112 protein-coding genes and 1 pseudogene (1 of these 113 running past the window's edge) are annotated in these 95,269 nt (G+C 53.2%); 40 read left to right on the top strand and 73 right to left on the bottom strand.

The features are described from left to right. From SK47_RS24065 to SK47_RS23040, 25 genes and pseudogenes are all read right to left on the bottom strand, one after another. A pseudogene (locus SK47_RS24065) lies at positions 1 to 482 on the bottom strand (phage tail protein); the annotation flags it as partial. A gap of 60 nt (positions 483 to 542) precedes the next feature. Then, the gene (locus SK47_RS08225) at positions 543 to 776 is read right to left on the bottom strand and encodes a phage exclusion lipoprotein Cor (RefSeq protein WP_017382566.1); all 234 of its coding nucleotides are present in this window, start codon (positions 774 to 776) and stop codon (positions 543 to 545) included. A gap of 107 nt (positions 777 to 883) precedes the next feature. After that, on the bottom strand, positions 884 to 1,555 hold the full coding sequence (locus SK47_RS08220; RefSeq protein WP_045892418.1) for a hypothetical protein: 672 nt from the start codon (positions 1,553 to 1,555) through the stop codon (positions 884 to 886). Then, positions 1,556 to 1,870 (bottom strand): hypothetical protein, encoded by a 315-nt coding sequence (locus SK47_RS08215; RefSeq protein ID WP_022651029.1) that lies wholly within the window; start codon positions 1,868 to 1,870, stop codon positions 1,556 to 1,558. A 43-nt stretch (positions 1,871 to 1,913) separates the two neighbouring features. Next, the gene (locus SK47_RS08210) at positions 1,914 to 5,459 is read right to left on the bottom strand and encodes a TipJ family phage tail tip protein (protein ID WP_048243865.1); all 3,546 of its coding nucleotides are present in this window, start codon (positions 5,457 to 5,459) and stop codon (positions 1,914 to 1,916) included. A 53-nt stretch (positions 5,460 to 5,512) separates the two neighbouring features. After that, a complete protein-coding gene (locus tag SK47_RS08205) occupies positions 5,513 to 6,103 on the bottom strand; it encodes a tail assembly protein (RefSeq protein ID WP_048243863.1) in 591 nt (196 codons plus the stop codon). A gap of 50 nt (positions 6,104 to 6,153) precedes the next feature. Continuing rightward, a complete protein-coding gene (locus SK47_RS08200; RefSeq protein ID WP_048243861.1) occupies positions 6,154 to 6,606 on the bottom strand; it encodes a hypothetical protein in 453 nt (150 codons plus the stop codon). A gap of 74 nt (positions 6,607 to 6,680) precedes the next feature. Beyond that, entirely contained in the window at positions 6,681 to 7,391 is a 711-nt protein-coding gene (locus tag SK47_RS08195) for a C40 family peptidase (protein ID WP_048243859.1), read from the bottom strand. Between the two features lies 1 nt (position 7,392). Beyond that, positions 7,393 to 8,151, bottom strand: coding sequence for a phage minor tail protein L (locus tag SK47_RS08190; protein WP_023305932.1), 759 nt, complete (start codon positions 8,149 to 8,151; stop codon positions 7,393 to 7,395). Next, complete coding sequence (locus tag SK47_RS08185) at positions 8,148 to 8,486, bottom strand: phage tail protein (RefSeq protein ID WP_048243857.1); 339 nt, start codon at positions 8,484 to 8,486, stop codon at positions 8,148 to 8,150. The genes SK47_RS08190 and SK47_RS08185 overlap by 4 nt, the downstream gene beginning before the upstream one ends. Positions 8,487 to 8,488: 2 nt before the next feature. Beyond that, on the bottom strand, positions 8,489 to 11,770 hold the full coding sequence (locus SK47_RS08180) for a phage tail tape measure protein (RefSeq protein WP_048243854.1): 3,282 nt from the start codon (positions 11,768 to 11,770) through the stop codon (positions 8,489 to 8,491). 34 nt (positions 11,771 to 11,804) lie between these two features. Next, positions 11,805 to 12,068: a phage tail assembly protein T gene (locus SK47_RS08175; RefSeq protein WP_048243852.1), complete on the bottom strand. Its 264-nt coding sequence runs from the start codon at positions 12,066 to 12,068 to the stop codon at positions 11,805 to 11,807. A gap of 23 nt (positions 12,069 to 12,091) precedes the next feature. Further along, positions 12,092 to 12,493 (bottom strand): phage tail assembly chaperone, encoded by a 402-nt coding sequence (locus SK47_RS08170; RefSeq protein WP_032622503.1) that lies wholly within the window; start codon positions 12,491 to 12,493, stop codon positions 12,092 to 12,094. A 54-nt stretch (positions 12,494 to 12,547) separates the two neighbouring features. Further along, positions 12,548 to 13,018: a phage tail tube protein gene (locus SK47_RS08165; RefSeq protein WP_048243850.1), complete on the bottom strand. Its 471-nt coding sequence runs from the start codon at positions 13,016 to 13,018 to the stop codon at positions 12,548 to 12,550. Positions 13,019 to 13,072: 54 nt separating this feature from the next. Further along, positions 13,073 to 13,420 carry a tail completion protein gp17 gene (locus SK47_RS08160; RefSeq protein ID WP_048243848.1) on the bottom strand — a complete coding sequence of 116 codons (348 nt, stop codon included), beginning with the start codon at positions 13,418 to 13,420 and terminating at the stop codon, positions 13,073 to 13,075. Next, on the bottom strand, positions 13,417 to 13,866 hold the full coding sequence (locus SK47_RS08155; protein WP_048243847.1) for an HK97-gp10 family putative phage morphogenesis protein: 450 nt from the start codon (positions 13,864 to 13,866) through the stop codon (positions 13,417 to 13,419). Before SK47_RS08155 ends, SK47_RS08160 begins: the two co-directional genes overlap by 4 nt. Further along, positions 13,863 to 14,213, bottom strand: a complete 351-nt coding sequence (locus tag SK47_RS08150; RefSeq protein ID WP_048243845.1) for a phage head closure protein — start codon at positions 14,211 to 14,213, stop codon at positions 13,863 to 13,865. The genes SK47_RS08155 and SK47_RS08150 overlap by 4 nt, the downstream gene beginning before the upstream one ends. Before the next feature lie 8 nt (positions 14,214 to 14,221). Next, positions 14,222 to 14,548: a head-tail connector protein gene (locus SK47_RS08145; protein WP_048243843.1), complete on the bottom strand. Its 327-nt coding sequence runs from the start codon at positions 14,546 to 14,548 to the stop codon at positions 14,222 to 14,224. Further along, positions 14,545 to 15,588 (bottom strand): phage portal protein, encoded by a 1,044-nt coding sequence (locus SK47_RS24270; RefSeq protein WP_048243841.1) that lies wholly within the window; start codon positions 15,586 to 15,588, stop codon positions 14,545 to 14,547. Before SK47_RS24270 ends, SK47_RS08145 begins: the two co-directional genes overlap by 4 nt. Beyond that, complete coding sequence (locus SK47_RS24265) at positions 15,585 to 16,943, bottom strand: phage portal protein (RefSeq protein WP_048243836.1); 1,359 nt, start codon at positions 16,941 to 16,943, stop codon at positions 15,585 to 15,587. The genes SK47_RS24270 and SK47_RS24265 overlap by 4 nt, the downstream gene beginning before the upstream one ends. Before the next feature lie 202 nt (positions 16,944 to 17,145). Beyond that, positions 17,146 to 19,080 (bottom strand): phage major capsid protein, encoded by a 1,935-nt coding sequence (locus SK47_RS08130; protein ID WP_048243833.1) that lies wholly within the window; start codon positions 19,078 to 19,080, stop codon positions 17,146 to 17,148. A gap of 58 nt (positions 19,081 to 19,138) precedes the next feature. Further along, the gene (locus tag SK47_RS08125) at positions 19,139 to 20,800 is read right to left on the bottom strand and encodes a terminase large subunit (RefSeq protein WP_156172554.1); all 1,662 of its coding nucleotides are present in this window, start codon (positions 20,798 to 20,800) and stop codon (positions 19,139 to 19,141) included. Continuing rightward, entirely contained in the window at positions 20,797 to 21,291 is a 495-nt protein-coding gene (locus SK47_RS08120; RefSeq protein WP_000954404.1) for a terminase small subunit, read from the bottom strand. Before SK47_RS08120 ends, SK47_RS08125 begins: the two co-directional genes overlap by 4 nt. Positions 21,292 to 21,399: 108 nt before the next feature. Further along, positions 21,400 to 21,768 (bottom strand): HNH endonuclease, encoded by a 369-nt coding sequence (locus SK47_RS08115; RefSeq protein ID WP_048245051.1) that lies wholly within the window; start codon positions 21,766 to 21,768, stop codon positions 21,400 to 21,402. After that, positions 21,761 to 22,354, bottom strand: coding sequence for a hypothetical protein (locus SK47_RS23040; protein ID WP_075262085.1), 594 nt, complete (start codon positions 22,352 to 22,354; stop codon positions 21,761 to 21,763). The genes SK47_RS08115 and SK47_RS23040 overlap by 8 nt, the downstream gene beginning before the upstream one ends. Before the next feature lie 164 nt (positions 22,355 to 22,518). Here SK47_RS23040 and SK47_RS08100 point away from each other — a divergent pair, with 164 nt between their 5' ends. Then, positions 22,519 to 22,812, top strand: coding sequence for a hypothetical protein (locus SK47_RS08100; RefSeq protein ID WP_048243824.1), 294 nt, complete (start codon positions 22,519 to 22,521; stop codon positions 22,810 to 22,812). Here SK47_RS08100 and SK47_RS22745 read toward each other — a convergent pair. The 21 genes from SK47_RS22745 to SK47_RS23030 all read right to left on the bottom strand — a co-directional run bounded on the left by SK47_RS22745 (position 22,784) and on the right by SK47_RS23030 (position 35,274). Beyond that, on the bottom strand, positions 22,784 to 23,134 hold the full coding sequence (locus tag SK47_RS22745; RefSeq protein WP_053071084.1) for a hypothetical protein: 351 nt from the start codon (positions 23,132 to 23,134) through the stop codon (positions 22,784 to 22,786). The two genes, SK47_RS08100 and SK47_RS22745, sit on opposite strands and share 29 nt — an antisense overlap. An 11-nt stretch (positions 23,135 to 23,145) precedes the next feature. After that, positions 23,146 to 24,603, bottom strand: a complete 1,458-nt coding sequence (locus tag SK47_RS08090) for a glycosyltransferase family 2 protein (protein ID WP_048243822.1) — start codon at positions 24,601 to 24,603, stop codon at positions 23,146 to 23,148. Positions 24,604 to 24,668: 65 nt separating this feature from the next. Beyond that, the gene (locus SK47_RS08085) at positions 24,669 to 25,118 is read right to left on the bottom strand and encodes a hypothetical protein (protein ID WP_048243820.1); all 450 of its coding nucleotides are present in this window, start codon (positions 25,116 to 25,118) and stop codon (positions 24,669 to 24,671) included. A gap of 725 nt (positions 25,119 to 25,843) precedes the next feature. Continuing rightward, the gene (locus SK47_RS23035; RefSeq protein WP_048243818.1) at positions 25,844 to 26,452 is read right to left on the bottom strand and encodes a DUF2441 domain-containing protein; all 609 of its coding nucleotides are present in this window, start codon (positions 26,450 to 26,452) and stop codon (positions 25,844 to 25,846) included. A gap of 89 nt (positions 26,453 to 26,541) precedes the next feature. Further along, positions 26,542 to 26,670: a hypothetical protein gene (locus SK47_RS24260; RefSeq protein ID WP_255353992.1), complete on the bottom strand. Its 129-nt coding sequence runs from the start codon at positions 26,668 to 26,670 to the stop codon at positions 26,542 to 26,544. Between the two features lie 4 nt (positions 26,671 to 26,674). Next, positions 26,675 to 26,944 carry a hypothetical protein gene (locus SK47_RS08075; RefSeq protein ID WP_048243816.1) on the bottom strand — a complete coding sequence of 90 codons (270 nt, stop codon included), beginning with the start codon at positions 26,942 to 26,944 and terminating at the stop codon, positions 26,675 to 26,677. 7 nt (positions 26,945 to 26,951) lie between these two features. After that, a complete protein-coding gene (locus SK47_RS08070; protein ID WP_048243813.1) occupies positions 26,952 to 27,578 on the bottom strand; it encodes a glycoside hydrolase family 19 protein in 627 nt (208 codons plus the stop codon). Then, the gene (locus tag SK47_RS08065; RefSeq protein WP_000220248.1) at positions 27,575 to 27,856 is read right to left on the bottom strand and encodes a phage holin family protein; all 282 of its coding nucleotides are present in this window, start codon (positions 27,854 to 27,856) and stop codon (positions 27,575 to 27,577) included. Before SK47_RS08065 ends, SK47_RS08070 begins: the two co-directional genes overlap by 4 nt. After that, on the bottom strand, positions 27,853 to 28,257 hold the full coding sequence (locus tag SK47_RS08060; protein ID WP_006809173.1) for a putative holin: 405 nt from the start codon (positions 28,255 to 28,257) through the stop codon (positions 27,853 to 27,855). The genes SK47_RS08065 and SK47_RS08060 overlap by 4 nt, the downstream gene beginning before the upstream one ends. Before the next feature lie 89 nt (positions 28,258 to 28,346). Continuing rightward, positions 28,347 to 28,919, bottom strand: a complete 573-nt coding sequence (locus SK47_RS08055; RefSeq protein ID WP_048243811.1) for a hypothetical protein — start codon at positions 28,917 to 28,919, stop codon at positions 28,347 to 28,349. A gap of 113 nt (positions 28,920 to 29,032) precedes the next feature. Next, positions 29,033 to 29,611: a DUF1133 family protein gene (locus SK47_RS08050; protein WP_048243808.1), complete on the bottom strand. Its 579-nt coding sequence runs from the start codon at positions 29,609 to 29,611 to the stop codon at positions 29,033 to 29,035. 12 nt (positions 29,612 to 29,623) lie between these two features. Next, complete coding sequence (locus SK47_RS08045; RefSeq protein WP_048243806.1) at positions 29,624 to 30,613, bottom strand: DUF968 domain-containing protein; 990 nt, start codon at positions 30,611 to 30,613, stop codon at positions 29,624 to 29,626. Further along, entirely contained in the window at positions 30,610 to 30,999 is a 390-nt protein-coding gene (locus SK47_RS08040; protein WP_048243804.1) for a RusA family crossover junction endodeoxyribonuclease, read from the bottom strand. Before SK47_RS08040 ends, SK47_RS08045 begins: the two co-directional genes overlap by 4 nt. Beyond that, on the bottom strand, positions 30,996 to 31,319 hold the full coding sequence (locus SK47_RS08035) for a LexA family protein (RefSeq protein WP_048243802.1): 324 nt from the start codon (positions 31,317 to 31,319) through the stop codon (positions 30,996 to 30,998). Before SK47_RS08035 ends, SK47_RS08040 begins: the two co-directional genes overlap by 4 nt. Continuing rightward, a complete protein-coding gene (locus SK47_RS08030; RefSeq protein WP_048243800.1) occupies positions 31,316 to 31,981 on the bottom strand; it encodes an MT-A70 family methyltransferase in 666 nt (221 codons plus the stop codon). The genes SK47_RS08035 and SK47_RS08030 overlap by 4 nt, the downstream gene beginning before the upstream one ends. A 4-nt stretch (positions 31,982 to 31,985) precedes the next feature. Next, entirely contained in the window at positions 31,986 to 32,738 is a 753-nt protein-coding gene (locus SK47_RS08025) for a hypothetical protein (RefSeq protein ID WP_048243798.1), read from the bottom strand. Further along, positions 32,738 to 33,232: a hypothetical protein gene (locus SK47_RS08020; protein WP_048243796.1), complete on the bottom strand. Its 495-nt coding sequence runs from the start codon at positions 33,230 to 33,232 to the stop codon at positions 32,738 to 32,740. The genes SK47_RS08025 and SK47_RS08020 overlap by 1 nt, the downstream gene beginning before the upstream one ends. Next, positions 33,229 to 34,107, bottom strand: coding sequence for a conserved phage C-terminal domain-containing protein (locus SK47_RS08015; protein ID WP_048243794.1), 879 nt, complete (start codon positions 34,105 to 34,107; stop codon positions 33,229 to 33,231). The genes SK47_RS08020 and SK47_RS08015 overlap by 4 nt, the downstream gene beginning before the upstream one ends. Next, positions 34,097 to 34,276 carry a DUF4222 domain-containing protein gene (locus tag SK47_RS08010; RefSeq protein ID WP_032619902.1) on the bottom strand — a complete coding sequence of 60 codons (180 nt, stop codon included), beginning with the start codon at positions 34,274 to 34,276 and terminating at the stop codon, positions 34,097 to 34,099. The genes SK47_RS08015 and SK47_RS08010 overlap by 11 nt, the downstream gene beginning before the upstream one ends. Positions 34,277 to 34,439: 163 nt before the next feature. Next, positions 34,440 to 35,000 carry a YmfL family putative regulatory protein gene (locus SK47_RS08005; RefSeq protein ID WP_075262084.1) on the bottom strand — a complete coding sequence of 187 codons (561 nt, stop codon included), beginning with the start codon at positions 34,998 to 35,000 and terminating at the stop codon, positions 34,440 to 34,442. 22 nt (positions 35,001 to 35,022) lie between these two features. Continuing rightward, complete coding sequence (locus SK47_RS23030) at positions 35,023 to 35,274, bottom strand: hypothetical protein (RefSeq protein ID WP_006809185.1); 252 nt, start codon at positions 35,272 to 35,274, stop codon at positions 35,023 to 35,025. A gap of 34 nt (positions 35,275 to 35,308) precedes the next feature. On the opposite strand from SK47_RS23030, the gene SK47_RS08000 reads away from it, so the two are divergent. The 12 genes from SK47_RS08000 (at position 35,309) to SK47_RS07950 (ending at position 43,230) form a co-directional block, all read left to right on the top strand. Beyond that, a complete protein-coding gene (locus tag SK47_RS08000; RefSeq protein ID WP_048245045.1) occupies positions 35,309 to 36,061 on the top strand; it encodes an XRE family transcriptional regulator in 753 nt (250 codons plus the stop codon). Positions 36,062 to 36,186: 125 nt separating this feature from the next. Then, positions 36,187 to 36,441, top strand: coding sequence for a type II toxin-antitoxin system HicA family toxin (locus SK47_RS07995; RefSeq protein WP_048243792.1), 255 nt, complete (start codon positions 36,187 to 36,189; stop codon positions 36,439 to 36,441). Continuing rightward, positions 36,434 to 36,889 carry a type II toxin-antitoxin system HicB family antitoxin gene (locus tag SK47_RS07990; RefSeq protein ID WP_023330794.1) on the top strand — a complete coding sequence of 152 codons (456 nt, stop codon included), beginning with the start codon at positions 36,434 to 36,436 and terminating at the stop codon, positions 36,887 to 36,889. Before SK47_RS07995 ends, SK47_RS07990 begins: the two co-directional genes overlap by 8 nt. Then, entirely contained in the window at positions 36,889 to 37,314 is a 426-nt protein-coding gene (locus tag SK47_RS07985; protein ID WP_048243790.1) for a hypothetical protein, read from the top strand. Before SK47_RS07990 ends, SK47_RS07985 begins: the two co-directional genes overlap by 1 nt. Positions 37,315 to 38,186: 872 nt before the next feature. After that, positions 38,187 to 38,546 carry a hypothetical protein gene (locus SK47_RS07980; RefSeq protein WP_233158465.1) on the top strand — a complete coding sequence of 120 codons (360 nt, stop codon included), beginning with the start codon at positions 38,187 to 38,189 and terminating at the stop codon, positions 38,544 to 38,546. Further along, complete coding sequence (locus SK47_RS07975) at positions 38,546 to 39,568, top strand: chromosome partitioning protein ParB (RefSeq protein ID WP_048243788.1); 1,023 nt, start codon at positions 38,546 to 38,548, stop codon at positions 39,566 to 39,568. Before SK47_RS07980 ends, SK47_RS07975 begins: the two co-directional genes overlap by 1 nt. Continuing rightward, complete coding sequence (locus SK47_RS07970; protein WP_053071083.1) at positions 39,555 to 39,974, top strand: hypothetical protein; 420 nt, start codon at positions 39,555 to 39,557, stop codon at positions 39,972 to 39,974. Before SK47_RS07975 ends, SK47_RS07970 begins: the two co-directional genes overlap by 14 nt. Then, positions 39,971 to 40,285 (top strand): hypothetical protein, encoded by a 315-nt coding sequence (locus SK47_RS07965; RefSeq protein ID WP_048243786.1) that lies wholly within the window; start codon positions 39,971 to 39,973, stop codon positions 40,283 to 40,285. The genes SK47_RS07970 and SK47_RS07965 overlap by 4 nt, the downstream gene beginning before the upstream one ends. Then, the gene (locus SK47_RS24255) at positions 40,282 to 41,094 is read left to right on the top strand and encodes a hypothetical protein (protein WP_237767309.1); all 813 of its coding nucleotides are present in this window, start codon (positions 40,282 to 40,284) and stop codon (positions 41,092 to 41,094) included. The genes SK47_RS07965 and SK47_RS24255 overlap by 4 nt, the downstream gene beginning before the upstream one ends. Before the next feature lie 35 nt (positions 41,095 to 41,129). Further along, positions 41,130 to 41,393 carry an excisionase gene (locus tag SK47_RS23025; protein WP_022650818.1) on the top strand — a complete coding sequence of 88 codons (264 nt, stop codon included), beginning with the start codon at positions 41,130 to 41,132 and terminating at the stop codon, positions 41,391 to 41,393. Next, positions 41,368 to 42,510: a phage integrase Arm DNA-binding domain-containing protein gene (locus SK47_RS07955; protein ID WP_048243783.1), complete on the top strand. Its 1,143-nt coding sequence runs from the start codon at positions 41,368 to 41,370 to the stop codon at positions 42,508 to 42,510. Before SK47_RS23025 ends, SK47_RS07955 begins: the two co-directional genes overlap by 26 nt. Positions 42,511 to 42,729: 219 nt before the next feature. Continuing rightward, positions 42,730 to 43,230, top strand: coding sequence for a YbaK/prolyl-tRNA synthetase associated domain-containing protein (locus SK47_RS07950; RefSeq protein ID WP_003857877.1), 501 nt, complete (start codon positions 42,730 to 42,732; stop codon positions 43,228 to 43,230). A 20-nt stretch (positions 43,231 to 43,250) separates the two neighbouring features. Here the strand turns inward: SK47_RS07950 and yoaI are convergent, their stop codons facing one another. Further along, positions 43,251 to 43,352, bottom strand: coding sequence for a small membrane protein YoaI (gene yoaI / locus SK47_RS24250; protein ID WP_017384693.1), 102 nt, complete (start codon positions 43,350 to 43,352; stop codon positions 43,251 to 43,253). Between the two features lie 287 nt (positions 43,353 to 43,639). Between yoaI and SK47_RS07945 the strand changes: the two genes are divergently transcribed. From SK47_RS07945 to SK47_RS07935, 3 genes are all read left to right on the top strand, one after another. Further along, positions 43,640 to 44,971: a glycoside-pentoside-hexuronide (GPH):cation symporter gene (locus SK47_RS07945; RefSeq protein WP_044596273.1), complete on the top strand. Its 1,332-nt coding sequence runs from the start codon at positions 43,640 to 43,642 to the stop codon at positions 44,969 to 44,971. A 15-nt stretch (positions 44,972 to 44,986) separates the two neighbouring features. After that, positions 44,987 to 47,023 (top strand): glycoside hydrolase family 31 protein, encoded by a 2,037-nt coding sequence (locus SK47_RS07940; protein WP_048240964.1) that lies wholly within the window; start codon positions 44,987 to 44,989, stop codon positions 47,021 to 47,023. A 106-nt stretch (positions 47,024 to 47,129) separates the two neighbouring features. Further along, positions 47,130 to 47,576 (top strand): DUF441 domain-containing protein, encoded by a 447-nt coding sequence (locus tag SK47_RS07935; RefSeq protein ID WP_003857881.1) that lies wholly within the window; start codon positions 47,130 to 47,132, stop codon positions 47,574 to 47,576. Here the strand turns inward: SK47_RS07935 and SK47_RS07930 are convergent. After that, a complete protein-coding gene (locus SK47_RS07930) occupies positions 47,560 to 48,351 on the bottom strand; it encodes an AraC family transcriptional regulator (RefSeq protein ID WP_022650813.1) in 792 nt (263 codons plus the stop codon). The two genes, SK47_RS07935 and SK47_RS07930, sit on opposite strands and share 17 nt — an antisense overlap. Positions 48,352 to 48,450: 99 nt before the next feature. Between SK47_RS07930 and SK47_RS07925 the strand changes: the two genes are divergently transcribed. Further along, positions 48,451 to 49,638, top strand: a complete 1,188-nt coding sequence (locus SK47_RS07925; protein ID WP_048243781.1) for a CynX/NimT family MFS transporter — start codon at positions 48,451 to 48,453, stop codon at positions 49,636 to 49,638. Between the two features lie 31 nt (positions 49,639 to 49,669). Here SK47_RS07925 and SK47_RS07920 read toward each other — a convergent pair whose 3' ends face one another. Beyond that, entirely contained in the window at positions 49,670 to 50,377 is a 708-nt protein-coding gene (locus SK47_RS07920; protein ID WP_032609014.1) for a CTP synthase C-terminal region-related (seleno)protein, read from the bottom strand. Positions 50,378 to 50,527: 150 nt separating this feature from the next. Here SK47_RS07920 and SK47_RS07915 point away from each other — a divergent pair, with 150 nt between their 5' ends. After that, on the top strand, positions 50,528 to 50,872 hold the full coding sequence (locus SK47_RS07915; RefSeq protein WP_003857886.1) for a DUF488 domain-containing protein: 345 nt from the start codon (positions 50,528 to 50,530) through the stop codon (positions 50,870 to 50,872). On the opposite strand, the gene SK47_RS07910 is transcribed toward SK47_RS07915, so the two are convergent. Both SK47_RS07910 and SK47_RS23665 read right to left on the bottom strand, forming a co-directional pair. Beyond that, positions 50,873 to 51,178 (bottom strand): hypothetical protein, encoded by a 306-nt coding sequence (locus tag SK47_RS07910; RefSeq protein WP_022650810.1) that lies wholly within the window; start codon positions 51,176 to 51,178, stop codon positions 50,873 to 50,875. A gap of 80 nt (positions 51,179 to 51,258) precedes the next feature. Then, a complete protein-coding gene (locus SK47_RS23665) occupies positions 51,259 to 51,513 on the bottom strand; it encodes a putative hemolysin (RefSeq protein WP_022650809.1) in 255 nt (84 codons plus the stop codon). Between the two features lie 311 nt (positions 51,514 to 51,824). Between SK47_RS23665 and SK47_RS07900 the strand changes: the two genes are divergently transcribed. Genes SK47_RS07900 through yoaJ form a run of 3 tightly spaced genes read left to right on the top strand, consistent with a single transcriptional unit; the run spans position 51,825 to position 53,072 of the window. After that, positions 51,825 to 52,853 (top strand): sensor domain-containing diguanylate cyclase, encoded by a 1,029-nt coding sequence (locus tag SK47_RS07900; protein WP_022650808.1) that lies wholly within the window; start codon positions 51,825 to 51,827, stop codon positions 52,851 to 52,853. A 45-nt stretch (positions 52,854 to 52,898) separates the two neighbouring features. Then, entirely contained in the window at positions 52,899 to 52,997 is a 99-nt protein-coding gene (locus SK47_RS23865) for a YoaK family small membrane protein (RefSeq protein WP_015570793.1), read from the top strand. Next, on the top strand, positions 52,998 to 53,072 hold the full coding sequence (gene yoaJ, locus SK47_RS24450; RefSeq protein WP_015570794.1) for a protein YoaJ: 75 nt from the start codon (positions 52,998 to 53,000) through the stop codon (positions 53,070 to 53,072). It begins immediately after the preceding gene. Between the two features lie 53 nt (positions 53,073 to 53,125). Here yoaJ and SK47_RS07890 read toward each other — a convergent pair whose 3' ends face one another. Then, positions 53,126 to 53,374, bottom strand: a complete 249-nt coding sequence (locus SK47_RS07890; RefSeq protein WP_003857896.1) for a GlsB/YeaQ/YmgE family stress response membrane protein — start codon at positions 53,372 to 53,374, stop codon at positions 53,126 to 53,128. Positions 53,375 to 53,746: 372 nt separating this feature from the next. Between SK47_RS07890 and yncL the strand changes: the two genes are divergently transcribed. Together yncL and SK47_RS07885 are read left to right on the top strand one after the other, a co-directional pair. Further along, positions 53,747 to 53,839 carry a stress response membrane protein YncL gene (yncL, locus tag SK47_RS23005; RefSeq protein ID WP_071524166.1) on the top strand — a complete coding sequence of 31 codons (93 nt, stop codon included), beginning with the start codon at positions 53,747 to 53,749 and terminating at the stop codon, positions 53,837 to 53,839. Positions 53,840 to 53,963: 124 nt separating this feature from the next. Beyond that, positions 53,964 to 55,463: an EAL domain-containing protein gene (locus SK47_RS07885; protein WP_048243779.1), complete on the top strand. Its 1,500-nt coding sequence runs from the start codon at positions 53,964 to 53,966 to the stop codon at positions 55,461 to 55,463. Between the two features lie 4 nt (positions 55,464 to 55,467). Here SK47_RS07885 and SK47_RS07880 read toward each other — a convergent pair whose 3' ends face one another. Both SK47_RS07880 and icd read right to left on the bottom strand, forming a co-directional pair. Continuing rightward, the gene (locus SK47_RS07880) at positions 55,468 to 55,713 is read right to left on the bottom strand and encodes a YmjA family protein (protein WP_022650806.1); all 246 of its coding nucleotides are present in this window, start codon (positions 55,711 to 55,713) and stop codon (positions 55,468 to 55,470) included. Positions 55,714 to 55,788: 75 nt separating this feature from the next. Beyond that, positions 55,789 to 57,039: an NADP-dependent isocitrate dehydrogenase gene (gene icd / locus SK47_RS07875; protein ID WP_003857898.1), complete on the bottom strand. Its 1,251-nt coding sequence runs from the start codon at positions 57,037 to 57,039 to the stop codon at positions 55,789 to 55,791. Positions 57,040 to 57,156: 117 nt separating this feature from the next. Between icd and rluE the strand changes: the two genes are divergently transcribed. From rluE to purB, 5 genes are read left to right on the top strand one after another with little or no spacing between them, the layout of a single operon-like run. Next, a complete protein-coding gene (gene rluE / locus SK47_RS07870; RefSeq protein ID WP_022650805.1) occupies positions 57,157 to 57,819 on the top strand; it encodes a 23S rRNA pseudouridine(2457) synthase RluE in 663 nt (220 codons plus the stop codon). After that, positions 57,819 to 58,292, top strand: coding sequence for an NUDIX hydrolase (locus SK47_RS07865; protein ID WP_022650804.1), 474 nt, complete (start codon positions 57,819 to 57,821; stop codon positions 58,290 to 58,292). Before rluE ends, SK47_RS07865 begins: the two co-directional genes overlap by 1 nt. A gap of 40 nt (positions 58,293 to 58,332) precedes the next feature. Next, a complete protein-coding gene (gene mnmA / locus SK47_RS07860) occupies positions 58,333 to 59,445 on the top strand; it encodes a tRNA 2-thiouridine(34) synthase MnmA (protein WP_032628201.1) in 1,113 nt (370 codons plus the stop codon). 27 nt (positions 59,446 to 59,472) lie between these two features. Continuing rightward, a complete protein-coding gene (gene hflD / locus SK47_RS07855; protein WP_006809213.1) occupies positions 59,473 to 60,102 on the top strand; it encodes a high frequency lysogenization protein HflD in 630 nt (209 codons plus the stop codon). A 19-nt stretch (positions 60,103 to 60,121) separates the two neighbouring features. Continuing rightward, positions 60,122 to 61,492, top strand: coding sequence for an adenylosuccinate lyase (purB, locus tag SK47_RS07850; protein WP_022650802.1), 1,371 nt, complete (start codon positions 60,122 to 60,124; stop codon positions 61,490 to 61,492). Positions 61,493 to 61,578: 86 nt separating this feature from the next. Here the strand turns inward: purB and SK47_RS07845 are convergent, their stop codons facing one another. Further along, a complete protein-coding gene (locus tag SK47_RS07845) occupies positions 61,579 to 61,971 on the bottom strand; it encodes a hypothetical protein (RefSeq protein ID WP_022650801.1) in 393 nt (130 codons plus the stop codon). A gap of 394 nt (positions 61,972 to 62,365) precedes the next feature. On the opposite strand from SK47_RS07845, the gene phoP reads away from it, so the two are divergent. The 3 genes from phoP to SK47_RS07830 all read left to right on the top strand — a co-directional run bounded on the left by phoP (position 62,366) and on the right by SK47_RS07830 (position 65,714). Beyond that, entirely contained in the window at positions 62,366 to 63,037 is a 672-nt protein-coding gene (gene phoP, locus SK47_RS07840) for a two-component system response regulator PhoP (protein WP_026094318.1), read from the top strand. Continuing rightward, positions 63,038 to 64,501 (top strand): two-component system sensor histidine kinase PhoQ, encoded by a 1,464-nt coding sequence (gene phoQ, locus SK47_RS07835; RefSeq protein WP_015570801.1) that lies wholly within the window; start codon positions 63,038 to 63,040, stop codon positions 64,499 to 64,501. A gap of 91 nt (positions 64,502 to 64,592) precedes the next feature. Continuing rightward, the gene (locus SK47_RS07830) at positions 64,593 to 65,714 is read left to right on the top strand and encodes a ribosomal protein uL16 3-hydroxylase (RefSeq protein ID WP_003857909.1); all 1,122 of its coding nucleotides are present in this window, start codon (positions 64,593 to 64,595) and stop codon (positions 65,712 to 65,714) included. A gap of 92 nt (positions 65,715 to 65,806) precedes the next feature. Here the strand turns inward: SK47_RS07830 and pepT are convergent, their stop codons facing one another. Then, on the bottom strand, positions 65,807 to 67,030 hold the full coding sequence (gene pepT / locus SK47_RS07825; protein ID WP_048243776.1) for a peptidase T: 1,224 nt from the start codon (positions 67,028 to 67,030) through the stop codon (positions 65,807 to 65,809). Positions 67,031 to 67,267: 237 nt separating this feature from the next. On the opposite strand from pepT, the gene potA reads away from it, so the two are divergent. The 4 genes from potA to potD are packed head-to-tail and all read left to right on the top strand — an operon-like array spanning position 67,268 to position 71,076. Then, a complete protein-coding gene (gene potA, locus SK47_RS07815; RefSeq protein ID WP_166714835.1) occupies positions 67,268 to 68,416 on the top strand; it encodes a spermidine/putrescine ABC transporter ATP-binding protein PotA in 1,149 nt (382 codons plus the stop codon). Then, positions 68,400 to 69,257 carry a spermidine/putrescine ABC transporter permease PotB gene (gene potB / locus SK47_RS07810; RefSeq protein WP_017693625.1) on the top strand — a complete coding sequence of 286 codons (858 nt, stop codon included), beginning with the start codon at positions 68,400 to 68,402 and terminating at the stop codon, positions 69,255 to 69,257. Before potA ends, potB begins: the two co-directional genes overlap by 17 nt. After that, positions 69,254 to 70,045, top strand: coding sequence for a spermidine/putrescine ABC transporter permease PotC (gene potC / locus SK47_RS07805; RefSeq protein WP_015570805.1), 792 nt, complete (start codon positions 69,254 to 69,256; stop codon positions 70,043 to 70,045). The genes potB and potC overlap by 4 nt, the downstream gene beginning before the upstream one ends. After that, on the top strand, positions 70,042 to 71,076 hold the full coding sequence (potD, locus tag SK47_RS07800; RefSeq protein WP_022650796.1) for a spermidine/putrescine ABC transporter substrate-binding protein PotD: 1,035 nt from the start codon (positions 70,042 to 70,044) through the stop codon (positions 71,074 to 71,076). Before potC ends, potD begins: the two co-directional genes overlap by 4 nt. 34 nt (positions 71,077 to 71,110) lie before the next feature. On the opposite strand, the gene cobB is transcribed toward potD, so the two are convergent. Genes cobB through lolC form a run of 5 tightly spaced genes read right to left on the bottom strand, consistent with a single transcriptional unit; the run spans position 71,111 to position 76,050 of the window. Further along, positions 71,111 to 71,932: a Sir2 family NAD+-dependent deacetylase gene (cobB, locus tag SK47_RS07795; RefSeq protein ID WP_022647760.1), complete on the bottom strand. Its 822-nt coding sequence runs from the start codon at positions 71,930 to 71,932 to the stop codon at positions 71,111 to 71,113. Between the two features lie 14 nt (positions 71,933 to 71,946). After that, the gene (gene nagK, locus SK47_RS07790) at positions 71,947 to 72,858 is read right to left on the bottom strand and encodes an N-acetylglucosamine kinase (RefSeq protein ID WP_047653650.1); all 912 of its coding nucleotides are present in this window, start codon (positions 72,856 to 72,858) and stop codon (positions 71,947 to 71,949) included. A 54-nt stretch (positions 72,859 to 72,912) separates the two neighbouring features. Continuing rightward, positions 72,913 to 74,157 (bottom strand): lipoprotein-releasing ABC transporter permease subunit LolE, encoded by a 1,245-nt coding sequence (gene lolE / locus SK47_RS07785; RefSeq protein ID WP_048243773.1) that lies wholly within the window; start codon positions 74,155 to 74,157, stop codon positions 72,913 to 72,915. Next, a complete protein-coding gene (lolD, locus tag SK47_RS07780; RefSeq protein ID WP_015570809.1) occupies positions 74,157 to 74,858 on the bottom strand; it encodes a lipoprotein-releasing ABC transporter ATP-binding protein LolD in 702 nt (233 codons plus the stop codon). Before lolD ends, lolE begins: the two co-directional genes overlap by 1 nt. Next, complete coding sequence (lolC, locus tag SK47_RS07775; protein WP_017384712.1) at positions 74,851 to 76,050, bottom strand: lipoprotein-releasing ABC transporter permease subunit LolC; 1,200 nt, start codon at positions 76,048 to 76,050, stop codon at positions 74,851 to 74,853. Before lolC ends, lolD begins: the two co-directional genes overlap by 8 nt. A gap of 256 nt (positions 76,051 to 76,306) precedes the next feature. Here lolC and SK47_RS07770 point away from each other — a divergent pair, with 256 nt between their 5' ends. From SK47_RS07770 to SK47_RS07760, 3 genes are all read left to right on the top strand, one after another. Further along, positions 76,307 to 77,380, top strand: coding sequence for an acyltransferase family protein (locus SK47_RS07770; RefSeq protein ID WP_048243771.1), 1,074 nt, complete (start codon positions 76,307 to 76,309; stop codon positions 77,378 to 77,380). 145 nt (positions 77,381 to 77,525) lie between these two features. Further along, positions 77,526 to 80,972 (top strand): transcription-repair coupling factor, encoded by a 3,447-nt coding sequence (gene mfd / locus SK47_RS07765; RefSeq protein ID WP_023315819.1) that lies wholly within the window; start codon positions 77,526 to 77,528, stop codon positions 80,970 to 80,972. A gap of 145 nt (positions 80,973 to 81,117) precedes the next feature. Continuing rightward, complete coding sequence (locus SK47_RS07760) at positions 81,118 to 82,083, top strand: L,D-transpeptidase LdtC (protein WP_022650791.1); 966 nt, start codon at positions 81,118 to 81,120, stop codon at positions 82,081 to 82,083. A gap of 77 nt (positions 82,084 to 82,160) precedes the next feature. Here SK47_RS07760 and bhsA read toward each other — a convergent pair whose 3' ends face one another. After that, positions 82,161 to 82,418, bottom strand: a complete 258-nt coding sequence (bhsA, locus tag SK47_RS07755) for a multiple stress resistance protein BhsA (protein WP_006809234.1) — start codon at positions 82,416 to 82,418, stop codon at positions 82,161 to 82,163. A gap of 245 nt (positions 82,419 to 82,663) precedes the next feature. Here bhsA and comR point away from each other — a divergent pair, with 245 nt between their 5' ends. After that, positions 82,664 to 83,299: a TetR family copper-responsive transcriptional repressor ComR gene (gene comR, locus SK47_RS07750; protein WP_022650790.1), complete on the top strand. Its 636-nt coding sequence runs from the start codon at positions 82,664 to 82,666 to the stop codon at positions 83,297 to 83,299. Positions 83,300 to 83,358: 59 nt separating this feature from the next. On the opposite strand, the gene SK47_RS07745 is transcribed toward comR, so the two are convergent. The 8 genes from SK47_RS07745 to hinT all read right to left on the bottom strand — a co-directional run bounded on the left by SK47_RS07745 (position 83,359) and on the right by hinT (position 89,442). Continuing rightward, complete coding sequence (locus SK47_RS07745) at positions 83,359 to 83,898, bottom strand: glycine zipper 2TM domain-containing protein (protein WP_017384715.1); 540 nt, start codon at positions 83,896 to 83,898, stop codon at positions 83,359 to 83,361. Between the two features lie 193 nt (positions 83,899 to 84,091). Further along, positions 84,092 to 85,396: an NAD(P)/FAD-dependent oxidoreductase gene (locus SK47_RS07740; RefSeq protein WP_022650789.1), complete on the bottom strand. Its 1,305-nt coding sequence runs from the start codon at positions 85,394 to 85,396 to the stop codon at positions 84,092 to 84,094. 236 nt (positions 85,397 to 85,632) lie between these two features. Then, the gene (gene ycfP, locus SK47_RS07735; RefSeq protein ID WP_006809239.1) at positions 85,633 to 86,175 is read right to left on the bottom strand and encodes an alpha/beta hydrolase YcfP; all 543 of its coding nucleotides are present in this window, start codon (positions 86,173 to 86,175) and stop codon (positions 85,633 to 85,635) included. 31 nt (positions 86,176 to 86,206) lie between these two features. After that, a complete protein-coding gene (nagZ, locus tag SK47_RS07730; protein ID WP_003857934.1) occupies positions 86,207 to 87,232 on the bottom strand; it encodes a beta-N-acetylhexosaminidase in 1,026 nt (341 codons plus the stop codon). A gap of 11 nt (positions 87,233 to 87,243) precedes the next feature. Beyond that, positions 87,244 to 88,068 (bottom strand): thiamine kinase, encoded by an 825-nt coding sequence (gene thiK, locus SK47_RS07725; protein WP_048243769.1) that lies wholly within the window; start codon positions 88,066 to 88,068, stop codon positions 87,244 to 87,246. Continuing rightward, a complete protein-coding gene (gene lpoB, locus SK47_RS07720) occupies positions 88,049 to 88,693 on the bottom strand; it encodes a penicillin-binding protein activator LpoB (RefSeq protein ID WP_085929697.1) in 645 nt (214 codons plus the stop codon). Before lpoB ends, thiK begins: the two co-directional genes overlap by 20 nt. 13 nt (positions 88,694 to 88,706) lie before the next feature. Next, a complete protein-coding gene (locus tag SK47_RS07715; protein ID WP_003857939.1) occupies positions 88,707 to 89,081 on the bottom strand; it encodes a YcfL family putative periplasmic lipoprotein in 375 nt (124 codons plus the stop codon). Position 89,082: 1 nt separating this feature from the next. Next, positions 89,083 to 89,442 (bottom strand): purine nucleoside phosphoramidase, encoded by a 360-nt coding sequence (hinT, locus tag SK47_RS07710; protein ID WP_006809243.1) that lies wholly within the window; start codon positions 89,440 to 89,442, stop codon positions 89,083 to 89,085. A 353-nt stretch (positions 89,443 to 89,795) separates the two neighbouring features. Between hinT and fhuE the strand changes: the two genes are divergently transcribed. Continuing rightward, entirely contained in the window at positions 89,796 to 91,985 is a 2,190-nt protein-coding gene (gene fhuE, locus SK47_RS07705) for a ferric-rhodotorulic acid/ferric-coprogen receptor FhuE (protein ID WP_032609004.1), read from the top strand. A 141-nt stretch (positions 91,986 to 92,126) separates the two neighbouring features. On the opposite strand, the gene ptsG is transcribed toward fhuE, so the two are convergent. The 3 genes from ptsG to holB form a co-directional block, all read right to left on the bottom strand. Next, a complete protein-coding gene (ptsG, locus tag SK47_RS07700; protein ID WP_003857942.1) occupies positions 92,127 to 93,560 on the bottom strand; it encodes a PTS glucose transporter subunit IIBC in 1,434 nt (477 codons plus the stop codon). 297 nt (positions 93,561 to 93,857) lie between these two features. Further along, on the bottom strand, positions 93,858 to 94,652 hold the full coding sequence (locus tag SK47_RS07695; protein WP_003857943.1) for a metal-dependent hydrolase: 795 nt from the start codon (positions 94,650 to 94,652) through the stop codon (positions 93,858 to 93,860). Positions 94,653 to 94,662: 10 nt separating this feature from the next. After that, a protein-coding gene (holB, locus tag SK47_RS07690) for a DNA polymerase III subunit delta' (RefSeq protein ID WP_045350106.1) crosses the window boundary here: on the bottom strand, positions 94,663 to 95,269 show its 3' portion. The gene runs 398 nt beyond the window's last position; 607 of the gene's 1,005 nt are visible here — the last part of the coding sequence; its start codon lies beyond the right edge, outside the window — the gene reads right to left on this strand; it ends in the stop codon at positions 94,663 to 94,665.

Here is a 95,269-nt window from a genome sequence, read left to right as displayed (position 1 = left end):
AAACCGAGGTTTGTGCGAGCGTCAGCGACATTCGTTGCCCCGGTCCCGCCCTGCCCAATCGGGATAGCTCCATTACTCCCCTTCTGCGCCAGCTTACCGATCGCCGGAATAGTTACACGAGTGCCGTTGATGGTAACGGTGATGTTCTGGTTTGCTGAGGTGGTGGCGAACGTCTCCCACGCGCCGATGTTCTCGTCATACTCGTTGATGAGCTGAGACATGCTCTGCGCCAGGCCATCGACCGAGAGACTATCAGTAACAAGAATGCCGTACTTCTGGCCGCTGAGCGCCGGAGACGCTGCGGGTGAAACCGTCAGTGACGTCGCACTGTTGATGGCCGTGATCTGAAACATCTGTACCGGGTTAAAAAGAACAAACAACGTCTGGCCAACCCGAATCTGGCTGGCCGGTGCCGTCCAGTTCGTGCCGGTGCCGGTGGCTGTATTTCCGTTAATGGCGATGGTGCCAGTGTTATAAAGCATATTTTCTCCAGGCAATAAAAAAAACCCCGCCGGAGCGGGGTTTGTTCAAAACTGAATGGGTTAGTGGCAGGTGGTGCTGGTGAACGTGTTGGCGCTCACCCATGACCAGTTAAAGGGATAACCGGCGCGGTACTGCGTCTGATTATTTTGCTTGCGGACTCCGTAGATCTGGACGCTGCTTTCCTGTCCGCCAACCAGGGCTGTTCCGGTGCATACAGGTTGCTGCTTCTCAATAACGCCAGCGCAACCGGAGAGCAATACCGCTACCGCCAGGCAAAGAATCATATTTTTCATAGTTGTTATATCCCAGGGCATTCATGAAGCTACACAATAACAATATGAATCAACGGGATATAATTGATTTGGTAGATCAATTATTCGAAATTGATCGTTCAAAACGATCAATCATAGTTGGCGCAGTTAATGGCCATAATCACGTTCCTCAGATTCGAATACGCGACGTTTTGAAGGTTGCCGCCGGGGGTTGTCTGCGGTCTGGCGAATATCCGCGTATTGCTTCCCTCAAGTTTTGCCATGCTCTTGTATATGGCCATGTATGGCTGCGGCTGACCGCCAGCCGATATAACCCCGGTAATTAGCCCCAGCATGGCAGGCATACAGGCCCACTTCCCCGCCAGAGTTGTATTGATGTTGTATCCTGAGCTGGCATCCACCCCGGCGGTACCGAGGGTGACAACATCGCTCAGCGTGCGCGTTTCGTTTGTTAAAATCAGCGTCCCTGATGCATCCCACACAGCCAGCCCGTAGTCTGGCTTTGTCTGCGGGAAAATAGAGAAAAAATAAACGTACGCTGTGCCGGTTGCATTCGGTCTGAGAAAATCAATCGTGATGGTGTTCCCGCTTATCGTCTGGGTGATTTCGACCTCAACCGTGCAATGAACGAAGGCGACAACAGGCTGACCTGCGGGGAATGTGTGCGTCACTTTGGTATTGAACCCCGATGTTCCCTGAAGTGCCGCTGTCTTTCGCGCCTGAAGAGCGATTGGCGAGCTGTTCGCGGTCACCCATACTTCCCCGCTCGTGGTCGTCAGTAAAACGCCATACTCCGCCATTTATGCCCTCTCGATCTGGAAAATGAGATAAGCCGCTGCCGCAGGCTCAGTCCCTGCTGAGTAGTCGGTATCGCCTACTGCTGACACTGTTGCTGTTCCCCCCGAAATGGTGATCTTCCTCCGACTCGTTCCAAACTGATCGCCGTTCATGCTCTGAAAATAGGTCAGCCTGCAACCCGGTGGAAGCGCTACGGTGTAAGAGCCTGTTTTCTGGTTCTGGGCCAGCTGGAGATAGCCACAAACGCTGACAGGCTTAACACCATAGTTATTTACATTGCCTGAGGCGTCCCATGTCTGAACACCATATTCCGCCATCCAGTCCTCCTGAAAAAAAAGAGGCCCCGTAAGAGGCCTCCCGTTACCATGTTCCCGTGATTCTCCCGATCTGCACCCTCAACACATTCCTGGAGTCCCGCACGCTGATTGTCTGGTTTGTCTGTTTCATGGACCCCTCACCAGCTGTCGAACCGTAGTTCTCAAACGTACCGCCCTTATCCAGCCTCCACCCGACTGAGCCAGCAACATAGTTATTGGACTGGATGTAGTTGCCGATCTTGGCGTTGCTGATGGTGCCATCACCTATCAGTGCGTCTCTGATGAACACCTGCCCGTTCTGAATAACGAACGGAAGCGTAACGGTCGCTCCGGCCTGGTGAGTAACGGCGAAGCGGTCAGCCAGGAAGATAACCTGCGACTGCATGCCGGACGGCGTATTCTCCACGCCGATCCCCATCCCTGCCGCGTAAAGCTGACCATTGCTGGATAACCCGACCTTAATGCTGTACATCGCCTTCAGGTCGCCGTTGACGTTCGCAATGGCCTGCGCGTTGGTGGTGATCGCTGAAGTGTGCCCGTTCACCGTCGCCGTGATGCTGTTTACCTGCGTGGCCATAGCCTGCTGGTAATCGGAGAACGTCTGGTTCAGGCTGTTGATGGATGCCTTGTTGCCGTTAACGTCAGTCTGCAAACTCAGCAGCGAACGCGCCGTTGCCTCCTTCTCGTTGACGATCACCTCATCGATGCGGTCCAGCTGCGCGCTGTTGCCGGCGACGGATGCCGACAGCGTTTTGCGCGCGGCCACCTGCGCCAGATTGCCCTGAATAATCGCGATGGCGGAGTTCTTCACTCCTCCCGTCATACCGTCCACAGACACGCTGATGTTATCGATGCGCTGGCCCAGCGCGGTATCAGCCGTCGCCACTGTCTGCTCAAGCTTGCTCAGAGAAGAAGACACATCTCCGACCGTGCTCGACAGGTTTGTAACGCTGGTCTGAACCTTCCCGATATCCTGGGCGTTTTTGGCGATTTCCTGCGCCTGTTGCGCCAGTTCGTCGTTGGCCTGTTTGATGTCGTTTGCCATGCCAGCAATTTTTGCATTGCTGTCCACCGCGTTCTCGATCAGGTCTTTGAACGTATCGGAGCCTTTCATGTCCTCCAGAATGGCATCGGTGATATCGGATACATCGATGCTGGCCTGCCCGCGCACAAAGTCTGTATACCCTGATTCGTTTCCGCTGCGGTCCACCAGCTGCGCGCGGTACCAGAAAATTTGCCCTGCCTTAAGGCCCATCTGCTGATACTTGCGCTGCGGATAGGGTACATCTGCCAGCAGCATCGCATCGTCTTCGGTACCGGTCAGGCTGTACTGAATTTCCGTCTTCAGCGTGTCGTCGGTGTTCGCCGGGAATCCCCAGCTCAGCTCGATACCGAAAACCACATTATCAGAAGCGATGAAGCCGACCGGTTTCGGCGGATTGCCCACCTTCCCCGTCAGCGTTTTCTCTTCTGAATAGCCCCATCCGGACGAGATTTCTGCGGCATTGATTGCGCGCACGCGCACCAGGTAGCGCCCGGCATATATCCCCGGTACGTCGAATGACGTTGTGGAGCTGCGCGGCACGTTAACCCAGTTCCCGTCGTTGCGGCGCCATTGCGCTTCATAGGCGATAGCATTCTGCGCCTGGTCCCAGCTCACGCGCATGGTTTCGACGCTGATATTCTGCTGCACCACCGAAAACGAACTGATTACGATGTTGTCTGGCGGTGACTGATTTCCCGGAGGGATCACGCTCACCGGACGCTGGTCAATGATGGCTCCGGTATCGATTCGGGCATATTTATCCGGATCGTGCCATGCACCGGTAATGGTGAAAGTGCCATCATCGTTATCAGCGACACTCACAACACGATACTGCTGCGCGTAGAGTTCGTTTGACTCAACCACCCAGACAGCTTCGGCCTGAGGCGTCTCACTGTACGCGGTGGTGACTGTGACCGATTCCCCGTTAACCGCCTGAATGGTCCTGCTCTGTGACGCTCCGGAGGGAAGGTTGAGGATAAGGCGATCACCTGCTGCTGCATCAGCTACACGGTCAAGTTTGATAACGCGACCATTAACGGCGCTGATGCGGCCGCCCATAACCTTTCCGGAAAGCAGCTCGTCTGCCACGGCGATGATGTAGCCCGGCTGCGGAATGTTTCCGTCCAGCCCGACATCAAACGAAACAACACGATCCTTGTTGTTGGTGAGAATACCCCAGCGCCCCTTTCGGTTCGCCTCTGACTGCCTAGTGCAGCCGATGGCTGTCATTTCCAGCTGATTGAAGCCGTACCGCGCCACCAGCGCCTGCTCGAATACGGGTTCCATCGCGTCAGCATAGGCGTTACCGGGATCGGACCATGAAACCAGCGCTGTAGTGTAGCGGGTTTTCGTGGTGCTGCTTGAATAGGTGAAGCGACCGCCAACAACGTTAGCGCGCGTGTAGCTGTAATCCACATCACGGGGCATATCGGCCAGAGCAACGATCTGATCGCCACCCCAGTACGTCATGCCACGGAATATGGCCGCAAAATCACGCAGGACTGTATAAGCGTCGTTTCGGTCCTGGATGTACACGTTGCAGGTATAGCGTGGTTCTGTTCCATCGCCACCCTTACCGTCCGGCACCATCTGATCGCAATACTGGGCGACCTGATAAAGCGTCCACTTATCGATGTTAGCGGCAGTCAAACGGTGACCGAGGCCGAACCGGTCAGAAACAACCAGATCGTAAAAAATCCACGCAGGGTTATCCGTCCATGCCCACTTAAACGCCCCGGTCCATGTCCCGCTGTAAGAGCGGGTTTCTGGGTCGTAAGTATCAGGAACCCGAATAACGCGGCCACGAGGCTCACAGGAGATCTGAGGTATAGAGCCATTAAACTGGCTGGAGTCGAATTCAATGTAGAGCAGCGCGGTGTTCGGATATCGCAATTTCGCATCAATCACCTCAGTGAAGCTCTGTAGCGTCATCGTGTCGCCGATTTTCGCGCTGTTGGCGTCAGCGGTAATTTTGCGCAGTCTGATTGTCCAGGTGCTGCCCGCCTGAGGTAAATCAATACGGTGGCTACGCTCATAACCTGAGGTCGTTTTCCCGGTCACGCTGGTATTGAGGACTGTCTGCCATGTCCCGCCGTCCGTCTGCAAGTCAATCGCATAATTAACCGAGTAACCAACCAGATCGCCATCCTCCTCCTGCTTGAAAAGCGAAGGCCATTTCAGGCGTAAACGAACCGCCGAAAGCTGTGTATTGGTGAAGGTTCGTGTCCACGCTGTAGCGCTCGTTACCTCGGTTCCCACGCTGATTTCGTTTTCGGTACCGGGAATGCCCTGAATGTACTTCTGGGCCTGTGTACCCGCGCGAAATTCCCACGTAACGCCGCTGAAGTTTTGGGAGCCGTCGGCGTTCTCCAGCGCCGTTCCGTCCAGGTAGATATCCTTCCCGGTGAGCTGTCCAGCAAACTCCCCTTCCCCAAGCGCAACGAGGATCTTTGCCTTCGCTACAGATTGCAGATCATCAGGCTGTTCGGTAGGAGTTCGGGAACTGGAGCTCCCCCCTTTTCGTCCGGTAATTTTATTCGCCATATCACGCCCATAAAAAAAGCCACCCGAAGGTGGCTTGTAAAAAGGTTTGTTATCTACTGCTGATCCTCGACATAAATGCCGGCGGAAATAATTGCCCCGCCGATTCGCCGGCGGCCGTAAAGGAGCGGAACCGGGTAACCCTGTGCGGCGGTGTTTGTCACCCCACCGAATGCGTACGATGCACGGTTATCTGCGCTTTGTTTGCTGGCCAGGCCCCCAGGTTGAGGAGATAGCATTTGGACAACACCTCCCAGCATCACCGCAGCGCCAAATTTATAGAAAAACGGAGATGCTGCTGCCCAGGGAGTAAAATTAAGTACTGCGCCAACAGCAACGAGGGCTGCTCCCAAAATAGTTTGCAACACTCCAGCCTTTTTGCTGCCGATGACAACAGGCACAATACGGATGACTTCACCCGTTACAGGGAACCCTAAATCATCAACGCTGATATTCTTTTTATCTTTGTAAACGGCGTAAGTAAGGCCTCGCGCCTTGCTTGTATTCAAGAACGTCTCGAAACCTTTGATTGTTTTTGCAAGAGCATTGATTGCTTCTGAGGTAGTACGTATAAGACGATGATGTACTCTCCCATACGTTTTACCCAGAACGCCACCAAGTTCAATTCTGGTCATTATCTCTTGCATATGTTCTCCTAAATAAAAAAACCGCCTAAGCGGTTTAATTTTTAAGTTATCTAAGGCCTCATATATTGAGAGCTTAATTTGGGGATGTTTTTCTCTGCCCTGTTTTTATTCACATCTTTGAAAAAGATTTTCTTAACGGGGATATCATATCCTGCGCTTGCACACAGCATAGAAATCACTGCCTGGTCAATAGGTTCACCGGTTTGAGAGTTAACATCAAATGATGCCGCAATAAGTTTACCATCTGCATTTTTACCTAAGAATGTTGCAAACAGTTGTTTTCCGGCATAAGCGCCGTATGAATTCTTACCATTAACATATCCACAATAAGTAAAAGTGGTATCTGGATAGGGAAAATCCATATGGTAGAATTTTGCAGCATCAGGGTCCTTCATTTCTTCTCTGATAACATTTTCTACTGAAGATTTTTCTTCTTCAGTAATTGGTCTTGCCTCAACGTGCATACCAGTAAATGCCAAAATCAATAGTGCTAAGCGTTTCATTTTTCCCCCTTTATGTTTGAAGGTTAATGATAACAGGCCCAGTACCCTTTCAGAAATATGCCGACCCAGCGAATTCATATTAGCGTTTTGAAACGTAGAATCTTCATCGTTCTTTCCTGCCAGTATCCACCATACGGCACGCGCTGACTCAGGTGACCGTACAGATGATGCAGCAGCATATTGCCCTCCAGCAGTATACCCGCGTGGTTCCACTTATCAGCCTGCACCTGCATGATCACCATATCGCCAAGTTTCGGCGGCCCGTCGAATTCACGGAACCCGCACTCGTACCAGCAATCCTGATAGAAGTTGTCCGGGTAGTCGTTTTCCCACCAGGGATAATCAACCCGGTAATCGTGCAGTTCGATACCATGCGTTTGCCGGAAATAGCTCATCACCAGCCCCCAGCAGTCGAAGTGACCAAGCACAAAAGGACGCTCCAGCAGCGGCAGCTCTCCGCGCGGCTGAATGGTACGTAAATCCCCCTCCGGCCAGCTCACGATATGCCAGGGTAAAAGCGTTGCGTCGCATTGCGCTTTATCCAGTTCGCTCGGCTGCGTAGTGGCGTCAGGGTGGCTGTGAACGATGGCGATCACCGTACCCCAGTCCTCAGCGGCTGCGTAATCTTCCGGGCAAAGGACAAAATTGTCCTCCGGCGCCGCGGCAAGATTCCGGCAAGGAAAATAACGTTCAACGCGGCTTTTCTGCGCCACCACACCACAGCACTCACGAGGATATTCAGCGGCGGCATGCGCCATAATCGCATCAATGGTTTTCTGACGCATATCAGCTCCTGATCAGCGACGTACCCGGGAACCCACCAAACGAGAGTTCGTTGCTTTCACCGAACCGAAGTTTGCAGGCCGTCAGCGTGCCGTTGCATTCATCCAGTGACGGATCGCTTACCGGGTTGTTGTTTTTGTCGAAATAGCGCGTACCGGCATAGTCGCAGCCATCGCCGGTGCGGTACTTATTACGAATGCACCATGTACACAAGGAATGAAGCTGCCGCGTCGGGATCATTTGTCCCTGAAGATCCATAGGGCTGGACAGTACAAACTCGATGGTTTCGCCAGCAAGCTCGGTCGTTTTCCCGTCGATATACCAGACCTGAAGTTTCTCCTGAGTCGGATCTGCTGTAGGGTTACCGCCTGCGAAGTTTTTCGCGTCGAGATATTTTGCCTTTGTGTCGTGAATAGTGACCTTAGCCTGTAGCAAATCGTCGTACGCAAGACACAGGGCAGAAATAGAGCTTTCGATGTTCGCGACCGTCAGAGATGGCGTCGCATTGCTGCCACTGGTCGATTTCTCCAGCCCTTCCAGCTGATACGGCCAGGCGGAATATTCATTACCCTGCCACCAGATTGGTTTCGCCGGGAGCTTGGCCTCATCCCCTCCAGCGGCGACTATTTCCGCTTCAGTGTGGGGAATGTTGTAATTGTGAAACCGGAGAACGTCCGTCAGTCCAAAAGAAGAACCGTCCACCTCAATCAGGCGAACGTCGTTCCCTGATTCCAGCTTCTGATAGTCTGCGTTTAAGCTCATGGTTTAAATGCCTGGATGAATGTTGCTTCAAGGTTGAATTTCCCCGCGCCGAGCCCGGTGGGTTTATACGTTTCGCAACGATACAAACCCAAAGGTTCGAGCGGTGGCTTCCACTGAAAGGCTTTCGTCCCTTCATGCCTGTCGAGAAAAGATTTAATGGCGGAAATGTAGGTTTCGTTGCCAGTAAAGTTGAGCGTCCACTGCTGGGTTCTGGTATTCAATCCATCCCCTGAAACCTGCTCATATCCATCACCAAACTGTGCTTTCCTGACGCGGAAATTTATATCTGCCTCAGCGTTAATTCGTGGGCACCAGGTGAAAGTTTCGATAGTCATTTTTATCGGGTTCCTTTCATTGCGTTCCAGATGTCACCGCCAGGGCGAATATCTCGCATGATGTTCTGCTTATATCGCTGATCGACATATTTACCGACATCAGCACCAAATTGCTCAAGGCCGGGTGAAGTCTGCGTGGAGGTATTTCCGTTGCCATCGATGGTGATATAAACCTGTGGCGCCGAAGATACAGACTGACCACCACCAGCGCCGACCGCACGAACACCGAGTGAACCATCCGGTGCGCGGGTCAGCGGCATGATTGCCTCCGGCCCAGCCTCGCCCATGATTCCGGCCCCGCCTTTCGCGAAAGCGAACATGGTGGGGTTTCTGACGATCCCATTACTGAAAGCGCTCAGAGATGGAGAGTCATAAACGCCGCCTTTAGCGTTAAACTGAAAACTCGAACCGTAACTGGAAACCGCAGTACCGGTGCTGGCTGATGCTCCCGCACCGCCCCCGAAGAAGCTGCCTACGCTGCCGATGAGTGAGCCAAAAATGCCAGAACCGGAAGACCCACCCCCCATCGCGCTGACCACTGCCATTTGCAGAGCGACTTTTTCGATAATCTGTAAAACAGAGATACCCCAGGATTTCCAGCTGACCTTATTGCCTTCCAGCATTGAGGTGACATTACTAAACGCGCTGTCGAGTGTGGTTTTCACCCCATCAGAAACCGTGCCAGAAACATTGCTGATTTCATCGAACCAATTGGCATAGCCGCGTGATACTCCGGCCATCCAGTCCGCTTCAGCTGCTGCTATAGCCTTGTATTTCTTATCCAGGTCATCGAGGGCAGCCGCGCGTTGTGCGATGGCCTCGGTGCCGCCGTCCGTTTTAGCAAAAACACGCTCGATCTGTTGCGTCTCGTCGAACCGGCTGCGCTGGCGATCACTCATGCCTGCGGTTTCGGTTGTCAGTGTCGCCTCATCCCTGAACTTTCGGGCCGCTTCAGTTAAATCCTTCAGAGCATCGGCTTGTTCGCGCTGCTTACGTACGTTTTCATCGGCTTTTTGCGTCCATTTTGCCAGCTCTGCTGATGATGCCTGGATAGCCTTGCGCTGCTCGTCGGTCCATTTAGTGCCTGCCTGATGCGATGCTGCGTATAGCTCAGACGCTTTTTCTCCTTCCGTTGCCCTGACGCGTTGCACATCGATAGCCACGCTCAGATCGGCCATTTTGCGGGCATATTGCTCAGCGGTGCTGGCTGCTGCGCGCTCGGCTTTACTCTGAGCACTTGAGGCGGCAGTAGAGGTTTTTTTTGCCTCGGCTGCTGCTGCATCCTTTTTGGCGGCCTGATCCTTGTTGTAGATGTACTGGGTATAAAGTGCTCCAGTCAGCTTCAGATCTTCCGCTTCATAAACGTGCTGCTGATGAAGTTTCTCTAATCCACTTAAGCTGGCCAGCTCATTATCGCGGCGTGAACGTTCCAGTGCTGTTTGCTGCTGAGGCGTTGCATTAGCCAGTGAGACCACTGGCCCGGTATACTGCGGAGGTTTGGCGCCTGCGGTTGCTGACATTGAGCGGTTTAGCAGGTCATAGGCACCTTTCAGGATCGAGACGGCGCCAGCCTGTTCGATAGCCTTTTGCGTTGCCAGGTCGCTGGCATCGTTCACCAGCTTCTGCGTTTGCTCGACTTTTGAAGCGGCCTGTTCCCGCTGATACTCCAGCTGATTCAGCTTATCGGTAAGTTCAATGTTTTTGGCCGTGATGTCGGCCTGGTCCATGAAGGTATTAATCAAGGTCAGCGTCGGATGGCGGTTATAATCCTGCTGGATTTGATCTACCGCCTTGAGGCTGTCTTTCACCTTCGCGATCTGAGAGTCGAGGTCGGCCAGGTCCTGCTTTTGTGCCTGTAAAGAGGTCCGCGCATCTGCGGCGGTCGACCGAAGGCCGAGCACAGACATCTGCTGGAGTTTGGCGTTGATCTCGTCAAGGTTGTTGGCAAAGCCGACAGCCTCACGGTGTACCTGCTGGGTATGCTGATACAGGCCATACATCGCAGCACCGGCACCGATAATAACGCCTGGCCATCCACCGAGAATGCCCAACACTCCGCTACCCAGCCGTGACATTACCGAGGCTGTATTGGTGAGGTTGTTAACGGCAGAAGCCCTTCCAGCAAGAGCTGTGTTCAGGGATGCCTGAGCTGCGGCAAGATTACGTTCGGCAACAATCTGAGCCTCAATACTTGTCGCCGCTGCGCGCGCCTGTTGAGCGCGGTAAACCGCCTGGCGTCCAGCAGCAACGCTAACCTGAGCGCCACGGACCTGAGCCTGAGCCAACGCTACCTCGGCGGCCGTATTAGCGAGCACTGCTCGGGTTGACTGGCCGACGCTGCCGACCATATTGCCAAAATATCGAGCCAGACCCACGCCAACGAGAATGCCTGCCGTGTTTGCCACATCATCAATGTTATTCGCCAGACCATCCAGCACGCCGGATAGCGTGGAGGATGCGCCGACGGCATCGTTCGCCCCGCCAACCCAGGCGAGAAAAGCATTTTGCACTTTCTGTGCAGAACCGCTGATTGACGCCGGAAGAGTGTCAAACTCTTTACGCAGGGTCTCAACGTTTGTCAGCAGCGGGACGATCTTGTTGGTCGTCAGCTCGCCGTTGTTGGCCATATTTCGCAGGCCACCAACAGTGGTACCCAGACCATCAGCCAGCAGTTTCGCCAGGCGGCCACCGTTCTCCATGATGGAGTTAAATTCTTCGCCTCGCAAAACGCCTGAGCCAAGCGCCTGGCTAAGCTGGGTGATAACAGAGCTTGCCTCTTCGGTACTGGCGCCAGACAGCTTCAGCGAGGTTGCTACGGTTTCCGTAACTTTTGCGACGTCTGCGGAGGCATAACCGGCCTCACGCAGGGACTGAGCAATTCGGCTGTAAAGGTTGCTGTTTGCCTCGAGGGATGTTCCTGTGCGCTGGCTGATCTCCATCAGCACGCGCTGAGATTCCACGTAATCCTCGCTTGAGGAGGCAGCCAGGCGCAGACGCCCATTCAACTGGTTCCAGGTATCAGCAAACGCGATGAGCTGATGCGTGGCAAATGCCCCAGCCCATGCCCCGGCAAGCTCAGTCGCAGAAGATCGCACGCTAGCAAGCTGAGAATTCAGTTCAGCCAAAGACCGCTGAGTTTCACGCGTGGCCGCTGCTGCTTTTTTCCCGCCCTGTTCCATAGTGCGGTAGTAATCCGTCCCCATACGGGACGCTCTGGCGATCTCAGACTGAAAAGAAGACGAGTTCGCAGAAATTTTGATGATTAGCTCGCGCAGCGTTGCCATATTTCACCCATAAAAAAGCCCGCAGCCGCGGGCGTCAAAGACTGGATATCCATTCTTCAAGTTCAGAGACTTCAGAGCCTTCTTCCTGCTCACCCCATTTCAGCATCACGTCAGGTATGGTGAATTTCCCGCCCTGAGAGTTCAGCATTGCAACGGAGATCTGCGCCGCCTGTGCATCGGAACGCCAGTCCCCAACAGGACTTATGCGGTCAAACTCGATCCACATTTTGAGCTCGCTGGCGGTTATGGTCTGGCGCAGCTCGTGCAGAGTACGCCCCATCCGAAGCGCCAGTGACATCAGGAAGAAGGTCAGCGGCTGCTTTACGGCTTTCCCGCTTCTTCCTGACTCATTCCGAGGCCAAGAGCCTGAGCCAGCAGGCGCGCATGCACAGGACCATAAATTTTGGATACCAGCTCCTGATCCTCGTCACTGAATACGCGCTCGCCGTTTTCATCCAGCAGTACGTCAATAAACAGAACCACATCCGCCTCTTTGTTACGCAGGAACTTCTCCGCCTCCGTCAGCGTCGGGGCCTCTTCGCCTTCGGCGAGCTGAGGATTTACGATTTCCCGGAATTTCACCCAGGCATCGCCGGACGGTTCGCGCAGCGTTACCTTTGCGCCATCCCACTCAGGGACCGTAATACCGTCTTTTGTGCGATAGGCTTTTGATGCAGTAAGCGCCACGTCGCGTAGTGAATTCTGTGATGTTTTTTGCGCCATTTCATTTTTCTCTTGTTACATGGTCGAAGGGATAAAAAAAGCGGCCGAAGCCGCTCAGGAACCAGACGCGTAAATGCGTTTAGGTTTGCCGCGTACACGCAGAGAATAAGTCGCGCCAACAACGGATGAGGTTGCAGCAGACCATGAGCTCTGGCGAACCTCCACAAGCACGTAGAAACCATTACCAGACGGGAATACCACGCGCAGCGCACGCAGTTCGTCATTTTCGTAAGCGGTCTGGAGTGCCTCCTGTGCTGCTTCATCGCCAACCCAGTTACGGGTAATGCTCATTTCAGCAGGTGCGGCGAGGCCGTTCGTTTGCTCCTGTTCAGTTGAGCAAAGCGTGGTTACGTCAATATCCCCTTTTTGACCGCCAGTGAAGGTGATCTCCTTTGTTGCACAGGCCGCTTCCAGCCAGGTAACACCAGCCCCCGGGAAACCTGAGGTATTAAAATCCTCGGCGGTTACGGGTGCGTCGGAGACGGCAAAGGTCATCCCCTTTGTAACTTCATACTTACTGGTCATGATTTCTCCAGATAAAAAAAAGACCGCCGGAGCGGTCTGTGATGGTGAATGAACTTAAACGGTCACCTGAAATTCAAGCGTGGCCCGGTGATAATGCAGATCAGGTTCATAACCAGGCGTTTTGACAATGTTCTCAGGCTTCAATGTTTGCAGGGCTTCCAGCGCCATATTCCTGATCGTACGCGCTTCAGTGATAGTGCCGGAGTAAACATCGACTTGCACCGAAACGGCTGATTCCGCCTGGCCGCAAAGAACGTCGGCGGCCGCGTCGGTAATAATCGAGAAAATTACCCAGGGCGGCGAGACTGAAGGCTTTCCGTCACTGCCGAGCGGCGCAACGTAGGGATAAACCTGCCCTCCGGCCAGCGGTGCCAGCAGAGGATAGAGATCGTCTTCCGTCATTTGCTTAACGCCTCGTCAATGGCCTGGTTCATGCGCCTGATCGCGACCTCTGTCGCCTGCTCCTGGCGGACGTCAAACGCGGGACGAATGAAAGGATGTGGCGGCATGTTGGCAGTTCCCATTTCAACGAATCGCCAGTAAAAGGCGTTTCTCGGGTTATTCGCCTTCATCGTTTTATCGCTGTTGCCGGTGCGCGGGTTAACGCCACGAATATGGACGCCGGAGGAAATCTCCCCGCGGCGGCGGCTTTTTTGGGTCACCACCACCACGTTTTTTTTCAGTTTCCCGGTGCGCACTGGTGCGCGTGCGATTACTTCTTCCTTAAGCACTTCGGCACCGGCGCGCGTGGCATCACGCAGGACCTTGTTGTTTTCAGCGCGGCTAAGCGCCTCCAGGTCCTTTGCGATACCATTTAACCCAGAAAAATCAAGGCTTGTCTCTATCATTTTTCAATCCCCAACTTGCACAATATCTCCAAGCGTTCGCCCTTTTCATCAGGGACAGGAGGAGCTATTACGTTGAGCGTTTTGCCTCTGTATGGTCCACTTTGAACCTTCAGCCTAGATGCCGCGGTTATTGTTTCTCCCGATTTCCCCCGAACCCATACCCTGACGTCAGCCTGAGCAATTTCGGCACCGGCAGCCATTAATTCTCTTCCGCTCCGGCCCCTTATATCTGCGCGGATGGTTTCACCATCTTCCCATGTTTGAACTGGCTGGCCTGAATCGTCACGTATATGTACGGGGTTTTGTATCACAACAATTTGTATGAGCTTACCAGCGGATATAGCCATGAATTCCCTCAAATAATTGTAGGAAGTCGGAGGTCATGAATTAAAAACGACACAGAAAAAGGAAGCTCTCCATGAATTAAATCTTCTTTATCAGCTAGATCAGGGTTTCGGTACAGCATGCCCACCAGACGCATCGTGGCGGCCTTCATCCGACTTAGCGCTTCGCCTTCTATTAACCTGCCTTTCTCATCAACGATCTTGTCCCGGCTTCCCTGGATAAAAGCCAGCAACACCGAACTTGCTTCCTGTATTTTTTCCTTAAGTGGGCCGTCGTCAGCATCATGATCAATGTGCAGGTGCTCCTTAATCTCAGCCAGTGTCACAAGTTCAATCACGTTTTATCCCTCCCGTCGCGGCCACGCTTGGCAGCCAGGGTCCAGCCTTTCGAACCTGCCTCACCCGGCTTGTACTGGGTCTGCTCGTCGCAGTGCCAGAGCGAACCGCCCCATGTAACTGTGTCGCCAGGCAGATATTCCTGACCGGATTTGAATACGCCCTGATAAATCATCACAGGCACGTCAAAGGATTTGGTTTCGCTGGCGCCACTGGTGCGGTTAACCGTCAGGGTGAAGCTACGCTGCTCAGATCGCTGAATATCAATGCCCGCAACGCCGTCAACAAGACACTCCCAGCCGCGCATGCCATGGGTTTTCTCGTAAGCGCGCCACAGGCCGCCGTTATGCGTTGCATAGCTGCCACGCGGATAGCTTTTCTCTTCATCAATAAAGGGGAGAATTTCAAGAGCCAGCGCGTCCCGACCATCTGCGCCATCCTTACCCGGTTCAGCTGCGGGCAGAGCTGCAATCGCCTCATTAACCAACGATTTCACATCTGGCAGCTCCGGCATGGATGCGGAAACCAGCTCCTGAATCATCGGCTGGACGTCTTCAGTTGTGACACTTTTACCGTCCTGCGGTACCGGGATAGCGGCTACCGCCTCACTGACAGCTTCTTCAACTGCCTGTTTAAGCATGGCGGGATCAAAGTCTTTACCGTCCTTTGGTACAGGTATCTCTGCCACGGCATTGCTGACCAGCTCCTGTAAAACGGGGGTGATATCGTCGACCGTGACACTTTTACCGTCACGCGGTACCGGGATGGCGGCTACCGCCTCGCTGACCATAGTGGCAACATCTGGAATCTCCGGCGCTGCCTGGGCTGGTAATTTAGCAATTTCCGCTTTCACCATGCTCTCGACGTCTGGAGCGGGCGCATTACTGATTTCTTCAACCTGCTTTGCGAGACTAGTTAGCCTCTCCTCATAGTCCTCTTTCAGCGCCTGAATACTTTTACTGAAGCTGTCACGCATTTCAGCGAGAACCTGACCAAATTCCTCGCCCAGCACCTTTATCAGGGATAGTTCGCGTTCATTCATTTTGTAAGAAATCCTCTGATCATGGCTTTGGCTGCCGACTGCTCAGCATCGGTTAAAGCCTTTCCTTCATTCGTTGAGGCTGAAGGTTGGGACAAACTGCTTTTACCAAACGGATCATCCGAAGCATCACGGCGCGCCAGCGCCTCAAGGCTGAAGTTCTGCTGTTGAAGGTAAAGAGAGTCCCCTCCAGCTAGGGGTGGCAGGTTCTCACTTTTCCTCGCTTCGTTTGGTGTGAGGATAGTATTTTTCACCCCTTCCCCCAGGGATTTGATACGGCGTTCACTGTCCATACGCAGCAGCGCATTAACATCAAACTCAGTCCCTGTATCACCCTCAAGTTCAAACGCTTCATCCAGCAGCAATTCGATGGACTCAATCAGTGACTGAAGACACTGTGAGTAATACTGCTGATCCTGCGCCTCGATGTTGTCATGTGTTGGCAGTTCACCGATGCCAACCTTATAAGCAGGCACGTGAAATACTGAACAGACAATCTGCGCGGTCATGCGAAGCTGTTCGACAGTTTGCGCATCAGCAGCTGAGACTGTCCGGGGAACATATTTCGCACCATTGCTCAGAATGGCGGTTTTACCCGCATTTTCCCCGGTATAACCAGTGTCCCAGTTTTCTTTGATCTTCCTGGCGTTCTCTTCCGTAATCGAGCCCGGAACCTCGATAACACCGCTGGGTTTCCCGCCATTGCGGAAAAAGTACGCTGAGCTTTCCTGAATATGGTGACCCTGCATTGCAGCCAGACCAGCAGCATAAATCGGGGAAAGACCAATAAGGGGATGGAACAGACAGTTGAACCGATCGTGAATAACCTCTCGTGCCGGTACAGTCACAGATGATTCAATACCGGCCATGTTATCCGGATTGATCTGGTAGAAGACAGAGCCATCATCAGCTACCAGCGGCGTAACCTTGTTCCAGTCCAGCAGCCTCAGCTCGGTTATCTCACCGCGATTGTTCCGGATCTTGAGCGCAACGGTATTACCTTCGCACAGCTTGGAATTCAGCCAGTGCTCAAAGAACTGGATGCGGTTCTGAAAGGCATTTGGCCTGGAATACAGCGAGGCTATCTTTCCGGTTTTAATTTCCCTCCGAACGCCATTTGAATCCTGTTTCATCAGGCGCGGAGGCATTTTAGCGATATCACTTGCGATCAGAGATATGCAGGAAAACACAGCATAATAGGAGAGAACCGTTTTGGGCTTAATTTCCATATTCTGCTGCCAGGCCCCGGCGTAGGGTTCGTGGACATAACTGAACATCGGTGTCCAGCCCCCGCGGTTGACAACAGGCTGCTGTAGATTTTTGACTTGCCCCTCTTTACTTCGGAAAGGATTCCACATTAGCCGTTCTCCGCTCTACGCTTATTCTTCCTCACCCTGGTAGTTACCTCGGTGAAATATTCAGCCTTGCCAAGCAGCACCAGCACCCTTGCGCACCGATCGTCCACGGTCTTTACGTCTCCCGTAACAGAGTCATGTGTGCGTTGCAGATATCTGATTTTTGCCATGCATATGGCGGGGTTTCCCCCGCCCTCCTTTCGCGTTAGCTTCCCTGGTTAGAGCCGTAGTTCACACCAGAAATAACCGCCACCGCTGCCGTGCGGCGACGCTTCCAGTTGATCCAGCGCTCGGCACGGATAGCCACGCTGTTCGTCTGGAACATGGAAACCAGCTCCGTTCCGGTTGGGCTGACGCTGTCGCCAGTAGGATCGCTTTCCATTTCCAGAGAGGCTTCACGTGACATATCCACTGCCACACCACCGTCGTCAGCCAGATAAATATCCGGCGCGTTCAGCAGGGTAAGATTGCTTCCGGCGTACTGCGAAACGATAGCCGGAAGCCCCTGGAATGTGCCGCCAAGCAGGGTCATTTCCGGATACATTTTCTGACCCAGAGCATTTTTCTTCATGGACAGTGCCAGCGCGTTGGTGCTGGACATGATCCACACGCCGCCAGTTGGCTGGAGGTTATTGGAGACAAACTGAGCGAATGCCGCTTCAGCATCTGCATCCGGATCGCCGGTTGATGGAACAGCCACAATACCGTTGGTAATTGAGGCCGGAGAGACGTTAGCAACTTCAGCTTTCGCCGGGTTAATGAAGTCCGTATCCAGGCGTGCAATGACCGCTTCTGCCAGCGCATTACGCACCAGTGCATCAGCTGCCGGATTGGAGAACCGGATCAGCTCATCGGTCAGCACCGCAATGGCTGCGACTTTGGCGAAGCTGAACGTGATGGACTCAAAGTCGAATTTGGTCAGCGGCTTGGCCTTACCCTGACCTACCCAGCTTGCAGATCCGCCGGAAGTTTGTGCCGGAATGCGAATGTTGAACGGGACCTGACGCAGGGCAGGAATACCACCCTGACCGAAACGACCGATAATGGTCTGCGGGCGGAGGAATTCAACAAAATCATTTGCGTATTCCTGATACTCCACCAGCGCACCAGCCCACTGAGGATCGGTCGTTGTGCCAGCACCAACAGCGGCTTTCAGCACATGGTGAAGTTTCGCATCATCCGGGTACTGCTTACGTGCAATTTCCAGCGCTTCAGAACGGCTGCCGTTTGCCGCCGCCAGTGCCTTGGCAAAACGGGCAAAGGCGATACCTTTCTCCAGATTTTGCTCAACGCGAATGATCCCCGGCGCGTTTGCCTTCACGGTGGTGAATTCGCCACCAGCAGCTTTAGATACCGGTTTTGCAGTCGATGCCAGATTGCTTTCCATGTCGCGCAGTCGTTTGAGGTGCGCATCAACTGATTTAATTTCTGCGGATGTGTTGTCGTAGCTCTCTTCTTCTTCAGCGTCCAGGGTGCGTCCCTCTTCAGCCGCCTTTGACATCACTTCATCAAGTGATGCGGCCAGCGCTGCACGCTTCGCTTCAAAGCTCTTGATTTGTTCTGCGATATTCATCGAAATGTTTCCTTTTTTGGTTTTGGGTGCTGTAGCGCCAGCGGTTTTAGAAGTTTTCACTACCGGTTTCTCATTGCCTGACGCGGCGAGAAACTGGCGATCGAAAGATTTAACGGTCTGGATGGAGCATTCGGCATTGGCCGGAATGGTCACCGCCGAGACCTCAAGCAGGTCCCAGGACAAAAAGCGAATACCGCCTTCATCCAGGAAGGAATACTCAATTGGGCGGAACCCAATCGACAGGCCGCGTACCAGCCCCGTCTTAATCGAAGCCCACGCTTCATCAAGACGTGCGATTAACTGGGATGGCATGTCAGGGGTTGGTTTCACGAGCTTTGCTGTGATCTGCAACCCCTCTTTCACCATTTTTGGCGTGCAGGTGCCAATAGGCTGAGAGCGGTCGTGCTGCCAGAGGAACGGCGTATCGCTGCGGAATTTCGCCCCCTCCGGCTCCATAATGTCACCGTCACGATCGGGAGACGGTGTTGAGGCGATGCCGGTGATAATCCGCTCATCCTCATTTACCGACTTCACCGTCATGAGGGTGCAGGCGCGTTTAAGCGTCATTTGCTGGCCTCCAGAAATGAAAAAACCCGCATGCGCGGGCAATTAACTGACGTGTGTGTTAAACGAAAAATACCTGGTAGTCTTTTTTGACCGGTTCGGGGTTAAGCGCCATTAACGTAACGGCGTTGAATGTGGCCATAAGAGGGTCAATTTTCCCCTTCCCGCTGGCCTGTTTGGTGATGAGTATGGCGTTACCTTTCGGCTCTACACGGGCGTTGCCTACGCACCATGCCATCAGAAGCTGACCACCATGAAGCAGAACACCTTCAGCCAGCTTTCGCTCGGTAGTCTTAATGGCGCCGCCGAGTTTCCAGCCCTGGCTGACCCCGGTTACAGCCTCATCAGGAATGCCTGCCTCACTGAGCGCATCAAGAATTTGCCCGACCTCAGAAGGGTCAATCCCGATTTTGTCCAGCAGTTCGGCTTCATAAATCCGGCTGACATACTCTGCAACCTGCTCAACATCCTCGCCCACCCTCTTAACGATCGTCAGGTCACCGGCCCTCTCAAAATCCTTTAATTTTGAAATTTCGCTCTTTCGTCTTTCCAGGGCGATGGTATGCGCCCATGCATGACACCAGCATAACCATTCGCGAGTCTGGCGATCGCGCCCGATAACGGCCAGGCCAAGAAGGTCATCGAGACCACCGCCATCTATACCAACTGTGACCACCTCAGAGCGGCGCAGAATATCTTCAAAAGTGACGCGCCTTGCCTGTTGCTCCCAGAAATCCGCCCCTGCCCATCGGTCAGCGCGCAGGGCGAGACCGATTTCAACGTTGGCGTGCTTGGACATAAAGCCACGGAAGTCTTCTTCCCCGGCTTCTTTCGCTTTGTTGTATTCGCGGTAAAGAAACTGCTCGTCAACGGAGTAACCCAGGTTGGGGTTAACCATCGCGAGGTTATCCAGAAGAAGATGCTCTCCGCTGGCAACCATTTCCGGTGGATGCTCAAATATCACCGGAAGAAAATGCGGGTCGTGAATTTTTCCGTCGCGAACGTCACGGGCGTACTGTAACTTTTTCTTAAACACACCAGCAGGCGGTTCGTTGGACTGCGTGGTTGTGTACATCACAAAGCCTTCCGGTCGTGATGCCATGCCACCGACTGCCTCGCGCAGCATATCTTCGGAGTTATGTTGCTTGCCAAAAAGCCACAACTCGTCAATGAGCGTGCCGACAGATTTAATCCCCGATACGGTGTTGGGATCGGCGGCCACCACTTTCAGCGTCGTGTCCGTTCCCCTGTGGGTGATGGTCCTGATGTGTGTCTGCACCTGACAGAGGTCATCCAGATCATCATCCCGCTTTACCATATCGCGCGCCGGGTTAAAGGCGTTTGTCGCCACCTCTACAGTCGGGGCGATGATGGTGTACCCGGCAGCCTGACGCCAGTTGAGCAGCAAGGCCGTCATCATTATCCCGGCGGCCAGCGTAGATTTGGAGTTTTTTTTGGGGATCAGTACAAACACTTCTGTAATGTGTCTGCGGCCGGTTTCGGCATCATAGGAGCCGAACAGCGCGGCAACGAGATCGAAAACCCACTGTGCGCAGGACTCACCGAAAGTTGGCGATCCTGGAGCATCAACGATTTTCAGTTGCCTGAAAACGTTCAGGGCTATTTCAGCCTGCTCCGGGTAAATCGGGGCAGGAATAATAGACAGGCCTTTCTTCAGGCGCTCCGCCCAGTCAGGGCAGGCAGTTGTCCACTCCGGCATCATGTATTCCCGCGATTGTTAACCACCAGTTTCGGCGGCTGCTGAATTGCGAACTTATTGGCCGCTTTTTTGGCAGCCTCAGCTTTTGCATCCTTCTTACCGCCCTCACCTTTCTTCTGATGCATATAAGGCAGCATGGCCTTTGCAGCATCTTTCCTGGTTTCGATTTCGTAACCAACGTTGTTCATAACCGATTTCAGGAAGTCGAGAGGGTCTTCATACTCACCGGCGGACGATGCCGCAGGAGGTCGTTTTTCTTCAGGAGTGTTTACTGCTGGGGTATAAACATTCCTGCGATACGCAGGTTCGTCATCCACCTCAACTTTTTCTCGTTTTTTCCGCTCAATAAACGCGATGACCTCCGGGTCTTTAGCAAGCTGCGACCCCTTGGAACGCGCGGATTTTTCAGAATATCCCGCCTTTATTGCCGCATCCTTCTGAGACATCCCGGACATCAGCGCGAGAGCATATTTCCGCTTCTGCGCTGTTAACATGTTTACACCCTCCAGAGGGGGATTTTTTCTGCGAATGAGAGGGGGGGCGGTGTCCAGGGCGATCGATGTTTACTCTGGATGATACCCCCCCACAGGAGTTGGCAGGGGTCAGAGCCCTACAAACCCTGACTCCTGACCGCCTTCAGGCACCTTATGCTTCAGCGCTTGTTCATCTGGCTGACCGGTGGCGGCTTCACGTGCAGACTTACCTGCATGACATTCAGTGCAGAGAGTCCACAGGTTGCGCTCCGAGTTATCGCCACCGAACTGAAGCGCGATGCGGTGGTCGAGTTCACTGTCAGTCAAATCAACAACCCGATTACACATACAGCAGTGACCACTGTCACGCGCATAGATGCGGCGCTTCAAACTCACCCTTGCACTTCCACTTATGCGGCGCTGCTCACCGTAAACCGGTTTGATGCGACGCGTCTCAATGACTTTCAGGCGTGGTTTTAACGTTGTGAGCTTAGACATGTAACCTCCACGCCCGACGGCGTTCTGTACGTGGCACTGAGTCAGGGTGACGCTCAACAGGCTCACCATCAGCATGATCCACCAGCGAGTAACACGGATAAACCACAGCCCCGCCATAGGCATCACCAACGGCATAATCGGCAGGCTTGCTGCTGTCCCATCGAGAAAGGACTCGTTCAATATGCTGAGGAGGTACGCTATAGCAAACCCCGTGTATCAGTCGCGGCAAAGTGATGAAGTCTGTGCGAGTCTTATCAGCAACTATCAGCCGTTCGGCTATCTGCATTTGATACTGTGGCGGGCGGCCGGTACCGAGATAAAAGCTCACTAGCGCCTCGGGAAAACGAGCAAACCACTCATCCATCAATTCAGTAAAACTAGCAACAGGAAGCGCATCGTCCTCACACACCACTACCCGGCAGGGTTGGCAGGCAGCCCATTCAAGCGCTCGGCGATGATTCCAGTTAGCTCCGTGGTTACCGTCATCAATAAGCAGATGAGCATCAAGCAGCGCAGCAAGACGTTGTGCATGAACTATGCGAGAGACATGGCCGACCACCACAAACTTTATGTCTTCAGCCACCAGCGAATCTCCAATAAAAAAGCCGCACGATGGCGGCTACTGTCTGTGTCTCAGGCTATCGCTTCGCTTTAACCCTGGTTAAAGTATGTGTTCAGCCCGTCAGTGGTGAGACACTGACGCACTCTGTTGCGGAGGGATGGCTGATTACCTCTGAATAAGGAAATATTATGTCTAACGAACAACGCATAGAAAGCTTCGAGGCACGCATTCGCAAACTTGAAGAAGAAAATGCCAATCAGAAGCAAAAGCTGCTGACACACGAAGTCATGACAGGGCTTATGCTAACTAATGTATTAAGATTAATTGACTCTTTATCTCCCAATACAAAACCATCGCAAAAGCTGCTGGAATCCCTTCAAAAGGCTCAAGCAAAAATTCCTGATAGCGATGCGAGAAATGATCCCCACACAAAGGACGCATTTGAAATGGCAATCAAGGCAGTGAATCGCGCGTTAAAATAGCAACTGTATCAAGAAGGCGATCCTTCATTTTATCATCTTCTTGAATGCTTTCTGCGGCCTGCATTTGGGCCGCAAATACAATCTTAGTTACAATACCTTCCGCATAGATTACTGCTCTCGCCTTATATCCTTCCAGAGTGAAGTCTGACGAAATATCTTCACGGTAAGGTACAGTCAGCATTGTCTTCTTATCGAGTTGTACTTTGACGTCACCGCCAATAGACTCAACCGTTTTACAGTCCAGTCCCTCCGCTGAAGAGTAACCGTTTATTTTTAAGCTAAACGATTTTTGAGTCGGAAACTCAACCTCATATGAAATCATAAGAACTCCTGTTATTTATGGCGCCACCAAGCATTTTCTTTGCCGATGCCATCAGTTTTGAAAACGGTATGTACCAGAGGGCCGGTGACCAACCTGTCAGCGAATGACTGCGCGACAATACCGAACGCCAGCATGTCACCCACCGCGGCGCCAACCTGTTCTTTCTTCCAGAAACGATAACTCTCGATCCGGTAGTAAAGACGGATGATGCCGTGAGCGAACGCCATTACATCAGCGCGGGTGCCACCCAGCAGACCAGCGTTAAGCATCACATCGTTGCGGTGCGCTTCGATAAACTCCTGATAGATGCGCTCCGGATGATTCTGCTTTGCCCAGGTGTCGGCGTAGGTCTTCGGTTCTGAACCGACATACACCTTTCCGGCTTCCATTTCTTCCCACGGCGCGCGAAGCATTTCGACATCGGTACCATCAGTACACCATACGAACCGGTATTCAGTGTGTTCTCGCAGGTGCTGCCAGATGTGCAGCCAGCGACGGAAGTAGACATTCATCTTCACGTCAGGTACGAGATACAGCTCAACATCTGCCGGGGCCGTCAGTAATTCATCTACCAGCGCTATACGCCCACACTGGCGAAGCGAGGCCGCCCATTTGCTCAGCATGTCAGGCGAAGCCACCATTTTCGTGCCGCGCTGCGGGTCAGGCTGACTGGTGAGCAGCGTTGTGATAACCACGTCGCGCTGCTGGCGGTATTCAACGTAACCAGTAAACCCGGCATCACGCCGTTCGTTGTGGATCTTCACGTTACGTTCCACCAGCGCCTGTCGGTCGGGACGCGGTACCGAACGCTCTACGGCTTCATGCTCATCGAGAGAATGGATCAGTTTTTCTGAACCGACCACATCACCGTAAGCCCATGTCGTCAGGCCAGCGTTATGGATACGTAGCGCGAGGTCACTGTGTTCGTACATGCCGCGACCGTAAACGGGATCGAAACCGCCAACCTTCTCTATGGCGCTGCGGTGGTAATACAGCATCACGCCGCGCTGCCCGGTGTAAGCGATGTGCTTATCATCCCGGTACAGGACCGCCATATCCTTCAACTTATTCGTCCCTGCCAGATCGAGAAACTGGTAAGCCAGGTGTGGCTCGGGTGATTCGATGTAAGGCAAGTGCCAGTTATCAGCGATGGGCCAGGCGTCATCGTCCCACAGGAAGAGATGCTCACATCCGGCATCCATCAGGGCTGACAGGCTGGCGTTCTTCGAAGCGACAATGCCGAGTGATGTTTCGTGGCGAAGCAACTGCACGCCGTCAGGCACTACTGCGGCAGGTTTAGAGCCATCGTCGATAACCACCACCAGCGCACCGATGGGAAGATGTTTGGTGTGCTGCTCAATGGCGAGCTTTAAAATGTCTGGCCGGTTGTGGGTAGCTATGGCAATGCCAATCCGTGACGCTGAAGCGCAGGCAGGAACAAACGAAACACCGTCAATAGTGACCTGCATATTTATCCTCTGATGCGCAAATTTTGAAAATAAAAAACCGCCATCAGGCGGTTAAATTTTGAGATTTAAAATTTTGGTGCTAAGCCATACTTCGGCGTCTTTATGTTAGCAGCCCAGACCTTGATATCGTTCTGAAGCAACAAAGTGAAATCTGACTTGAGGTGGTTAACCATCTCATTGACCTTGCTTGCATCATTCACTGAAAAGTGTTCAATCCTGTCTGCTCCGACTGATACACAGGTGTAAGTTGCAGGCACATCCTTCCCGTTAGCATTAAGCCGCACCTTCTTATCTCCACAACCACCATCGGACATATAGGATACGAGCATATTAGCTGACTCCCTCCCCGGTTGAGAGATGCTTATCATGACAGGCAATCCCTCTGAGGTCTGGGTAATGTCGTAGAGTACAGCATCTTTTTGATACCAGGTATTGTATTCTCTTTCCTGAAACGCTGCGTAGGATGGCGAAGAAATCGTCGCCAGCAAGGCGATTGTAATAAAGTGAATTTTCATCGGTTGCTATTGTTTTGTTTAGGCAAAGTTATTATCCATATTGTGCCAACAGCAACAACAACGTAAGATTATTCCTACTATTTTTAGTGGTGCTAAATTCTCTTTTAGCAACCGTTAAGTATCCATATAGCTCATATCAATAAAGCATTATAAATCCTGGTAATTTGCATTAAGTAAAAACTAACTCCATGGTAACGAAAAAAATTTGCAATCACCTCTCAATACATTATCAGCATTCAACAGCATCAACCTTATTTTTGGTGAGCTTTTTCGAATGGCGAACTGGCTGCTATGTTTCATCCATGATGTCTAATAACAAAGAGTCACTTATTAAACAAATAAGCGAGTATGCCAGGCTTAACGAGCAGGAAGAAATCTTGATGCGCAAGATAATCAGCTGATTGATTCATCCGCTTAATCTTATAACTATTATCAAGCCCACCAGCAGGTGGGCGTTGTAATGGCTGCCACTACCCGGAGTGGCCACGCTCATGCCCTTGAGTTGCTGTCGCTTCATCGCCGCTTATAACCGGTGCGCGTCTGGCGTTCGCGCTGCTTTACCGGAGTATGTCCCTTTATTTACCCTTATAACGTTCTGCTATAGCTGCTCGTCATTACGCGACTCGGGGCAACATCATGTATGCTGCATTACTTAACGACTTTGGCCTATCCTTTTTACTTGCTCATTTGGTTTATCCGTAAAATAAACAACCGCCTGTAGGCGGTTATGAAACTTGTTCCAAAACCCTCATCTTCCCTTCAAAAAGAATCTCTTTGGCTAATGGATTACTGATTTCCCCTTTCCAATACTTATGTGCTTTTTCTAAAGCAAGATCGTAAGGAATATCATCATTCATTAGGTGTTCATCACTTGCCTCATGTGTTTTCCCTTCCAAGTCGACACGGAAAACAGCCTGATTTTTACCTAGCCCCAATTGTGATATCCAATAGTTCAGGTTGTCTTCACCTTGAGAAACCCAAAGACATTTTTGTCTAGAAGGCTTATCCAAGTAGTTTTCTACCCGAACCGCCTCCCAAATCAGCTCTCTTGTGTATTTACAAAAATGCATGGCCATTTCTTGGCCTACGGTAGCTATTAGCTGTGCAGATGTGCCCGTAGTTATAGTTCCTGCCTTCAATCCATAGAGCCACTGCATTCTGGTATAATTAACTAGCTGACCATCAACATCAACTGGGATAGGTGGGATGCTTGAATTAAGAAAATAGTTAAAAAATGGATTTGGGAAAGTCGTACTTACTAAATCGCCCACAGCTATTGGTTTATGTCGAACCCAAGAATTTTGCGATTTAGTTGCTATGTAAAAAAAGTCCATGTTGGCTTCCATTGACAAATAAGTAACACAATAACATTTTCCTATACTCTAGCAAACGCCGGTTAACATAGACTTGTTTTAGATTTTACTTACTCGTGGCAGTTCACCTGCCACACTTTGTTATGCGCCAGGATGTCGCGCTTCGTCTGCTTATCCAGTACATCCCAGTCGTGGTCCGTTCCGTAGATGGGTTTAACCCAGTCGCAAGCCGTGTCCACTACCTCAACCCTTACGGGTCCAGTTTGTGCGCAGCTCGCGATCAACATCGTCATCAGGCATATGGTTAACAGTCTGCTGTACATTGCTGGCCTCTTTAGTTGCCTCTACCCGGCGTTCCGCTGCTGCGACCGTTGCAGCTGCGTTATCTTCAGTGCGCTGCTGGTCGGCTTTGGCTTCGGCTTTGCTTGTGCCGCGTGAATGACCAATCCCAAAGGCACCAGCGATAGCAGCCATAACAAGCGCAGCAATAGCGATAAGCGTTTCGAATTCCATATCAACCTCACACCAGGACCGTTTTGGCATGACCGAAGCGAGCACGACGGTCTTCCAGCCCGTTAGTGCCGCCGTTGATAATCTTCGTCACCTGCATAAGGTCTCCGGAGTATTTCAGGCATCCCTTAGTAGCGAAGAACCAAGCAGCGCTTCTGGCTGCATAAACATCATCGGCCAGTAGCTCAGGCTGCTTGACCAAATCAACCTTCAGGCCGTTGCCGCAATCACGGTAGTTGTTGAGGCCAGTAATCTGGATAAGCCCACGCCCACGGTATAACCAGCCGTCGCCGGGAGCGTTGTTACCCATGCGCTTGCTGTATACCAGGTTCGCGATGGCGCGTTGTCGCTCGATCGGTAATGTTCGCTCTTCAGGACGACGCCCAAGCGCGTTAGCCTGGTCTGCCGTGAGGCGTCCCGCACGGATGAAGTTAACCAGTCCTGCAATGCGATAGTTGAAGCTCTCCACCAGCAGAGTGAAACCTGCTGATTCGTGCCCAGCCTGAGCAATGAACATGGCCTGGTCTACCGGCTTGGTGATGCCGAACTGTTCCATCGCATCACTGATTGGCTGAAACCAGCGCGCAGCTAACTCGGCGCTTAGCCCAGCCGCCTTTTGAAATTGTGATTGGTTCACGTTGTGCTTTCCCCTGCGATTCTTGCGATGTTGCCGCGCGCTCGCCATACGGCTATGCAGACAACGAGATTGACGACCAACTCTCCGTAATCAACCTGCACGTAATCACCATGCCAGATTCGGAAAGCAGTAAACGCTGGTGCGAGAATCAGCCCATACGCCAAAAATTCCATCAGACGGCGTCGGCGTAGGCTCCGCTTTCTGAAGAACATCAGGCGTATGGTTATCAGGATGCATGCAACAGCATTAATGTTCAGGATCAGTGTTTGCCACGTCATTCTTCCCCCTTCAATCCGGGTAAGTCTCCTGTCTTCGAGCGCTTAAGAACACGAAGCAGGACGGTGACAGAAACCGTTGAGGCCGCCAGCGCGCCAATGGCTGGAGATACTTTCACGGCAACTGGCGGAGAAAGGTGACTTAATGCCGCATTGATAAGCGCTGCGATGATTTCAGATGCTGTTCCGGCGCAGTAAACCCCACCGATAAATGAGATAAGCGCAAACAGTATCTGCTTCCAGAGCTTATGATCTTCACTGCTCAAAACGTAAAGAGCGGCCCCAGCAAGTGAACAAAGCATTACGGCTGGAGTAGCTTCTGGAAACATCGTGGCGAAGGTGATCCCGGTAGTTCCGGCAGCAACACCAGCAGTTGCCGTAGCAGATATCGGTTCTGCGGACATTTAGCCCCCTCTTATTGCCGTGATTCCTCTCAGAACGAGGGGATAAAAAAAGCCACTAAACGTGGCTTATGTGTTAATCGATTGAATGGTCAGTTATTAAGATATTTATTAGCGTCAGATATAAAATCAGAATATCTACCAACCCAGTTCCTTGAGTCATTTATACTTGCATGTTTCTTTATGATTATTTCTGACAGATAACTTTGAATGTCATTTATTGATTTTTTAAAGGCCAATCCTTTTTCATCTTCAAGTACTGATATAAGCAAACTTACTTTAAATTTCTCAAGCTCAAGTAAAGCAGCCGACATATTTTTTTCAATTTCAGGGCGTTTATAGCTAACACTTTTAATCCCTTCATCTATCCATTCAGAATGTAACTCTTTTACTTTCGTGAGCTGATATGCATATTCACTGACGTTAAGCCTAACATGGGCTGCATAGTTCCTTTTGTCTTCGCGGCTTTGCTGATATCTAACCGATTCATTATTTTGCCGGATAACATATAAAGAAATTAAAGCGGGAACCAAGCCGCTAATGAAAGCTGCAATTATGGTTTCCCATGAGAATGAAGAGTCTACAGAAACTGTAGCAATTTTATCAATACTGATTGTATCTGCTAAACGCTCATGAACGTATAGGAATGGTATGCCTAACCACATGACGAGACCTTAATGAATTTAAAAGGTCATCATAACAAAAAACCCGCATTGCTTGCGGGTTTATGACTCGTTCTATTGCTCAGAACGCTTTACTGTCCCGAGCCTAACACAATTTAAGCACTTTCTTGCTCACTCTGCAACTTAAATCTGTCGCCATTTGTGCCGAACGCGTCACAGAGTGGTGAGTACAGGATCGATTCTGCAAGACTTACCCATGTATCAATGCGACGACGGCATGTAATAGGGGTCCAGTCGGGGTGTTTTGAATTAAGTTCTTTAGCCATCTGGAGTTTGCTTTTACGCAGACGATGACGATCAACAATCACGCCATACAGCCCACGGTATTCTTCGTTCATCAATACCGCAGCAATAACGCCGTCAATCTTGAGCCCCTCCTCGTCTGAGCAGAACGCCAGGCCAGTTTTGTTTTTACTGTCGAGGATTTCACGCAGGTATGCTTCCAGCTCGGGTTTGGTGATGCCGGATTTCTTCATGCGGCGCAGCGCATCGTTGATAGCGGATTTGGTTATTTTCCCGGAAGCCAGCAACTGGTTGAACATGTTTCCGCCCGAGCCACCACCGATATAAGACCAGCGACCCCACATGCGGAGCTTTCCCTGCACCCAGATACTTTCTAGAGTGCGAAGGCGAACCAACTCGCCGGATTTACCTACTTCTGAAGGATTGATCATTTGCGTCTCCACTTACGCCAGTACGCCGATTGCCAGCGCACGATCTAAAAACCGAAACAGCAGCGTTAACTGGTCGCCGTATTTCGCTTCAAATGCCACGGGATCAGCGTGTAACTCGTCGTGATGCGCTCTGCACAGCGGTATCACAAACAGGTCATGCGCCTTAGTACCCATTCCACCCTGCCCGTGTCCTATCAAGTGGTGGGGGTCGTCTGCCGGGTTATTGCAGCAACTGCACTGCTGCGACTTCACCCAGCGGGTGTATTTCTCGTTTTCCCAGCGTCGGCGCTTTGGCCTCAGCATGAAAGATTCCGGCGTTTCAGGATCGACCTTCACCGCCACTATCTTCTTTGCCTTCTCCTGAAAGATTTGCGTAGCCGGTAATGACGGGACAATGTCGCTTTCCCTCATCACTGAACTGTGCTGTTCTGGCTTGATTCTGAGTGCTTTACTCGCCACAGATTCAGGAACAAGGTCAGCCAGATCATTACGTACCATCCACCAGCAGAACTCAGGAAGCGAAAGAGTGTGTTCAGGGCTGAAACCTAAATCAATATTTACCCTTCCCAGCAGCCATTTTACCAGGTTCTGCATGGCAATTCCTGCCAGTCTTTCAGTGGTTTGCTCACGTAAATGGTTATCACACGACCAGCAAAGACGAATGCTCCCCGGAGCGTGGCGCATTACCGTAAAGTCACTGGCATGCCAGTCAGTGTGAGGCCACTGACATTCAAATTTTCTCTCCAGCCAGGCATCAAGGCTACTCAATCCACCAGCTCGCTGAATGACCCTCTCGTTAACGAAAATAGCCTGCATGTTGGCATCGTCAGTCAGGGGCTGGTGGGCTTCAGGGATTAATCCAGATGGCAGATGCTGTATGGCTTCGGATGGTGGCTCAATAACTACCCTTCCCTGACGGAATAGCCAGAGCAGTTCGGTACCAGGGCGGAACAGAACCACCCCGGACATCGGCGCAATTTCAGGCGTCAGTATGGCTCTCACCCAATTCCCCCCATTGTTGGTTGATGTCTGGTTATCGATATTTCTACCCTTCCTCCATGCACTTTCGGCCCCCACTCCACCAGCATTCTCTGCACCTGGCTGTCATCCTCCCAAATGCCAGCATGCGTAAGCGCATCAAACAGAGCCTTGTTGTAGTTGTCGATGTCGCGGCGGCGTTCGTCTGGTGGGTACAACATAATTTCAACGTCAGCAGGTGCCGTTGAAGGTTTGGGAAGAAAGCGAAGCTGCTCGACAATGGCTACACAGGCCGCGCTTTGATATGCCCTGCCTTTGGCGCTGATCAAATGGCGGCCCTTTAACGGCCCCTTATTCGGGGCTCGCCAGTATGTGTTTACGCTCGGTGGGAACGGGAGCACCAGTTTCATAACGTCAGTCCCTGTTTTTTCAGCCATTCAACAGCGTTATCTCTGGCCTTATCTCCACCGGATAGCAGGTCTTTGATAATCGTCACTGGATCTGCATCCCATTCCGTTTTGACGACGGTAATGCCCCTGGCAGCACCAGGAGCAACAGTGATGTAACCTTTTTTCTTAAGTGACTTCACATGCTCTACAGCAGCATTCGGCGATGCGCAGCCAATTAATCCGGCAAGCTCCAGCATCGTAGGTGGAAAGCCAGCCTTTTCGATGTGAATCTTGATAGCTTCAAACACTTCATTCTGACGCAGCGTTAATTCAGGTTTCATGCGGCGCGCTCCTGTAGTTTTTTCATGGGAACGGCAACTGCCGGTATAAGCTCAACAGCTGGTGATTCAGATTGATTTCCCCAGTGGTCCCAGCCAGGTGCACCGCAACGGCTGAATAGTTCGATGCGTGGAACATCACCGTAAAGCTTCTCCAGGCGGAAACGGGCCTCTGCTGGCTTCTGGCTGTGCTCACCGAGTGGGCTGTAAATAACCTGCTTGATGCTGGCGCACTTGCGTTCAAGTCCATTCCCCCTGGTGGCGATCAACAAGTCTTCGGTATTGGCTCGGGTGTAGTTACCGCCGTTCATGCGTGTCTGTGCGTTCAGCAGGTCGAGGAAGTCGTAAAAATCTTCCACACGGCCTGCCTGAAGTGCTTTGTTGATATGCTTCTCTGCCAGTGGGTTGAACTTTACCCAGGTAAAGCCCTTCATCGTGCGGACCTTAAAGCCCCACGCTTCAGCCAGCTCGATAGCCTCTCGGGTATGGGTTCCGGTAAACCACATAGCCAGAACTGCATCATCGGCAGCCAGGTCCCAAACCGGCAAGCGCTTCATGTCGATCAGTTTCATCGTGTCGTAGTGATCTTCTGCTGCACCGTTACTGGCTTTGTTGTCATAAAGCCAGGCTGGGTCGGCATAAATGAGTGAGTATTTCCCGGTCATCGCGTTACACCTCAAAAGCAAGTTGTGGCGTGAACCGATCGCGTTCTGCGTCGTAATTCAATGAACTTGCGGAGTTAAATGATTCAATGCGTTCAACCAGCACCGCCGCGCGGGTTTCTTTGCTGGCTGGCGCGTAGGCTGATTTATCCCACGACTTATCTATTCCGATGTTGCGCGCAACGTTGGTGCTGTCAGCTGACGACAGCGGGATGTGAGTGAAAATATCTTTATTCAGCATGCGAAGGCCATGAAGCTTCGTAATTGGGTAGCCGTTTTTATCGACTACGTGACGTATCAGGTCGCGCAGTTTCGCCCGGCACGCTCTTGGTCGCTTGGCGTCATATTCGCCCATGCTGCCGATACAAACGCGCGGGAACTCATGACACAAACGAATAAAGCGCTCGTCTGGCTCGTTAAAGTGATACACCGGCGCTCCTACGACTTTCCCGTGAGGCCATTCAGCAATAAGAGCGTCATTCTCTTCACTGGTGCCGCCGATAACGTCTGGAATAACAGCGAACCCGAAACGAGGATGGTTACCCCAGCGCTCAACGAAGCGGTAATACTCGCTCCAGTCAACAACACGATTCTTTGTCCAGAAACTGAATGCGCCGTTATCCAGCGCGAAAGACTGGGTGACTTCGCTGGCCAGGGCTATTTGGCCGGGGTTAGCGAAGGAGATGAAAGCGTGCCTGCCTTTCCATGCCTTCAGCGCGCATGTGTCCGGTGTGATTGGTCCTCCGTGGTAGTGGATCATCAGACATTCCTCGCTCGGCCAGCCAGACACCATGCATCAGAGGGTGCTTTCACTTTCGGCGCCATGCTCAGGCAACGCTGACGCTCAATCAATATCTTCATCCGCTGCTCTTCGTTCTTAGAGCGATTGAAGGCATCCATCAGTACTGTGGCCGCACGCTGGTAGAGCCCTTTTTCAAACAGGCCTTGAGCCTTATCCATCATTGTGGTCACAGCCGGATTCAAAGCTTCTTCCTGTTCTGGTACAGCTGGTTTATCAGCCCGGTTGATTTTCAGTGCATAACGCCCCTCGCCAACCTCGCCACCCGGTGCTTTGGCAAAATACTGGTAGCACTTGCCGTTATGCTGGCGGGTTGCGCGATTCAGTTTGACCAGATGGCATACACCGCGCTGAACAGCGTGAACGTCGTATTGAGGCATTGAAGCTGCGATCTGTTTGTTCGTTAAACCAGGATTATCAGCGATGAATATTTGAATATCTTTCAGAAGGCTCATGAGTTCGCTCCTCTGAAGCCTGCTGGGATGACTTTGTCTGGCTGACCGAATTTCAATGGATCTTGTTTGCGGACAGCGTCCCAGTCCTCACGCTTAGGTCGGCCTTTGCTATTCCAGCGCAACGCGTTCTGCAAATATCCTTCGAACTTGGTCGGCCTGAACAAAGTTGTTGGCTGCATGTGTTCGTAGTATTTCGTGTCTTTCCACTGCTCGTGCTTGTAATCAATAACCAACAGCAACTCATCGTGTGTGAAGTTCTCACGAAGTCTGGCGCGAATATTATCCAGGGAGCTTTTCCCCTTGCGGAATGTCTTACCAGTAACGGCATTGAGATGGTTGAGGATTAAGACTGCCTGACCAGTTATCAAATCAACCTGATTGACACATGCAGTGTCGGGTTGCGACGCAACCTGACAATTAGGTTTTTTATCTGATGGATCAGTAGTTGATTTTACTGACGGATCCCCACCAGATTCTGACGGGTGAAAACTGCCATTATTACTGTTTTTCGACGCATCAAATTTTGACGGGTCTGATTTTGATGCATCAGATTTTGACGCGTCAGATTCTGACAGGTGAGAAAAGGCAGCTGCCTGTAATTTCGAAACATTGAGCTGGTAAACATTCGATGCATTGCGGTTGCCTTTACGACGCTGCTGGCGAGTCAGCCAACCGTCTTTTTCCAGCTGAGAAATAGCTGTGCGTACCGTGCTCTCACCAGCACCAATCTGGCGCGCAATGGTAGCAATGGAAGGCCAACTAACCCCTTCATCACTGCTGAAGTCTGCCAGACGCGCCATGATGGCAACGCTGGACAACTTCATGCCTGAAGAAGCGCAAGCGTCCCAAACGTAACCGGTTAATTTAGTGCTCATGGTCGTCCTTTAACTCTGTAAATTTACGCTGGAATTGCTCAAGAGGGCTGAAGCACTCATGATCGTACCCTTCGCGAAGGTATATAACGCGTCGGGTCTCGGGCTCCCACCTGATGACGCGCACGGGTACGCCATAGTGATCTCTGAAGCGCCGGTTAAGTTCTCGCATATCGCTCTCCCCTTCCGACGCCAGACACCCACAATCGCCATTGCCCTGCTGTGGTTACATGGAACCCAACGGCCTGATACCATGCGCTCATACCGAAACGACGATGTTCCAACAACGGGAATACCACGGAGTTGCGGGAGACGGTTGTTTACCGTTACACTGTTCATGCGTTAGTTTCTCCACTGATACGACACGCCAAGGGGCCCGGAGCTGCACACTCGCGGGCCTCACCCATTTCTGGAAGGCAATAAACACGGGAAATAAGGTTCAGGAACGTCATGAGGGTGACCCTGAACTCATACGCAATATCGTTAAGACTTTGCCACTCGCTCCGGTCAACTATTCCATCTTCAATGTAATGACGGTAAGCATTGACCAGGTCACCAAGTCGGCCCACCAGCTCGGCCAGTTTCAAGCCAATCTCTTCGTTTTCATCATCTGGCACTGCGCCAGGGACATGAATTCCGTTATCAGTTTCACGAGAGAAAGCATCAGCGATGTAACTCACACCAGCAGCGCTCTGAAGCACCATTGCCCAGCCCATTGGGAAGATCTGGTCGCCACCAGCACGAAGGCGGTTAAAGAGTGAATTCTGGGTTTCGTCCAGAATCTCCGCCGCTTCAGCGTACCCGCCAGGCAACGCCGCAATCGTCTTTCTGATTGCTGCCACCAGCCAGGCTGGCTGCTTCTCAACTTTCCATTCAGGTTCTATACCCACGGTCATCTCCTCTTTTCTGTGGTTTCTATCAAACTGCTGAATCTGTAGGCTTTTGGGGACGACTAATCGCCTTGATCAATTCCTTTGAGAATTTACCCTCGGAGGCTAAAGCGATTTTTTCCGCATAATTAGTCTCGCCAGTAAAATCTGTACGAGGCAGACATCCTTTTTTCATCCACTTGTAGATGGAACGAGCACTACATCCGCAAGCAGAAGAGATGGTAATGACACCAATCTCCTTAATTGCTTCGGTAAGAGTTGGGAGTTTTTCCTCTTGCATATGCATCTCACTTTATGAACTTAAAGTACATATTATGACGGAACTGATAGTTCACGCAAGCACGCCTATTATTGAACTCATGGTTCAGGAAGAAAGAGCGCGACAAGACTTCTCCAAAAGGCTAGCGCTGGCCTGTGAAAAAGCTGGTTTTCAGACTCATGGCCGACAGGCAGAAATTGCCAAGAAAATGAAGCTAACACCTAAAGCTGTGAGTAAATGGTTTAACGGGGAAGCAATACCAAGGCGTGGAAAGTTGCAGGATCTGGCAGCTCTTCTTGGCACGTCTGCAACTTACCTGCTAGGTGATTCTTCTGAGGACGGAATTATCAAAAGACAAGCCAACATGAGCAGCGATGTTTACCGTGTAGAAGTTCTGGATCTTTCTGTCAGCGCAGGTCCCGGAAATTACATGCTTTCGGACTATGTTGAGGTGCTTTATGCCATCGAGTTCACCACCGAACACGCCCGCTCTCTCTTTGGTAATCGTCCGCAGCAAGACGTCAAGGTGATGACGGTAAGCGGGGACAGCATGGCCCCAACGCTAGTGTCAGGGGATAGGTTGTTCGTGGATATCTCGGTGCGACATTTCCAGACTGACGGAGTTTACTCTTTCGTTTACGGTAGGACTTTCCACGTTAAGCGTCTTCAGATGCAAGGTGACAAATTAGCCGTTCTGTCCGATAACCCAGCTTATGAGAAGTGGTACATCAACGAAGGAAACCATGATCAGTTCTATGTCATGGGTAAGGCGTTGATTCACGAGTCTATAAAATACAACAGACTGTAGTAGTTCACGCAGAGGGTCAGCCTAGCTAGTGCTTTCTGGGAAAACTTTGAAACAATCTGTCTATTGTTAGCATAGATTGCAACTAGATTTCAGTTGCACTATCTTTAACAGAGGATGTATTCTTCGTGGGAAGAAAGGAAAAGTTAAGGTTGAAGTTAGATAGGTTGCCCAAAAATTTCACTTGGGATGAACTTGTCGCGCTTATGAGCCAGTATGGCTTCAAGCTTTTGAACGCGAAACGTGGTTCAGGACGCAAATTTTACAGCCAAGCCCTTGATAAATTAGTAATTTTTCATGAGCCACATCCTGAAAACACCCTCAAAAGATATGTCTTGGAAGAAGTTAAACTGCTGTTAGATGAGATTGATGATCATGAATAACCTGATGCAATACAAAGGGTACTATGGTAGCTCCAGCATTTCATTTGAAGACGGAGTTATGCATGGGAAGCTCGAATGCATAAATGATCTCGTCACATATGAAGGCGCTACCGTTGCGGAGCTTCGTGCTGCCTTTGAAGAGGCCGTTGACGACTATCTCGCAACTTGTGAAGAGATCGGGAAGTCGCCTGATAAGACAATGAGTGGTTCCTTCAATGTGCGTATAGGTGAATCGCTCCATAAGAAAGCATACTTAGCGGCCAAGTCAAAAAATATGACTTTAAATGATTATGTAAAACAGGCCGTAAGTGAGTCGGTAAATGGAAGAAAAGAGGTTCATTACCACTTTGAAAAGCCAAGGGATGTGAGGGAAGTCTCGTTCTTCTCCTCAAGACGCACTGAAGAAACCTATTGGGAAGTTTCAGTGGATAACGGAGTACAGCACTAATGCTTGATAAGATTCGCTTTAAAGGGTTCGATTTAGAGGGCTCTTCACTTTTTATCAACGACGATGACAACTCTGAGGGCGGGAAATACAGCTTAAAATTTTCTGAACACCGCGTGATTCCGCAGAATGATGAAGATGGAAATTGGGTATTTATTGAGGTCACACCTTCAGTGATCGGCTTCCCACGTGACAAAACGAACATTGAAGACGGCGAAGATGTGCTCTTCAAAGCAGAAGCTAACTTGACGTTAACTTTTGAATGCTACCTTGATGAAAATGTTACTGAAGATTTCTATAATGAAAACTCTTGGTTCTTTGAGAATTATGTTTACGTCTGTACAAAATTAGTATTTGAAAACATGTTTAAAGATACAGTATTAGACACCATCAAGTTACCATGGTCTCCAAAACCTACTGATAATTAAGATATTACCCGGCCTAATCGCCGGGTTTTTAGGTTGATCTGATAGCGATAAATCCATAACCGCCCCGCCCATAGCATGAACATCATGCTCACCCTTTCATCTCTCAAATCCATTAGTGCGCACCTTTTGGTGTTTTATTGATCATATAATCGGCATTAAAACAATTAAAATCCGCTTAATTTCAGTACGTTACGTAGTAAAACACAAAATGTGTACTTTTGGTACTTTACATTATTGAACTATTGGTACATATTTAATCCATCGGTAGGTTAGCAGTACGGTATATAGCACATGTGCCGCAGCGGTCCGGGGATTCCTTCAAGTATCCAGATCCAGCGGGTAGCCGGAATGTGCAAGCCAGGCAAGCACGACGGCCAGAGACGTTTCACCAGCGTGGCGATCAGGTGACAGCCCAGACGATATCTGAGTGGCTATAAAAACAGATGGGAGCCGGTGGAATCCCGGCACACAACATGAAAGCGCACTTCATCAACTATCGGTTGTGGATGACAGATAAGTAAACGAACGGAGTGCGCCTCCAGTTGTGTTAACCGTAGTAGCTGTACCAGATGCTGTGTGTAGTCTTGGCGGTCGGCAGTTTTGAATGTTCTTAATGTCGACCGCCCCTTTTCACAACTGAAAGCGCGTTCAGCGTTCAACTTGAGAGGCCGTAGTCGTTAAATCAACTCAGGAGAACGCGCTCCCAATTGTGGAGAAGCTAACTGGCGGTGGCAGCCGCCCGTTTCACTAAGTGCCTTGATTGGGTGCTTACTAAAACGAACCCCCTTAATTTTTTGTCGCCAACCGGCGAGGGATTCGTGCAACCAAAATTCAGCGCTGTGCAGAGCGCGTATAACACGGAGAAACTATCCATGACGAACACACAGAACGTCACCGAGTTACAACCACGCATGACCCGGGAGCAGCTGATCGATGCAGCGCGTAAGGCCGCCCCTCTCCTTCCGCCAGCTTATCGCGGAATTATGACCGAACTGGCTAACCGCCTGGACTATACCAGCGTCGCGCTTTGTGAAGCGATGGCGCAGCGTAAGGAACTGGCTGCTCAGAACGTCACCTTGCGTGAAGATGTCGCAAGCTGGGCCAAAGAGTGTGACCGCATTGTTGAACGCCACACGAAGAGCAGAACCAATATGCATTTACTGGAAGCCCAGCGAGAACTGCGTGAGTTGTCTACCGTCGTCATTTCCCAAAATAATGAGGTGGCTCTCTAATGGCTAACTCATTCAAGCAAATGACACGTGACGGGACCATCAAACGTACCGATACCGGGATGTTTATCAGCCTTGACCAAATCCATGTGCGGGAAGGTTTCAACAAACGTGAAGATGATGAGCGTACCCGCCAGGCAGATGATGACCTCTTCAACTATCTGATGAACGGTGGCTCCGTTCCCCCGCTGGAGGTTATCGCCCGTGATGAAGGTGGAGTGTGGGTTGTTGAAGGCCACCGTCGGCGTCGCTGCTATGCGCGTTGTGCAGAAGCCGGTAAGCCAGTAGACCGCATCCATATCATGCCGTTCAACGGTAACGATGTTCAGCGCCTGGCCCGCATCATGACCAGTAATAACCAGCTTCCGCTATCCGATATGGAACAGGCAGCTGTTATTCAGGAGCTACATAACGCCTTTAACCAGACCACCAGCGAGATAGCAAAGCTCGTGAATAAGTCTGTGTCCACCGTCGAGAAGCTGCTGCTCCTCAGCACGGCGAACCATGACGTTCAGCAGGAGGTTAAATCCGGTGCTGTGTCAGTCGATGTCGCGGTTGATCGCGTTATGGAGTATGGCGAACAGGCCGGGAAAGTACTCCAACATGATAAAGCTGTAGCGGCTGCTCAGGGTAAGTCGAAAGTAACCCGTAGCTCTATCGCGCCGGAGCTGAGTGTAAAGAACGCACGCCGTTTCGTTGAGCTGATGGCTCAGGCCACGATCAGTGATGAAGGCGTCTTCACTCTTGAAGGGAGTGCACTGGCCGAGGCGCTGTCGATTATGGACGAACATAAAGCGATTGCCGAAGCGCGTGAAACTTACCGCCTGTCACAACCAGTCCCTGAAACTGAGATCAGAGGGAAAACTCTTTACGTCAGACTTGAAGGTAATGAGATCGGGAAAGCGCAAATCTATCGCGGTAAGAACGTCATCCTTAATGGGATCGTGACCAGCCAGTCAAAGGCTGTGGCCCACTTCGTTAAGCAACACAAATTGCAGCAGGAGCAAAATCATGACAGCCAATAAACCAATGACCGGCGAACAGCTGGATGAACTGATGACTATTGCTGTCAAAATGCAACGAGACAGTGAAAAAGTGAGTGACCGCCCTGCTGCTATGTTCGCTTATGCAGTGCAGGTAGCTGTTCTGGAACTGCGTAAGGTTCGTAATGAAGCTGCGGCGCTGGCTGCGGAAAATGCGGGGATTAAAGCTGCGATTGACGCAACTATCAGATGGCAGCAATCAACCGATCCGGAGAATGTCGAAAGCGTTCGAATGCTAGTCGACGTTAAAACCCCAGCAACCGAAGTTATCCTGGCTGATGTAATGGCGCAGGGGGTGGAGATGTTCGCCAAAGAGATGCATGCAGATATCAGCGGTGATGATGCCCGCGAGTTCGCCGCCCAACTTCGCAAAGGAGCAGCATCATGAGCAATAAAATTTCAGCCATTCCGGTTGAACGCGACCAGTACGGTTACTGGACTCACCCGCTTTATGATGAATTTTGCGATGGGCGTGAATCTATCTCACCTGATGAATTCAACGCCTGGCTGGATAAGAACGGCCTCGAGTGGAAAGTGGAGTACCGCGATGAGGATGATATCGATCCCGATGTGGACGGCTATGACATTTCATCGTGGCAGCCAGAATCACCAGATGGTGATGGCTGGTTTGTCGGTTCTATTCAAGATACTGAAGACGGTGCTGTGTGCATCTGGTTACGCCAGGAGGCCGCCCAATGAGCAATATTACAGTCGAGAAAATGGATGTGCTGGCATACACGGTAACCGGCGCTGAACGTCTCGACCCCGTTCGCGTGATGATTGAAAACTATGAGCCTGGTAAAGGACGGATAACCGTCACCTGCTACGGGCGGGCATGGACTGGAGCGTGGTTTGCTATGGGCGGTGACACTGTTCAGGATTTCATTAAGCGCGTCAGCAATGACTACTTGATCGGATGTTTAGCCCCCCGTCTTGAAAGCACCATTGATGACGACAATGAGGCAAACCTCAACTTCGTTAAGCAACAAATAATCAAACTCCGTCAGGAGCGGGAAATTGAAGCATATGTAGCCCGCGAAATGTGGGCCGAGGCCGAAAATGCAGATGATGTTAAAGCTAATTGCTGTGATTTCCTGGTCGGTGAAAAGCTTTTAAATCTGTTTGGCGATGACCCGTGGTACGCGGGCTGGCCGAAGGTTCCGAATCACGAATATCAGTATCTTGAGCGCGTTTTAAACGCCATGCGCGAAGGGTTAAATGAACTGGAGCGTGCAGTCATGAGCACTAATTTAAAGGAATGGCTCCAGCAGACAATCGCTGAGCTTGAAGAAGAGCGCGATGCTGTGCCAGGAGTAGTAAACGAAGATGCGGTGATGGCGCTTGAGGCGATGAAGATTGCTCTGGCATCGCTGCTTTATGGTAAAGCCGAACAAACAAACTACCGCGCTATTGTTGAGCGGATAGCTGAAATCGTTCACGGAAAAGTTACTGATATCGATCTGCTTACGGTAACAGTTAAGAGCATGAAGGATAAATTGCAGAAATAAACACCGGGTGCAGCCGGTTAAGTGGAGAGAAACGCATGGGGCAGTTAGTAACACTTCATGAGTGGGCATCTGGTCCTAATGGATTCAAATATCCATTAAGCAACTCAGCATTAAACAAAATAGCAAAGACCAAACAGACTTATCCGCCAGCCTTAAAGCAAGGTCGACGCTGGGTTATAGATGAAGATGCTCGTTTTGTTGGCATGGTTGGCAGTGTTGATATTTCGTCATCATTATCAGACAAGGCCCGCCAGTTAGTGGAGAAAGCAATAAATGGCAGCTCGCCCCAGAAAACATAATGTCAAAATACCCAACCTTTACTGTAAGTTAGATAAGCGTACTTCAAAAATTTATTGGCAATATCGCCACCCTGTAACAGGTTCATTTATTGGATTCGGAACAGATGATGAAGCGGCAAAAGCTGCTGCAATCGAGATGAACCGTATAACCGCAGAACAAGAAACTCAGCAATCTTATGCTCTGATTGATATGGCAATGAAGAGCTCAGGGAAAAAGGAACAAGGTATACGTGTTTCTGAGTGGATTAAAAAATACATCGAAATTCAGATGGAAAGGTTGCGTGACGGTGAGATAAAAAACCCTACTGTAAAGTCCAGACGATTATGTTCGCAGATTCTCGCAGATAGAGTGCCAAACCTTCGCCTGAAGGATGTTGATACAAGACTCATTGCAAAAATTATTGATGAATATAAGGCAGAGGGAAAGCACAGAATGGGCCAACTGATAAGAAGCGTACTAAACGACGTGTTCAAAGAGGCGCAGCATGCTGGCGAGGTTGATCCTGGCTACAACCCAGCCTTAGCTGTAAAAAATCCAATAGCCAAAGTGAAACGAAGCAGACTTAGCATTGAACAATGGAAATTGATTTTTGAAAGCGCAGGCTCTTTGCCGCCTTGCGCTCAAAATTCTATGCTTTTGGCTTTAGTAACCGGGCAAAGGATAGGTGACATAGTCGAGATGAAGTTTAGTGACATTTGGGATAATCACCTTCATGTTACCCAAAATAAAACCGGAATGAAGTTAGCTATCCCCTTAAATTTAAAGTGCGATGCAATCGGGTTGACTCTGGCTGATGTTATTAGTAAGTGTCGCGATAGAGTAGTGAGCCCTTATCTGATCCATCATGTTAAGCATCACGCTTACGGTAAAGCGGGATCTCACGTTCCCGAAAAAACAATATCAAGATATTTTAAGGAGGCAAGAGATAAAGCAAATATCACCTGGCCTAAGGATTGCACTGCCCTTCCGCCGTTTCATGAACAGCGCTCGCTTTCATCAAGAACATACAAAGCTCAGGGTATAGATGTCAAAACTCTTTTAGGGCATAAAACCGAAGCAATGAGCGTAATGTATGGAGATGATCGTGGTCTAGAATGGAAAAAAGTTGTGATTTAAACAGGGAGTTTTGGGGAATTATTTTGGGGATGTTTTGGGGAACGAGTTTTACGAATTAAATTCAGTCACTTAGATTTTAGCGAATTGCTCCAGAAACAGTCATCCACCAGCAACGCATGACCCAACAGCCAGCGCTCCCGCTGGCTGTTTTCTTTCAGCCCTCTCCGTCCCGTGCTAATGTAGCAAGCTACGTATTGGCAAATCACAGGTGAAATCGTTATGTCTGATGACGTGACCGGGACGACGACCCATCAGCGCCTAATCAGCTTATTAACCGAGCAGGAGGCGCGCTTTCGCATGGTGGCGCATGAGGCCGTTGGGAAATGCGAAGCGGTCAGTGAAATTCGCGGGACCGATCTCCGGCAGGGTGCAAAAGCACTGGTCTGCAAGGTAAAAGGCAACGGCGTTAAGAAACATATTCTGGCAATCCTTGCCGCCGATCGGCAGGCCGATCTGAGCCTGCTGGCCAGCCATTTCGGTGGGCTAAAGGCCTCTCTCGCCAGTCCGGCAGAAGTGGATGCGCTTACCGGCTGCGTTTTCGGCGCCATTCCCCCCTTCAGCTTTCATCCGGATCTGACGCTGGTCGCCGATCCGCTGCTGTTTGAGCGCTTCGATGAGATCGCCTTTAACGCCGGCCTGCTGGAAAAGTCGGTGATTATGGATACCCAGGACTATCTGCGTATCGCCCGTCCTGAACTGGTGACGTTCCGTAAACAATAAATACAGCGGCTGGCTAACGGTCAGCCGTTTTCCAGCAGCAGCACGGAAGCAATCAAAATAATCGCGATGATAAAAAATGATGAGGAAATAATTAGCGTTTCGACAAACATAGGATCGTTCATGATGCCCTCTGCTTTGCCCATTTACCTCTTTTTTACTCCCCCACAATGACAGCTAAATGACAATGACGCGTCCGCGAAAAGACGATTTTTTTCGCTGAAACGATTCGCTGTTAACTATCCTTCTCCGTATAAAGTCACTGTTTAAATACTTTATTTGTTACCGGTATCACGAAAAGAAATTTACGTAACCCCGATGCCAGATCTCGCAATTGTTAACCTTTTCATCCTGGTTAACCCTGTTTACGGAGCACCTCAAAAATAAACCTTACACTGGCAAGGTGAATACAATGACCGAGATAATTACCCGTAAAGAAAAGATCAGTTATGGGTTAGGCGATATGGCGAGCCATATTGGGCTGGATAACGTCATTATTTTTCTGACGTTTTACTATACGGACGTGGTGGGGCTACCTGCCGCATTCGTGGGCACCATGTTTCTTCTGGCGAGAACCGCCGATGCCATAATAGACCCGGCGATGGGCTATATCGCTGACAGGACGCGCACGCGCTGGGGCAAATTCCGTCCCTGGATGCTGTGGCTGGCGCTGCCCTTTGGCGCAAGTTGTCTGCTGACCTACGCCGTGCCGGCGTCCCTCGATCTGCACGGTAAAATGATTTTCGCCACCGTCAGTTATACCCTGATGATGCTGATGTATACCGCAATCAATATTCCCTATTGCTCCATGGGCGCGGTGATTACGCCCGACAACGATGCGCGAATTTCCCTACAGTCTTATCGCTTTTTCCTTGCCACTTTGGGTGGCGCGCTGTCGACATTCTTTATGATGCCGCTGGCAGAGTTTTTAGGTGGCGACGATAAATTACTGGGCTACCGCTGGGCAATGGCCATTATGGCGACCGTCGCGGTCGTCATGTTCTGGATCTGCTTCGCCAATACGCGTGAACGTATTAAGGCTCCCGCTACCCACAATAATTATCTTGCGGAACTGCGGGATTTATTACGAAACGACCAATGGCGGATTGTCGCCGTCCTGGTATTAACCAACATTGGTTTTGGCGTTATTCGCCTTGGCGCAATGATGTATTTCGTCACTTATTATCTCGGTAGCGCAAGCTATTTTATGTGGATGCTCGGGGCGCATATTCTCGGGAAAGCCGCAGGCAGCGCGCTGGCCAAACGTCTGACGCAGAACGTCAGCAAAGTGCAGATGTTTGGATACTGTTCCGTACTGGCGGGGGTACTCAGCATCGCTCTGTTCTTTGCGCCTAAGTCGGTGCTTATTCTGGTGCCCATGACGTTTATCGTCTCCACCCTTTACCAGGCCACCACCACGCTGATGTGGGTAATGATGGCGGACGTCGCCGATTACGGCGAATGGAAACAGGGCAAACGCATGGACGGCGTGATCTTCTCCACTTTCCTCGCCGTACTCAAGTTGGGGATGGCGATCAGCGGCGCGATTGTTGGCTGGACGCTGGGCTTAAGCGGTTATGTTGCCAATGCCCCGGAGCAGACCAACACGGCCATGTACTGCATCATCGCCCTCTTCACCGTCGTGCCTGGCGTCTTGTCACTCTGCGCGTTTGCCACGCTGCGCTGGTATAAGCTCGACGACAGCACAATGCAATCCATCCATCTCGCCAAACACCCTGTTTAGAAGGACGCGTTATCCATGAGTGAGCTGATTCAACATTCCAACAGCATCGAATGGCGTTTTGAACGCCAGATCCTGCGTATTGAACCGTGGGGAGAAAACAGCCTGCGCGTCAGGGCCACCTGCTCCCCGGCTTTTGAGGACGCCTTACAGGCACTGTTGCCCGCCGCCCCTTGCCAGGCTGAGATTATCGCCGAAGCGGAAAGCCTGACGCTGCGCAACGGCAATATTACCGCGACGCTGAACCTTAAAGGTCAGCTGGCCTTCTACAATCAGCGCGGCGAACTGCTGCTGGAAGAGATGTGGCGCCAGCGTTCAACGGTGGGTATCGGTGCCAGCGAGAAGAGTCAGGATAAATATGTCAGCGCCCTGAAGCTGGATGGCCGTGAATTTAAGCCGCTAATGGGGGGAAAATATCAGCTCACCGTCCGGTTTGAATCGCGTCCGGATGAACACATCTATGGCATGGGTCAGTATCAACAGCCGTGGCTGGATCTGAAAGGCTGTACGCTGGAACTGGCGCAGCGCAACTCCCAGGCCAGCGTGCCCTTTATGCAGTCCAGCCTTGGCTATGGCCTGCTGTGGAACAACCCGGCGATTGGTGAAGCCAGCTTTGCAAAAAATCAGACGGAATGGCGCGCCCGCGTGACGGGAGAAATGGACTACTGGATCACCGCCGCTGACACGGTGGTGGATATCACCCGCCAGTATGTAAAAGCCACCGGAACTCCGCCCGCCGCCCCGGCGTTTATCAGCGGGCTGTGGCAGTGCAAATTACGCTACCGCACCCAGCAGGAGGTGCTGGAGGTTGCGCGGGAGTATCGCCGCCGTAATCTGCCGCTGTCGGTGATGGTCATCGACTTTTTCCACTGGCCGAATCAGGGCACCTGGTGCTTCGACCCCGTAGACTGGCCCGACCCTGAAGGGATGGTCGACGAGCTGCGCGAAATGGGTATTGCGCTGATGGTGTCGGTGTGGCCAACGGTAGAGGCGCGCAGCCCTCTCTATCCGCTGATGAAAGCCAAAGGCTGGCTGGTCAGCAGTGAACGTGGCGTGCAGGTCAACCTCGACTTTATGGGCAATACCACCTTCTTTGATGCGACCCATCCTGAGGCGCGGAAATTCGTCTGGGATACGGTGAAGAAAAATTACTACGACATGGGCATTAAGCTGTTCTGGCTGGACGAAGCGGAACCGGAATACCGCGCCTATGATTTTGACAACTATCGCTACCATGCCGGTCCGGTACTGGAAGTGGGCAATCGCTACCCGCGTGATTTTGCGCAGGGCTTTTACGATGGGCTCCAGGCAAACGGTGAAACCGACATTGTTAACCTTGTACGCTGCGCCTGGGCAGGCAGCCAGCGATTCGGCGTGCTGGCGTGGTCGGGTGATGTCCACTCCTCATTCCATGCTTTTCGCAATCAACTCGCCGCGGGACTGAATATGGGCCTGGCGGGGATCCCATGGTGGACGACCGATATCGGCGGCTTCCAGGGAGGGAACGTTAACGACCCGGCGTTCCACGAATTACTGATCCGTTGGTTCCAGTGGGCGGTGTTTACACCGGTTCTGCGCATGCACGGCTATCGCGAACCGCAGATCCAGCCTCCGGAGCGCTACCGTGACGGCATTCCTCAGTGTAACAGCGGTTCGCCTAATGAGCTGTGGAGTTACGGAGAAGAGAATTACGCCATCATGCAGCACTGGCTTACCGTGCGCGAAACCCTGCGCCCGTATATTGACGCGTTGTACCAGCAGGCTCATCTGCACGGAGACCCGCTCATGCGTCCGCTGTTCTGGCACTATCCGCAGGACAAGCAGAGCTGGGCGTGTGAAGATCAGTATCTGTTTGGCGAAGATCTTCTGGTGGCACCGGTTATGCAGGCCGGCCAGCGTGAGCGCGATGTCTGGTTGCCGACGGGCAATAGCTGGGTCGCTCTCAACGGTGAGCGCTACGCCGGTGGGGAGCATATCAGGGTGCCTGCGGCGCTGGAAACCATCCCGGTGTTTATCCGCGAAGGAAGTCCGCTTATCCAGCAGCTGGTGGACTGACGTCAGGCAAGTGCCCAAAAATAGACAATTTTTTCAGTAAAGCCTGCCTGCCGTCGCGTTTGCGCGTAAAGTAAGCAGGCTTACTATTTTTGGCAAGGATCCCGTCATGTTCGACCCTACACTGCTCATACTTCTGGCCCTGGCTGCACTGGGTTTTGTCAGCCACAACACCACCGTCGCGATTTCCATTCTGGTCCTGATCATCGTTCGCGTCACACCGTTGAACACCTTCTTCCCGTGGATAGAAAAACAGGGGCTTACCATCGGGATCATTATTTTGACCATCGGCGTGATGGCCCCGATTGCCAGCGGAACGCTACCGGCCTCAACGCTGCTGCACTCCTTTGTAAACTGGAAATCGCTGGTGGCGATTGCGGTGGGCGTTTTTGTCTCGTGGCTTGGCGGTCGCGGCGTGACGCTGATGAGCAGCCAGCCTTCGCTGGTGGCCGGGCTGCTGGTGGGCACCGTGTTAGGCGTGGCGCTGTTTCGTGGCGTGCCGGTTGGCCCGCTGATTGCTGCCGGTCTGGTTTCGCTGTTTATCGGGAAGTCGTAGTCAGGCTGGCGATATAGCGGGCGGGCGTCTGTCCCAGTCCTTTCTTAAACATGGTGATGAAGGCGGTGGTGGAGTCATACCCCAGCGCCTGCGCCGCCTGCTGAACCGACTTTCCGCCGATCAAAAACTGCAATGCGACAATCAGCTGGAGCTGGTGCCGCCAGCGGCGAAAGCTTAAGCCGGTCTCTTTCACCACCAGCCGCGCCAGATTGCGTTCGCTCATGGCAAAGTGGCTGGCCCACTGCGCCAGCGTCTGCCAGGCGGCAGGTTCGTTTGCCATGGTCTCACTCATCAGGCGAATTTTTGGATGCGGAGATACCGGCAGCTGTAGATGCTCCTGCGGTTGCAGGGGCAGTTCATCAAACAGGACGTCTACCAGCCTTCCGGTAGCGGGAAGAGGCAACTCTTCCCGTGACCTGTCCGCAAGCGCCAGCACCAGCTCCCGCACCAGGGGCGATATTTTCAGCGTACAGGTACGCGTCGGCAATTCGAGCGCACCGGGTTCAATAAACAGCAGGCAAAGCTGCGCGCCGGGCGTCGCCTTGTTGCTGTGCGGCGTTTGTCCTGGGATCCACACCGCATACTGGGGCGGCACCATCAGCATCGCGCTCTCCACTTCACAGGTGATCGCTCCACCCAGCGCCATAATCAGCTGCCCTTTGCGGTGCTGATGCAGCGGAATAAATTGTTCCTGTGCCACCACGCGGATGCGAAAGGCCACCGCCGCGTCGTGCTGGCTATCGGGATCGTAGCCGTCGAGCCCCAGTCCGTACATAAAGTTGTCCGATATTAGCGATAAACTGTCATTTTAGCCTGATTTCAACCACAACTTAAATCGGTATGGTATGCGCTCGCCTGAACGTAAGAGACAATAATGACTACTGCTATTCAACCTTCCGGGAAACAGGGTGCACTGCTGGTTGCAGGCATCCTGATGATCGCCACGACGCTGCGCGTCACATTTACCGGTGTCGCCCCCCTGCTCGACACCATCCGACAGGACTATGGCTTAAGCACGGCGCAAACCGGCCTGCTCACAACGCTGCCCCTGCTTGCCTTCGCCTTTATCTCTCCCCTTGCCGCAGGCGTCGCCCGGCGCCTGGGCATGGAGCGCAGCCTTTTTATCGCTCTGCTGCTGATTTGCATCGGGATTGGCGTACGTTCGCTGCCGTCGGCCGCGCTGCTGTTTATCGGTACGGCGATCGTGGGCTGTGGGATTGCGCTGGGCAATGTCCTGTTACCTGGCTTAATCAAACGTGATTTTCCGGGCCAGGTCGCAAAACTCACGGGGGCGTATTCGCTGACGATGGGGGCCGCCGCTGCCGCAGGGTCGGCGCTGATCGTCCCGCTGTCGCTGGGGAGTGGTGGCTGGCACGGAGCGCTGTTGATGCTGATGTTCTTCCCGCTGGTGGCGCTGCTGCTGTGGTTACCGCAATGGCGCCAGAGGCCGGCCGCCACCCTGACCGGCGCGGGCGCGTTGCACAACCGGGCTATCTGGCGCTCGGCACTCGCCTGGCAGGTGACGCTTTTTCTGGGCATTAACTCGCTGATTTACTATGTCATTATCGGCTGGTTACCCGCGATTTTGCTTAGCCACGGCTACAGCGAAACGCAGGCTGGCTCCATGCACGGGCTTCTCCAGCTGGCAACCGCTGTTCCCGGTCTCGCCATTCCGCTGATCCTGCACCGTCTTAACGATCAGCGTGGCATAGCCGGGCTTGTCGCTCTGATGTGCGCTGTCAGTACGGCCGGGTTCTGGTTCGCGCCGGGGCTGGCCGTCGTCTGGACGCTGGTGTTTGGCTTTGGATCCGGCGCCACCATGATCCTCGGCCTGACGTTTATCGGACTGCGGGCCAGCTCGGCACATCAGGCCGCCGCGCTCTCCGGCATGGCACAGTCGATTGGCTATCTTCTGGCGGCCTGTGGCCCACCGCTGATGGGGAAAATTCACGATACCGCCGGAGACTGGCGCATTCCGCTGCTGGCCTGTGCGCTGGCTGCGGTAGTGATGGCCCTGTGCGGCATGCTGGCCGGGCGTGACCGGGAGATCACACCCCGCTGACATTCAAGGCAGACCTGACGGTCTGCTTTTTTTATCCCTGCGCCGCCCGCAGCATGGCCTGTACCAGCACGACAGGTCGCCCTTGAAGCGCAGCCCGCTCATGCTGGAACAGGGTGATGACAAAGAAAGGATGGGTTATCAGCTCTGCCGCGCGGATCTCGCCCTGCTCGTCCCAGCCCGTTACGCGCATGTCGCCCCGCTCAAGCTGGCTGGCAAACTCAGGTGAGACGCCGTAATTGCAGTGATACCCCTCCTGAATTTCCGGCTTGCCATACGCTTTGGCAATCAGCGTGTTATTCCGCAGCTCTATCGCGTCGGTTTTTTCTACCAGCGAGCAGGTCAGCGGCGCAATCACCATCCTTCCCTCGGTATCGGTTTCGGCATGGCCTGCATCGTGCCAGCCCAGTACATTACGCGCATACTCAATCAGCGCATGCTGGAACCCGCCGCAGGTGCCGAGAAAGGGGATGCTATTCTCACGCGCGTAACGCGCCGCAATAAACGCCGCCTCGGTGTTTTTATACGGGCTTGCCGGTACCAGCCAGATGGCATCGTACCCGACCAGGTCTTCGGGGCTGGTCAGCTCAGGCGTGGCGAGCCAGTCATAATCAGCGGTGAGATCCAGAACCGCAGCGGCGTCGTCAATCGCCAGCGGGATCGCCTGGTGCGCAATAACATCAGGATTGAAATCACCAACCAGCGCAATGCGCAGCGTCGTTTTAACCGGGGAGAGTTCCATGAGAGATTCCTTATGCCGGAGGATTTTCAGATAACATAAGGAGCCTCAGACTACCGATCTTTTGCAATTATCACAATACCTTAAATTGGGTGGATAAAAGCCGGGTGCTATAGTGTTCTTGCCGAACGTCGCACGGCAGGAGGAAAACGGATGATTCAATGTAAGCGCGTATATGAACAGGCAACATCAGACGATGGTTACCGGGTGCTGGTAGACAGACTCTGGCCGCGAGGAATAAAAAAGACCGACCTCGCCTGTGATGAGTGGTGTAAATCGCTAACGCCGTCCAGCGAACTGCGAAAAGCTTTTCACAGTGAAACGATAGATTTCACTGCGTTCAGTGAAGCCTATCGTAAAGAGCTGGCGCAGCATCAGGATGAAGGCAAACGCCTGGCGGCCCTCGCCCGACAGCAGACCGTGACGCTACTCTACGGGGCGAAAAATAGGGAGCAGAATCACGCGCGGGTACTGGCGGACTGGCTACGTAAACTGTGATTAACCGATCGCCAGCTCATCCACGTTGTGTGGCATCTCGTCGGGAGTTAGCGGCATCAAATGTTCCGGGCGAACAAACGCAAAACCGTGCTGGTTATCAAAGGCGTAAACATCACCGGTGACCAGCCACAGCGCACGTGCTGATGTATCAGGTAATTGCGTCATGACGCCGTTAACCGGGTTTACAAAACGCTGGCCCGGCTGACAAAGGCCAAACAGCTCCACGGATTTACCGATATTTCGACGGCCTGCCGCCGTACGCGCACCCACGATCATCGCCATGCTGCCCGGTTTTAACTGAAACATACTTCTTCTCGCAAACGTACTGCCAGAAACTGGCTAAGAATAATCCTAAAGAGAAGTGTATCGCAGTTTTATTGCCCTTGTCATCTGGTTGGTTGCGGGTGATCGCGTCGGTAGAGATCCCATTCATCGATCACTTCCCCGCCTGGTAATTTGCACTCGGTACGTACACCCTGCGGGCTTTGAACAGGGATTTGCTCTCCCCCTTTCTCCAGACAGTACACTGACGCCGGGTTTGCCATACCAATAGCGTGCGGCGGTTGAGGCGCATCAGGAGGGGTGGTCTTTGTTGAGCAGGCGGCCAGCGGTACAACCAGCGCCAGGAGAAGATATTTCATTATCATGATCCTTCAGGGTGTAAAAACGTCAGAGTAACGGGTCATCGCCGTTTTCTCCATGATTTCTCCATTAAACCTGCACGATTCCCTCTTATAGTGATACCTGTTCTCACACTGACCAGAGAACATCATTCCGTAATCAAGATGTTTTGCCCCGATCTCAACATCGGGGCTTTTTTTAGCCTCTCCCTCATCCGCTTTCAGAAGAATCTATAAAATTAATCCTGTTCATGTTTTACTATGACCGGAGTCTAAATTTTCAGCATAACATGCAGATACAGAGGTCTTCTGCATGGGAGTCAACCTGCCTCATGTCAGATATCATTCTTGCCCGTGTTTCAGAAACCCTCTCCACTGAACAATCTCTCGACAGTCTGGTGCGTCAGCTACTGGAAATGCTGGAAATTGTGACGGATATGGAATCAACCTACCTGACCAAAATCGATATTAACGCGCGTTTGCAGCACATTTTATATGCCCGTAACAGCAAGCAAATGCAAATCCCGGAAGGGTTCAGCGTGCCCTGGGACGAAACGCTCTGTAAGCGCGCCATGGATAGCGACACTTTGTTCAGTAACGAGGTGCCCGACCGCTGGCCGGAGTGTGAAGCGGCAAAAGCACTGGGTATTACAACCTATATGAGCGTGCCGGTTCACCTGGCTGACGGTTCTCTGTACGGCACGCTTTGCGCTGCCAGCACCGCACAGAAACAGTTCAGCGAGCGTGGCGAGCAGGTGATCAGGCTCTTTGCAGGGTTAATTGGTCAGTACATTCAGAAAGAGTCGCTTGTGCTTCAGCTTCGTGAAGCAAATGCGGCGCTCATTGCCCACTCTTACACCGACGCCCTTACCGGCCTGCCGAATCGTCGCGCCATTTTTGAAAACCTTACCACCCTGTTCTCACTGGCGCGCCATCTTAGCCGCAACGTCATGATTGCCTTTATTGACCTCGATGATTTCAAGCGAATCAATGACCAGTACGGGCATGAGGCGGGCGATCGCTTTCTCGTACAGGTCGGCAAGCGACTGACTCACGAGCAAACGCAGGATGAGATTATTGGCCGGCTCGGCGGCGATGAATTTCTGGTTGCCAGCCTGAGTCACAGCGTTGATGGCGACGCCAGTACAGAGATCAACGCAATCAAAACCCGCCTCAATGGTCTTATTGCGGGCGAATACGGGTTAGGCAATGCCACCATTCTTTATCCCGGTGCAAGCCTTGGCGTCGTTATTGTTGATCCTCACAGCACGGATGAAGATAGCGCCCTGCGCACCGCGGACCTCGCGATGTATCAGGATAAAAAAGGAAAAAGCAAAACAGGCTTTGTCGCGTTAGATTAAAACCGTACACTCTACGGCCTTATACAAACTCAAACAGGTGATGGCATGAGAATAGGGATCCTCTTTCCGGTGGTTATTTTTATCACAGCGGTGGTGTTTTTAGGCTGGTTTTTCCTTGGCGGTTACGCCGCGCCGGGGGCATAAATGAGAAAAACGACCATCATCATGCTGATTGTCGCCATCGTGGCCGTCGCCGGTACGCAGTTAGGCTGGTGGTAACGCCCAAAGTAAAAAGGCCGCCGTCAGGCAGCCTTTTTTAACACAGGTCAGATTTAGCTTTTGATTTTTCTGTAGATAAACAGAACAACCAGCGCGCCAATCACCGCGACGACAAAGCTGCCGAAGTTGAAGCCATCAACTCTGCCAAAGCCGAACAGGGTACTGATCCAGCCGCCGACGACTGCACCCACAATCCCCAGAATGATCGTGACGATGAAACCGCCGCCATCTTTGCCCGGCATAATCCACTTCGCCAGGATCCCCGCAATCAGCCCAAAGATAATCCAGGATAAAATTCCCATAGCTTTCCTCTCTGTATGGTTTTTGTCATTAAATCAACGACACAGAAAAGGATAGCACAGGATCTGAGAAAGGAAATTTGTGATAAGAATCACACGGCTCGTTTGAGTAAAATATGAGCAGTAAAAAATGTCGATCCACACTCATCCTGGGGTTGCATCTTCTACTGAGAAAGATTATCTTTCTCATTACTGAATAGTTGAGCAAATAACTCAGGTATTCAGTACGACATTGCTCACATTGCTTCCAGTATTTCTTGCCCACTTTTTAGTGGGCTTTTTTTTTTGCCTCAACCCACCAAAATCTGGCGTTTTTTCTGTGGAGGTGAAACGCTATTCTCTGTGGCTTCTGAATAACCAAAAAGCGTTGATAACATGAACGTATCGAGCAAGTTCGTCATCTGCCTTAATCTTGTTTCTGCCAGTACGCTACTGTTACTGCTCTCAACACGGTTTGAGTGGTTCTGAGTTGAAAGGAGCCTGGCAGGGTGGATTTCCTTCCGATTCCGTGCCGGCTCAACTCTCATACTTGTAGCTTTTATGACCTGTGATAAGATCCCTGCACCTCAGGACGTGGCGGGACAGCAGGAAAATGAAGAAGGCCATTGCCGTTGCTATCATCTCAACCCTAATGGTCGTCCTGTCGCTGTATGCGGTTAACGCCATTATCGTTGAGCAGCAAAAGAACCGGCAGAGGGAGATCTCCCACACGCTCTTAAGCTATTCCGAAGAGTTAACGCAAAATATCGCCAGTACGCTTAAAAATACCTCCGCGCAGGGATGCGATAGCGCCAGTCTGAACGTCTACCGAAAATTAAAGATGCGTAGTCTCTATTTCGCCGATGTGGGGTTTATTGAAAAGGGGAAAATCACCTGCACCGCGTTTTGGGGCAAGCTGGCAAATCCCATCGCCCTTCCCCCTGAGCTGCATAAAACCCAGAACGGATTCAGTCTGGCGCAGTTTTCGCAGAAAGATTTCTTTATCGGTAATGCGACAATTTATAACCACCTTATTATTTTCACCTCCCGTTCAGCCTACGATAAATTTGCCCCCGTTACCGCCAACTATTCGCTTCGTTCTTCCACTAAAGATTTCGGCCGCACCTTTTTCACCGTTACGCCGCCATCAGAAAACTTCAGCCGCTTACAGTCTCTGTTATTTACGCTGGCTGTGACAGAGTGCAGTACACGCTGGGATTTGTGCGTTACCGTCACACACCACGATGCCGGACTGGCTTCGCTCTCCCACGTAGTGATGGTGCTTCTGTGCTTGTTTTTATACTTTATCTGGGTATCCCTGACGCTGTTTTCTCTTCGACTTTATGAAGACCGACGTTCTCTGGAACGAACGCTGGTCAAAGCGGTAAAAGCGAATACCATCAGCGTTCATTTTCAGCCTGTTATTCGGGTTGCTGATAAGAAAATCGTCGGGGTTGAAGTGTTATCAAGATGGCAGGATAACAATCACAAAGAGGTTTCTCCTGAGCTGTTTATCCCGTTAATCAAAAAAATTGGCCTGTATAACGTTTATTATCAGAACATGATAAAGAAATCCCTGGCGGAAATTGCCGCGCTGGCCGCTGAACATCAGTTAATGATTTCACTGAACGTTGGCCGGACGGAAATTGAAGACGGCAAATTCCTGGCGGTATTACGTCATGAATGCTCAGAGAACGCGATTCCTTTATCGTTAATCAAAGTTGAGTTATCCGAGAATGGCGTTTCCACCTCGGCCATCCTTGAAGAGTTTTGTGAGGAGCTTAAATCGGCAGGCGTCAAAATTTCAATAGACGATTTTGGCGTGCAAAACTCTAATCTTGCCAGGCTCACAAATCTCAAATATGACGAAATCAAGGTAGATAAGTCGTTAGTGGACGGCATCAGCGAGCACTATAAACAGGATATCCTGGTGATCTTCAGCGACGCGCTCGCTAAACTGAACAAAACCCTGGTTTTTGAAGGGGTTGAAAGCGAAACACAATTTCAGTTCATCGCGCAGAGATACCCCGATGCCCTCGTACAAGGCTGGTACTTTTCAAAGTCGCTAACCCGGCACGACCTCGCCAGGCTGCTGGCAGACTCAGCGCGATGACGCGTTATTCATTGCCCCACTGATTCAGGAAGTTCGCAATATCGTCAATGCGCGCTTCGTCTATCTCCGCCTGGACAGCCATCTCCCGCTGCGCCTCTTCACTGATTTCCTCATTGTTGTATAAGCGAGTGAGCAGCAGCTGGAAATAGTGTGCCAGCGGCGTACGCTCTGCCTCTTCTACCGGTTTCGCCGTTTCAGTCGCATACTCGTCGACGATGTCATAATACTTGAGCGGGATATCATGGGTCATAGCGTTGTTTCCGTCTTGTGTGCATAAAAAACGGGAACCCTCAGGCTCCCGTTGTCATTTAACCCAGCGAGTGGATTACATGTTCGCGATAATCGCGTCGCCAAACTCTGAGCATTTCAGCAGTTTAGCGCCTTCCATCAGACGTTCAAAGTCATAGGTGACGGTTTTCGCGTTAATCGCGCCTTCCATACCCTTAACGATCAGGTCTGCGGCTTCGAACCACTCCATATGACGCAGCATCATCTCTGCGGACAGAATGATAGAGCCTGGGTTGACTTTATCCTGGCCTGCGTATTTCGGTGCAGTACCGTGAGTGGCTTCGAACAGGGCGCACTCGTCACCGATGTTCGCGCCCGGGGCGATACCGATACCACCCACCTGTGCTGCCAGCGCATCGGAGATGTAGTCACCATTCAGGTTCATACAGGCGATCACGTCATACTCAGCAGGACGCAGCAGGATCTGTTGCAGGAACGCATCGGCAATCACATCTTTAATGATGATCTCTTTACCGGTGTTCGGGTTCTTAATTTTCTGCCATGGGCCGCCGTCGATCAGTTCACCGCCGAACTCTTCGGTCGCCAGCTGGTAGCCCCAGTCTTTGAACGCGCCTTCGGTGAACTTCATGATATTGCCTTTGTGCACCAGGGTCACAGAGTCACGATCGTTGGTGATAGCGTATTCGATGGCGGCACGCACCAGACGCTTGGTCCCTTCTTCGGAGCACGGCTTGATGCCGATGCCGCAATGCTCAGGGAAGCGAATTTTCTTCACGCCCATCTCTTCGCGCAGGAATTTAATCACTTTTTCTGCGTCAGCAGAGTCCGCTTTCCATTCGATACCCGCGTAGATGTCTTCAGAGTTTTCACGGAAGATAACCATGTCGGTCAGTTCCGGGTGCTTAACCGGGCTTGGGGTGCCCTGGTAGTAACGCACCGGACGCAGACACACATACAGATCCAGTTCCTGACGCAGCGCCACGTTCAGGGAGCGAATGCCGCCGCCAACTGGCGTGGTCAGAGGGCCTTTGATAGCAACGCGATAGTCGCGGATCAGGTCCAGCGTTTCGGCTGGCAGCCAGACGTCCTGGCCATAAACTTGAGTGGATTTTTCACCGGTGTAAATTTCCATCCAGGAAATTTTACGCTCGCCTTTGTAGGCTTTCTCAACAGCGGCATCAACCACTTTCAGCATCGCCGGGGTAACGTCTACACCGATACCGTCACCTTCGATGAACGGGATAATCGGGTTGTGAGGAACGTTAATCTTGCCGTTTTGCAGGGTGATCTTTTTACCTTCCGCCGGAACAACTACTTTGCTTTCCATTAACCTCTCCTTCGAGCGCTTCTGGTTGTTACTGATCTTATGTTAATAAATTGTAATGAGCCTTCCGATAGTACCTGATTGTCCGACGCCATGAAAGGTCTTCGTTATTAGGCTATAATGCGGCAATTGATAACGCCTGAAAATACCATGACGAAAACTTCTTTTAGAAAACACCGGGTTGAGCGATTCAGCTCACGACAAGCCACCAGAAGAACGCCAGAACCCCAGCCAACGCGGGTCATACTGTTCAATAAACCCTACGATGTATTGCCGCAGTTTACCGACGAGGCCGGGCGCAGCACGCTGAAGGACTTTATCCCCGTACAGGGAGTCTACGCAGCGGGACGCCTGGATCGCGACAGCGAGGGGCTGCTGGTCCTTACCAATGACGGCGTGCTCCAGGCCAGGCTTACTCAGCCGGGCAAACGTACCGGAAAAATTTACTATGTGCAGGTTGAAGGCGAGCCGGACGACGCGTCGCTGGCAAAGCTGCGCAACGGCGTAACGCTGAACGACGGTCCCACCCTGCCGGCTGGTATTGAACGTGTGAATGAACCCGAGTGGCTGTGGCCGCGCAACCCGCCGATTCGTGAGCGTAAATCCATTCCTACCAGCTGGCTTAAAATCACCCTTTATGAAGGCCGCAACCGACAGGTCAGGCGCATGACTGCGCATGTGGGCTTCCCTACCCTGCGACTCATTCGCTACGCCATGGGCAGCTATACGCTGGACTCGCTGGCAAACGGGGAATGGCGGGATGTTACCCCTAAGGAGAACTGATGTTTAAACCTCATGTTACGGTCGCCTGCGTGGTCCACGCGCAGGGGAAATTCCTGGTGGTGGAAGAGACCATTAACGGCAAAGCGCTGTGGAACCAGCCAGCCGGGCATCTTGAAGCTAATGAAACCTTATTGCAGGCAGCGAAACGCGAGCTCTGGGAAGAGACGGGTATCCGCGCCGAACCGCAGCACTTTATCCGTATGCATCAGTGGATAGCGCCTGACCAGACACCTTTCCTGCGCTTTTTATTCGCCGTTGAGCTTAACGAAACGTGCGCCACTGAACCGCACGACGACGATATCGATCGCTGCCTGTGGGTGACCGCAGAGGAGATCCTGAACGCGCCAAACCTGCGCTCGCCACTGGTTGCGGAAAGCATCCGCTGCTGGCAGTCTACGGCGCGCCTGCCGCTGGATGTCATTGCAGAATTTAACTGGCCGTTTACAGAGGGTGTCAATGGTGGGGGGGCGTGATAGAATACGCCGCCTTGAAGTTCAATGTCGTGAGTATTCCATGTCAGATAACAGCCAGAAAAAAGTAATCGTCGGCATGTCCGGCGGTGTCGATTCCTCCGTTTCCGCCTACCTGTTGCAGCAACAGGGCTATAAGGTGGAGGGCCTGTTCATGAAGAACTGGGAGGAAGACGATGGCGAGGAATACTGCACTGCCGCTGCGGATCTCGCCGATGCGCAGGCCGTGTGCGATAAGCTCGGCATCGAACTGCACACCGTTAACTTTGCCGCAGAATACTGGGACAATGTTTTTGAACTCTTCCTCGAAGAGTACAAAGCGGGCCGCACGCCAAACCCGGATATCCTGTGCAACAAAGAGATCAAATTCAAAGCCTTCCTGGAATTCGCTGCGGAAGACCTGGGCGCAGACTACATTGCGACTGGCCACTACGTGCGTCGCGCGGATGTGAATGGCAAAAGCCAGCTGCTGCGCGGCCTGGACGGCAATAAAGATCAGAGCTACTTCCTCTATACGCTGAGCCACGAACAGATTGCCCAAAGTCTGTTCCCGGTCGGCGAGCTGGAAAAGCCGGAAGTGCGTAAGATTGCTGAAGATCTGGATCTGATCACCGCGAAGAAAAAAGACTCCACCGGTATTTGTTTTATCGGCGAGCGTAAATTCCGCGAGTTCCTGGGGCGCTACCTGCCTGCACAGCCGGGCAAAATCGTCACCGTTGACGGTGATGAGATTGGTCAGCACCAGGGACTGATGTACCACACTCTCGGCCAGCGTAAAGGTCTGGGTATCGGCGGCACCAAAGAGGGCAGCGAAGATCCGTGGTATGTGGTCGACAAAGACGTCGAAAACAATATTCTGGTTGTGGCTCAGGGTCACGACCACCCGCGCCTGATGTCCGTTGGACTGATCGCGCAACAGCTGCACTGGGTCGATCGCGAGCCGCTGGAAGGCACGCTGCGCTGCACAGTGAAAACGCGCTATCGCCAGACGGACATCCCTTGCACCGTAACCGCACTGGATGACGATCGCATTGACGTGCGTTTCGACGAGCCGGTTTCCGCCGTTACCCCTGGCCAGTCTGCTGTTTTCTACAGCGGCGAAATTTGCCTCGGCGGTGGGATCATTGAACAGCGCCTGCCGCTGCCTGCTGTTTAAACCGTTTGCACACATAAAGGAGACCGTGTGGCGAAGAACTATTACGACATCACCCTGGCGCTGGCGGGAATTTGCCAGTCAGCCCGTCTGGTGCAACAGCTGGCGCATCAGGGTCATTGCGACGCTGACGCCCTGCACGTTTCACTTAACAGCGTTATCGACCTCAACCCAGGCTCCACGCTGGGCGTCTTTGGCGGCAGTGAAACCAATCTTCGTCTCGGTCTTGAAACTCTGCTCGGCGTGCTCAACGCCAGCAACCGTCAGGGGTTGAATGCGGAACTGACCCGCTACACCTTAAGCCTGATGGTGCTGGAACGTAAGCTGAACGCGGCAAAAGGCGCAATGAATACCCTGGGCGATCGCATCGCCGGGCTACAGCGCCAGCTCGACCACTTTGACCTCCAGTCTGAGACCCTGCTGAGCGCGATGGCCGGTATCTACGTTGACGTGATTAGCCCGCTCGGCCCGCGTATTCAGGTCACCGGTTCGCCTGCCGTATTGCAAAGCCCACAGGTACAGGCGAAGGTACGCGCTTCGCTGCTGGCAGGCATCCGTGCCGCCGTGCTGTGGCAACAGGTCGGCGGTGGCCGCCTACAGTTGATGTTTTCTCGTCATCGCCTGACGACTCAGGCAAAACAAATTCTTGCTCATTGTTAACCTCCCGGAGTTGCGAATTATGGAATTATCCTCACTGACCGCCGTATCCCCTGTCGATGGACGCTACGGCGATAAAGTCAGCGCGCTGCGCGGGATCTTCAGCGAATATGGCCTGCTGAAGTTCCGTGTTCAGGTTGAAGTACGCTGGCTGCAAAAGCTGGCCGCCCAGACAGCAATCAAGGAAGTTCCTGCTTTTGACGCAAAGGCAAACGATTACCTTGATAAAATCGTTGCTGAGTTCAGCGAAGAAGATGCCGCGCGCATTAAAACCATCGAACGCACCACCAACCACGACGTGAAAGCAGTTGAATACTTTCTGAAAGAGAAAGTGGCATGCGTCCCTGCCCTGCACGCGGTATCTGAATTTATTCACTTCGCCTGTACGTCTGAGGATATTAACAACCTGTCTCACGCGCTGATGCTCTCTACCGCGCGGAAAGAGGTGGTACTCCCTTACTGGCGTAAAATCATTGATGCGGTGAAAGCGCTGTCCGTGGAATACCGCGACATTCCGCTGCTGTCCCGTACTCACGGCCAGCCTGCAACCCCATCCACCATGGGTAAAGAGATGGCGAACGTGGCGTACCGCATGGAACGCCAGTATCGTCAGCTGGAGCAGGTTGAGATCCTCGGCAAAATCAACGGCGCGGTGGGTAACTACAACGCCCACATCGCCGCGTACCCGGAAGTGGACTGGCACCAGTTCAGCGAAGAGTTTGTGACCTCTCTGGGGATCCAGTGGAACCCGTACACCACCCAGATTGAGCCGCACGACTACATCGCCGAGCTGTTTGACTGCATTGCGCGCTTCAACACCATCCTGATCGACTTCGATCGTGACGTATGGGGTTACATCGCCCTGAACCACTTCAAGCAGAAAACCATCGCCGGGGAAATCGGTTCGTCCACCATGCCGCACAAAGTGAACCCAATCGACTTCGAAAACTCCGAAGGTAACCTGGGTCTGGCGAATGCCGTGTTGCAGCATATGGCGAGCAAGCTGCCGGTATCCCGCTGGCAGCGCGACCTGACTGACTCCACGGTGCTGCGTAACCTGGGCGTAGGTATTGGCTACGCGCTGATCGCCTACCAGTCCACCCTGAAAGGTGTGAGCAAACTGGAAGTTAACCGCGACCGTCTGCTGGACGAGCTGGATCACAACTGGGAAGTGCTGGCGGAGCCGATTCAGACCGTGATGCGTCGTTACGGCATTGAAAAACCGTACGAGAAACTCAAAGAGCTGACCCGCGGTAAACGCGTTGATGCTGAAGGTATGAAACAGTTTATCGACGGTCTGGCGCTGCCAGAAGAAGAAAAAGCGCGCCTGAAAGAGATGACCCCGGCAAACTATATTGGCCGTGCCATCACTATGGTTGACGAGCTGAAGTAATCGCCTTCCCCCTTTCCACCCGGAAAGGGGGCTGTTTTTCATCATCGAGTTGATGTTTTCACGTCACATTACCTGTTTTGCCGGGATTAAAGCCTGCCGTCAGGATGGTTGTTAATTTTCGTCGTGGAATAACTTTCCGGAATATATCGTTTTAAGCCGAACGGGCACAGTTTGAACTGGCACGGGGTTTCAGCCGTGCACGGACGATCCATCTCTTGCCGGTTGCCTGGACACGCGTTTTTCTGTTTGAACCCCATCCAGCCTATGGATGTAAAGGGCATTGCCTGCGCTATCCATACTCTACGGCGTCGATCGTTAATCAGGATCCCCTGGTTTGAGGTGGTGATGATTTCACCTGTACGAACGTAATAATCTCCCTTTAACCACAGGATATAATTCAGGCCATACTGTGTTTCAACTTTGCAAAAGATAGTTCCGCTTTCCGGGCTCGCAATAGTCTCAACAACCTTCCATTCCATAAAACCCTCTTTACTCGCTATATTGCTGTTTTGTCGTGTAAAAATGCTGCTTTTCTGGCACATCTTATGCAAATCTAATTTCGCACCATAAAATAAGCGTAGACAAAGGCAGACATAGTGAGAACATCCTTACAAAAAAAAGGGCAATCTTTACAAAACTGGCGTGACCCTTCTGTCAAAAAAGCGACTCGCCTTCAACATTTCATAAACGGATGGCTGTTTTATCCGGATTGCAGAAGCTTGCGAAAACAAGTCCGTTTATATTACCCGCGCCTGGCGTCATGCCCCCTGTGTTCTGGAGCATGCAAAAAAATCATTTAATTTCATCGCGCTGGTGTCAACCTGAATAATCAGCGTTAAACTATTCATACCATTTATAAAGGGAGAAGTGATGATGCGCGTACTGGTTGTTGAGGATAACGCATTGCTACGTCATCACCTGAAAGTTCAACTTCAGGAGATGGGTCATCAGGTGGACGATGCTGAAGACGCAAAAGAGGCCGATTATTATCTCAATGAACACCTGCCGGACATCGCCATTGTCGATTTAGGGCTACCGGATGAAGACGGATTGTCCCTTATCCGCCGCTGGCGTAGCCATGACGTTTCCCTGCCGGTGCTGGTGCTAACTGCCCGTGAAGGCTGGCAGGACAAGGTTGAAGTCCTGAGCGCTGGCGCGGATGACTACGTGACCAAACCCTTCCATATTGAAGAAGTCGCCGCGCGTATGCAGGCGCTTCTGCGCCGCAACAGCGGGCTGGCGTCGCAGGTGATCTCTCTGCCGCCATTCCAGGTGGATCTCTCCCGCCGCGAATTTTCTATTAATGATGAAGTGATCAAGCTGACCGCATTCGAATACACCATCATGGAAACGCTGATCCGTAACAACGGTAAAGTGGTGAGCAAAGATTCCCTGATGCTTCAGCTCTATCCGGATGCCGAACTGCGCGAAAGCCACACCATTGACGTGCTGATGGGCCGCCTGCGTAAAAAAATTCAGGCGCAGTACCCGCATGACGTGATCACCACCGTGCGTGGTCAGGGCTACCTGTTTGAATTACGCTAAATGAAAGGGATTTTGCGTCACATTTTACCCCTTTCGCTGCGGGTTCGCTTTTTGCTGGCAACCGCCGCCGTCGTGCTGGTGCTGTCGCTCTCTTACGGGATGGTGGCGCTGGTCGGGTATAGCGTGAGCTTCGATAAAACCACCTTCCGCCTGCTTCGCGGCGAAAGTAACCTGTTTTATACCCTGGCGAAGTGGGAGAACAACCGAATTACCGTCGAGATGCCGGAAAACCTGAATCAGCAGAGCCCGACGCTGGCGCTGATCTACGATGAAAAAGGGAAATTGCTGTGGGCCCAGCGCGATGTCCCGTGGCTGAAAAAGCGCATCCGTCCGGAATGGCTGAAAACCAACGGTTTTCATGAAATAGAAGCCGATCTCAACTCCACCAGCAGCCTGCTGCGTGACGATCGCGCCTTACAGATCAAGCTTAATGAGATCCGTGCCGAAGATGACGACACGGAGATGACCCACTCTGTGGCCATCAACCTTTATCCCGCCACCCTGAACATGCCGCAGTTAACCATTGTGGTGATCGATACCATCCCGGTTGAGCTGAAACGCTCATATATGGTATGGAACTGGTTTGTGTATGTTCTGGCTGCCAACCTGCTGCTGGTGATCCCTCTCCTGTGGGTTGCTGCATGGTGGAGCCTCCGCCCGATTGAATCCCTTGCCAAAGAGGTACGCGAGCTGGAGGAACATCACCGCGAGAAGCTGAACCCGGAAACTACGCGCGAACTGACCAGCCTGGTGCGCAACCTCAACCGCCTGCTGAAAAGCGAACGTGAACGCTACGACAAGTATCGCACGACGCTCACCGACCTTACGCACAGCCTGAAAACCCCGCTGGCGGTGATGCAGAGTACCCTGCGTTCCATGCGCAGTTCCAAAATGAGCGTGGATGATGCAGAGCCGGTGATGCTGGAACAAATCAGCCGTATTTCACAGCAGATCGGCTATTACCTGCACCGCGCGAGCATGCGCTCCGGAAGCGCTCTGTTGAGCCGTGAACTGCACCCGGTAGCCCCGCTGCTGGATAACCTCACCTCGGCGCTGAACAAGGTGTACCAGCGTAAAGGGGTCAACATCAGTCTGGATATCTCACCGGAAATTAGCTTTGTTGGCGAGAAGAATGACTTTATGGAAGTGATGGGAAACCTGCTCGATAACGCCTGCAAATATTGTCTGGAGTTTGTCGAGGTTTCCGCGCGGGTAACGGATAACGAACTGCATATTATCGTTGAGGATGATGGTCCTGGCATTCCCCGTAATAAACGCGAAGTGGTGTTCGATCGCGGCCAGCGCGCCGATACGCTGCGGCCAGGCCAGGGCGTCGGATTATCCGTCGCCAGGGAAATTGTCGATCAGTACGAGGGCAAGATTGAAACCGGTGAAAGTTTGCTGGGCGGAGCCCGGATGGAAGTCATTTTTGGCCGCCAGCATCCCGTATCGAACGATAGTTGACCCGGAATGTGAAAAATACGCGGATCTCGCAGCCAGGGAGCGGGGCTTCCGTTATAATCCGACTCAGTAAGAGCCTGCGGAATACATAAATATGGATTATCAATTAACGCTTAACTGGCCCGACTTTATTGAACGTTACTGGCAAAAACGCCCGGTCGTTCTTAAACGCGGGATCAGCAATTTTATCGACCCTATTTCTCCTGACGAACTCGCTGGTCTGGCGATGGAAAACGAGGTAGACAGCCGTCTGGTAAGCCACCAGGACGGGAAATGGCAGGTCAGCCACGGTCCCTTTGAAAGCTACGATCACCTGGGCGAAAACAACTGGTCTTTACTGGTGCAGGCGGTCAACAACTGGCACGAACCTACCGCAGCCTTAATGCGTCCCTTCCGCGCCCTGCCAGACTGGCGAATGGACGATCTGATGATCTCCTTCTCCGTTCCCGGTGGCGGCGTGGGTCCGCATCTGGATCAGTACGACGTGTTTATCATTCAGGGTACCGGTCGCCGTCGCTGGCGCGTGGGCGAAAAAGTGCCAATGAAACAGCACTGCCCGCACCCGGATCTGCTCCAGGTTGATCCGTTTGAAGGGATCATTGATGAAGAGCTGGAGCCAGGTGACATTCTTTATATCCCACCGGGCTTCCCGCATGAAGGTTATTCCCTGGAAAACTCGCTGAACTATTCGGTTGGTTTCCGCGCGCCAAGCGGGCGCGAGATGATCAGCGGATTTGCTGACTATGTTTTACAGCGTGAGCTGGGCAGTTACCGTTACAGCGATCCGGACGTTCCGGCGCGTGAGCATCCGGCGGATATTCTGCCAGAGGAGCTGGATAAGCTGCGCGGGATGATGCTGGATCTGATCAACGAACCGGAGCACTTCAGACAGTGGTTTGGCGAGTTTATCAGCCAGTCGCGTCACGAACTGGACGTCGCACCGCCAGAGCCGCCTTATCAGGCAGATGAAATTTATGATGCGCTCCAGCAGGGCGATAAGCTGGTTCGTCTGGGCGGATTACGTGTACTGCGCATTGGCGAAGAGGTATTCGTCAACGGCGAGCGCCTGGACTCTCCGCATCGCCCGGCGCTGGAAGCAATTGCCAGCCATATGGTGCTGACTGCGGATACCTTTGGCGACGCGCTGGACGATCCCTCCTTCCTCGCCATGCTGGCCGCGCTGGTTAACAGCGGGTACTGGTTTTTTGAGGACTGAACCATGATGTTTGCCGGGTGGCAGCTACGCCTTACCCGGCCTACAAAAGCCGTTCCTGTAGGCCCGGTAAGCGAAGCGCCACCGGGCTTTTTTTACCGCTTCGCGGTTAACTCCGCTATCCGCACAATCACCTGCACCGCTTTCTCCATCCCTTCCAGCGTCACGAACTCATGCTTGCCGTGGTAGTTATATCCACCGGTAAACAGGTTCGGGCACGGCAGGCCCATAAACGACAGCTGTGAACCATCGGTTCCACCACGGATCGGTTTCATCACCGGCTCGATGTCACAATCGCGCATCGCCTGCTGGGCGATATCAAGAATGTGCGGATGTTCCATCACCTTCTCGCGCATATTGTAATAGCTGTCTTCGATGATGAGCTCAATATAGCAATCCGGATGTAGCCCCTTGCCGACTTTTTTCGCGATCTCCATCATCTTACGCTTGCGCGCTTCAAAGGCTTTGCGGTCGAAATCGCGGACAATATAGTGCATCTGCGCGCTGTCCACGGTCCCCTTGATGCTGGTCAGATGATAAAAACCCTCATACCCTTCCGTCATCTCCGGGCTTTCTTCGGCGGGCACTTCCGCATGAATACGCGCAGCCAGCGACAGTGCATTCACCATCACTCCTTTCGCAGAGCCCGGGTGCACGTTATTCCCGACGATTTTGATCGTTACCGATGCCGCGTTGAAGTTTTCATACTCAAGTTCACCCACGCCGCCACCGTCAACGGTGTAGGCCCATTGCGCGTTAAACGCCTCAACGTCAAAGTGTTTCGCGCCTTTTCCAACCTCTTCATCCGGCGTGAAGGCCACGCGGATATCGCCATGCGAGATATTTTTGCCCTTCAGCACCGCCAGCGCCGTCATGATCTCGGCGATGCCCGCTTTGTCATCGGCCCCCAGCAAGGTTTTGCCGTCGGTGGTGATTAACGTCTGCCCCAGCAGCTGATGCAGTACCGGGAACATCACTGGCGACAGCACTTCGTCGCCAATGCCCAGTGCTATATCACCGCCGCGGTAGTTTTCAACAATCTGCGGATTAACGTGTTTACCGCTAAAATCAGGTGAGGTATCGACATGAGAAATAAAGCCAATTGCCGGGATATTGCCGTCAATATTCGCCGGCAGCGTTCCCATCACGGTCCCTTTTTCGCTGAGCGTGACGTCAACCAACCCCATAGCCTCCAGCTGCTCTTTCAGCAGATTTAGCAGCTTCCACTGGCCTTCGGTGCTTGGCACCTGTCGGACCCCCGGCTTAGATTGGGTATCCAGCGAAACGTAATGTAAGAAACGCTCAAGTAGTTTATCCATGCAGTCACCCTCACTTTTTGTGACAACATTATCATTAAGCAGCAAAACGCAAATATTGCGTCAGGTCACTTTTATCCCGCAAACGAGAACTTTTTACGTTTATATCGTTCTGCGTTAATAAATGTAGCTTATGAATAAGTGAGAAGGATTGGCGATTCAATGGGTTTGCCGTAGAATGTCCGCCCTCATTACGAGTCACCAAGGTGGTTACACACAAACCCCGCTTCAGTCTGCTGCCTGAGGCGTCTATATGGGACAGCGCGAAAATTGAATACACAACCCCGTTCCCTTTCACCGCTGGTGCAACTGGAACGAATTCGTAAAAGTTTCGATGGCAAAGATGTCATTTCCGACCTTAATCTGACCATCAATGACGGTGAGTTTCTCACGCTGCTCGGCCCCTCCGGCTGCGGCAAAACCACCGTCCTGCGCCTTATCGCCGGGCTGGAAAGCGTCGATAACGGCCATATCCATCTTGAGAACCAGGACATTACCCAGGTTCCTGCCGAAGATCGCCACGTCAATACCGTCTTCCAGAGCTATGCCCTGTTCCCGCACATGACCGTGTTTGAGAACGTGGCGTTTGGCCTGCGGATGCAAAAAACACCGGCCAGCGAGATCCCGCCTCGGGTTACCGAAGCCCTGCGCATGGTGCAGCTGGAGGCATTCGCCCAGCGCAAGCCTCATCAACTTTCCGGTGGTCAGCAGCAGCGTGTGGCCATTGCCCGCGCCGTGGTCAACAAACCTCGCCTGCTCCTGCTGGATGAATCCCTCTCCGCGCTGGACTACAAGCTGCGCAAGCAGATGCAGAACGAGCTGAAAGCACTTCAGCGTAAGCTCGGCATTACGTTCGTGTTTGTCACGCACGATCAGGAAGAAGCCCTGACCATGTCAGACCGTATCGTGGTGATGCGCGACGGCAAGATTGAGCAGGATGGCACCCCGCGTGAAATTTACGAAGAGCCGAAAAACCTGTTCGTCGCCAGCTTCATTGGTGAAATCAATATTTTCAACGCCACGGTGATTGAGCGTCTGGACGAGCAGCGCGTGCGCGCGAACGTGGAAGGCCGCGAATGCAACATCACGGTGAACTTTGCCGTGGAAAAGGGGCAAAGGCTCAACGTCCTGCTGCGCCCGGAAGATCTCCGCGTTGATGAGATCCACGACACGGCTGACGTCGAAGGTCTGATCGGTTACGTTCGCGAACGTAACTACAAAGGGATGACCCTCGAATCCGTGGTCGAACTGGAAAACGGCAAAATGGTGATGGTCAGCGAATTCTTTAACGAGGACGATCCGGACTTCGACCACTCGCTGGATCAGAAAATGGTCATCAACTGGGTAGAAAGCTGGGAGGTTGTACTGGCTGATGAAGAACACAAGTAAGTTCCAGAATGTGGTGATTGCCACGATCGTCGGTTGGCTTGTGTTGTTTGTCTTTCTTCCCAACCTGATGATCATCGTGACCAGCTTCCTGACCCGCGACGACGCGAACTTCGTGGCGATGGTCTTTACGCTGGACAACTACGCGCGCCTGCTCGATCCGCTCTATTTTGACGTGCTGCTGCACTCGCTCAATATGGCGCTGATTGCCACCCTCGCCTGCCTGGTACTGGGGTATCCGTTCGCCTGGTTCCTGGCCCGCCTGCCGCAAAAAGTGCGGCCGCTGCTGCTGTTTTTACTGATTGTGCCGTTCTGGACCAACTCGTTAATCCGCATCTACGGGCTGAAAATCTTCCTCAGCACCAAAGGTTATCTGAACGAGTTTCTGCTGTGGCTGGGGGTGATCGAGACGCCGATCCGCATCATGTTCACCCCGGGCGCGGTGATTGTCGGCCTGGTCTATATCCTGCTGCCGTTTATGGTGATGCCGCTCTACTCCAGCATTGAAAAGCTCGATAAACCGCTGCTGGAAGCAGCTAAAGACCTGGGCGCCAGTAAGTTACAAACCTTTGTCCGCATCATTATTCCGCTGACCATGCCGGGTATTATCGCCGGCTGTCTGCTGGTCATGCTGCCTGCGATGGGGCTGTTCTACGTCTCGGACCTGATGGGCGGGGCGAAAAACCTGCTGATCGGTAACGTGATTAAGAGCCAGTTCCTTAACATTCGCGACTGGCCGTTCGGCTCGGCCACCAGCATAACGCTGACGGTGGTGATGGGGCTGATGCTGCTGGTTTACTGGCGTGCCTCACGCCTGCTGAATAAGAAGGTGGAGCTGGAATGATCGGTCGACTGCTTCGCGGTGGTTTTATGACCGCCATTTATGCGTATCTTTATATTCCGATAATCATTTTGATCGTGAACTCCTTTAACAGCTCGCGCTTCGGGATCAACTGGCAAGGGTTTACCACCAAATGGTATGGCCTGCTGATGAACAATGACAGCCTGCTACAGGCCGCTCAGCACTCGCTGACGATGGCGGTATTCTCTGCCACCTTCGCGACGCTGATTGGCTCGTTGACCGCCGTGGCGCTGTACCGCTACCGTTTTCGCGGTAAGCCGTTCGTCAGCGGTATGCTGTTTGTGGTGATGATGTCCCCGGATATCGTGATGGCCATTTCACTGCTGGTGCTGTTTATGCTGCTGGGCGTCCAGCTCGGTTTCTGGTCGCTGTTGTTCTCGCATATCACCTTCTGTCTGCCGTTTGTGGTGGTAACCGTCTACGCGCGTCTGAAAGGGTTCGACGTTCGCATGCTGGAAGCGGCGAAAGATCTGGGTGCCAGCGAGATGACCATTCTGCGCAAAATCATTCTGCCGCTGGCGATGCCCGCCGTGGCAGCAGGATGGCTGCTCAGCTTTACCCTGTCGATGGACGACGTGGTCGTGTCCTCCTTCGTCACCGGGCCGAGCTATGAAATTCTGCCGTTGAAGATCTACTCAATGGTTAAAGTCGGTGTTTCACCCGAAGTGAACGCGCTGGCGACTATTCTGTTGGTGTTATCGCTGGTTCTGGTGATTGCCAGCCAGGTTATTGCTCGTGATAAAACAAAATCTCAGGGGACACAGAAATGAAAAAAATGCTTGCCGCTGCGGCACTGGTGCTCGGAATGGGCGCTGCGCATGCTGATGACAGCAAAACGCTCTATTTCTACAACTGGACCGAGTATGTGCCGCCGGGCCTGCTGGAGCAGTTCACCAAAGAGACAGGCATCAAGGTGATCTATTCGACCTACGAGTCGAATGAAACCATGTACGCCAAGCTTAAAACCTATAAAGATGGCGCGTATGACCTGGTGGTGCCGTCGACCTATTTCGTCGACAAGATGCGCAAAGAAGGCATGATCCAGAAGATCGACAAAACGAAGCTAACCAATTTTTCTAACCTCGATCCTGAGATGCTAAACAAGCCGTTCGACCCGAACAACGACTACTCCATTCCGTACATCTGGGGCGCGACGGCAATTGGCATCAACAGCGATGCCATTGATCCCAAAACGGTTTCATCCTGGGCTGACCTGTGGAAGCCGGAATACAAAAGCAGCCTGCTGTTAACCGACGATGCGCGCGAAGTGTTCCAGGTGGCGCTGCGTAAACTCGGCTATTCCGGCAACACCACCGATCCGAAAGAGATCGAAGCAGCGTATAACGAACTGAAAAAGCTGATGCCAAACGTGGCGGCGTTCAACTCGGATAACCCGGCTAACCCGTATATGGAAGGTGAAGTGAATCTGGGGATGGTCTGGAACGGCTCTGCGTTTGTGGCGCGTCAGGCCGGGACGCCGCTTGAGGTGGTCTGGCCGAAAGAGGGCGGCATCTTCTGGATGGACAGCCTCGCGATCCCGGCGAATGCGAAAAACGTCGAGGGTGCCCTGAAGCTGATCAACTTCCTGCTGCGCCCGGATGTGGCAAAAGAGGTGGCGGAAACTATCGGCTACCCGACGCCAAACCTGGCCGCGCGGAAGCTTTTAAGCCCTGAAGTGGCAAATGATAAATCGCTTTATCCGGACGCTGAAACCATCAGCAAAGGGGAATGGCAGAACGACGTCGGTGACGCGAGCCGCCTGTATGAAGAATATTATCAGAAGCTAAAAGCAGGCCGTTAATGCATAAAGGGCGACGCAATGTCGCCCGTTACTCTTATAGCCCCTTCAGGAGTTTATCCACAAAGGCTGGCACCACCTCGCTCGCCAGACCGTAATGTTTCTCTTCAAACTCACTCCCGACCTGGCTTGGCTCCAGATTAAGCTCCACCGTATGGGCACCTTGAAGTCGCGCTTCGTGAACAAATCCCGCCGCCGGATAGACATGTCCCGAAGTACCAATGGCGATAAAGACGTCCGCCATGGCCAGGGCGCTGTAGATCTCATCCATTCCCAGCGGCATTTCGCCAAACCAGACCACATGCGGACGCAGACGCGAAGGGAACTGACAGCAGTGGCAGCGGTCTTCGTCCAGCACGTCCTCTTTCCACTCCAGCACCTGACCACTCCAGGCGCACCGCACCTTGAGCAGTTCGCCGTGCATGTGAATGATGTTGTGGTTTCCGGCCCTTTCGTGAAGATTGTCGATGTTCTGCGTGACCAGCAGAAAACGATCCCCCAGCGCTTCCTCCAGCTTTGCCAGCGCCAGGTGCGCCGCATTCGGCGCAATCTCCGGCTGCTGAAGCTGGCGACGGCGGGCGTTGTAGAACGCCTGCACCAGCGCCGGGTCGCGGGCGAAACCTTCCGGCGTCGCCACATCTTCAACTCGGTGTTCTTCCCACAGTCCATCCGCTGCGCGGAAAGTCTGAATACCGGATTCGGCGGAGATCCCCGCCCCGGTCAACACCACCACTCTGGGTTTATCCATCGCTTCTGGCATCATCCTGTCTCTGAAAAAGATCCGCTGACGCAGGCGTTCACGTAAGCGGCGTTTATTTTTGCGAAAACGGCTGAGTCGACCCTGGCGACGCGACAGCATAATAACCTCGTAAACTAATCGGTGAGATGAAGGAATGCGGCTCCGCGCATGCCTCCTGCGTCCCCGTGTCGCGCACGCTCAATGCGCGGCACGCGGGCGACCGGCAATAAATGTCGGGTCAGACGCCCGGACAACTGTTCCGTAATCGCAGTGAAATTTGACAGCCCTCCCCCGATCACCAGCAGATCCGGATCGACGATAGTCAGGATATTCCCCAGACACACCGCTAGCAGATCCAGATAGCGCTCGACGTGCTCACGCGCCTGCGCATCCCCCTGCTCCCACAGGGTAATGATTTGAGGGGCCTCAAGTTTCTGATGATAGAAGTGTTCGTAAAGCCATGCAAACCCGCGGCCTGACAGGTAGTTCTCAATACAGCCGTGCTGCCCACAGCCGCAGCGGGTCAGCGGGAAATCACGTCCGACGACCTCCAGAGCATCCACCGGCAGGCGGATATGGCCAAATTCGCCGGTAATATAGCTGCGCCCGGTAATGGGCTTACCGTTAATGACAATCCCACCACCGACGCCCGTTCCGAGGATCAGCCCCATCACCAGCGGGTAGCGACGGAATTCATCATCCCAGGCTTCAGAGAGCGCGAAGCAGTTGGCATCGTTATCTAAGCGCACGTCGCGCTTAAGGAGAGCAGAGAGATCGGCGCGCAGCGGTTTGCCGCTGGCGGCAGGCACGTTGGCCGCGTACAGCGTGCCATCGTCGGTTTCGGGCATACCCGGAATACCAATGCCAACGCTGCCTTTGACGCCATAGCGTTCATCCGCTTGCGCCACCAGCGCGGCAATGGCGGTTAAAAATTCATCGTAGCTTTCGCGCGGCGTGGGTACGCGGGTTTCCCATTGTAGCTTAAGATCTTTATCGAACACGCCGAGCGCAATCTTGGTGCCGCCAATATCAAATCCGTAATACATGATGCATTCCTCTGTTTGATTCAGCGGCCAAAAGACCGCTAAACCATGACGAAATTACTGGCCACTTAATACCCTCGCCGGATCAATTCGGCTAGCGCGACGCGCCGGATACCAGCTTGCCAGCAGACTCAGTAAAAGTGCTGTAACCAGCACATAAATAACGTCCAGCCAGTGCAGTTCAGACGGCAGGAAGTCAATAAAATAGATATCGCCTGACAGGAACTGATGGCCAATAAGCGCTTCAATCCCGTTGATAATCGGCGTCAGCTGAAGGGAAACCACCACGCCGATCGCCACGCCGCAGAGGCTGCCAAACAGCCCCGCCAGTAAACCGTACCAGACGAAGATGGCGCGAATAAGACCGTCTTTCGCCCCTAAGGTACGCAGCACGGCGATGTCGCCGCTCTTATCCTTAACGGCCATCACCAGCGTCGAGACGATATTAAAACACGCCACCCCAATAACCAGCACCATCGCCAGATACATAATCGCGCGGATCATCTGGATATCACGGTACATATACCCGTAAGTGCCGATCCAGCTTTTGATGTAGACATAGTTATTGGTCACGCTGCCAGCGTCACGCACCAGTTTATTGGCGTTGAAGACGTTGTTAACCTTAATGGCAATGCCCGTCACGCTGTCGCTCATATCCAGATACTGGCGTGCATCTTCCAGCGGCACCATCGCGAAGCTGTGATCGAGCTGGCCGCTCAGCTGCAAAATACCGGTGACGTGCAGACGTACGCGCTTAGGCTGCTGCAATTTGTGATCAGCGCTGGCGTTCGGGATCATGATCGAGACCCAGTCGCCCTGCTTCACCTTCAGCGCATCGGCAACGCCTTTGCCCATGATAATCTGCTGCTCGCCGGCCTTAAAGTTTGCCCATGCGCCATTTTGCACATAGCGCGGCAGCGCGCTCAGACGCTCTTCCTGACGAGGATTTACCCCTTTCACCTGAATGGCGCGCAGGTTTACCCCGCTCTCTACCAGCCCGGTAAAGTTAATGTAAGGTGCAGCCGCCGCAATACCGGGCACCTTTTCCACTTTGTTCAGGGCATCCTGCCAGTTGGACCACGGCTGGTTAACCGGCTCGATTTCACCGTGAGGGACAACGGCCAGAATGCGGTTATTCAGTTCACGCTCAAAGCCGTTCATGGCGCTTAAGCCCACAATCAACACCGCCACGCCCAGGGCGATACCGATGGTGGAGATCACGGAGATAAGGGATACCATCCCGCTCCGGCGACGACCGCGGCTAAAGCGTAACCCGATGAGTAACGATAACGGTGAAGCCATTACTCCGCTCCCATCAGCGTCAGTTCAGCATTCAGACGACCGTCGCGCATTTCCAGCTGACGCCCCATCCGCTTAGCCAGTTGTAAATCGTGGGTGACCACCAGAAACGCGGTTCCCTGCGCGGCGTTCAGTTCGCCGAGAAGCTGGAAAATGCTGTCTGCGTTACGCGCATCGAGGTTACCTGTCGGTTCATCCGCCAGCACCAGGCGCGGGTTGTTGACCAGCGCACGGGCGATGGCCACACGCTGACGCTCACCGCCGGAAAGCTCAGACGGACGGTGATTCCCGCGATGACCCAGCCCTACCGCTTTTAGCATGTCGCTGGCGCGGGCATTAATTTCCGCGGGTTTCTTTTTACCAATCAGCAGCGGCATTGCGACGTTTTCCAGCGCCGTAAAGTCCGGCAGCAGATGGTGGAACTGGTAGATAAAACCCAGCTCACGGTTACGCAGCTCGGCTTTCGCCGTAGACGACATTTTACTCAGCGGCTGCCCGGAGAAGATCACATCGCCTTCGGTTGGCGTGTCCAGCCCGCCAAGCAGGTGCAGCAACGTACTTTTACCGGAGCCAGAGCTGCCGACAATCGCCATCATCTCGCCTTCGCCCACGCTAAAACTCACATTGTGCAACACGTCGGTCTGCACAGTGCCTTCCTGATAGCGTTTGGACAGGTTGTCGCACTGCAACAGGATCTTATTCATAACGTAAAGCCTCAGCGGGTTGAGTGGCGGCAGCCCGCCAGGAAGGATAAAGCGTAGAAAGCAGCGCAATGGCCATCGCGGCCAGCGCAATACCGACCACCTGGAGCGGCTCGATAGCCACCGGCAGCGCCGCGCCATCAAGCAGCGCGCCGATAATCGGCATGAGATTGTTGAGCTGGCTGGCGAGCAGCGCCCCCAGCGCCGCGCCGAGCAGCGCGCCGATGATGCCGGCGCTGGCACCCTGGACCATAAATACCGCCATGATCTGGCGCGGAGTCAGCCCCTGGGTTTGCAGAATGGCGACTTCGCCTTGCTTCTCCATCACCATCAGCCCGAGCGAGGTGATGATATTAAACGCGGCAACGGCCACGATCAGGCTCAGCAGCAGCCCCATCATGTTTTTCTCCATGCGCACGGCCTGGAACAGTTCGCCTTTCCGGTCGCGCCAGTCCTGCCATTTCGTCCCTTCCGGTAGCGTCTGCTGGCTGAGGGTATCCACCTTCAGCGGCGCATCAAGCCACAGACGCCAGCCGGTAATATTTCCCGCGGGGTAGCGCATCAGACGCGAGGCGTCCTGAATGTTCACCAGCATCTGGTAACCATCAACTTCGCTGTTCGCCGCAAACGTGCCAATCACGTTGAACAGGCGCTGGCTTGGCAGACGCCCCATCGGCGTAAACTGACTGGCTGACGGCACCATCACGCGCAGCTGATCGCCACGGTTGACCCCGAGCTGCCCGGCAAGCTGCTCGCCGAGGATGACGTTGTATTTACCCGCTTCCAGGTCGGTTTGTTTCACATTGACCAGGAACGGCGTCAGCGGATCTTTTTGCGCGGGATCGATACCCAGCATCACCCCGACCGCCACGCTACGGGCGCTTTGCAGCACCACATCGCCCGTCGTGAGCGGCGCAACGCGCGTGACACCCTGTAACTTCACCGCGCTTTCCGGCAGCTGTTGCGGATTAACGGAACCCTGAGTGGAAGAGAGAACGGCCTGCGGCATCAGCCCCAGGATATTGTTTTGCAGCTCGCGCTCGAAGCCGTTCATGACGGAAAGCACCGTCACCAGTGCCATCACGCCAAGCGTAATGCCAATAGTCGAAAGCCAGGAGACAAAGCGACCGAAGCGGTCCGCGGCGCGCCCACGCATGTAACGTAAGCCTATAAAGAGTGCGACAGGTTGATACATGAAATCCGTCTGTTTGCTGATAGCAGACCCACGAGTATATAAGCGAATCCGTTAAGCGTAAATGACTGAAACCGTAAGATTCAGTAATCATTTTTCCGAAAAATTCAGATAAATCATCATGCTACTGACTGAACTTCCGCCAGACAGCCTCCACCTTTTCCGAAAATCGTCCTGATACAGACTGTTACCCATTACATCAGGGCTTCATTTTACAACAATCGGCGTTTCGTTTATGGCAACAAGGTCGTCACGCACCATGAAACAAAAAGCATTATGGATTAACCAGATAAAAGGCCTGTGCATCTGCCTGGTGGTAATTTACCACTCGGTGATCACCTTTTATCCTCACCTTGACGGGCTACAGCATCCGTTATCGGGCCTGCTCGCCAAATGCTGGGTCTACTTTAATCGTTACCTTGCCCCGTTCCGTATGCCGGTGTTTTTCTTTATCTCCGGCTATTTGATCCGTCGTTATATCGACGAGGTGAACTGGCGCACCAGTCTCGACAAGCGGATCTGGAGCATCGTCTGGGTTTTGGCCCTGTGGGGCGTCCTGCAATGGCAGGCGCTGACCCATCTGAATGCCTGGCTCGCCCCCGAGCGAGAACTGGCGACAGCATCCAATGCGGCCTACGCCGATTCCGTTTCAGGGTTTGTACTGGGAATGCTCACGGCCAGCACCAGCCTGTGGTATTTGTACGCGTTAGTGGTCTACTTTACGCTCTGTAAGCTGCTGAGCCGCTGGAAACTGCCGATGCTGGGGATTCTGGCGCTGGCAAGCATCGCCATCAACTTCCTGCCGTTACCGTGGTGGGGAATGAACAGCGTGGTGCGCAACATGATCTACTACAGCCTCGGCGCATGGTACGGCGCGCAGTTGATGGCGTGGATGAAAGGGATGAATTTGCGCCGCAGCTGGCTGGTACTTCTCGCCTCTGGCGCGGTGTCGGTAGTGCTGTGGTTCGCTAATGTTCCTCTGCCGCTCTCACTGCTGTCGATCGTAGTCATCATGAAGCTCTTTTACAGCTTCGAGCAGCGTTATGCCGTTCATCCCAATAATCTGCTGAACGTCATCGGTTCAAACACCATCGCGATTTATACCACCCACCGCATTTTAATTGAGGCGTTTAGCCTGCTCCTGATTCGCGAAATGAATGCGGCGTACTGGCCGATCTGGGCGGAGTTAACGCTGATTCTGGTCTATCCGTTTATCAGCCTGCTCGTCTGCACGCTGGTTGGGCTGGGGGCACGTAAGCTCTCAACCGCCCTCTTTGGCGACCTTTTCTTCTCCCCTCCCGCGCGGCTTTCTCCACAGACTGCTACCCGTTAATCTCCTCGGCCCCCATCCGGGGGCACTTTCCCTCTTGTGCGGTTACGATTTGCTTATGCATAACGATCGAGGATAATAAAGACATTGCGTATCAGTGATATGCCCCAATACTGTTGGTATATCCCCAAGAGACTCTGACATAGCCATGCCTGAACACTATCGTTTTTCCTTGCCTGTAAAAGCAGGTGACCAACGCCAGCTGGGCGAACTGACAGGCGCGGCCTGCGCCACGCTGGTGGCGGAAATTGCCGAGCGGCATCCAGGGCCGGTGGTGCTGGTTGCCCCGGACATGCAAAACGCCCTGCGCCTGCACGACGAAATTCGTCAGTTCACCGACAGTCTGGTATTCAGCCTGGCCGACTGGGAAACGCTTCCCTACGACAGTTTCTCTCCGCACCAGGAGATCATCTCCTCGCGCCTGTCGACGCTGTATCAGCTCCCCACCATGCAGCGCGGCGTGCTGATTGTGCCGGTGAATACCCTGATGCAGCGCGTCTGCCCGCACAGCTATTTGCACGGCCATGCGCTGGTGATGAAAAAAGGCCAGCGCCTGTCGCGCGATGCCCTGCGCGTGCAGCTGGATGGAGCCGGCTATCGACATGTCGATCAGGTGATGGAGCACGGCGAATACGCGACGCGCGGTGCGCTGCTTGATCTCTATCCGATGGGCAGCGACCAGCCGTACCGTCTGGATTTCTTCGATGATGAGATCGACAGCCTGCGCGTGTTCGACGCCGACACCCAGCGCACGCTGGAGGAAGTGGACTCTATTAATCTGCTGCCCGCCCATGAGTTCCCGACGGATAAAACCGCCATCGAACTGTTCCGCAGCCAGTGGCGCGACAGGTTCGACGTGAAGCGTGATGCCGAACATATCTACCAGCAGGTCAGCAAAGGCACCCTTCCGGCCGGGATCGAGTACTGGCAGCCCCTGTTCTTTAACGAACCGCTGCCGGCGCTGTTCAGCTACTTCCCGGCAAATACGCTGATTGTTAACACCGGGGATATCGACGCCAGCGCCAGCCGCTTTGAAAGCGAAACGCGCGCCCGCTTTGAAAACCGGGGCGTTGACCCGATGCGTCCGCTGCTGCCGCCGGAAATGCTGTGGCTGCGTACCGACGAGCTCAACGCCGAGCTGAAACGCTGGCCGCGTATGCAGCTCAAAACCGATTCGCTTGCCGATAAGGCCGCCAACACTAACCTCGCCTTCCGGATGCTGCCTGACCTGGCCGTTCAGGCGCAGCAGAAATCCCCGCTCGATAATCTGCGCAAGTTTCTTGAGTCCTTCACCGGGCCGGTGGTCTTCTCCGTTGAAAGTGAAGGTCGCCGTGAAGCGCTGGGCGAACTGCTGGGAAGGATCAAAGTCGCGCCAAAGCGTATTCTTCGCCTGAGCGAAGCGACCGGAAATGGCCGTTACCTGATGATCGGCGCCGCCGAACACGGATTCATTGATACGCTCAATAACCTGGCGTTGATATGTGAAAGCGACCTGCTGGGCGAGCGCGTCGCGCGCCGTCGTCAGGACAGCCGTCGCACCATCAACCCGGACACCCTGATCCGCAACCTGGCCGAACTGCACCCCGGTCAGCCGATTGTTCACCTGGAACACGGTGTGGGTCGCTATCAGGGGATGACCACCCTCGAAGCAGGTGGCATCAAAGGTGAATACCTGATGCTGACCTACGCTAACGACGCCAAGCTGTATGTTCCGGTGTCGTCCCTGCATCTGATCAGCCGCTACGCCGGGGGCGCGGAAGAGAATGCGCCGCTGCACAAGCTGGGCGGCGATGCCTGGGCGCGTGCACGCCAGAAAGCGGCGGAAAAAGTGCGCGACGTGGCCGCCGAGCTGCTGGATATTTACGCTCAGCGTGCGGCCAAAGAGGGGTATGCGTTTAAGCATGATAAAGAGCAGTACCAGCTGTTCTGCGACAGCTTCCCGTTTGAAACTACGCCGGATCAGGCCCAGGCCATCAACGCCGTGCTGAGCGACATGTGCCAGCCGCTGGCGATGGATCGCTTAGTCTGCGGCGACGTGGGCTTCGGTAAAACCGAGGTGGCGATGCGCGCCGCTTTCCTGGCGGTTGAGAACAACAAGCAGGTGGCGGTGCTGGTGCCGACCACCCTTCTTGCCCAGCAGCACTTCGACAACTTCCGCGACCGCTTCGCCAACTGGCCGGTACGTATCGAAATGTTGTCCCGCTTCCGCAGTGCCAAAGAGCAGACGCAGATCCTGGAACAGGCAAGTGAAGGCAAAATTGATATTCTGATCGGCACTCACAAGCTGCTGCAAAGTGACGTGAAGTGGAAAGATCTGGGGCTGCTGATCGTCGACGAAGAGCACCGCTTCGGGGTGCGCCACAAAGAGCGCATCAAAGCGATGCGCGCCAACGTCGATATTCTGACCCTGACCGCAACGCCGATCCCGCGCACCCTGAACATGGCGATGAGCGGCATGCGCGATCTGTCGATAATCGCTACCCCACCGGCGCGCCGTCTGGCGGTGAAAACCTTTGTTCGCGAGTACGACAATCTGGTGGTGCGCGAGGCGATCCTGCGCGAAGTGCTGCGCGGTGGCCAGGTCTATTACCTGTACAACGACGTTGAAAATATTCAGAAAGCCGCCGACAGGCTGGCAGAGCTGGTGCCGGAAGCGCGCATCGCCATTGGTCACGGCCAGATGCGCGAGCGCGAGCTGGAGCGGGTAATGAACGATTTCCACCACCAGCGTTTCAACGTGCTGGTGTGTACCACCATCATTGAGACCGGAATCGACATTCCGACGGCGAACACCATCATCATCGAACGGGCGGATCACTTCGGCCTGGCCCAGCTGCACCAGCTGCGCGGGCGGGTCGGGCGTTCGCACCATCAGGCCTACGCCTGGCTGCTGACGCCGCATCCGAAGGCAATGACCACCGACGCGCAAAAGCGTCTGGAAGCGATCGCCTCGCTGGAAGATCTGGGCGCTGGCTTTGCGCTGGCGACCCACGACCTTGAGATCCGCGGCGCCGGTGAGCTGCTGGGTGAAGACCAGAGCGGTTCCATGGAAACCATCGGTTTCTCGCTGTATATGGAGCTGCTGGAAAATGCCGTCGACGCGCTTAAAGCCGGACGTGAACCGTCTCTGGAAGATCTCACCAGCCAGCAGACCGAAGTGGAACTGCGCATGCCTTCCCTGCTGCCGGATGATTTTATTCCTGACGTGAATACCCGTCTGTCGTTCTACAAACGCATTGCCAGCGCGAAAAGCGAAGGCGAGCTGGAAGAGATCAAAGTCGAACTGATTGACCGTTTTGGGATATTGCCCGATGCGGCGCGCAACCTGCTGGATATTGCCCGCCTGCGTCAGCAGGCGCAGAAGCTGGGCATTCGCAAACTTGAAGGCAATGAGAAAGGCGGCGTAATTGAGTTTGCCGAAAAGAACCACGTCGATCCGATGTGGCTGATTGGCCTCCTGCAAAAACAGCCGCAGCATTTCCGTCTTGATGGCCCTACGCGTCTGAAATTTACTCAGGATCTGACGGAACGTAAAACCCGCATGGACTGGGTGCGTAACTTTATGCGTCAGTTGGAAGAGAACGCCATCGCATAACGGTTTCCCCCGCCAGCGCCCGGCTGGCGGGGGGACAATTTACAAACTCTTTGCACTTCGCCCGATCTTCCCGACTATACATTCGCCATAATTATCATTAACGCCTTATAAAACAATAACCTTATCATTTGTATGGATTATCATAATGATGATTTCTTCGCGTTTTACCCGCTGGTTAACTCTGGTTGCGCTGGCCGCGACGGTTGCCGTCGCGCTCCCTGCTCGCGCCAATACCTGGCCTCTTCCGCCCGCCGGCAGCAACGTCGTAGGTGAAAACCGCTTTCACGTGGTTGAAAACGATGGCGGCTCGCTGGAAGCGATTGCCAAAAAATATAACGTCGGGTTCCTGGCGCTGTTGCAGGCCAACCCGGGCGTAGATCCGTACGTGCCCCGGGCGGGCAGCGTACTGACGATTCCGCTGCAAACCATCCTGCCGGACGCGCCGCGTCAGGGCATTGTGATTAACCTCGCCGAGCTACGTCTGTATTACTACCCGCCGGGCAAGAACGAAGTGACCGTCTACCCTATCGGTATTGGTCAACTGGGGGGCGATACGCTCACACCTACCATGGTCACCACCGTCTCTGATAAGCGCGCTAATCCTACCTGGACCCCGACGGCAAACATTCGCGCCCGTTATAAAGCTCAAGGTATCGACCTGCCCGCCGTGGTACCTGCTGGCCCGGATAATCCGATGGGGCATCATGCAATTCGCCTGGCGGCATATGGTGGGGTTTATCTTCTGCACGGAACGAATGCGGATTTCGGGATCGGTATGCGCGTCAGCTCCGGCTGCATTCGCCTGCGCGATGACGATATCAAAACGCTCTACCGCGTGATCGCCCCTGGCACGAAAGTGAATATCATTAATACGCCGATTAAAGTATCTGAAGAGCCAGGTGGCGTCCGTCTGGTTGAGATCCACCAGCCGCTATCGAAAAACATCAATGACGATCCGCAGACGTTGCCGATTAATCTGAATGCCTCGATGGTGAGCTTTAAAACGAATGCCAACACCGATGGCGCAGTGATGGAGCGGGCGATGGAAGCACGTTCGGGGATGCCAACCGATGTTACGCGGCATCATGAGGTTGCTCAGCAGTCAATGTAAAGCAGCAATAACGACAAACGCCCTGCATCAGCAGGGCGTTTTTTATTGCAGTGGCATAACGGAGGGTTGCGTTACGCTTATTTGTAGATAACTGCGGTACCGTGCAGGGTGTTAGGACCGGTCACAGAGGTGATGCGGAATGATTTCGCACCCATTTCGTCAGCTTTTTGCGCCAGCTGATCTTCCAGAGAGCCCAGGTTAGTCCCGGCAGTGGCAGAGATGGTACCGACTTTCTGCTGGTCTGCTGGAGTGGATTGCACTTCAACAGCAGCGAAGCTTGCGAAAGAGAGTGAACTCAGAACGGCGGCAGCGATGAGGGTTTTAACGTTTTTCATGATTTTATACCTTTAGGCAGATGATGTAGTGGTCGTTAGTTATTTAGTTAACGATCGATAGGTAAATGATAAATGTGATCCAGGTCACACGTCAACTCATTTTTATAATGGTCGTTAAATTAATTTCATTTGCCTTATATTTCAAAAAGATAAAATTAAATTATTTTTCAGAAATCACCGCTGGTCGTTGCAGACGTTTATTTTTATAATGACTATTCAACAAAACAACAGAGGACCAACGGCACATGACAACCGATGTCACGCGTTGCGCAAAGAAAAGCCGTGGCCGACCAAAAGTGTTCGACAGGGATGCGGCGCTCGATAAGGCCATGACGCTCTTCTGGCAGCATGGGTATGAAGCCACGTCGCTTTCCGATCTCGTGGAAGCTACGGGTGCTAAAGCCCCTACCCTGTACGCAGAGTTCACCAACAAAGAAGGCTTATTCCGGGCCGTTCTGGACAGATACATCTCGCGCTTCGCGGCAAAACATGAAGCCCAGCTATTCTGTGAAGAAAAAACGGTTGAGCAGGCATTACAGGATTATTTCACGGCAATCGCGACCTGCTATACCAGCAAGGACACGCCTGCGGGGTGTTTTATGATCAACACCTCCGCGACCCTCGCGGCATCGTCTAAAGAGATTGCCAACACGGTCAAATCGCGACATGCGATGCAGGAGGAGACGCTCAGCACGTTTCTGGCTCAGCGTCAGCTGCGCGGCGAAATCCCGGCGCATTGCCGTCCGCAGGAGCTGGCCCAGTATCTGAGCTGTATTTTACAGGGGATGTCCATCAGCGCCCGTGAAGGCGCGACGCTGGAAAAATTGCAGGGGATTACGCACACAACGCTGCGCCTGTGGCCTGAACTTCTTAAACTCTGACGCAAAAAAAAGCTCCTCAGCCTGAGCGCATGAGGAGCTAAGTTCAGAGAACATCTTTTTTACACTTTGTTATTCAGTATCAGCTGACCATTGCTGTCGAGAGGGATCTGCGTACCAGGATCTTTATCCATGCGGATTTTGCCCTGCTGATCGCCAATTTTGTAGGTTACGTCGTAGCCCAACATTTTTTCAGACTTGTCATACACGGTTTTACAGCGCTGCTGCGTTGTGGTGTAGGTATCATTTTCCTGCATCGCGCCCTGCACCTGGTTACCGGCATAACCGCCACCCAGCGCACCAACCACCGTCGCGACATCCTTACCACGGCCGCCACCAAACTGATGACCAATCACCCCACCAGCAACCGCGCCCAGCACGGAGCCAGCGATACGGTTTTCATCCTGAACCGGACGACGATGGGTGACAGAAACATTACGGCACTCCTGACGAGGCGTCTTGACCGTCTCTTTGATCGGTGTAGCGGAAACCACCTGCGCATACTGCGGGCCACGATCAAGTACGTTCAGACTGGCAACGGCAGCCACACCTAACGCAGCTGCGACGCCAATCCCTATACCCGCCAACATTGATTTATTCACGGGACTTCCTCCTTTGTTGCAATTGGTAGCAATTTTGCAGCGCAATAAACGCTTCGCCAATAAGATAAAGGATCAAAATCAGGGTTGTTGGCCGGGACAACGTGGGTTTAAGAGAACTCTTAAGCGTCAGGAGGGAAATGCACAGCATGATGTGCTAAGAATTCCCTCCGGAGGGTCCGGAGGGAGAGAGAAATTAGTGCAGCTTCAGGCGTGGACGGATCACGCGGTTGATGCGGCCAACCAGCATCATCAGGCCGGTTTTGAAGTAGCCGTGCAGCGCAATCTGGTGCATACGGTACAGAGAAATGTACACGAAGCGGGCGATGCGCCCTTCCACCATCATGGAGCCGCGCATCAGGTTACCCATCAGGCTGCCCACGGTGGAGAAGTTTGAGAGCGACACCAGAGAGCCGTGGTCTTTGTAGACATAGGCTTTCATCGGTTTGCCTTTTATCTGCGCCAGGATGTTATGCAGCACGAGGCTTGCCATCTGGTGCGCAGCCTGAGCGCGAGGCGGGACAAATCCGCCTTCCGGACGTGCGCAGGAGGCACAGTCGCCGATGGCGAAGATGTCCGGATCGCGCGTGGTTTGCAGCGTCGGCTCTGTCACCAGCTGGTTAATGCGGTTTGTCTCCAGCCCACCGATATCTTTCATGAAATCAGGCGCTTTGATCCCCGCAGCCCAGACCATCAGGTCGGCCTGGATGTACTCGCCGTCTTTGGTATGCAGGCCGCCCTCATCCGCGCTGGTCACCATGGTCTGGGTCAGCACGCGCACGCCCAGTTTAGTCAGCTCGTTGTGCGCCGCGCCGGAAATACGCGGCGGAAGCGCAGGCAGAATGCGTTCACCTGCTTCCACCAGCGTCACATTCAGCGCTTCGTTAGTCAGCCCTTTGTAGCCGTAGCTGTGCAGCTGCTTGACCGCATTGTGCAACTCCGCCGATAATTCAACGCCCGTTGCGCCGCCGCCCACGATAGCAATGTTGACCTTGCCGTTAGCACCCATGTTGTTGGTGTACTTCAGGAACAGGTTAAGCATCTCCTGATGGAAACGACGCGCCTGATGCGGGTTATCCAGGAAGATGCAGTGCTCTTTTACGCCTGGGGTGTTGAAATCATTGGAGGTACTGCCCAGGGCCATCACCAGCGTGTCATAGGCCAGCTTGCGCTCAGGAACCAGCAACTCGCCTTTATCATCACGCAGCTCAGCCAGCGTGATGGTTTTGTTTTCACGATTGATATCCACCACCGAACCCAGCTGGAACTGGAAGTGGTGGTTACGCGCATGCGCCAGATAGCTGAGCGCATCCACGCCCTCATCCAGCGACCCGGTCGCCACTTCGTGCAGTAACGGCTTCCACAGATGGCTGTGGTTACGATCCACCAGCGTGATTTTGGCTTTCTTACCGCGACCCAGTTTCTTACCCAGCTGCGTCGCCAGCTCCAGTCCGCCAGCACCACCGCCGACAATCACTATCTTTTTCAATGGCGTAGTCAACGTGACCCCCTCAAATTATTAACCAATTGTTAATTAAAAGTTATATAAATAACCCTTAATTAACAACAGGTTACTGCGCTGAAACCGTTCAGATTCATTGAGAATAGCACGTCAGGCGCATTGGTCATACCAAAATTGATATGTATCAAGTTTTGATGGTTTAAAAGTAGACAACTCTGACAAAAAAGAGGCCCGGTACGCTTTCACGTACCGAGCCTTTATCAGGTTCAGGGAGATCAGCCCAGCGTTTTAAAGGCTTTAATACGCTGCAAGTGCGGGGAAATGTTTTTGAACTTGTGGGTCTGCTCTTCGTCCCAGACAATTTCGTAGTAATGGTGCAGAAGCTCGGCGGCGCGGGAGCTGTTCAGCGCTTCATCGTTGCGGGAGAGGATCACCAGACACCGATCGCGGTTCTTTTCACGGAAATTGCTCACGCATTTGGTTGCGATGTCGGCGTACTCCTCCGGGCGATCGATTTTGCCTTCCATGTTTTCGTTCGGAAACAGGTTAGGATTAAAAATGACCTGACGGATATCGCACAAAAAACCGATGCGCTCTGCCCAGTATCCTCCTAACCCCACGCCGCAGATCAGCGGGCGATCGTCGATATTGAGCTGCAACATTTTATCCACTTCTTTAAGCAGATGCTGCATGTCATGCTTCGGATGACGTGTGCTGTAACTGATCAGCCGGACATCCGGATCGATAAACTGCAATTGCAGCACTTTCTCATGATTACCAGGACTGTTTGAGTCAAAACCGTGTAAATAGATGATCATCGTCTCACCACGCTACGCCTTCCGGGATGAATTAAAGGGCTGCTTTATGTGCCTGCCAGCGCTCGTTCAGGGCTTCAAGCCGGGCGTTTACCGTTTTCCAGCGCGCCGAGTCCATCAGCTCCTGACGACTAAATGAACCTTTATGATACAATTGTGTAACACGTTCAGCATTGATCGGCGACAGGTTATCCAGCACGCTCACCGCCCCTTTACGATTATTGCAGACGAGGATCATATCGCAACCCGCATCCAGCGAAGCCTGCCCACGTTCGGCATAGCTACCCATAATCGCCGCCCCTTCCATGGATAAATCGTCAGAGAAAATTACGCCATTGAAGCCTAACTCCTGACGCAGCACGGTTTTAAGCCAGTGTGGAGAGCCGCTGGCCGGACGCGGATCGACCTCACTGTAGATGACGTGCGCAGGCATGATGGCATCCAGCTTGTTATCAGCGATCAACGAGCGGAAAACCGACATATCTTTAGCGCGAATGTCTGCTTCCGGGCGCGGATCGCGCGGGGTTTCTTTATGGGAATCCGCCGTCACCGCCCCGTGGCCCGGGAAATGTTTGCCGGTGGTTTTCATGCCCGCAGCATGCATACCGTCAATAAAGCGCGTCGCCATTGCCAGCGCAATACGCGGATCGTCATGATACGAACGCTCACCAATTGCCGCGCTAATGTGTCCTACGTCCAGCACCGGGGCGAAGCTGATGTCGATATCCATGGCGATCATCTCGCTGGCCATCAGCCAGCCGGCATCCTGCGCCAGTTGACCGCCCTCTTCGATCCCCAGCAGCGCAGCAAAAGATTGCGCGGCGGGTAAACGGGTAAACCCTTCGCGGAAACGCTGCACACGCCCACCTTCCTGGTCTACGGCCACCACCAGGTGATTGCGCGACGCCGCACGGATCTGGCGAACCAGCTCACGCAACTGCTCCGGATCATGATAATTGCGGGTGAAAAGAATCAGCCCCCCTACCAGCGGATGTGCCAGAATTTCGCGCTCTTCCGCATCCAGCTCAAACCCTTCGACATCCAACATTACTGGACCCACACCAACCTCTCTTATCCTTTCGTTTGTAACTGACGCCAGGCATCATTTGCCAGCGCAATAAATTGTATGTCACCTGTCTGCTGAAGGCGCATTTCAAACCATCCCGCCATCAGCATCAACACCCACGGACGCCAGCGCGCGACCTGCCGCGCAAGGGTGAGCGAATTGATGTTGGCGTCTCGGGCATAGGCGGTTATCAGCTGCTCGCGCGACGCCTCATCAGGCATCCAGACCGCAGCAAGTTCGAGCGCCACGTCACCGTCTCCGGCATATTCCCAGTCGATAAGTTTCTCGCCTGCCGTGGTATGAACGATATTCCCCGCGTGGACATCCATATGCAGCGGCGCCAGACGTAACGCCTGCGGCTCTCCCGCTTTACGCAACCGCTTAAGCTGCGCCAGCCAGTAGGGCGTGCGTCGTCCAGGCGCAGCCTGCTGCCAGTAGTGATCCAGCAAAGGAAGTAACGTTACCCGCCAGCCCAGACGCGGCTGGCGATGCAGATGATACAGCATGGCTGCCAGCGCAGGCGTATCGGGAAGCTCGCTTTTGATCTCACCCGCAATAAACGCCACCGCCATCCAGTCTCTGATAAAGAGATGAGGTTGTGGCGCAAGGTCGGCGGGCAGGCGCTTCAGGGCGCGGAACTGGCGACGAAAATGGGAGGCAGGCGCGGCGGCATCGTGATGCTGACGTAAAACCAGCCGATGGTCGCCATGCTCAATAATGCAACTCGCGCCGCCAAGCCCGGCGGGGGCTTGCGGCGCGATAACATGGTATTGAGGGAAATAACGCGTCAGGACCTCATGACGCGTGCGCTTATTGTTGCGTAACGGCACCTTTACCTGACCAGATAATTTCGCCGGTCTGAACCAGCATTAACTGCATCTGCAACGACGGCGTGTTCACGTTGCCTGTCGCGTTTGAATAAAGGACATACTGCGCGCCAACGTTGCGGGCAATACCAATCGCTTTACTGCGCGAACCCAGGCTGTCCTGAGGCGACAGACCAAGCTGCTGCTTTGCGACCGCGAGCTGCTGAGCAGAGACCAGCGTAAATTTACCGTTGTTTGCCAGCGCGTTGCGCAGGGTTTCCGTCGCTTCTCCCGCATTCAGGGAACCGTTTGTACGGTTGTTCACGCTGTCCACCAGCAGCACGCTGCCGGGCGTAACACCCTGTGCCTGCAACATTTTGCCCACCATCGGCTGCATTGCGCCATTCCAGTCATAGTGGCGTACTCGCGGCGCAGGCTGTGCGGTGTCGTCCGGATGTTCGATCGGGCCAGGCTGCGCCGGAATGGTCGGTACAGACGGCACGGTTGGAACAGGCTGCGCTGGCGTTGTTGGCTGTTCCGTTCCCGGCTTCGCCTGATCCACCGGTGCAGGTTCTTCCGTTCGCGTCACACAACCCGCCAGAAAGAGTGCAAAGGCACTCAGGAGCGCATAACGGCTCATTGTTTTAATCAAGGTTCACTCCTTACAAATAAAGATAAAGTCTCACCTTATGTGCACCCAGATAGCTGGCGCTGCCGTAGAGCGTGACCGACGATCTTGCCGGGATGGTCACGCTGCGCGGCGCCTCAAGCGGGTGCATCTCAAGACCTCTCACGTCATACCAGTAGAAGCGATAATGCACCGTCACTGGCTCTTGCCTTTCGTTATAGAGCGTAGAAGAGGCTGAAGACTGGATTTCGCTTATGGTCAGCGAAGGCTTCTCCGCCGTGATGCCCGCAGCAAGCACTGAGGACTCCATCACCAGCGTCTGTTCTTCACTGACCGGGATGGCTGGACGCGCGCTGCACCCAACCATTACCAGCGTCACGATCAGCGCTGCAATACGCCCAGTTAACATATTAAAGACCTTTATGTGCCAGCATCGGTCCCAGTGGACGTCCACCCAGCAGATGCATATGAATATGATAGACTTCCTGGCCGCCATGGCGATTACAGTTCATGATCAAACGGTATCCGTCTTCAGCAATCCCTTCCTGCTCAGCGATTTTCGCGGCCACCGTCAGCATACGGCCCAGCGCCACTTCATGCTCGGTTTTAACGTCATTAACGGTCGGGATCAGAATATTGGGAATAATAAGGATGTGCGTCGGCGCCTGGGGAGAAATGTCGCGGAAAGCCGTGACCAGTTCATCCTGATAGACAATATCCGACGGAATTTCGCGGCGGATAATTTTACTGAAAATCGTTTCTTCAGCCATGACCTTTTCCTTTTAAGTTTAATCTGGCGTCGTGCGTCCGTTGTTAACACACATTGTCTGATTTACTGCGTGACACAAGACAAGAGTATGAGCGAGTTTCTCCTGTCCTTTCAACCTTCTCCCGTGATTTCTTTCCTGATTGTCCCCCATCTGGCTGAAGAGGCATCGCTTTAGGACATTTCTTTTCTGAAACCTTATTTCAGTTCATCCCGAAACATCTGTTTACAGCGTTAATCACAATGCGTATATTTCGCATTTGCATTTTCATGCGCATTTTTAACATAGAAAACGACGTCAGCCCGTGCTAGCGGGACTGTCGCGAAATACCTTCACCATTCACTAAGGGTTTGATGATGTCTTTCATTAATCACACCAGGGATGGGCAACGTCAGCCTGCCGCAACACCTTCGTTGCTGGCCGCCTGCATTGCTATGGCATTGACGCCAACCGCCGCTTTCGCTGCTTCAACCACCGAAGATACCGTTGTCGTTGACGGGGGTTTTGACAACACACAGGATCTTTCTGCCAGCCAGGATCAGGATTACAGCGTAAAAACCACCACCACCGGCACCAAACTGTTGTTGGTTCCCCGCGACATCCCACAGTCCGTCAGCGTTATCAGCCAGCAACGTATGGCTGACCAGAATCTGCAATCCATCGGACAGGTGCTGACGAACACCACGGGCATTACGGCCCAGGTGCAGGACAGCGACCGTACCGTGTTTTACTCACGCGGCTTTTTCGTCAGCAACTACGCCTATGACGACTTGCCAACCTCCATCAGTGAAGTGTGGAACTTTGGTGATACCGCCGCCGATACCGCGATTTATGACCGCATTGAAGTGGTTCGCGGCGCCACCGGCCTGATGTCCGGCACGGGGAACCCGGCGGCGTACGTTAATATGGTGCGTAAGCACGCGGACAGCCCGGAATTTAAAGGTAACGTCTCCGCCAGCTACGGCAGCTGGGACAAGCAGCGCTACGTGCTGGATCTCCAGGCGCCGCTGGTAGAGTCAGGTAAGGTACGGGGTCGTCTGATCACCGGTTATCAGGACAACGACAGCTTCGTGGATAACTACCACTACCGGAAGAAATTCCTCTACGGCGTGATGGACGCGGATGTCACCGACAGCACGACTCTCTCGGTAGGGTATGAGTATCAGGAAAGCCATACCGCCGACCCAACCTGGGGCGGACTGCCGACCTGGTACAGCGACGGAAGTAAGACCCACTACAATCGCAGCCAGACCGTCGCGCCTGACTGGGCCTATTCAGATAAAGACAGCACCCGCATCTTCGCTAACCTGACTCAGCGTTTCGATAATGGCTGGGAAGCGCATATCAACGGTATGCACGCTGAAACCAACTTCGACTCCAAACTGATGTATATGTCCGGCTATCCGGATAAAGAGACCGGTGCGGGCCTGGTAGGTTACGGCGGCTGGAACCGTGGGGAACGTAAACAGGATGCGGTCGACGCCTTCCTGCGCGGCGGCTTCGATCTCTTTGGTCGTCAACATGAAATGATGTTCGGCGGCAGCTTCAGCCGTCAACGTAACCATTACGACAACTCCATGCCGGATGCGGTATACGGCATGGTGGATGTCGGCAACTTTAAGAACTGGAACGGGAACATCGCCGATCCGCAGTGGACGCCGTGGAAACTCTACAGCAAGGATGATATTCGCCAGTCTTCAGCCTATTCTTCGGCTCGTTTCTCGCTGGCCGATCCGCTGCACCTGATCCTGGGCGCGCGCTACACCCAATACAATATTCGTTATAACCCGGCAGGATCGCCGAATACCCGTCTGGAAAGCACCAAAGATGATGTCACGCCGTACGCTGGCCTGGTGTATGACATCAATGAGGACTGGTCGACCTACGTCAGCTATACCTCTATCTTCCAGCCGCAGGATAAGCGCGATGCCAACGGACGTTATCTCGACCCTACCACGGGCAAAAGCTACGAAGCCGGGGTGAAGGCAGACTGGTTTAATACCCGCCTCACCACCTCACTGGCGATTTTCCGCATTGAGCAGGATAACGTCGCCAGCAATACCTATACCTACATGCCGAGCGGTGAGTCGATCTATGAATCGCTGGACGGGGTGGTCAGCAAAGGGGTCGAGTTCGAGCTCAACGGTGCCCTGACCGATAACTGGCAGCTGACCTTCGGCGCGACGCGTTACATCGCAGAAGATAAGAATGGCAACGCCGTCAGCTCCGATCAGCCGCGCACAACCATGAAGCTCTTCACCCGCTATCAGTTGCCAATGCTGCCGGAACTGACCGTGGGCGGTGGCGTAAACTGGCAGAACAAAGTGTGGACGGACGTGGAAGGCGGCCCGGCAGGACGTTCCCGCGCGGAGCAAGGCAGCTATGGGCTGGTGAACCTGTTCAGCCGTTATCAGGTCACCAAAGATTTTGCGGTACAGGCTAACGTCAACAACCTGTTCGACAAAGAGTATTACGATTACGTCGGCTCTTATGTAGTGTATGGCGCGCCGCTGAACGTCTCGGTGAGCGCGAGCTACGATTTCTGAGTGACAGAAGCCCGGTGGCGCTGCGCTTACCGGGCGTACCCATCACGTAGGCCAGGTAAAGCGCAGCCGCCACCCGGCACCACAAGCCGCAATAATAAAAAAGGCAGCCATTCGGCTGCCTTAGTCTCCCCAGGTCACAGCTTAGTTGTTGCGGATGTACTCATCCATTTCAGTTTTCAGGTTATCGGATTTAGTACCGAAGATTGCCTGAACACCAGAACCTGCAACAACGACGCCCGCTGCGCCCAGTTTTTTCAGACCCGGCTGGTCTACTTTCGCAACGTCGGCAACGCTCACACGCAGACGAGTGATACACGCGTCCAGGTTAGTGATGTTCTCTTTACCGCCGAAAGCAGCTACCAGAGCAGGCGCCATTTCGCTGGTCGCACCGGCTTTGCTGTCTTCCGTTGCATCTTCACGACCCGGCGTTTTCAGGTCCAGTGCTTTGATCAGCACGCGGAAGACGGTGTAGTACACCACTGCGTAGCCTGCACCCACGATTGGGAACAGCCACAGCTTGCTGCTGTTACCGGACAGAACGATGAAGTCGATCAGACCGTGAGAGAAGGACGTACCGTCACGCATACCCAGCAGGATACAGATTGGGAATGCCAGACCTGCCAGTACCGCGTGGATGATGTACAGGATCGGCGCAACGAACATGAAGGAGAACTCGATCGGCTCGGTGATACCGGTCAGGAACGAGGTCAGCGCTGCGGAGATCATGATACCGCCCACTTTTGCACGGTTCTCTGGTTTAGCAGAGTGCCAAATCGCAATTGCGGCAGCTGGCAGACCGTACATTTTGAACAGGAAGCCACCAGACAGTTTACCTGCCGTTGGGTCACCCGCCATGTAGCGTGGGATGTCGCCGTGGAATACCTGGCCTGCTGCGTTGGTGTATTCACCAATCTGCATCTGGAATGGAACGTTCCAGATGTGATGCAGACCAAATGGTACCAGGCAGCGCTCAATGAAGCCGTAGATACCGAACGCCACAACCGGGTTCTGGTAAGCCGCCCACTGAGAGAAGGTCTGGATTGCCGTACCGATTGGTGGCCAGATGAAGGACAGGACAACACCGGTGAAAATCGCGGCCAGACCAGAAATGATCGGCACAAAACGTTTACCCGCGAAGAAGCCCAGATACTCAGGCAGCTTGATGCGATAGAAGCGGTTAAACATGTACGCTGCAATCGCACCGGAGATGATACCACCGAGAACACCGGTGTCTGCCAGGTGCTTAGCGGCAATCTCTTCAGCAGGTAAATGCAGGACCAGCGGCGCAACCACAGCCATGGTTTTCACCATGATGCCGTAAGCAACAACGGACGCCAGAGCAGATACACCGTCGTTATTGGTGAAGCCCAGAGCAACACCGATAGCGAAGATCAGCGGCATGTTAGCAAAAACAGAACCGCCTGCTTCGGCCATCACGTGGGAAACTACGGCTGGCAGCCAGCTGAAGTTTGCAGAACCGACACCCAGCAGGATACCTGCGATAGGCAGTACGGATACTGGCAGCATCAGCGATTTACCGACCTTTTGCAGGTTAGCAAATGCATTCTTAAACATAATTGAGAGTGCTCCTGAGTATTTGTGCTTTTTTTACGTTTTCACGCATTGGCCCGGGGGGAGTACCGCGCCGTGGACAGGACATCTAAGCGCCCTTTATTTATTACACAGAGTAAAATAATTCCCTCTGAGTTTGTTTGACGGCTATCACGTTTCAGTTCAAGACGGCCAAAAAACTTGCAGATATTTACATAAAGCATGTCTGGATGTGTCTAAAAACGCCATCACCGCCCCAAATGAGGCGGTGAACTTTACTCGTTTTACTTATTAATTACGAGCCTAAAAATAACAGGTGTATCAGACAGATTGCAGGCGGGCGGGGTCGATATGGAACAGGCTGGCGAAGTTTTTCGTTGTCACGCGAGCCAGTTCTTCGATACTGACACCTTTCAGAACGGCCATATACTCAGCGACATCCCGGGTCATCGCTGGCTGATTCTCTTTGCCGCGATGAGGCACCGGCGCCAGGTACGGGGAATCGGTTTCCACCAGAATACGATCCAGCGGAACATAGCGCGCCGCATCACGCAGTTGCTCAGCATTGCGGAACGTGACAATCCCCGAGAATGAAATATAAAAGCCTAAATCAAGCAGCTTACCCGCCGTTTCTCTGTCTTCTGTGAAACAGTGTAGTACGCCACCGCAATCCGTCACCTTTTCTTCCCGCAGGATCGCCAGCGTGTCGGCGCGCGCATCGCGGGTATGAACGATAACCGGCTTATTCAGCTCACGGCCAATACGGATGTGGTTGCGGAAGGATTCCTGCTGGCGAGGTTTTGTTTCGGGGGTGTAGAAATAGTCCAGACCGGTCTCGCCCATCGCCACTACGCCCTCTTCTGCGGCAAGACGGCGTAAATCCTCAACGTCGTAAGCTTCATCCTGATTCAGCGGATGCACGCCGCAGGAGAAGACGACATTATCGCGCTCGCCTACCAGTTCACGCATGGAGCGGTAACCCGGCAGCGTGGTCGCCACGGCCAGGCAAAATTTCACATCGCGCGCGGCGGCTTTCGCCAGCACGTCGTCCACATTTTTATGCAGGGATTGATAATCCAGGCCATCGAGATGGCAGTGTGAGTCGACTAAAAACATAATGTCTCTCTCAGAGGTGGGAAACCGGCGGTATGACACCCGGTTGCAGGTAGTGTTCGATACGCATTAACTGGTCGGTCAGTAAAAGCTCGCGATTGAGACCGGTTACCGTCAAAAGTTGTTCATGACTCTGGCAGATATCATGAAGGATAGCGTGCAGCGACTGCCCTGACAGGCGATTCGCAAGTGTGGTGACCAACGCCCACACGTCAGGGTTAGTCAGAAGCGTAGCCCCCTGCTGGATTTTGAGCGCATCCAGCAGCAGTGCGGCCAGCCAGTGCAGCCGTTCCGGAGCCTGATCGCTGTTCAGCGCTGGCAGCATGCTCAGCCAGTCATGGCTGTCGAGGGCTGATTCAACCGCACGACACAGCGTTTCACGCTGGGACCACACCTCCGGCTGCAATAAGGCCAGCGCAGCCGCAGGCGCACCGCTGCACAGGCGCAACGCCGAGCGCGCCGCGTCTTGTGACACCGTCACTTCTCGCTCAAGCCAGGCGAGCGACCAGGATTCCTGAGGGACAGCGAGGTGGTGAAGACGGCAGCGACTGCGCAGCGTCGCCAGCAAGCGTTCCGGCTCGCGGCAGGAGAGGAAAAACCAGGTGTTCTCTGGCGGCTCT

Source organism: Enterobacter sp. BWH52 (assembly GCF_001037565.1).
GTDB classification, from domain to species: Bacteria; Pseudomonadota; Gammaproteobacteria; order Enterobacterales; family Enterobacteriaceae; genus Enterobacter; species Enterobacter hormaechei_C.
This window is presented reverse-complemented; position numbering and strand designations above follow the sequence as displayed.

Coding starts and splice junctions, on each gene's coding strand:
- SK47_RS07940 (WP_048240964.1), top strand. CDS start 44,987: ATGAGTGAGCTGATTCAACATTCCAACAGCATCGAATGGCGTTTTGAA.
- SK47_RS07880 (WP_022650806.1), bottom strand. CDS start 55,713: ATGACCCATGATATCCCGCTCAAGTATTATGACATCGTCGACGAGTAT.
- SK47_RS07770 (WP_048243771.1), top strand. CDS start 76,307: ATGAAACAAAAAGCATTATGGATTAACCAGATAAAAGGCCTGTGCATC.
- SK47_RS07935 (WP_003857881.1), top strand. CDS start 47,130: ATGTTCGACCCTACACTGCTCATACTTCTGGCCCTGGCTGCACTGGGT.
- SK47_RS07955 (WP_048243783.1), top strand. CDS start 41,368: ATGGCAGCTCGCCCCAGAAAACATAATGTCAAAATACCCAACCTTTAC.
- icd (WP_003857898.1), bottom strand. CDS start 57,039: ATGGAAAGCAAAGTAGTTGTTCCGGCGGAAGGTAAAAAGATCACCCTG.
- ycfP (WP_006809239.1), bottom strand. CDS start 86,175: ATGATCATCTATTTACACGGTTTTGACTCAAACAGTCCTGGTAATCAT.
- SK47_RS07760 (WP_022650791.1), top strand. CDS start 81,118: ATGATGATTTCTTCGCGTTTTACCCGCTGGTTAACTCTGGTTGCGCTG.
- SK47_RS08065 (WP_000220248.1), bottom strand. CDS start 27,856: ATGACGTGGCAAACACTGATCCTGAACATTAATGCTGTTGCATGCATC.
- SK47_RS08185 (WP_048243857.1), bottom strand. CDS start 8,486: ATGACTATCGAAACTTTCACCTGGTGCCCACGAATTAACGCTGAGGCA.
- SK47_RS08215 (WP_022651029.1), bottom strand. CDS start 1,870: ATGGCGGAATATGGTGTTCAGACATGGGACGCCTCAGGCAATGTAAAT.
- SK47_RS07845 (WP_022650801.1), bottom strand. CDS start 61,971: ATGGAATGGAAGGTTGTTGAGACTATTGCGAGCCCGGAAAGCGGAACT.
- SK47_RS08120 (WP_000954404.1), bottom strand. CDS start 21,291: ATGTTAACAGCGCAGAAGCGGAAATATGCTCTCGCGCTGATGTCCGGG.
- SK47_RS07890 (WP_003857896.1), bottom strand. CDS start 53,374: ATGGGAATTTTATCCTGGATTATCTTTGGGCTGATTGCGGGGATCCTG.
- SK47_RS08175 (WP_048243852.1), bottom strand. CDS start 12,068: ATGTCACTGGCGCTTCGGATGGGGCGTACTCTGCACGAGCTGCGCCAG.
- SK47_RS07990 (WP_023330794.1), top strand. CDS start 36,434: ATGAATAACCTGATGCAATACAAAGGGTACTATGGTAGCTCCAGCATT.
- SK47_RS07900 (WP_022650808.1), top strand. CDS start 51,825: ATGTCAGATATCATTCTTGCCCGTGTTTCAGAAACCCTCTCCACTGAA.
- SK47_RS24265 (WP_048243836.1), bottom strand. CDS start 16,943: ATGTGGAATCCTTTCCGAAGTAAAGAGGGGCAAGTCAAAAATCTACAG.
- SK47_RS07920 (WP_032609014.1), bottom strand. CDS start 50,377: ATGGAACTCTCCCCGGTTAAAACGACGCTGCGCATTGCGCTGGTTGGT.
- SK47_RS07830 (WP_003857909.1), top strand. CDS start 64,593: ATGGATTATCAATTAACGCTTAACTGGCCCGACTTTATTGAACGTTAC.
- SK47_RS08155 (WP_048243847.1), bottom strand. CDS start 13,866: ATGATAGAGACAAGCCTTGATTTTTCTGGGTTAAATGGTATCGCAAAG.
- SK47_RS08150 (WP_048243845.1), bottom strand. CDS start 14,213: ATGGCTATATCCGCTGGTAAGCTCATACAAATTGTTGTGATACAAAAC.
- SK47_RS08050 (WP_048243808.1), bottom strand. CDS start 29,611: ATGATCAATCCTTCAGAAGTAGGTAAATCCGGCGAGTTGGTTCGCCTT.
- SK47_RS07925 (WP_048243781.1), top strand. CDS start 48,451: ATGACTACTGCTATTCAACCTTCCGGGAAACAGGGTGCACTGCTGGTT.
- SK47_RS08205 (WP_048243863.1), bottom strand. CDS start 6,103: ATGCAAGAGATAATGACCAGAATTGAACTTGGTGGCGTTCTGGGTAAA.
- SK47_RS08220 (WP_045892418.1), bottom strand. CDS start 1,555: ATGGCGGAGTATGGCGTTTTACTGACGACCACGAGCGGGGAAGTATGG.
- SK47_RS07975 (WP_048243788.1), top strand. CDS start 38,546: ATGGCTAACTCATTCAAGCAAATGACACGTGACGGGACCATCAAACGT.
- purB (WP_022650802.1), top strand. CDS start 60,122: ATGGAATTATCCTCACTGACCGCCGTATCCCCTGTCGATGGACGCTAC.
- lolC (WP_017384712.1), bottom strand. CDS start 76,050: ATGTATCAACCTGTCGCACTCTTTATAGGCTTACGTTACATGCGTGGG.
- phoP (WP_026094318.1), top strand. CDS start 62,366: ATGCGCGTACTGGTTGTTGAGGATAACGCATTGCTACGTCATCACCTG.
- pepT (WP_048243776.1), bottom strand. CDS start 67,030: ATGGATAAACTACTTGAGCGTTTCTTACATTACGTTTCGCTGGATACC.
- SK47_RS08055 (WP_048243811.1), bottom strand. CDS start 28,919: ATGTGGTTAGGCATACCATTCCTATACGTTCATGAGCGTTTAGCAGAT.
- SK47_RS08090 (WP_048243822.1), bottom strand. CDS start 24,603: ATGCAGGTCACTATTGACGGTGTTTCGTTTGTTCCTGCCTGCGCTTCA.
- ptsG (WP_003857942.1), bottom strand. CDS start 93,560: ATGTTTAAGAATGCATTTGCTAACCTGCAAAAGGTCGGTAAATCGCTG.
- SK47_RS08130 (WP_048243833.1), bottom strand. CDS start 19,080: ATGACGCTTAAACGCGCCTGCACCCTCATGACGGTGAAGTCGGTAAAT.
- SK47_RS07965 (WP_048243786.1), top strand. CDS start 39,971: ATGAGCAATAAAATTTCAGCCATTCCGGTTGAACGCGACCAGTACGGT.
- SK47_RS07985 (WP_048243790.1), top strand. CDS start 36,889: ATGCTTGATAAGATTCGCTTTAAAGGGTTCGATTTAGAGGGCTCTTCA.
- SK47_RS08030 (WP_048243800.1), bottom strand. CDS start 31,981: ATGACCGGGAAATACTCACTCATTTATGCCGACCCAGCCTGGCTTTAT.
- SK47_RS07930 (WP_022650813.1), bottom strand. CDS start 48,351: ATGTACGGACTGGGGCTCGACGGCTACGATCCCGATAGCCAGCACGAC.
- SK47_RS08190 (WP_023305932.1), bottom strand. CDS start 8,151: ATGAGCTTAAACGCAGACTATCAGAAGCTGGAATCAGGGAACGACGTT.
- SK47_RS08020 (WP_048243796.1), bottom strand. CDS start 33,232: ATGAGCCTTCTGAAAGATATTCAAATATTCATCGCTGATAATCCTGGT.
- nagK (WP_047653650.1), bottom strand. CDS start 72,858: ATGTATTACGGATTTGATATTGGCGGCACCAAGATTGCGCTCGGCGTG.
- lolE (WP_048243773.1), bottom strand. CDS start 74,157: ATGGCTTCACCGTTATCGTTACTCATCGGGTTACGCTTTAGCCGCGGT.
- SK47_RS08040 (WP_048243804.1), bottom strand. CDS start 30,999: ATGAAACTGGTGCTCCCGTTCCCACCGAGCGTAAACACATACTGGCGA.
- SK47_RS23665 (WP_022650809.1), bottom strand. CDS start 51,513: ATGAAATATCTTCTCCTGGCGCTGGTTGTACCGCTGGCCGCCTGCTCA.
- phoQ (WP_015570801.1), top strand. CDS start 63,038: ATGAAAGGGATTTTGCGTCACATTTTACCCCTTTCGCTGCGGGTTCGC.
- SK47_RS07980 (WP_233158465.1), top strand. CDS start 38,187: ATGACGAACACACAGAACGTCACCGAGTTACAACCACGCATGACCCGG.
- SK47_RS08125 (WP_156172554.1), bottom strand. CDS start 20,800: ATGATGCCGGAGTGGACAACTGCCTGCCCTGACTGGGCGGAGCGCCTG.
- fhuE (WP_032609004.1), top strand. CDS start 89,796: ATGTCTTTCATTAATCACACCAGGGATGGGCAACGTCAGCCTGCCGCA.
- SK47_RS08115 (WP_048245051.1), bottom strand. CDS start 21,768: ATGTCTAAGCTCACAACGTTAAAACCACGCCTGAAAGTCATTGAGACG.
- comR (WP_022650790.1), top strand. CDS start 82,664: ATGACAACCGATGTCACGCGTTGCGCAAAGAAAAGCCGTGGCCGACCA.
- SK47_RS23865 (WP_015570793.1), top strand. CDS start 52,899: ATGAGAATAGGGATCCTCTTTCCGGTGGTTATTTTTATCACAGCGGTG.
- SK47_RS07910 (WP_022650810.1), bottom strand. CDS start 51,178: ATGTTTCAGTTAAAACCGGGCAGCATGGCGATGATCGTGGGTGCGCGT.
- potC (WP_015570805.1), top strand. CDS start 69,254: ATGATCGGTCGACTGCTTCGCGGTGGTTTTATGACCGCCATTTATGCG.
- SK47_RS08010 (WP_032619902.1), bottom strand. CDS start 34,276: ATGCGAGAACTTAACCGGCGCTTCAGAGATCACTATGGCGTACCCGTG.
- SK47_RS08180 (WP_048243854.1), bottom strand. CDS start 11,770: ATGGCAACGCTGCGCGAGCTAATCATCAAAATTTCTGCGAACTCGTCT.
- SK47_RS08015 (WP_048243794.1), bottom strand. CDS start 34,107: ATGAGCACTAAATTAACCGGTTACGTTTGGGACGCTTGCGCTTCTTCA.
- SK47_RS08170 (WP_032622503.1), bottom strand. CDS start 12,493: ATGGCGCAAAAAACATCACAGAATTCACTACGCGACGTGGCGCTTACT.
- SK47_RS08225 (WP_017382566.1), bottom strand. CDS start 776: ATGAAAAATATGATTCTTTGCCTGGCGGTAGCGGTATTGCTCTCCGGT.
- SK47_RS08160 (WP_048243848.1), bottom strand. CDS start 13,420: ATGACGGAAGACGATCTCTATCCTCTGCTGGCACCGCTGGCCGGAGGG.
- SK47_RS08200 (WP_048243861.1), bottom strand. CDS start 6,606: ATGAAACGCTTAGCACTATTGATTTTGGCATTTACTGGTATGCACGTT.
- SK47_RS24270 (WP_048243841.1), bottom strand. CDS start 15,588: ATGAATGAACGCGAACTATCCCTGATAAAGGTGCTGGGCGAGGAATTT.
- SK47_RS07715 (WP_003857939.1), bottom strand. CDS start 89,081: ATGTTAACTGGGCGTATTGCAGCGCTGATCGTGACGCTGGTAATGGTT.
- SK47_RS08060 (WP_006809173.1), bottom strand. CDS start 28,257: ATGTCCGCAGAACCGATATCTGCTACGGCAACTGCTGGTGTTGCTGCC.
- potB (WP_017693625.1), top strand. CDS start 68,400: ATGAAGAACACAAGTAAGTTCCAGAATGTGGTGATTGCCACGATCGTC.
- SK47_RS08085 (WP_048243820.1), bottom strand. CDS start 25,118: ATGAAAATTCACTTTATTACAATCGCCTTGCTGGCGACGATTTCTTCG.
- cobB (WP_022647760.1), bottom strand. CDS start 71,932: ATGCTGTCGCGTCGCCAGGGTCGACTCAGCCGTTTTCGCAAAAATAAA.
- SK47_RS22745 (WP_053071084.1), bottom strand. CDS start 23,134: ATGATTTCATATGAGGTTGAGTTTCCGACTCAAAAATCGTTTAGCTTA.
- yoaI (WP_017384693.1), bottom strand. CDS start 43,352: ATGAACGATCCTATGTTTGTCGAAACGCTAATTATTTCCTCATCATTT.
- SK47_RS07885 (WP_048243779.1), top strand. CDS start 53,964: ATGAAGAAGGCCATTGCCGTTGCTATCATCTCAACCCTAATGGTCGTC.
- rluE (WP_022650805.1), top strand. CDS start 57,157: ATGCGGCAATTGATAACGCCTGAAAATACCATGACGAAAACTTCTTTT.
- SK47_RS08100 (WP_048243824.1), top strand. CDS start 22,519: ATGTCTAACGAACAACGCATAGAAAGCTTCGAGGCACGCATTCGCAAA.
- SK47_RS07915 (WP_003857886.1), top strand. CDS start 50,528: ATGATTCAATGTAAGCGCGTATATGAACAGGCAACATCAGACGATGGT.
- SK47_RS23025 (WP_022650818.1), top strand. CDS start 41,130: ATGGGGCAGTTAGTAACACTTCATGAGTGGGCATCTGGTCCTAATGGA.
- SK47_RS08000 (WP_048245045.1), top strand. CDS start 35,309: ATGACGGAACTGATAGTTCACGCAAGCACGCCTATTATTGAACTCATG.
- SK47_RS07950 (WP_003857877.1), top strand. CDS start 42,730: ATGTCTGATGACGTGACCGGGACGACGACCCATCAGCGCCTAATCAGC.
- SK47_RS08165 (WP_048243850.1), bottom strand. CDS start 13,018: ATGACCAGTAAGTATGAAGTTACAAAGGGGATGACCTTTGCCGTCTCC.
- bhsA (WP_006809234.1), bottom strand. CDS start 82,418: ATGAAAAACGTTAAAACCCTCATCGCTGCCGCCGTTCTGAGTTCACTC.
- SK47_RS07970 (WP_053071083.1), top strand. CDS start 39,555: ATGACAGCCAATAAACCAATGACCGGCGAACAGCTGGATGAACTGATG.
- SK47_RS23035 (WP_048243818.1), bottom strand. CDS start 26,452: ATGGACTTTTTTTACATAGCAACTAAATCGCAAAATTCTTGGGTTCGA.
- mnmA (WP_032628201.1), top strand. CDS start 58,333: ATGTCAGATAACAGCCAGAAAAAAGTAATCGTCGGCATGTCCGGCGGT.
- SK47_RS08195 (WP_048243859.1), bottom strand. CDS start 7,391: ATGCGTCAGAAAACCATTGATGCGATTATGGCGCATGCCGCCGCTGAA.
- SK47_RS07865 (WP_022650804.1), top strand. CDS start 57,819: ATGTTTAAACCTCATGTTACGGTCGCCTGCGTGGTCCACGCGCAGGGG.
- mfd (WP_023315819.1), top strand. CDS start 77,526: ATGCCTGAACACTATCGTTTTTCCTTGCCTGTAAAAGCAGGTGACCAA.
- SK47_RS24255 (WP_237767309.1), top strand. CDS start 40,282: ATGAGCAATATTACAGTCGAGAAAATGGATGTGCTGGCATACACGGTA.
- hinT (WP_006809243.1), bottom strand. CDS start 89,442: ATGGCTGAAGAAACGATTTTCAGTAAAATTATCCGCCGCGAAATTCCG.
- SK47_RS08025 (WP_048243798.1), bottom strand. CDS start 32,738: ATGATCCACTACCACGGAGGACCAATCACACCGGACACATGCGCGCTG.
- SK47_RS07945 (WP_044596273.1), top strand. CDS start 43,640: ATGACCGAGATAATTACCCGTAAAGAAAAGATCAGTTATGGGTTAGGC.
- potD (WP_022650796.1), top strand. CDS start 70,042: ATGAAAAAAATGCTTGCCGCTGCGGCACTGGTGCTCGGAATGGGCGCT.
- SK47_RS23030 (WP_006809185.1), bottom strand. CDS start 35,274: ATGCAAGAGGAAAAACTCCCAACTCTTACCGAAGCAATTAAGGAGATT.
- SK47_RS08005 (WP_075262084.1), bottom strand. CDS start 35,000: ATGACCGTGGGTATAGAACCTGAATGGAAAGTTGAGAAGCAGCCAGCC.
- SK47_RS08075 (WP_048243816.1), bottom strand. CDS start 26,944: ATGGAATTCGAAACGCTTATCGCTATTGCTGCGCTTGTTATGGCTGCT.
- SK47_RS08210 (WP_048243865.1), bottom strand. CDS start 5,459: ATGGCGAATAAAATTACCGGACGAAAAGGGGGGAGCTCCAGTTCCCGA.
- SK47_RS07695 (WP_003857943.1), bottom strand. CDS start 94,652: ATGTTTTTAGTCGACTCACACTGCCATCTCGATGGCCTGGATTATCAA.
- yncL (WP_071524166.1), top strand. CDS start 53,747: ATGAACGTATCGAGCAAGTTCGTCATCTGCCTTAATCTTGTTTCTGCC.
- lolD (WP_015570809.1), bottom strand. CDS start 74,858: ATGAATAAGATCCTGTTGCAGTGCGACAACCTGTCCAAACGCTATCAG.
- SK47_RS08035 (WP_048243802.1), bottom strand. CDS start 31,319: ATGAAACCTGAATTAACGCTGCGTCAGAATGAAGTGTTTGAAGCTATC.